Origin of the sequence: Pelagicoccus sp. SDUM812003, assembly GCF_031127815.1 — a bacterium.
Taxonomy (GTDB): Bacteria; Verrucomicrobiota; Verrucomicrobiia; order Opitutales; family Opitutaceae; genus Pelagicoccus.
The window spans coordinates 1-115,343 of record NZ_JARXHY010000012.1 but is presented as its reverse complement, the minus strand read 5'-3'; the positions used below and the strand labels follow the sequence as shown (position 1 = coordinate 115,343).

Annotated in this window: 82 protein-coding genes (1 of these 82 running past the window's edge); 46 read left to right on the top strand and 36 right to left on the bottom strand. The window is 57.6% G+C overall.

From position 1 onward, the window contains the following. From QEH54_RS16120 to QEH54_RS16075, 10 genes are all read left to right on the top strand, one after another. Positions 1–1,092: the 3' portion of a cytochrome c biogenesis protein ResB gene (locus QEH54_RS16120; RefSeq protein WP_309019738.1), read on the top strand. The gene continues 78 nt to the left of window position 1, outside the view; 1,092 of the gene's 1,170 nt are visible here — the last part of the coding sequence; its start codon lies beyond the left edge, outside the window; it ends in the stop codon at positions 1,090–1,092. After that, positions 1,089–2,981, top strand: a complete 1,893-nt coding sequence (gene ccsA, locus QEH54_RS16115; protein ID WP_309019737.1) for a cytochrome c biogenesis protein CcsA — start codon at positions 1,089–1,091, stop codon at positions 2,979–2,981. Before QEH54_RS16120 ends, ccsA begins: the two co-directional genes overlap by 4 nt. Positions 2,982–3,200: 219 nt before the next feature. Continuing rightward, positions 3,201–3,548 carry a hypothetical protein gene (locus QEH54_RS16110; protein WP_309019736.1) on the top strand — a complete coding sequence of 116 codons (348 nt, stop codon included), beginning with the start codon at positions 3,201–3,203 and terminating at the stop codon, positions 3,546–3,548. Next, on the top strand, positions 3,545–4,399 hold the full coding sequence (locus QEH54_RS16105; RefSeq protein ID WP_309019735.1) for an HDOD domain-containing protein: 855 nt from the start codon (positions 3,545–3,547) through the stop codon (positions 4,397–4,399). The genes QEH54_RS16110 and QEH54_RS16105 overlap by 4 nt, the downstream gene beginning before the upstream one ends. A gap of 9 nt (positions 4,400–4,408) precedes the next feature. Continuing rightward, positions 4,409–6,130, top strand: a complete 1,722-nt coding sequence (locus QEH54_RS16100; RefSeq protein ID WP_309019734.1) for an ATP-binding protein — start codon at positions 4,409–4,411, stop codon at positions 6,128–6,130. Positions 6,131–6,313: 183 nt separating this feature from the next. Further along, complete coding sequence (locus QEH54_RS16095; protein WP_309019733.1) at positions 6,314–7,867, top strand: TolC family protein; 1,554 nt, start codon at positions 6,314–6,316, stop codon at positions 7,865–7,867. A gap of 27 nt (positions 7,868–7,894) precedes the next feature. Then, positions 7,895–9,211, top strand: coding sequence for an efflux RND transporter periplasmic adaptor subunit (locus QEH54_RS16090; protein ID WP_309019732.1), 1,317 nt, complete (start codon positions 7,895–7,897; stop codon positions 9,209–9,211). Further along, complete coding sequence (locus tag QEH54_RS16085; protein ID WP_309019731.1) at positions 9,208–9,912, top strand: ABC transporter ATP-binding protein; 705 nt, start codon at positions 9,208–9,210, stop codon at positions 9,910–9,912. The genes QEH54_RS16090 and QEH54_RS16085 overlap by 4 nt, the downstream gene beginning before the upstream one ends. 2 nt (positions 9,913–9,914) lie before the next feature. Further along, on the top strand, positions 9,915–11,198 hold the full coding sequence (locus QEH54_RS16080; protein ID WP_309019730.1) for an ABC transporter permease: 1,284 nt from the start codon (positions 9,915–9,917) through the stop codon (positions 11,196–11,198). After that, entirely contained in the window at positions 11,191–12,447 is a 1,257-nt protein-coding gene (locus QEH54_RS16075; RefSeq protein ID WP_309019729.1) for an ABC transporter permease, read from the top strand. The genes QEH54_RS16080 and QEH54_RS16075 overlap by 8 nt, the downstream gene beginning before the upstream one ends. Positions 12,448–12,780: 333 nt before the next feature. On the opposite strand, the gene QEH54_RS16070 is transcribed toward QEH54_RS16075, so the two are convergent. Further along, on the bottom strand, positions 12,781–13,713 hold the full coding sequence (locus tag QEH54_RS16070; RefSeq protein ID WP_309019728.1) for an SCO family protein: 933 nt from the start codon (positions 13,711–13,713) through the stop codon (positions 12,781–12,783). A 33-nt stretch (positions 13,714–13,746) separates the two neighbouring features. On the opposite strand from QEH54_RS16070, the gene QEH54_RS16065 reads away from it, so the two are divergent. From QEH54_RS16065 to QEH54_RS16050, 4 genes are read left to right on the top strand one after another with little or no spacing between them, the layout of a single operon-like run. Continuing rightward, entirely contained in the window at positions 13,747–14,799 is a 1,053-nt protein-coding gene (locus QEH54_RS16065; protein ID WP_309019727.1) for a COX15/CtaA family protein, read from the top strand. Between the two features lie 2 nt (positions 14,800–14,801). Continuing rightward, positions 14,802–15,731 carry a heme o synthase gene (gene cyoE, locus QEH54_RS16060; protein WP_309019726.1) on the top strand — a complete coding sequence of 310 codons (930 nt, stop codon included), beginning with the start codon at positions 14,802–14,804 and terminating at the stop codon, positions 15,729–15,731. A 15-nt stretch (positions 15,732–15,746) separates the two neighbouring features. Continuing rightward, positions 15,747–16,184 (top strand): DUF420 domain-containing protein, encoded by a 438-nt coding sequence (locus QEH54_RS16055; protein ID WP_309019725.1) that lies wholly within the window; start codon positions 15,747–15,749, stop codon positions 16,182–16,184. Between the two features lie 34 nt (positions 16,185–16,218). Further along, positions 16,219–18,015: an SLC13 family permease gene (locus tag QEH54_RS16050; RefSeq protein WP_309019724.1), complete on the top strand. Its 1,797-nt coding sequence runs from the start codon at positions 16,219–16,221 to the stop codon at positions 18,013–18,015. A 78-nt stretch (positions 18,016–18,093) separates the two neighbouring features. Here QEH54_RS16050 and QEH54_RS16045 read toward each other — a convergent pair whose 3' ends face one another. From QEH54_RS16045 to QEH54_RS16035, 3 genes are all read right to left on the bottom strand, one after another. After that, on the bottom strand, positions 18,094–18,906 hold the full coding sequence (locus QEH54_RS16045; RefSeq protein ID WP_309019723.1) for an inositol monophosphatase: 813 nt from the start codon (positions 18,904–18,906) through the stop codon (positions 18,094–18,096). 68 nt (positions 18,907–18,974) lie between these two features. Continuing rightward, entirely contained in the window at positions 18,975–20,006 is a 1,032-nt protein-coding gene (locus QEH54_RS16040) for a hypothetical protein (protein WP_309019722.1), read from the bottom strand. Between the two features lie 114 nt (positions 20,007–20,120). Then, positions 20,121–20,990 carry a class I SAM-dependent methyltransferase gene (locus QEH54_RS16035; RefSeq protein WP_309019721.1) on the bottom strand — a complete coding sequence of 290 codons (870 nt, stop codon included), beginning with the start codon at positions 20,988–20,990 and terminating at the stop codon, positions 20,121–20,123. Positions 20,991–21,736: 746 nt separating this feature from the next. On the opposite strand from QEH54_RS16035, the gene QEH54_RS16030 reads away from it, so the two are divergent. Beyond that, positions 21,737–22,381 carry a hypothetical protein gene (locus tag QEH54_RS16030; protein WP_309019720.1) on the top strand — a complete coding sequence of 215 codons (645 nt, stop codon included), beginning with the start codon at positions 21,737–21,739 and terminating at the stop codon, positions 22,379–22,381. A 105-nt stretch (positions 22,382–22,486) separates the two neighbouring features. Here the strand turns inward: QEH54_RS16030 and QEH54_RS16025 are convergent, their stop codons facing one another. Together QEH54_RS16025 and QEH54_RS16020 are read right to left on the bottom strand one after the other, a co-directional pair. Further along, positions 22,487–23,161, bottom strand: coding sequence for a sigma-70 family RNA polymerase sigma factor (locus tag QEH54_RS16025; RefSeq protein ID WP_309019719.1), 675 nt, complete (start codon positions 23,159–23,161; stop codon positions 22,487–22,489). After that, a complete protein-coding gene (locus QEH54_RS16020) occupies positions 23,154–23,912 on the bottom strand; it encodes a hypothetical protein (RefSeq protein ID WP_309019718.1) in 759 nt (252 codons plus the stop codon). The genes QEH54_RS16025 and QEH54_RS16020 overlap by 8 nt, the downstream gene beginning before the upstream one ends. Before the next feature lie 179 nt (positions 23,913–24,091). On the opposite strand from QEH54_RS16020, the gene QEH54_RS16015 reads away from it, so the two are divergent. Further along, on the top strand, positions 24,092–24,862 hold the full coding sequence (locus tag QEH54_RS16015; protein WP_309019717.1) for a hypothetical protein: 771 nt from the start codon (positions 24,092–24,094) through the stop codon (positions 24,860–24,862). Positions 24,863–25,075: 213 nt separating this feature from the next. Then, entirely contained in the window at positions 25,076–25,825 is a 750-nt protein-coding gene (locus tag QEH54_RS16010; RefSeq protein WP_309019716.1) for an energy transducer TonB, read from the top strand. A gap of 130 nt (positions 25,826–25,955) precedes the next feature. On the opposite strand, the gene gcvH is transcribed toward QEH54_RS16010, so the two are convergent. The 3 genes from gcvH to QEH54_RS15995 form a co-directional block, all read right to left on the bottom strand. After that, positions 25,956–26,339, bottom strand: coding sequence for a glycine cleavage system protein GcvH (gcvH, locus tag QEH54_RS16005; protein ID WP_309019715.1), 384 nt, complete (start codon positions 26,337–26,339; stop codon positions 25,956–25,958). An 83-nt stretch (positions 26,340–26,422) separates the two neighbouring features. Further along, positions 26,423–27,526: a glycine cleavage system aminomethyltransferase GcvT gene (gene gcvT / locus QEH54_RS16000; protein ID WP_309019714.1), complete on the bottom strand. Its 1,104-nt coding sequence runs from the start codon at positions 27,524–27,526 to the stop codon at positions 26,423–26,425. Positions 27,527–27,590: 64 nt separating this feature from the next. Beyond that, positions 27,591–28,412, bottom strand: a complete 822-nt coding sequence (locus QEH54_RS15995; RefSeq protein ID WP_309019713.1) for an MBL fold metallo-hydrolase — start codon at positions 28,410–28,412, stop codon at positions 27,591–27,593. A 71-nt stretch (positions 28,413–28,483) separates the two neighbouring features. On the opposite strand from QEH54_RS15995, the gene QEH54_RS15990 reads away from it, so the two are divergent. Further along, complete coding sequence (locus QEH54_RS15990) at positions 28,484–29,011, top strand: GNAT family N-acetyltransferase (RefSeq protein ID WP_309019712.1); 528 nt, start codon at positions 28,484–28,486, stop codon at positions 29,009–29,011. On the opposite strand, the gene QEH54_RS15985 is transcribed toward QEH54_RS15990, so the two are convergent. The 7 genes from QEH54_RS15985 to QEH54_RS15955 all read right to left on the bottom strand — a co-directional run bounded on the left by QEH54_RS15985 (position 29,008) and on the right by QEH54_RS15955 (position 38,218). Next, the gene (locus QEH54_RS15985) at positions 29,008–29,343 is read right to left on the bottom strand and encodes a hypothetical protein (RefSeq protein ID WP_309019711.1); all 336 of its coding nucleotides are present in this window, start codon (positions 29,341–29,343) and stop codon (positions 29,008–29,010) included. The two genes, QEH54_RS15990 and QEH54_RS15985, sit on opposite strands and share 4 nt — an antisense overlap. 103 nt (positions 29,344–29,446) lie before the next feature. Next, positions 29,447–30,706 (bottom strand): hypothetical protein, encoded by a 1,260-nt coding sequence (locus QEH54_RS15980; protein ID WP_309019710.1) that lies wholly within the window; start codon positions 30,704–30,706, stop codon positions 29,447–29,449. Then, entirely contained in the window at positions 30,700–32,349 is a 1,650-nt protein-coding gene (locus QEH54_RS15975; RefSeq protein WP_309019709.1) for an ASKHA domain-containing protein, read from the bottom strand. The genes QEH54_RS15980 and QEH54_RS15975 overlap by 7 nt, the downstream gene beginning before the upstream one ends. A gap of 154 nt (positions 32,350–32,503) precedes the next feature. Next, on the bottom strand, positions 32,504–35,344 hold the full coding sequence (locus QEH54_RS15970) for a response regulator (RefSeq protein WP_309019708.1): 2,841 nt from the start codon (positions 35,342–35,344) through the stop codon (positions 32,504–32,506). Positions 35,345–35,346: 2 nt separating this feature from the next. Further along, a complete protein-coding gene (locus QEH54_RS15965; RefSeq protein ID WP_309019707.1) occupies positions 35,347–36,519 on the bottom strand; it encodes an ABC transporter substrate-binding protein in 1,173 nt (390 codons plus the stop codon). After that, a complete protein-coding gene (locus tag QEH54_RS15960) occupies positions 36,513–37,193 on the bottom strand; it encodes a hypothetical protein (RefSeq protein ID WP_309019706.1) in 681 nt (226 codons plus the stop codon). The genes QEH54_RS15965 and QEH54_RS15960 overlap by 7 nt, the downstream gene beginning before the upstream one ends. A gap of 119 nt (positions 37,194–37,312) precedes the next feature. Further along, positions 37,313–38,218, bottom strand: coding sequence for a homocysteine S-methyltransferase family protein (locus QEH54_RS15955; protein WP_309019705.1), 906 nt, complete (start codon positions 38,216–38,218; stop codon positions 37,313–37,315). Between the two features lie 198 nt (positions 38,219–38,416). Between QEH54_RS15955 and QEH54_RS15950 the strand changes: the two genes are divergently transcribed. After that, positions 38,417–38,815 carry a Dabb family protein gene (locus QEH54_RS15950; protein ID WP_309019704.1) on the top strand — a complete coding sequence of 133 codons (399 nt, stop codon included), beginning with the start codon at positions 38,417–38,419 and terminating at the stop codon, positions 38,813–38,815. 543 nt (positions 38,816–39,358) lie between these two features. Here QEH54_RS15950 and QEH54_RS15945 read toward each other — a convergent pair. From QEH54_RS15945 to QEH54_RS15920, 6 genes are all read right to left on the bottom strand, one after another. Next, entirely contained in the window at positions 39,359–39,796 is a 438-nt protein-coding gene (locus QEH54_RS15945) for a GNAT family N-acetyltransferase (RefSeq protein ID WP_309019703.1), read from the bottom strand. A gap of 93 nt (positions 39,797–39,889) precedes the next feature. Continuing rightward, positions 39,890–40,546 carry a hypothetical protein gene (locus QEH54_RS15940; protein ID WP_309019702.1) on the bottom strand — a complete coding sequence of 219 codons (657 nt, stop codon included), beginning with the start codon at positions 40,544–40,546 and terminating at the stop codon, positions 39,890–39,892. Positions 40,547–40,886: 340 nt separating this feature from the next. Next, entirely contained in the window at positions 40,887–42,698 is a 1,812-nt protein-coding gene (locus QEH54_RS15935) for a right-handed parallel beta-helix repeat-containing protein (RefSeq protein ID WP_309019701.1), read from the bottom strand. A 167-nt stretch (positions 42,699–42,865) separates the two neighbouring features. After that, positions 42,866–45,241, bottom strand: a complete 2,376-nt coding sequence (locus QEH54_RS15930; RefSeq protein ID WP_309019700.1) for a DNA topoisomerase 3 — start codon at positions 45,239–45,241, stop codon at positions 42,866–42,868. 176 nt (positions 45,242–45,417) lie between these two features. Further along, on the bottom strand, positions 45,418–45,810 hold the full coding sequence (locus QEH54_RS15925; RefSeq protein ID WP_309019699.1) for a hypothetical protein: 393 nt from the start codon (positions 45,808–45,810) through the stop codon (positions 45,418–45,420). Between the two features lie 357 nt (positions 45,811–46,167). After that, positions 46,168–47,208, bottom strand: a complete 1,041-nt coding sequence (locus QEH54_RS15920) for a UDP-3-O-acyl-N-acetylglucosamine deacetylase (RefSeq protein ID WP_309019698.1) — start codon at positions 47,206–47,208, stop codon at positions 46,168–46,170. Between the two features lie 334 nt (positions 47,209–47,542). On the opposite strand from QEH54_RS15920, the gene QEH54_RS15915 reads away from it, so the two are divergent. The 3 genes from QEH54_RS15915 to cydB all read left to right on the top strand — a co-directional run bounded on the left by QEH54_RS15915 (position 47,543) and on the right by cydB (position 54,987). Continuing rightward, the gene (locus tag QEH54_RS15915) at positions 47,543–52,318 is read left to right on the top strand and encodes a 2-oxoacid:acceptor oxidoreductase family protein (RefSeq protein ID WP_309019697.1); all 4,776 of its coding nucleotides are present in this window, start codon (positions 47,543–47,545) and stop codon (positions 52,316–52,318) included. 279 nt (positions 52,319–52,597) lie between these two features. Continuing rightward, on the top strand, positions 52,598–53,962 hold the full coding sequence (locus tag QEH54_RS15910) for a cytochrome ubiquinol oxidase subunit I (RefSeq protein ID WP_309019696.1): 1,365 nt from the start codon (positions 52,598–52,600) through the stop codon (positions 53,960–53,962). A gap of 8 nt (positions 53,963–53,970) precedes the next feature. After that, positions 53,971–54,987, top strand: coding sequence for a cytochrome d ubiquinol oxidase subunit II (gene cydB / locus QEH54_RS15905; RefSeq protein WP_309019695.1), 1,017 nt, complete (start codon positions 53,971–53,973; stop codon positions 54,985–54,987). 35 nt (positions 54,988–55,022) lie between these two features. On the opposite strand, the gene QEH54_RS15900 is transcribed toward cydB, so the two are convergent. Beyond that, entirely contained in the window at positions 55,023–55,607 is a 585-nt protein-coding gene (locus tag QEH54_RS15900) for a hypothetical protein (protein ID WP_309019694.1), read from the bottom strand. A 387-nt stretch (positions 55,608–55,994) separates the two neighbouring features. Here QEH54_RS15900 and QEH54_RS15895 point away from each other — a divergent pair, with 387 nt between their 5' ends. The 3 genes from QEH54_RS15895 (at position 55,995) to QEH54_RS15885 (ending at position 58,240) form a co-directional block, all read left to right on the top strand. Continuing rightward, positions 55,995–56,867: an SDR family oxidoreductase gene (locus tag QEH54_RS15895; RefSeq protein ID WP_309019693.1), complete on the top strand. Its 873-nt coding sequence runs from the start codon at positions 55,995–55,997 to the stop codon at positions 56,865–56,867. Next, positions 56,864–57,319, top strand: coding sequence for a DoxX family protein (locus QEH54_RS15890; RefSeq protein ID WP_309019692.1), 456 nt, complete (start codon positions 56,864–56,866; stop codon positions 57,317–57,319). The genes QEH54_RS15895 and QEH54_RS15890 overlap by 4 nt, the downstream gene beginning before the upstream one ends. 231 nt (positions 57,320–57,550) lie before the next feature. Beyond that, a complete protein-coding gene (locus QEH54_RS15885; protein WP_309019691.1) occupies positions 57,551–58,240 on the top strand; it encodes a TorF family putative porin in 690 nt (229 codons plus the stop codon). 391 nt (positions 58,241–58,631) lie between these two features. Here QEH54_RS15885 and QEH54_RS15880 read toward each other — a convergent pair whose 3' ends face one another. From QEH54_RS15880 to QEH54_RS15865, 4 genes are all read right to left on the bottom strand, one after another. Beyond that, positions 58,632–60,233, bottom strand: coding sequence for a methyl-accepting chemotaxis protein (locus tag QEH54_RS15880; protein WP_309019690.1), 1,602 nt, complete (start codon positions 60,231–60,233; stop codon positions 58,632–58,634). A gap of 194 nt (positions 60,234–60,427) precedes the next feature. Further along, on the bottom strand, positions 60,428–61,033 hold the full coding sequence (rdgB, locus tag QEH54_RS15875; protein ID WP_309019689.1) for an RdgB/HAM1 family non-canonical purine NTP pyrophosphatase: 606 nt from the start codon (positions 61,031–61,033) through the stop codon (positions 60,428–60,430). Beyond that, positions 61,008–62,141, bottom strand: coding sequence for a bifunctional diaminohydroxyphosphoribosylaminopyrimidine deaminase/5-amino-6-(5-phosphoribosylamino)uracil reductase RibD (ribD, locus tag QEH54_RS15870; protein WP_309019797.1), 1,134 nt, complete (start codon positions 62,139–62,141; stop codon positions 61,008–61,010). Before ribD ends, rdgB begins: the two co-directional genes overlap by 26 nt. Before the next feature lie 87 nt (positions 62,142–62,228). Further along, the gene (locus tag QEH54_RS15865; protein ID WP_309019688.1) at positions 62,229–62,897 is read right to left on the bottom strand and encodes an MBL fold metallo-hydrolase; all 669 of its coding nucleotides are present in this window, start codon (positions 62,895–62,897) and stop codon (positions 62,229–62,231) included. Positions 62,898–63,076: 179 nt separating this feature from the next. Between QEH54_RS15865 and QEH54_RS15860 the strand changes: the two genes are divergently transcribed. The 5 genes from QEH54_RS15860 (at position 63,077) to QEH54_RS15840 (ending at position 71,809) form a co-directional block, all read left to right on the top strand. Further along, positions 63,077–66,940: a two-component regulator propeller domain-containing protein gene (locus QEH54_RS15860; protein ID WP_309019687.1), complete on the top strand. Its 3,864-nt coding sequence runs from the start codon at positions 63,077–63,079 to the stop codon at positions 66,938–66,940. 79 nt (positions 66,941–67,019) lie between these two features. After that, complete coding sequence (leuB, locus tag QEH54_RS15855; protein ID WP_309019686.1) at positions 67,020–68,117, top strand: 3-isopropylmalate dehydrogenase; 1,098 nt, start codon at positions 67,020–67,022, stop codon at positions 68,115–68,117. Positions 68,118–68,141: 24 nt separating this feature from the next. Beyond that, positions 68,142–68,528 carry a GxxExxY protein gene (locus tag QEH54_RS15850; protein WP_309019685.1) on the top strand — a complete coding sequence of 129 codons (387 nt, stop codon included), beginning with the start codon at positions 68,142–68,144 and terminating at the stop codon, positions 68,526–68,528. 81 nt (positions 68,529–68,609) lie between these two features. Further along, positions 68,610–71,264 (top strand): alanine--tRNA ligase, encoded by a 2,655-nt coding sequence (gene alaS / locus QEH54_RS15845; protein WP_309019684.1) that lies wholly within the window; start codon positions 68,610–68,612, stop codon positions 71,262–71,264. 113 nt (positions 71,265–71,377) lie between these two features. Further along, positions 71,378–71,809 (top strand): transposase, encoded by a 432-nt coding sequence (locus tag QEH54_RS15840; RefSeq protein WP_309019683.1) that lies wholly within the window; start codon positions 71,378–71,380, stop codon positions 71,807–71,809. Between the two features lie 90 nt (positions 71,810–71,899). Here the strand turns inward: QEH54_RS15840 and QEH54_RS15835 are convergent, their stop codons facing one another. Beyond that, a complete protein-coding gene (locus QEH54_RS15835; RefSeq protein WP_309019682.1) occupies positions 71,900–72,670 on the bottom strand; it encodes an AMP nucleosidase in 771 nt (256 codons plus the stop codon). A 108-nt stretch (positions 72,671–72,778) separates the two neighbouring features. On the opposite strand from QEH54_RS15835, the gene QEH54_RS15830 reads away from it, so the two are divergent. Then, positions 72,779–73,486, top strand: coding sequence for a hypothetical protein (locus tag QEH54_RS15830; protein ID WP_309019681.1), 708 nt, complete (start codon positions 72,779–72,781; stop codon positions 73,484–73,486). A 56-nt stretch (positions 73,487–73,542) separates the two neighbouring features. Here the strand turns inward: QEH54_RS15830 and QEH54_RS15825 are convergent, their stop codons facing one another. The 3 genes from QEH54_RS15825 to QEH54_RS15815 are packed head-to-tail and all read right to left on the bottom strand — an operon-like array spanning position 73,543 to position 80,029. Then, on the bottom strand, positions 73,543–75,132 hold the full coding sequence (locus tag QEH54_RS15825; RefSeq protein ID WP_309019680.1) for a hypothetical protein: 1,590 nt from the start codon (positions 75,130–75,132) through the stop codon (positions 73,543–73,545). Between the two features lie 23 nt (positions 75,133–75,155). Continuing rightward, complete coding sequence (locus QEH54_RS15820; RefSeq protein WP_309019679.1) at positions 75,156–77,714, bottom strand: hypothetical protein; 2,559 nt, start codon at positions 77,712–77,714, stop codon at positions 75,156–75,158. Continuing rightward, positions 77,711–80,029 (bottom strand): hypothetical protein, encoded by a 2,319-nt coding sequence (locus tag QEH54_RS15815; protein ID WP_309019678.1) that lies wholly within the window; start codon positions 80,027–80,029, stop codon positions 77,711–77,713. Before QEH54_RS15815 ends, QEH54_RS15820 begins: the two co-directional genes overlap by 4 nt. Before the next feature lie 528 nt (positions 80,030–80,557). On the opposite strand from QEH54_RS15815, the gene QEH54_RS15810 reads away from it, so the two are divergent. Then, positions 80,558–81,790, top strand: coding sequence for an MFS transporter (locus tag QEH54_RS15810; RefSeq protein WP_309019677.1), 1,233 nt, complete (start codon positions 80,558–80,560; stop codon positions 81,788–81,790). A gap of 33 nt (positions 81,791–81,823) precedes the next feature. Here the strand turns inward: QEH54_RS15810 and QEH54_RS15805 are convergent, their stop codons facing one another. Then, positions 81,824–87,361, bottom strand: coding sequence for a leucine-rich repeat domain-containing protein (locus QEH54_RS15805; RefSeq protein ID WP_309019676.1), 5,538 nt, complete (start codon positions 87,359–87,361; stop codon positions 81,824–81,826). Between the two features lie 213 nt (positions 87,362–87,574). On the opposite strand from QEH54_RS15805, the gene QEH54_RS15800 reads away from it, so the two are divergent. The 7 genes from QEH54_RS15800 (at position 87,575) to QEH54_RS15770 (ending at position 97,124) form a co-directional block, all read left to right on the top strand. Continuing rightward, positions 87,575–89,203 carry a glycoside hydrolase family 28 protein gene (locus tag QEH54_RS15800; RefSeq protein WP_309019675.1) on the top strand — a complete coding sequence of 543 codons (1,629 nt, stop codon included), beginning with the start codon at positions 87,575–87,577 and terminating at the stop codon, positions 89,201–89,203. Positions 89,204–89,426: 223 nt separating this feature from the next. Further along, positions 89,427–89,945 (top strand): cytochrome c nitrite reductase small subunit, encoded by a 519-nt coding sequence (gene nrfH / locus QEH54_RS15795; protein WP_309019674.1) that lies wholly within the window; start codon positions 89,427–89,429, stop codon positions 89,943–89,945. 37 nt (positions 89,946–89,982) lie between these two features. Then, positions 89,983–91,641 carry an ammonia-forming cytochrome c nitrite reductase subunit c552 gene (locus QEH54_RS15790; protein ID WP_309019673.1) on the top strand — a complete coding sequence of 553 codons (1,659 nt, stop codon included), beginning with the start codon at positions 89,983–89,985 and terminating at the stop codon, positions 91,639–91,641. 171 nt (positions 91,642–91,812) lie between these two features. Beyond that, positions 91,813–93,855, top strand: coding sequence for an FAD-dependent oxidoreductase (locus tag QEH54_RS15785; protein ID WP_309019672.1), 2,043 nt, complete (start codon positions 91,813–91,815; stop codon positions 93,853–93,855). Between the two features lie 3 nt (positions 93,856–93,858). Beyond that, on the top strand, positions 93,859–94,251 hold the full coding sequence (locus tag QEH54_RS15780) for a cupin domain-containing protein (RefSeq protein WP_309019671.1): 393 nt from the start codon (positions 93,859–93,861) through the stop codon (positions 94,249–94,251). Positions 94,252–94,327: 76 nt separating this feature from the next. Beyond that, on the top strand, positions 94,328–94,873 hold the full coding sequence (locus QEH54_RS15775; RefSeq protein WP_309019670.1) for a hypothetical protein: 546 nt from the start codon (positions 94,328–94,330) through the stop codon (positions 94,871–94,873). A gap of 112 nt (positions 94,874–94,985) precedes the next feature. Then, positions 94,986–97,124, top strand: coding sequence for a hypothetical protein (locus tag QEH54_RS15770; RefSeq protein ID WP_309019669.1), 2,139 nt, complete (start codon positions 94,986–94,988; stop codon positions 97,122–97,124). Positions 97,125–97,211: 87 nt separating this feature from the next. Here the strand turns inward: QEH54_RS15770 and QEH54_RS15765 are convergent, their stop codons facing one another. Together QEH54_RS15765 and QEH54_RS15760 are read right to left on the bottom strand one after the other, a co-directional pair. Beyond that, positions 97,212–99,407 (bottom strand): molybdopterin cofactor-binding domain-containing protein, encoded by a 2,196-nt coding sequence (locus tag QEH54_RS15765; protein ID WP_309019668.1) that lies wholly within the window; start codon positions 99,405–99,407, stop codon positions 97,212–97,214. After that, positions 99,404–99,886, bottom strand: coding sequence for a 2Fe-2S iron-sulfur cluster-binding protein (locus QEH54_RS15760; RefSeq protein WP_309019667.1), 483 nt, complete (start codon positions 99,884–99,886; stop codon positions 99,404–99,406). Before QEH54_RS15760 ends, QEH54_RS15765 begins: the two co-directional genes overlap by 4 nt. 157 nt (positions 99,887–100,043) lie before the next feature. Between QEH54_RS15760 and QEH54_RS15755 the strand changes: the two genes are divergently transcribed. From QEH54_RS15755 to QEH54_RS15735, 5 genes are all read left to right on the top strand, one after another. Then, the gene (locus tag QEH54_RS15755) at positions 100,044–101,723 is read left to right on the top strand and encodes a histidine kinase (RefSeq protein WP_309019666.1); all 1,680 of its coding nucleotides are present in this window, start codon (positions 100,044–100,046) and stop codon (positions 101,721–101,723) included. Beyond that, positions 101,720–102,433, top strand: coding sequence for a LytTR family DNA-binding domain-containing protein (locus QEH54_RS15750; RefSeq protein WP_309019665.1), 714 nt, complete (start codon positions 101,720–101,722; stop codon positions 102,431–102,433). Before QEH54_RS15755 ends, QEH54_RS15750 begins: the two co-directional genes overlap by 4 nt. Positions 102,434–102,502: 69 nt before the next feature. Then, a complete protein-coding gene (locus QEH54_RS15745; protein ID WP_309019664.1) occupies positions 102,503–105,163 on the top strand; it encodes a hypothetical protein in 2,661 nt (886 codons plus the stop codon). 558 nt (positions 105,164–105,721) lie between these two features. After that, complete coding sequence (locus tag QEH54_RS15740) at positions 105,722–108,193, top strand: hypothetical protein (RefSeq protein WP_309019663.1); 2,472 nt, start codon at positions 105,722–105,724, stop codon at positions 108,191–108,193. A gap of 198 nt (positions 108,194–108,391) precedes the next feature. Continuing rightward, positions 108,392–109,150 (top strand): DUF5995 family protein, encoded by a 759-nt coding sequence (locus QEH54_RS15735; protein WP_309019662.1) that lies wholly within the window; start codon positions 108,392–108,394, stop codon positions 109,148–109,150. Between the two features lie 34 nt (positions 109,151–109,184). Here QEH54_RS15735 and QEH54_RS15730 read toward each other — a convergent pair whose 3' ends face one another. Both QEH54_RS15730 and QEH54_RS15725 read right to left on the bottom strand, forming a co-directional pair. After that, positions 109,185–110,168 (bottom strand): pectinesterase family protein, encoded by a 984-nt coding sequence (locus QEH54_RS15730; protein WP_345785666.1) that lies wholly within the window; start codon positions 110,166–110,168, stop codon positions 109,185–109,187. An 18-nt stretch (positions 110,169–110,186) separates the two neighbouring features. Next, the gene (locus QEH54_RS15725) at positions 110,187–111,152 is read right to left on the bottom strand and encodes a family 43 glycosylhydrolase (protein ID WP_309019661.1); all 966 of its coding nucleotides are present in this window, start codon (positions 111,150–111,152) and stop codon (positions 110,187–110,189) included. 186 nt (positions 111,153–111,338) lie between these two features. On the opposite strand from QEH54_RS15725, the gene QEH54_RS15720 reads away from it, so the two are divergent. After that, a complete protein-coding gene (locus tag QEH54_RS15720) occupies positions 111,339–114,197 on the top strand; it encodes an insulinase family protein (RefSeq protein ID WP_309019660.1) in 2,859 nt (952 codons plus the stop codon). 76 nt (positions 114,198–114,273) lie between these two features. Then, positions 114,274–115,059, top strand: coding sequence for an AAA family ATPase (locus tag QEH54_RS15715; protein ID WP_309019659.1), 786 nt, complete (start codon positions 114,274–114,276; stop codon positions 115,057–115,059). The last annotated feature ends 284 nt before the right edge of the window (positions 115,060–115,343 follow it).

Genomic DNA, 115,343 nt, shown 5'->3' with positions numbered 1-115,343 from the left:
TTCGGCACCTTGGACCAGGCCAACCTGGGCATCCACGGGGCTACGGAAAAGTATTTCTACTCCGTCTTCGTCTATCGCTACATCGATTCTCTGGGAATCTCCGTTCCCTACATGCCCGGGGGCTATTTGATCGGATTCGCTTTTCTGATCAACATCGTCACCGTCACCTTCACGCGTTTCACCTTCAACCGCCGCAAGCTAGGCATCTGGATGATCCACCTCGGCGTCATTCTCCTGCTGATCGGCGAATTCATTTCCAGCGTTTTTCAGGAGGAGGCCAGCATGACCATCGACGAAGGCGAGACCGCTCGCTACACCGAGAGCTTCCGCTACTCGGAGCTGGCCTTGATCGACACCACCGATCCGGAAAAGGACCGCGTCTACGCCATCCCGGAAGAGATGATGAAGCGCGAGCAGCAGATCAATGTGGAAGAGCTTCCCTTCTACGTCAGCATCGAGGAGTTCCTCCCCAATTCCGCCCTGCAGCGGCGCGGCAGCTTTCCTACCAACTCCATGAAACTGGCCAACAAAGGCATCGGCCTCTCCCACGTGGCGATCGAGATCCCCAAGACGGGCAAGACCGACGAGAGAAACATTCCCTCCGCGCTCGTGACGCTCTTCGCCAAGGCGACCGAACAGCGCGAATCCGAGGTCATCGGCACCTGGCTGGCCCGCGAATTCATGCCGCCGCAGAGCTTCAGCTACGAAGGCCGGGACTACATGATGCAGGTGCGTCGCAAGCGCGAGTACGTGCCTTACGAAATCACGCTGCTCGACTTTAGCCACGATCGGTACCTCGGGACCAACATACCCAAGAACTTTTCCAGCGACGTTCTGCTCAAGGACAATCGCACCGGACAGGAGCAGGAGTTTCTCATCTACATGAACAACCCCTTGCGCTACGACGACCTGACCTTCTATCAGCAAGGCTTCATGAACGACGACACGACTTCGATCTTGCAAGTAGTGAGAAATCCAGGACGAAGCCTGCCGTACATCTCCTGCACCGTCATAACCCTAGGCCTCATGTACCAGTTTGGGTATTCACTGATCCGGTACAGCGATAGAAGAAAGAAGAAAGCAGCCGCATGAAACGCCGCCTAGTCACCATCTTTTCCATCACTCTGCTGCTGTACACCGTCTACAGCAACTACCAGAGACAGACTCCGGACACGGAGTTCGATCTCGACCTGTTCGGCCGGACCCCCGTGGTGCTCAACGGGCGTATCCAGCCACTGGATTCAGTGGCCCGCAACTCGCTTCTCGCGATGAACGGAAAACGCACCGCCACCTACCAGGACAAGACCCGGCACCAAGCGATTGAATGGCTCTCGGAGTTGATGTTTTCCCCTCTCGACGCGGCCCAGCGCCCCGTCTTCCGCATCTACGACGATACCTTGCGCTCGATCCTCCCGGCCAAGAAAGTGGCTGAGGGCGAGCAGCGCTCGGCGATCCAGGCGATGCTCTTCGGCAAGGGCAGCAGCCAGTTCTACTACTCCTTCATGGAGCTGCGTCCGTTCTACGAAAAGATCAGCAAGGACGCCGTCGCCGCCTCGGAGATCGATTCCAAGCTTCGCACCCGCTATCAGAGCGCCGCCATCGACTTGGCGAACAACATGGTGAAGTTCAACCGATTGAGCGCCTCGATCCACCATGGGGAAATGCCCAGCTTCGTGGAGGAGCAGGAAGCGCTGAGCTCGCTAGTGCCGCTGGGCATGGAAGCTTTCGAGAACCGCGAACGAGGCGAAGCTTTCAACGAGCAGGCCCTGGCCCAAATGATGTCGTTTGGAGCGACCTACCAGCGCTTCGAATCCGACGCCTACTTCTTCACCCACCCTCAGGAAAGCGCAGGCGGGGACCTGAAATGGGAAAAGGCCGCTCACGTGCTCGCGGAAATCAGTCGCAACGGCGAGCCGAGCGAGATCTCCCGCCAGTACGCCCGCATCGTAGACGCATACCGTCAGGACGATCCTGATACGTTCAACCAGGCGGTGCAGGAGCTGCACACCGCTATCGCCGCCGTGTCACCGGAAGCGTTTGGCAAGTCGAAGGCAGAGCAGCAGTTCAACTACCTGTCCCCTTTCTACGTCTCGATGGTCGGGTACGTCATGACTTTCCTGCTGGTCATCGTTTCGTGGATACGCTGGCAGGAGCCGCTCAACCATGCCGCGTTCTGGACCACTGCGGTCGCCCTGCTCATTCATTCATCCGGCATCCTCTACCGCATCTACATCATCGGCTACGCGCCGGTGATCAACCTCTACTCCTCGGCCATCTTCGTTGGCTGGGGGGCGGTCTTCCTGGCCCTGCTGCTGGAAAAGCTCAACAAGAACGGCATCGGCAACTTCGTGGCCGCGATGGTCGGATTTTCATCGCTCATCGTGGCGCACCACCTCGGGGACGATGGCGATACCCTGGAGATGATGCGGGCCGTGCTGGACTCCAATTTCTGGCTGTCGACCCATGTGATCATCATCACTCTTGGCTACGCGTCGACCTTCCTCTCCGGTTTCCTGGCCATCGTCTTCATTCTGCTGGGGCTTTTCACCACCAAGATCGACAAGAGCGCCGAGAAGTCGCTCAAGAGCATGGTCTACGGCATCGTCTGCTTTTCCACACTGTTCAGCTTCGTGGGCACCATTCTGGGAGGCATTTGGGCCGACCAGTCCTGGGGACGCTTCTGGGGGTGGGACCCGAAGGAGAACGGAGCCATCCTGCTCGTGCTTTGGAACGCTCTGATCCTGCACGCGCGCTGGGGAGGATTCATCAAGACCAGAGGCCTGATGGCCATGGCGGTCTTCGGAAACGTGGTCACCAGCTGGTCGTGGATGGGGACCAACATGCTTGGCATCGGCCTGCACTCCTACGGTTTCATGAGCGAGGCCTTTGTCGCCCTGATCGCCTTCGTCGGCTCGCAGATGCTCTTGATCCTCATGGCCATGATTCCTCCGCGAATGTGGAAAAGCAACATCTCCGCCTAGGGAGAACATGCAAGGGGTGAGGAACCTCTTCCCGCGTACCCAAGTCTCCGATACAGGCGAGCGACCGCCTTCTAAGCTATTTTTCAGTAGCGTTCAGCATATCGTGCCTTGAATCTCGAATCGTCTTAGCTAGCGTTCGAGTCTTCTCGGGCTGCGCATGGCGCCCGCTCCGCCACGAATCGCGCCCCGCCCGACTCCCCAAAGTCTCTGCATAAAACCATGTCGCACAAATCGACCCACGATCTTGAAGCCGGAATGAAACTCGCGGCAGACGTCTACAACCTGGACGGCAAGATCCTGTTTTCCACGGGCGCGGAACTCAGCGAGCGGCAGATCGAGATCCTCATGATGTGGGGAGTGGAATCCGTTCGCATCGAGGGAGAAAACGGCGACGACGATCAATTCGACCTGAGCCAGTTCTCGCAGAGCGTGGTGCGCAAGGTACAGGCGGAGGTCGACGAGCGCTACCGCCTCGCAAAGTCGTCCCATCCCGCCGTGCAGATCATCAAGAAGGTCAGCGTGCTGCAAGCGGCCAAATCCACCCATTCCCCGTCTGCCGAATCGTGAATCTTCGCATCAAGAACCTGTTCGTCGATCCAAACGGCGTGCCCGACCTGCCTCACATCTACCGAGTGCTGGAGGATGCGGTGGAAAACCCGGAGTCCTCCTTCGAGGATATCGCCCGGCTGGTGGAGAGCGACGCCACCCTTTCCTCCCGCCTGCTGAAGTTGGCCAACAGCTCCTTCTACAGCTACCCGGTCACCGTGACCACCGTTCCCGACGCCTTGAGCGTCATCGGACTGCAGCAATTCAAGAACATCGCCCTCGCCGTATCCGTGCCGAGCATCTTCAGCGGCTTGGCCTCCCCGCTGCTGGATGCCCGCGAATTCTGGAAAAACTGCATCGCAGTCGGCATCTGCGCCCGCATCATGGCCCTCGATCTCCGGCAGACCAATACCGAGCGCTTCCTGCTGGCAGGACTGTTTCACAAGATCGGACGTCTGTTGGCCATCCACGCGTTTCCGGAAGACTACCAGCGGGTGCTCGATCGAGCCGCCAAGGAGCAGCGACAGCTTTCCCAGATCGAGCAGGCTGTGCTCGGTTTCGATTGCAACGAGCTGGGCGCCTCCGCCATGCGGCACTGGCGTCTCCCGTCCTCGGTGGTGGAACTGGTGCGCTACCACGCCAAGCCGGTGCTGGCCCGCCACGAAGTCAAGGACGTCAGCCTCATCCACATCGCCAACTTCATCGTGCAATCCCTGCGGTTGGGCAGCGCCGGCGATCGTTTCGTGCCGGAGTTCTCCGAAGCCGCCTGGGACTACAGCGGTCTAAACGAAACCCGCCTCTACTACATCATGGAAGAGCTGCTTCGCGAATACCGCGAAGTATGCGGAGTCTTCATCGACACGGAAAACTGAGCGAGCGGCATGGACCTTAGAAACCTAGACAAGCAGGAGCAGGTGCTCAGTCGCTTCGAAACCCTGGACCTGTTTCAGCGCAAGCTGCGAGAAGCCTCCAACGTGAGGGAAATCATTCAGATCACGGAAAACGAGATCGAAGCCATCCACGCCTTCAACACCGCCGGCTTCTACCTCGTCGACCCGAAGGAGGGCGGATTTCGCCTGGAGAAGACCTTGCCCAGCGACCACTACGAGGACTATCAGCAGATCGTACGCCGCTCGATACGCAAAGGAGCCTTCGCCTGGGCCCTTCGCCAGCAGAAGCCGCTATTCTGGGTCGACGAGGAGATGGGAAACAAACTCATGCTCCACGTGCTTTCCACCCGCGAGCACACCCTAGGCATGTTCATCGGCCTGTTCAATCGGGAGAACCCCAGCGAGCAGCACAACATCGTTTTCACCCACATCTCACTGACCTTGACCGCCATGGCCACCACCATGGACAGCTTGATCCTTCGCAATCGGCTCGAGCAGCAGAACATCAGCTTGGAGCAAACCGTCGAGCGCCGCACCGCTGCCTACCTGACTGCCAAGGACGAGGCCGAACGGGCCAACCGAGCCAAGAGCGAGTTTCTCGCCATGATGAGCCACGAGCTGCGCACGCCCATGAACGGGATCATCGGCTTCGCCTCCCTGCTGCTCGAAACCGAGATGGACGACGAGCAGCACGACTTCGTGCAAACCATCCGCAATTCCGGCGATTCGCTCCTTGGCATCATCAACGACATTCTCGACTTCTCCAAGATCGAAGCCGGCCGCGAGGAGCTGGAGCTGGTAAGCTTCAACCTGAAGAACTGCTTGCGCGAAGTGCTGGACGTCACCTCGCCCATCGCCATGGGCAAGGGATTGGAAACCCGCCTGGATTTCGACCCCTATATGCCGGAATGCGTCATCGGCGACCCCGGAAAAGTGCGCCAAGTGGTGCTCAACCTAATCAGCAACGCTATCAAGTTCACCAAACACGGCGGCGTCACAGTGACCGCCTCCCGCCTGGAAGATCCCAAGCTGCACTCCATCGTGCGTATTTCGGTTTCCGATACGGGGATCGGCATCGACCAGGAAACGCAAAAACGCCTTTTCCAGCCGTTTACGCAAGCGGACTCCTCGACCCGCCGCAAGTACGGCGGCACCGGGCTGGGCCTGGTCATCTCCAAACGCCTGGCGGAAATGATGGGTGGCGATATCCAGATCGACAGCGTGATGGGCTCCGGTTCCACCTTCCATTTCACCGCACAGCTGGAGTCCAGCGTGCAGCAGGACGAAAACCTGCCGGAAGCGAAAGGTCCCGACTTCCCAGAAGCCGACGCCAAGGAGCTCAAGGTGCTCGTGGTCGAGGACAACGCGGGCAACCAGAAGCTGATTCATGGCATGCTCAAAAAACTCGGTCTGCACGCCGAAACCGCCAGCGACGGCATCGAAGCCCTCGAACTGTACAAGAACCACTCCTACAGCATCATTCTCATGGACTGCCAGATGCCGGAGATGGATGGGTTCGAGACCACGCGCGAAATCAGAGCCATCGAAGAAGCCGAAAAGACGCCTCGCACCCCGATCGTCGCCCTCACCGCCATGGCCCTGAAAGGCGACCGCGACCGCTGCATCGAAGCCGGCATGGACGACTACCTTTCCAAGCCATTCGAAAATCGCGCCTTGAAGGAAATCATATCCAAGTGGACTGCAGCGAAGTGATTTCTGCGGCCAGGGAAACCACGTCGCTTTCGCTGGAATTCCCACTGTCCGAAAAGAATAAACGTAACTTCTAGAAGGCGGACGCGAAATTACGTTGAACTAATCGCAACCGATCTCGCAGGATCTACGTAGAACTTCGCTAACGGTAGAAACAAAACTGCCTACACCCGTTCTCAAGTCCCAGTGAAACGCTCCCCTTTCCTCCCCATCGCCTCGATCCTTTCCCTCTTCGCCCTCGCGACTTCGACCACCGCCCCCGCCCAGGACGCGTCGCTCGATCTCTCGCTGAGAGAAGCGATCGAACAAGGACTCGCGGCCAACCTAAGCCTTCGTATCCAGAAAATGGAGCCGGATATCGCCGAAGCGTCCATCGAAGCCCAACAAGCCGCTTTCGACCCGACGCTCTTTTCCAACGCGTCGCTCAATCAGAGCGACCTGGACTGGACCGACGAAGACGGCAACCTGCGTCAAACCATTTCCGACTCGCGCTCCTACTCGCTTGGCGTATCCAAACGGGTCGCTATCGGAGGCCAGCTCACAGCGAGCGCCCGCCATTCGCGCAGCGACGGCTCCAGTTTCAATCCCGATCTCAATCAGCTCGTAGGCGGCGGCCTCAGCGAACGAGCGTCACTCAGTCTCGAATACACCCAGCCGCTGCTGCGCGACTTCGGAAAAAACGTCAATCTGGCGGGCGTACGCCGGGCCAAGTCCCAAGCCCGCGTGGCGGACCTGCAAACCCGAAGCGCAGTGTTCGACCTCCTGCAGGAAACCGAAACCGCGTATTGGAGACTTGCATACGCTTATCAGCGACTGAAGCTACGACGGTCCAATCTCGAGCTTTCCCAAAGCTTGCTCGAAGAGTCCGAGGAACGGCAACGACTCGGTCTAGCCACCCGGATCGAAACCTTGCAAGCCCAAGCCAACCTCGCTCAGCGCCAGGAGGAGATCATCGTGGCGGAGCAGCAGATCAAAAATGCCACCGACGATCTGCTGGCCGTTATCGGAGCCCTGGACGAGCAACTGGCCATCGAGCAGGAACTCACGGTCAGCCAGTTGCCCGAAGCCTCTCGTCCGGAGGAACGCTACCAGGACTTTCTGCAAACCGCGCTCGAGCGAAATTTCGACACCGACATTCAGGAGGAGCTCTTGGAGCAGCTGGAGCAGCAGCGCATACTGGCCAAGAACGAACGCCGTCCCCAGGTCGACCTAACCTTGTCCAGCTCCTACAACGGCCTCTCTCCCATAAGCGGAGAGGACGCCTTCAGCGAAGCGTTCGATCGCCGTGGCGACGACTGGGGCATGCGCCTGAGCTTCACCCTCCCATGGGGGCAACGCTCCGCCAAAGCGACCCTCAAGCAGACCGAATGGCGCATCGAGCAAGGCGAAATCCAGCTGGCGGAAATCCGACAGAACCTTTTGCGCAGCGCCCGCAGCGCCTGGCGAGATCGACTGGCCAGCGCCGAGCGGCTGTACGCCGCGGAGCTGGTGGTGGAGCTCCAGCAGGCCACCTACGAGCAGGAGCGCGGAAAATACGACGAAGGCCTTTCCACCTTTCGCACCCTCCTGGAAGCCCAGAGGGACCTCGACCAAGCCAAGCTTTCGCTCCTCGACGCCAGATTGGAAGCCATCGAATCCGACATCACCCTCGCCCGAGTGGAAGGCACCATACTGGAACGCCATGGCATCGATTGGAACGTTCCCCTCGAGGACGATGCGGACCTCCCCATCGAGCCTTGATCCCCTTCAACCCCTTTCCTTGTCCTCATGAAAAAACGTTATTGGATCACCGCAATCGTCGTCATCGGCGTCGCTCTCTTCGCCGTGAGCAAGTTCAAGAAAGGCGACACCGTCACCGAGGTCACCGTCGGCAAAGCCCAGCGCGGTGACATCACGGCGACGGTCACCGCGACGGGCAAGATCTACCCGGAGGTGGAAGTTAAGATTTCCTCCGAAGTCGGCGGCGAAATCGTGGAGCTGCCGGTGAAGGACGGCCAGAAAGTGGAAAAGGGCGACCTTCTGGTTCGCGTCAATCCGGACACCCTAGAGGCTCAGGTGCTTCAGCAGGAAGCCGCCTTGCGAGCCACGCAGGCCAATTCCGAGGAAGCCAGGGCCCGCATGCTGCAGTCGGAGCTGGACCTGAAGCGCCTGAAGAATCTCTACGACAAGGGCTACGCCACCCTGGAGCAGATCGATGAAGCGGAAACCGCGCTCGAAGTGGCCAAGGCCTCCTACCGAGCGACGCAATCCCGCATCGAACAGCAGGAAATGTCGCTCAAGGAAGCGAAGGACTCCCTGGCCAAAGCCACCACCTTCGCCCCGATCGCCGGCACCATCACCGTTCTCAGTTCGGAGCTCGGCGACCGCGTCGTGGGCACCGGACAGTTCGAGGGCACGGAAATCCTGCGCGTGGCCGACCTCTCACAGATGGAAGTGCGCGTCGAGGTGAGCGAGACCGACATCACGCAGGTCAAGATCGGCGACAAGGCGAGCGTGGAGATCGAGGCGCTCAACGACAGGAAGTTCGACGGCGTGGTCACCGAAATCGCCAACTCCGCCAACGAGGAAGGCAACGGGGGAAACAGCGACCAGATGACCACGTTTCTGGTCAAGGTGAGGCTGGAAAGTCCGGACTCGAGCATTCGTCCCGGCATGACGGCCACCGCCGACATCCGCACCGCCACCGTTGAGGACGTGGTGAAGGTTCCCCTGCAATCGGTAACCGTGCGTTCCAGAGACGTCGTGGCCGAGCAGTTGGGTGAAAATGGCTCTGGAACGAACGAGGCAGAAGAAGATCGAGAGCCTGCCGGAGAAAATGCCCGCGAGGACGGCCCTCGCTTCGGAGGGGCAGCCCGAGGAGCGGATCGACTGGAACGGGTGGTCTTTCTCTTCCAGGACGGCGTGGCCAAACTGGTGCGCGTGGAAACCGGTCTGGCGGACAACCGCTCCATCGAAATCAAATCGGGACTCGAGGAGGGCGCAGAGATCATAACTGGCGGATACCGCGTCCTCACTCGCGAGCTGGAACACGACAAACCGGTCAAGAAGGCCGAGACGAAGAAGGAGTTTAGCTTCCAAAAGTGAGCGACCCGATCATCCAAATCACAGGGGTTAAGAAGATCTACGACCTCGGAAAAGCCAAGGTGCACGCCTTGGACGGCGTCGATCTGCCAATCTACCCGAACGATTACGTGGCGGTCATGGGGCCTTCCGGCAGCGGCAAGTCCACCTTGATGAACATGCTTGGCTGTCTCGACACGCCCTCCGAGGGCCAGTATTTCTTCGGCGGCGAGGATGTTGCGAAAATGAACGACGACGCCTTGGCTGACATACGGAATCGCCGCATCGGCTTCGTTTTCCAGAGTTTCAACCTGCTTCCTCGGGCCACCATCTTGCGCAATGTGGAGCTGCCGCTGGTCTACGCGGGCATGGCCAAAAAGGATCGAGTCGAGCGGGCCAAGTTCGCCTTGGACCAGGTAGGACTGGCCAATCGAATCGACCATCGCCCGAACGAGCTCTCCGGTGGACAGCGGCAACGCGTCGCCATCGCCCGGGCTCTCGTCACCGATCCCTCCATCATCCTGGCGGACGAACCGACCGGAAATCTCGACTCCAAGACCGGAGAGGAGATCATGCAGCTCTTCGAAGGACTTTACGAAAAGGGAAACACCATTATCCTAGTGACGCACGAGGAAGACATCGCTCGACACGCCCGGCGGTTGGTCCGGCTCCGCGACGGATTGATCGAAAGCGATACTCCGATCGAGCGACCGGTCACCTCCTAGTCATGAAACGCTCCGCCTTCAGACGCCTCGTCAACGACCTCGAGGAAAGCGCCCGTATCGCGGGAGAGCAGCTGCGCGAGCACAAGGTGCGCTCCTTGCTCACCGCGCTTGGCGTGATCATCGGCGTTTGGGCCGTCATATCGATCGGCATTGGTATCAACGGAATCAATACAGGATTTCGCAACAGTATGAGCATGCTGGGCGACGACCATTTCTACGTTCAGAAATTCCCTTGGAAGGACGTAGGCGACGATTGGAGAAAGTACCGCAATCGCCCCAACCTCGAGACCAGCTATGCCGAGGAGCTAAATGAGATCATCGCCGACACGCCCAATTCCGGACTGATGATCGCGGTTCCCATCCTGAGCTTCCAGCGCGGCATCTCCTATGAGGATCGCTCGCTGAACGGCATCCAGATGACCGCCTCCAACGCCGACTTTTCCTTCGTCAACACCGCCAGCATCGAGCAAGGTCGATTTTTCACCCCCACCGAAGCGACGTCCGGACAAAACGTGGTCATCCTCGGAGCAGGCGTGGTCAAGACGCTCTTTCCCGGCGAGGAGGATCGCGCGATCGGAAAACGGGTCAAGCTGGCTCGCATCTCCTTCACCGTGATCGGCACTTTGGAGGAGCAAGGAAAGTTCCTCGGGTTCGCCAGCTTCGACAACCAAGCCATCCTCCCGCTGCAGACAGCCCGCAAGTTCTTCGTGGGCTGGCGGCGCTGGAACGGGGCGGAAATTCGCGTAGTCAAGAAACCGGAAACCGATCGCGAAGCGGCGCGCGACGAGATCATCGGCGCCATGCGGCGCGTGCGCGGCCTGGAGCCGGGCGAGGAAAACGATTTCGAGGTCAACGCCTCGGACGCCATCGAAGAGACCATCGGCCCGGTCAAAGCAGGGATCGCCATCGCCGGATTCGTGATCACCGGCCTCTCGCTTTTCGTCGGAGCGGTGGGCATCATGAACATCACCTTCGTCAGCGTGAAGGAACGCACCAAGGAAATCGGCACCCGTCGAGCCATCGGAGCCCGGCGAAGCTCCATTCTCACCCAGTTTCTCATGGAGGCGGTTTCCATCTGCCTGCTGGGCGGCGTGATCGGGCTCACCCTGGCCTACGGCTCGCTGTTTCTCGTCAAGCATCTGCTGCCGACCTTCCCCGCGAGCCTCTCCTTCGAGCTGATGGCGGTGGCCTTTCTGCTGTCGGTAGCCACCGGCATCCTATCCGGATTCGTGCCCGCCCTCATGGCCTCCAAACTCGAACCCGCCAACGCCTTGCGTCATGAGTAGAAAAAGCAAAGGCAGACTCCTCTTTTCCGACCTGATCGAGCAGGCCATGACCTCGCTGGGTTCGAACATCCTGCGCTCCTCGCTCACCATCCTAGGAGTCGCGATCGGCGTTTTTTCGGTAGTTGGCGTCATGACCGCCCTTTCCGCCATGAAGCACAGCATCGATACCAGCTTCAGCGTATTCGGGGCCAACGTGCTGCAAATCGCCAAGGACCCGGCCCTGCAGCTGGCTCCCGGCTCGCGGCGACGCTTCTGGGGACGGCCCCCCATCAGCCCGAGCGAAGCCCAGGATTTCAAGTTCGCCATGGACGAGCTCGGCATCCCTACGACCTTGACGTCGACCGATGGCGGAGAGCGAGCCCGCTACCGCGACCATCGCACGCAACCGCGTATCCGGATCATCGGCACCAACGAGAACTATCTCATCACCAACAAGTACGAACTTGCCTTCGGAAGAAACATCACTCCTGCGGACGTCGAGCTGAACCGCCCTGTCACCGTCATTGGACAGGAGCTCCTAGACGAGCTTTTCATCAACGAGGACCCGATCGACAAGCAGATCAACATGGACGGCGAGTGGTACACGGTGGTGGGCGTGCTGGAAAAGCGCGGCGAGTTCATGGGCAACTCTCTGGACGGCATCGCCCTCATCCCGATCACTAAATTCGTGCAGAACAACTGGCACCGGCGACGCAGCATGGAAATCGCCGTGCAGGCCGACGACGCCTTGGACATGCAGCGCGTCGAGGACATCGCCATCGGCGAGATGCGCATCGCTCGCGGCCTGCTGCCCGAGGACGAAAACAATTTCGAAATCACCTCCAATCAAGCCCTGCAAGCCCAGTACGCACAACTCGCCCTCTACATCGGGGCAGGCGGACTCGGCATCAGCGGCATCGCTCTGGCCTGCGCCGGCATCGGCATCATGAACATCATGCTGGTCAGCGTGACGGAGCGCACGCGCGAGATCGGAGTGCGCAAAGCGCTTGGCGCCCGCAAGCGCGGCATCCTCTCGCAGTTTCTGCTGGAGGCGGTGTTCCTATCGGAAGTGGGGGCCGCGGTGGGAATCCTAGTCGGCATGGTCGCTGGCAACATCGTGGCCACTCAACTCAACGCTTCCATGATCATCCCTTGGTTTTGGATCGGAGCCGCCGTGGCGGTGTGTTCGCTGATCGGCATCGGATTCGGATTTCTGCCCGCGGTGCGAGCCGCCAACCTGCATCCAGTGGAAGCCCTGCGCCACGAGTAGGTGGGCCAGAGAGCAAGGCTCCGGCGACCGATTCGAGGCTCGGGAAATGCCTCAGAGAGCGCGGCGCCTGAACCAAGCCAACCGCCCACTGCAAGAGGGGCGTTGACCCGCCATTCCGCCTTGTCGCCTCGACCCGGCGACCTACAGCGTGCCGCAAGCAGCGGAGCGATCGACCCGAAGCGAATCAACGATCGAGCTTCCCTGCGAAGCAGATTCCAGCCGGACGCAACGGCCTAGCTCAGTCCCTACCCAATCGCGAGCTGCCACTCCTTTTTGCAACGTTGCAAAAAAGAGTTGCCAGACAGGAGACGCCACGGATCGCGCGATCCAAGCTCAAAGGGCTTTCGCAGCCTCCAGGAACGCTTCCGGCTCCCAAGCGCTTTTGGTGGAGCGCATCACGATCTTGCGGTCGGGCCCGACGAGACTGGTGGCGAGGCTATGGATGATGTTTTCCTCGCCATCCTGAATATTGGTCACCCCCATGCTTCGAATCAGCTGGTAAACCGCAGCCTTTTCGCCGGTCACGAAACGGAAGTTCTGCCCGTCGATCCCATAGGCTTCCATGTAGGAATGCAGCACTCCCGGCGTGTCGAACTTCGGATCCAGAGTCACTGATATGAACTCCAGGTTCGAGAGCCCCGCCTCCTGGGCCATCTTCTGCAGGCGAGCCATCTTGGAGGTGGAGAGCGGGCACATCTTGGCGTCGGTGCAGCGAGTGAAGATGAAGTTTATCATGAAGGCCTTTCCTTCATAGTCCTCCGGTTTCACCACCTCGCCGAACTGGTCCAAAAGGGCGAAATCCGGCAGGCTGTCGCCCTCGGCGAGATAATACCCAGAGCCGAGCGCTTCGGCCTGCTTCGCGAGGCGCTTATTAACCTCACGCATCTCCTTGGCCGCCCGGTCGTCGATGGGCCAGATCTTGGTCAAACGGAAACCGCCATCCTCGTCCCGCACCAAGCGAGCCTTGATGCGCATCTCCGGCTCGACCACTTTTATGTCTCCCGCGCCCACGCGAAAGACCATGGTCATGGGCTCCATGAAGCCGGGGATCTCCTCGTGAGCCACCGTCATTTGCAGCCGTTCCGCATCAACGGATTGAACTACTCCGATTAAGGGATAACCCTCCTCATTGTCATCTTCTTGACTTTCGTTTTTTTGGGCGCATCCCAATAGCCCTGCTGTGATCCCGAGGACCGTCAGCAGCTGGAGAATGCCTGTCCTGTTCGAGCGTCGTGCCGTCGCGAGAAAGAAGTGAAGCGCGTTCATACTGTTTCGCTAAAGAAGCAGCCCATGCCTAAAATGCCAGTAAAAGCCGACAGAAAGACAGATTTCGACTACAAGCCCGCCCTTTTTTGGTTCGGGCTGGCGTCGCTCGTATGGATCACGTTTCTCCTCTACGCGGGGGGCTTCACCACCACCATCCGAGCCGGCATGGCCTTTCTGGACTGGCCGCTTTCCAATGGGTCCATCAACCCGGAGGGCTGGCTGGAAAATCGCGACATGGCGGCCGAGCATTCGCACCGCCTGCTGGGCATGGTGATGGGCCTGCTCTCCATCGGCATGTGCGTGCTCGCCCACCTCTCCAAGGCGGCGCCTCGAGTTCGATCTATGGGAAACTGGCTGGTAGGACTCGTCATTTTCCAAGGCTTGCTGGGAGGACTCCGGGTGAAGCTCGATCAGCTGAATTTGGACATCGACCACAATCTCTACGCGCAGAGCTTCGCGGTAGCCCACGCCACCTTGGCCCAACTTTTCCTCTGCCTGCTTATCGCTTTCGTGATCTCCAACAGCCGCTCCTGGATCGAGCGCAACGCCGGCTTCGCCCAGCAGCCGAGGTCCTCGCTCTCCACTTGGGGCTTGCTTGCCTGCGCCGCCATCGTGCTCCAGCTGATCGTAGGCGCCATCATGCGGCACGCTCACGCGGGTCTGGCCATCCCCACCTTCCCATTGACCCCGCACGACACCCTGATCCCGCCGGTATTCACTTTCGAAATCGCAATCCATTTCGCTCACCGAGTCGGTGCCGTCGTGGTCACCGCGGCCCTTGTCGCCTACTGCGTTCGCATCTGGAAGGAGCCCGCGGCTCGCGCCGCTTTGCTCAAGTCCTCCATCGGCCTGCTATTTCTCCTCCTAATACAAGTCGCGCTTGGCGCCCTCGTTATCTGGAAAGTGCGCAATGAGCATGTCACGACCTTGCACATGCTCAACGGGGCATTCACCTTGGCCCTTTGCTGGTCAATGACGTACAGAAGCCTCAAATCCAAACTGGACCGAACCTCCGCCGCCTCCGATGCGAGGAATCCCGCGGCCAAAGGCGAAGCCACCAGCCTCGGTCACACCGTCCAAGCGTGAACGTGAAGCAATCAGAACGCATGAGCCTGCCCACACCGGCCAGGCTAGGTAGCGATTCGAGCACCAAAGCCATCGCTTGGTCCGCATACTACGAGCTCACGAAGCCGCGCTTGAGTCTGCTCTCGGTCATCACCGCCCTGGTGGGCTATCTCGCTGCCTTGCCGGAACGCGATCTCTGGCTGCTCTTCAATTTTCTGGTCGGCACCGCCTTGTGCGCCGCGGGTGCCGCTACGCTCAATCAATGGTACGAGCGGGAAACCGACGCCATCATGAAGCGCACCCGGGAGCGCCCCCTGCCATCTGGCCAGGTGAGCTCGCGAGCAGCCCTTTGGCTGGGCGTCGCCCTCTCTGTCGTAGGGGTTTGCCAGCTGAGCCTCGGAGCGAACCTGCTGGCAGGCATGCTCGGACTGGGCACCATCCTGAGCTACATCGCGCTCTACACCCCGCTCAAGCTCAGGACCCGTTGGGCCACCGAGGTGGGCGCGATCGCCGGCGCCTTGCCCCCCTTGATCGGCTGGGCCGCGGCGGAAGGGGCCATCAGCTCGCTAGGCTGGGTGCTTTTCGGCATCCTCACCGTTTGGCAGATTCCCCATTTCATGGCTATCGCCTGGACCTTTCGCAAGGATTACGAATCCGCCGGCTTCCCCATGCTCACCGTGATCGATCCGAGCGGCCGCAAGGCCGGGGCTTGGGCTACGGCGAACGCCGTGGCGCTGCTCGTGATCAGCCTGCTGCCGATCCTTTGGGGACAATGCTCATGGATCTATGGATCGATGGCGCTCGTATTCGGCATCTGGATTCTCGTGAGATCCTACCGATTCGCGACGTCCGTCAATCGCGATCTCGCAGCCAGAAAGCTGTTTTTCAACTCCATTCTCTATCTGCCTGCGGTGCTCTTTTCGCTCGTAATCGATCGTTGGATACTCTCATAAGTGGGTTTTCCATTCATGAACGTAAGCGATATTCCAGCTCTGAACGCGGCCCTCAATGCGATCGCCACCGTCCTCATCGTGGCGGGATTGATCGCTATCAAATCGAAAGCCGAAAAGGCCCACCGCGCCCTGATGGGCTCGTCGATCATCGTTTCCGCGATATTCCTCATCGGCTACCTCTACCATAAGTACATCGCCAATACGGTGCACACGCCTTTCAACGGCGAAGGCTTCATTCGGGTGGTGTACTACAGCATGCTCATCTCGCATATCATTCTAGCCATGACCATTCCCGTTCTGGTGCTGCGAACAGCCTATCTGGGAATAAAGGACCGCCGCGCCTTGCACAAGAAGTGGGCCCGCGTAACCTATCCGATCTGGCTGTACGTTTCGGTGACAGGAGTGCTGGTCTATCTCTTCCTCTACGTTTGGTACCCGCCAGCTCAGAGCTAGCGCTCCTCCTTTAGCGAGACCTCCTTACCCACAGATGACTTGGGAAATCGCATTCGTTTTCGCCCTGCTCCTTTTCGCTCTGGCGAGCTTCATCTGGGAGAAGCTTCCAGCGGACGTCACTGCTCTCAGCGTGTTCGCCATTCTTCTGGCGACCGGGATCCTGGATTCGAAGCAGGCGTTCTCGGTCTTTTCGAACCCAGCTCCCATCACCGTGGGAGCGATGTTCATTCTCAGCGCCGCGTTGGAAAAGACAGGAGTGATCAACAGCTTGACGCGTCGCATGCAGGGATTGAGCAAGTTCAGCTATCGCCCGTTCCTGCTGGTCATCATGCTCATCGCCGGGATCGTGTCCGGCTTCATCAACAATACGCCGGTCGTGGTGGTGATGATGCCGATCGTGCTGATGCTTTCCAACAAGATCGGCGTAGTGGGATCCAAAGTTTTGATACCGCTTTCCTACGCTTCCATTCTGGGCGGAACCTGCACTCTGCTGGGCACCAGCACCAACATCATCGTGAGCGGCATCGCTGAGACCGCTGGCGAAGAGCCGCTCGGCATGTTCGAGTTCGCTTACGTCGGCATCCCAATCTTCATCGCTGGATTGATCTATCTGCTCGTATTCGGAAACCGCTTACTTCCTTGGCGAGAGACCCTCACCTCCATCCTGTCGGAGGAAGAACGTCGGGAATACATCGCCGAAGCCTTCGTCAGCACCGGATCGGAAGCGATCGGCAAGACGCTCAAGGAAGCCGGCTTCAAGCGAACCAGCGGGATGCGAGTCATCGATCTTGTGCGCTCGGGCGTTTCCCTGCAAGGGCGCATGAATAGCGTCAAACTCTCCGCCGGGGACCGGCTTTTCCTAGCCTGCAGGGCCTCGGGACTCGCTCAAGCTCGTAGCATCGACGGCATCGATCTTGCCGCGGAACGCGAACTGGGACTGGAACACATCAACGCGCACGAGGGGCTGATCGTGGAGGGCATTCTGGGCCCTAATTCCGAAATCCTCGGCAAGACGCTCGAGGAGGTGAACTTCCGCCAGCGCTACCGACTCGTGGTGCTCGCTATCCACCGAAACGGACGCAATTTGCGCGACCAGCTTGGAACGCTTCGGCTGGAATTTGGCGATACCTTGCTGCTGTTGGGCACCGAGGAGGCGATCCAGAACATGAGCGGCAGCGAAGACATCATCCTGATGGAACACCAGGCGATTCCCTCGCGCTCCGACCACAAGAAAAGCTTCACCGCAGTGGCGGCCATCGCCGCTGTCGTAGCCTGCGCCTCTACCGGTATCGCTCGCATCGAGGTCGCTGCGGTGGTGGCGGTGGTGGCCCTCTTCGTCACCCATTGCATTCGCCCCAAGGACGGCTACGCGGCGGTGCAATGGAACATCCTCTTCATCATCTTTGGCATGTTGAGCCTCGGCATGGCCATGTCCGAAACCGGGGCGTCCACCTTGCTCGCGGACAAGCTGATCGACGGCGTGACCTATTTCACAAACGAAACCTGGCGCCCGCTGGTCATGATGGCCTGCGTCTATCTCCTGACCAACGTGCTCACCGAGATCCTGTCCAACAACGCCGCAGCCGTCCTTATGGCCACCCTCGCCATCGGCATCGCCGAAACCCTCGGCGTCAGCATGCGGCCCTTCATCTTCACCGTGGCGATCGCCGCCTCAGCGAGCTTCTCCACTCCGATCGGGTACCAAACCAATACCTACGTCTACGGCGCGGGCGGCTACCGATTCTCCGACTTCGCCAAAATCGGTGGACCGCTCAACCTGCTTTGCTTCGTGGTCGCCATGGTCATCATCCCGATGATCTGGAAATTCTAGAGGGGGCCTCGCTCTTTTGGCAGATTGAACAAAGCTCGCGCTTGCCCGAGCCGCGGCGGCGAGCGAACGAAACGGGCGCTAGAAGGTGTAGCGACAAGTCCGGCCGGTCGCCTTCTCGATTCGATCGCACATCTCTACCGTGCCAGCGATATGCCCGAAGCCTTCAGCTTTCGAGTTGAAGGAGCGGATGGGAAAGACTTCGGTATCGAAAAATCGGGTGCAGCCACCGACGGCCGACAAGAGAGCCATACCGGCTGCGATATCCCAGGACTTGACGCGATGAGCGATCACGCCGTCGGTCCAGCCCAAAGCGGCATAGGCCATGTGAAGGGCGCTGCTCCCGAACCCTCTCAACTTGAAAGTGCGCTGCAAGGCGTTCTCGTCCGCGATGGCCTCCTCATGCCCCTGACCTTGTACGCAGATCAGGCTTTGACCGTTCAATGGCGCATCGGTCCGCTCGACCTTCTTGTCGTCAAGCCACAACCCCGCTCCCGACCCGCCGTGTATCAGCTTTCTTGATGCATGGTCCCAGATGAAACCGTAGACCGGATTCCCATCCTTCAGAAGGGCCAGAGAAATGGAGCAGGTTGGAATCCTACGAGCGAAGTTGTTCGTGCCATCGATCGGATCCAGCAACCACGCGTAGGTCGAGGTAGCAGGGATCGACTTCTGACCATGGTCCAGCTCCTCGCTGAAAAACTGGTCCTTCTGAAAGGCTTCGCCAATGGCGTCCGCGAAAACCAGCGAAAGGTGAATATCCGCCTCCGTCACTCGGGATCCATCGTGCTTCCACTCGCTCGCGACGTTTCCGAACTGGGCGGAAAAATATTCGACTTGCTCCCTGACCAAGGTCTTTCCGAGAGCGATTCTAGCCTCTAGAGCATCATCCATGACCGCAAGACACCCGAAGGGGCCAGCGATTGAAAGGCTAAACTTTCGCTCCTTCCGCAAACATTGGCTCACGGATTCCTCAGCTTCCAGATGGCTCGGCACTTTTCAGCCAGGGCCTTGAACGCATCCGGGGTGATCGCTTGCTTAGGGTCGTCCCCAAGGCCAGACACCGGATCGAGGTGCGATTCGATACACAACCCGTCCGCCCCGTAGGCCACCGCGGCCATGCTGCAGGATTCGACATACATCGCCTTGCCCACCGAATGCGAAGGGTCGACGACCACCGGAGCCCAGGTGCGTTCCCGAAGCAGCGGCGTCACCGATTCGTCGGGATGATTCCGATAGCCTTCCAAGCCAGGCAAAGTCCCGCGCGGACAGAGCACCACGTTCGGATTGCCGAAGTTGACGATATATTCCGCAGCGGAGATGAATTCGTTGACCGGTCCCATGTGACGCCCGCGTTTCAGCAGCACTACCGTATCACGTTGGGCGATACGCTTCCCGACTTGCTGCAGCAGCGAATAGTTCAATGCGTTTCTCGTCCCGATCTGCAGCATGTGAACCCCTGCGTCCAGAGCGATGTCCAACTGCTCTTCGTTCATCACCTCGGTGTTCACCGGCAACCCCGTCCTAACGGAGGCTTCCATGAGAATCTCCAAAGCCTTTTCGTCTCCTTGATATGAATACGGATTCGTGCGCGGCTTCCAAACGCCCCCCCTCAAACCGTGGATGCCCGCCTCTTTCAGGGCCTGAGCGGTCTCGTAGAACAGGTTTGGCTCCTTGGGAGAGATCGTGCAATGACCGCCGATCAGCAGCAGCTCCTTGCCCAACTCCACCCCGCCGAATCGAACGCGGTGGTTGCGCAGCTCCGACCTGATATCAAGCAGCTTGTGCGGCGACTGAATCGTGTCCACCCGATCGACGTAGCTCAACCCTTCGATCCGATTGATCATCAATTCGTGACGCTCGTCGCCTACGATGGCGTAAACGTTTTGCCCAGCGCCCACAATCTCCTGGATGGAACATTGGAATTCGCCAACAATGTCCCGCAGTTCCTTTATCTGTTCCGGCGAGAGCTTCGGGGTCTTAGGAATGATCATGCGTCCACTAAATCCACATCCGAGCAAAGCTCAAACCAGATTGGGACTTCGTCGCGATTCCGCCGTATTCGCAAAGCCAAGACAGCTCGCGTGCCGTCACTTTCGGGGCAAACGCTAGGCCGCTCCGGCCGCCAATTCCTCGTCTTCGTCGATCGCGCTGGCCGTCGGCAACGCTTGGAAAAGGAAAAACTCGTAGCGCTTCACCTCGCAGAATCGTTGGGCATCGAGCAAGGGCAACTGGTCCTGCGCCTTCTTGATCTTCTTCCTTAAAAGCCAGCAGACGAACCGGTAGGACAAACGGTTTCGCTCACGGAAACGCTCCGTGAAGATATCCAAGCCAGCCAGGAGCCGATCCACGATCTCCTTGCCCATTTCAAGTGTCTTGGCAGTGGCCTCCGTGATGTCCTCGCGATGGATGACCTTGAAGCCCTGATCAGCGGAAAGCTTTTGAAAGGTCTCGTAGCAATGGCCGCTTTTGGACAAGATTCCCGCGTCGTGGTCACGCACGAAATAGTCGCAAACGATCAGATGCCCACCCGGCTTCAGCGCCTTGCGGGCAACCTTGAAAAGGCGCTCCATCGGGATGTACTGGGCGGATTCGCTCATGATGATGCAATCGTAGCGATCCTCCTCCGGTTCGAATTCCTCGAACTTGGTGTGGTGGAACGGAGCCTTTATCTTTTCCGCGAACATCTTCTTCTGGTTGCGATCTGGCGAGAGTCCCTCCACCTGAAAACCGCGCTTCTGCAGGTTCATACACATCTCGCCCGTTCCGCAGCCAACATCCAGCACCAACGAGCAGTCTTCAGGGATGCTGTCGATCAACAGATCCTCGTAGCGCTGCTGCGCTCGTTTCAAAGCGTCGAAGGTCAACTCGTCGCTTTCTTTCCAAATACCGTAGTGAAGCCGTTCGAGGCCAAGCACATCGCGATAAAACCTTAGGGCGCGATCGTTGCTCGCCTTGTCGGATGAGGATTTAGACATCTTGCTGTGTGTGGGGGATGACGGAGGGTTGAAGCACGCTTTCGCGAGGCTTCAGCAGGCGTACGAATGTATACCTAAGAAACGCTGTTCATTAATTAGAGTTCGGGTCGGAGTGTAAAGTGAAATTGATATTCGCGATTAGAAAATGAGGAGTTCTTTACACGATCGTCGTAGAATGAATCTTCATTTTTAAACCGCCCCCTGCGCCAGCGGCGAACCTCTCCGGCAGGGCATCGCCCCACCGTCCCCATCGGGAGGGAGACTCGACTCGGCGATTGGAGAGGCGCAGCGTAGTTAATCTTTGAATACTCTCCTAAATATGTCGTCGCTGAATCGCAGAATCGACGAGCCAGTGCCGCTGCTGGGAGCTGGAGGTTTTTCTCATCGCTAGCCGAGCAAGCTGGAAAGCGCGCGCTCCGGAGAGCTCGGGTGACTTGGCTCAAACGCGAGCGATCCAGCGAACTAGAGAAGCAAGCTTCGGGCGGCCTGGATTGGCTTCCCTATGGAAAATGGGAACGCTACTCAGTAGCCCTTAAAGGCTCTCCGTTCCAGCAGCTCGTCGAGTTCGCAAGGGCAGGGCTCGGGATGTGATTTTTATCAAAATTCTGCAGTTTCCCGAATACTTGGTTGTTTTCCTGACGATCTACTAATGTGGACCGCTAGGTCCCGAACATGTGGATACAAACGTCAGGTGCTTGGATACCACCTGGCGATCTAACCAACTCGTAAAGAAAGAGAATTGTTTTATGATCGCACCTTTTCCAAAACCAGGCGGTCCTCCCGCCGTTACGAGCGCCCGTCCCGGAGCCAACATGGTCCCGCTCGGTCGTTCGCTTCGCAGTCTAGCGGACCGGATGCTGCCGGATATCATTGGCGATGAAGCGAGATCCTCGGAGGACCTCGCCTTGGAGGAATTCATCGAAGCTCACGTTCGATACGCCGATGCCATTCGACTCGCTTCGCTTTCCAGTCCGCATGCCGTGAAGGCCTGGGCCGCCGAACGGCTTCCCAGCCTTGGCATTTCCTACGGCTTCTCGAATCGGGCGCCTCAGGAAAGCATCAAAGCGAATCTCGACCAGCAAGCCTCGCTTCGCATGGTGGAATTTGCCGACGATCTGACCATGGTCACTCGCTTCTGCCGGCAGATCGAAGAGCTATCGATCGAGGTCAACAACCACTCCCATGGCTTGGAGTTTCGCTTCATCTTCAAAGGCAAGCATTTGGATCGAACGTTTTCGCAACTCGAGGCGAATTGCGTCGACGAGCTTCTGAGGACCCATTCGAGGGAGCATTCCCTGCGAAACCGCATCTTCTGCGCCGAGGACAAGATCGAGGCTCAATCCATCGCTTTGCGCAAGCGCGTCCGACTGGGACTCAGCCCGATGCGTTAGCGGCGCCCGACGCTGCTTCGACAAGGCTCGAACCAACAAGGCCTCGTTTCTCGCCACTCCGGGCCCGCTGTCCTCACGCGACCTTTTCCGAAGCTCCTCTCGCTCTCAGCCGTCGGCTAGATGGCCCAGTTCGGAAAGCGAGAAGGAGCTAGCGGGAAATGTCGTTTTTTTTTCCGCTGCGTCTTCGCTTCCTAAAACCTGTTTCATCCGAACCCGCAGGAGCTTTCGAGCCCGGTAGAGACGGGTCTCCACCCCACGCACCGAGCAGCCGACGATATCGGCGATTTCCTTGTAGGAAACGTTTTCGTAGTGGTGCAGCAGCACGGCGGTTCTCAAATCGTGGGGCAAGCTGGCGACTACTCGCTTGAGGGCCCTCAGCTCCTCGTCGGCTTGCAAGCGCTCCCCGGGCTGCGGCTGTTCCGTAGCGACCACGTCCTCCATGCGCAGGGCGTCCTTGCCATCCTCGCCTCCGATCGGCGTTTCCAGCGAGACCTCAGGATGGCGCATGCGCCAGCGAGCTCGATTTTTGCAAAGATTGGCCGCGATCGTGAAAATCCACGAGGAAAGCGGAAAGTCCGGATTGTAGCGTTCGCGCTTCGTGTAGACGCGCACGAAGGTCTCCTGCACGATGTCGCGGGTCAGGGCTTCGTTTTGCAGGTAGCGGAAGGCGAAGGAATAGAGCGGACGTTCCCATCTCTCGATGATGCGATCAAGCGCCCGCTGGTTGCCAGCAACCAACGCCTGCATCAGGTCTCGATCCGTTACGTCGCGTTCAGACATCCCTGCGGGCATCGCCAGCTTTGGCAAAGTTGGGGTATACGTTGTGCAAAAGCTTACGATAGCGCTCACGCTGGGCAGGCTCTATGATTTGGGAAACCTTTTGCATCAGCTCGGAGGTCAGTCGCGAGGATTCCTCGCTCAAGCGACGCTGCTCCTGCAGCAGTTGATAAAGCTCGAAATAGTCGATGACATCGTTTGCGAGCCGCTTGCTATCGATTTCCTGGTACGCTTGGTGCGACTGAATGAGTTCAACGAACAAGGCGTCGAACTCGCGCTCGTAGTCGCTGTGCAGGGCGGAGATCTTCTCGTACTGAGGCTCCGAGAGTCCGAGCTCCCCCTGCAGCCAACCTAGACTGCTCAACAGCACATTGGCCTGTTCCTCGGTGAGCCGAGGCGACTTCAAGGCGTCGCTGCTGTTCAAGTCATCCACCCCGGCCACCGCTTTTAAGCGATACAAAGGATCGATGGTAAGCCGATAGGTCAAAGTTAGATCCTCCTCCGTAGAACGAGCCCGAAGCTGCAGGAACTGTCCGATGCCAACGCCCACCAGGATGAAAAGAATCGCGAACGCGGCCGCCAACCCCGGGCGCTCCAGCGCCGTCTTCAGCCAGTCGATCAGCGAATCCGTGGCGCCCTGGGCGCGCTGACGCCGAGCTCCCTCCGCGACTACGCGAAAGGCGAGATTGGAGTCGCTGCGGAAATCCGCGTCCCAGCGATCCATCACTTCGTCGAGGTCCTTGTCGTCTGGCATTTGCATGGGGTTGAGGTCAGAGCTCCGAAGCGATTCGGAGGCAGAGAATTACCATCGAGATACCCCCTAAAGACAAGCACCCCTTCAAATTTTGTAGAAGTGAAGGGATCTTCCTTGCGCTGGCGTAAAGCTGTTATGTTTCATCCCCGCGATCAGCGAACCGAGACGCCTCGCTCCCAATGAGATTCCTACAGATAACGATCCTGCTAGCGGCCTGCATGGCGTTTATCAGCCCTCTTTCATCGGAGGAGCCCGAGGTGCATCGCTATGACGCGAACGCCCGGACGCGGATCCAGTTCGCCATCGAAAACAGGCCAGACCCGATCTTTCCGCCCGCTCTGAAGCAGCGTGGCGTCTTCAAGGGCAAGGCGGTGTTCGCCGTCTTCGTCAACCAGTTCGGCGAGCTCGCGGACTACCTTCTGATCGAAGCGAGCCATCTCGAATTCGCCAGTTCGGTGGAACGCGTGATCGATCGCTGGAAGTTCTCCGTCCCCTACGCCGATGGCGAGCCAGCTCCAGTCGCCAGCCGACTGGTGATCAATTTCCGCCTCGACGGAGTCGTCTACGAAACGACTGGATTCCACCTCGTCCTGCCGTTCGGAAACGACATCCTGACCGACGACGAGTACCGGATCTACGGCGTATGGGAACTGGACAAGGTGCCCGAGCCCATCGAAATCGCGAAACCGGAGTTTCATGTGGACCTTCTGGAGGAGCGCGAGCAGGTGAACGCGATTTTCGACTTTTTCATCGATACGGAAGGCCGAGTCCGCATCCCCACGCTGCGGGAAGCCGACGACAAGGTCGACGAGCGGCTGCTGGTCATCGCTCAAGACGCCCTGATAAAGTGGCGCTTCAACACCCCCACAGTGGACGGCAAGCCCGTGGTCTCCCGCGTGGCTCAGCCCTTTCGCTTCAAAAACAAAAACGGCGTGGGAGTTGTAAAATAGCGGCCCGATCCGTTCGCCCGCTCGCCGCCCTCGAAGCCGTTTTTTCGAGCGGGGCGTTTTTTTTACATCTTCACCTCGCCCTTTTCGCAATGTATTTACTCGCTCGATACACAAGGAGAAAAACAGCGCATTCGGTGAAGTGATCCGCGCCTGCCAAGCGTATACACGATAGGGCCCCACCTAACGAAAATACGAAAAAAGAGGAGTTTACCGATGATGAAAACACGTCTAATTGCGGGCCTCTGTCTCCTAGCGGGCCTTGCGAGCGCAGTCGCTAGAGCAGAGACTGAACACTACACGCTCGATACCCACGGTATCGATTTTACGATCGACGTCACCCGTCGCCCATTGTTCCCCCCATCCATGCTCAACGAAGGCTACCTGGAGGGAAAGGTACGCATCGCCATGGAAGTCGACCACACCGGCGAACTGCGCGATTGGATGGACCTCGAAGCGAGTCACCCCGATTTCGTGGAAGCCATAGCCAGAGTCATCCACAGTTGGGAGTTCTCGCCTCCCAAAATCAATGGAAAGAGTCGCACCGTCGTGACTTATCTGGATATCAACTTTTCCGCCAAAGGCGCTGTATTGAGCTTCGATCTGACGACGGGAATGGACATGGCCCGCATGAATCAGATCTTTGGATACAATCGAGAAAAGGAGGAGCTCACGAGTGCCCATAAGCTGGATACGCCGATTCGTCCAATTCACCAGGTCAATCCTGCCGTACCGCTGGAAGCCATCAAAGAACACGAAGGATCCAAGGCTAGGTTCACCTTCTTTGTGGACGAATGGGGAAAGGTTCGCATGCCGACCTTGGACCGGATAGACGGCGACGTGGAGCTCGGAATGGTGCTCGCCGCTCAGGACGCCCTTTCGCAATGGCAGTTCACACGCCCGACCTCGGGATCCCGCCCCACGCGCACAAAGCTGGCCCAGGAGTTCGTATTCATAAACCGCTGACAGCTTTTGACGCTGATCGGCGCAAAAGAAAAGCCCGGGAGAGCGCTTCCGGGCTTTGCTACGTTTTGAGCGCATGAAAAAGGCCGAAGCGCTTGCGGTTTCGAGCGCGGCCTTTCAGATGGGCGCGCCGCTAGTCTTGAGCGATTTCCTCGTATGCCTTGGCGTCGAGTAGGTCGTCCAGGTTCGCTTCTTCGGAGAGCTTCACCTTGATGATCCAGCCGGTTTCGTATGGATCGGAGTTGACGCTTTCCGGAGCGTCTTCGAGTCCCTCGTTCACCTCCACCACTTCCGCGTCGACCGGCATGTAGAGATCCGACGCGGCCTTCACCGACTCGACCACCCCGAAGGTGTCTCCTGCGGAAAAGCTGTCCCCGACCTCCGGCACTTCCACGAAGGTGATATCGCCAAGGCTGTTTTGGGCGAAATCGGTGATTCCGATGATGGCGGAGCCGTCATCGAGCAGTTTCAGCCATTCGTGGTCTTTGGTGTATTTCAGGTCAGTCGGTATGCTCATGGAGGAGACAAAGGTTTGTGGATAAAAGGAGAAAGCGGGGCCGATATTTGTCAGGCCGAATGCGGCGGACAAGTTAGAAATGGTCAGCCCTGCGGATTGAGGGCGAGGAATGGCGGTTTGGTGAGCTCGATCGTAAAGGCCTTCCCACGCAGATCCACCGCCAGGTTTTCCGCCTTAACCAAGCTGGCGTCCACCAAAGCGGATCCGATCGCTTCGTTCAGGATCGGGGAAAAGGTGCCGGAAACGACGGAGCCGACCGAGGCGCCCTCCTGGACCACCGGAGTTCCAGGACGAGCGATGCGCCGCGATCCGGTTTTGAAAAACACGATGCGCTGGGTGGGCCCTTCCGCCTTTTCTTTGAGCAAGGCGTCCTTGCCGATGAAGTCGCCGGGCTTCTTGAGGCTCACCGTCCACATCAGTCCCGCCTGCACCGGGGAAATCTTTTCGTCGATTTCGTGGCCATAGAGCGAATAACCCGCCTCCAAGCGCAAGCTGTCGCGGGCTCCCAACCCCGCGAGCGCCAAGCCAAGATCAGCGCCCGCTCGCAGCACGGCCTCGGCCAGAGCTTGCGTTTCCTCCCAGCTCACAAACAGCTCCACTCCCTTTTCCCCGGTGTAGCCCGTTCGACTGATCAGACAATCGATTCCGTCGATCTTGCCCTCGACGAAGCGATAGTAGCCGAGCGTGGACAAGTCCCTATCCGCCAGGGGCTCCAGAATCTCGAAGGCCCTGGGTCCTTGCACCGCGATCAATCCGTAACAGGAGGAAACGTCCTTCACCTCCACATCGAAATTCTCCGCTTCCGTGGCGAGCCAGCGCAGGTCCTTCTCGGCGTTTGCGGCGTTGAGGCAAAGCAGGTATCGGTTCTCCGCTCTCCGGTAGACCAGCAGGTCGTCCACCACCCCGCCGTTCGGATAGCACATCAGGCTGTAGAGGGCCTTCCCGTCGTCCATGCTCGAGACGTCGTTGGTAAGCGCGTAGTTGAGAAACGCTTCCGCTTGCGGGCCTTCCACCGTCGCTTCCCCCATATGGCTCACGTCGAACAGACCCGCGGCCGTCCGAGTCGCCTTGTGCTCCTCCACGATGCTCTGAAACTGCACCGGCATCTCCCAACCGGCGAAATCCACCATTCTGCCTCCGTGGGAGGCGTTGAAGTCGAACAAGGGCGTGCGCTGAGGACTAGGCATGGGCGAAATCTAGGTGGGCCTCGATTTGCAAGGCAAGGCGTAAACGGCTGGTGAGGCGACCAGGCTAGCCGCGATAGAAACAGTTCATCCGGAGCTCCTCCGCAACCGTGGTCAGCGGCCCGTGCCCCGGCGCGAGCCGAGTCTGCTCAGGGAGTTCGAGGATGCGCTGCAGCGAATCGATACCGCGCTCGTAGGCCTCGATCGACGTCCCTCCCATGGATCCCGCAAACAGCGCGTCGCCCACGATGGCGATCCCCCGCCCGAGCCCGCCAACGCGAAAGCTCATGCCGCCCTCGGTGTGCCCCGGGGTTTCGAATCCTTCGATACTGAGCCCGCCGAAGCGTTTCGTTTCTCCGGCGCCGATGCGGGTGCCCCCCCTCGGCCCGCCGGGCTCGGAGGCGCTCAAATATATCGGAAACTCCCTCTTGGCCCGCAAAGCGGGAATGCCAGCCACATGGTCGCGATGGGCATGAGTAAGAAACAGGGCCTGCAACTTCAGCCCCTTTCGCTCGAGCGTCTCGACCATGGGGCTGGCATCGGTGCCCGTGTCGAAGGCCACCGCGGCTCGTGTCGCTTCGTCCCAGACTAGAAACGCGTTCACCTGCCAATCGTGGAAAGGGGTGGAGAAGTGAGCGAAACCAGTCAGCTCGGCGGGCTCCTCAGGGCGCCAACGTCCCTCCGCGATCGCCTGCAAGGCTTGCGGTTTCAGCTGCAGAGCAGCCGCCAAGCGGGCCGCCGCCTCGGAATCGTAGTCGCCCTTGCGCATGGACCGGATCATGCTCTCGGAAACGCCCGTCCGCTCCGCGAGCGTTTCGGTGCTGATGCCGAGCCCTTTCTGGGCTTTGCTCAAAATGTCGCCACAACCGTCTTCTAGGGGAAGAATCATCCGCCCTGCGTTACAGACGGGTGAATCTTCTTGCAAGCAATGGATCTGATTTCTCTTCTCCGACCCAGCGAATGATCATTCCACTCGAATTCAGGAAACTTGGCAGCGACGAACTCAAACGCGTCTACGATATCGACCGCTACGAGGTCGTGCAGACGCGATACCGGCGAGTCGGCGATCAGCTCAAGTGCTTCGAGGAGGAATCGGAGATCGCATCCGATCCAGCGTTCTGGGACCAACGCCTTCCTGTATGGCAAAGGGAACTGGAGGCGGACGCGGTCGCGTTCGGAGCCTTCGACGGAGATCGCATGTGCGGCTTCGCTCTGCTCAAAAACGGAGCCCGCAAGGACCTTTCCCAGATCCTGGCTCTCTACGTCAGCATCGACTACCGCATGCGCGGCGTGGCCAAGTCGCTTTTCATGGAGATGGAATCCGCGGCCAAGGGCGCCAAGGCGAAGTCGCTGTTCGTGCTCAGCCCGCCAACTGGTCCATCCGTCGGATTCTACCTCAGCCAAGGCTTTGCCATCCCCAGCGACCCCAAGCCGTTTCCAAAGTCCAAAGACCCCTCGGAAATCGCCATGATAAAGGCGTTACGCTAGGCGTCGTGCCCGGAGATCAGAATCTCCGATTCGGTCAGCTTCAGCTCCACCCCAGCTTCGTCGGCGGCTTCCTTCAGTGCGGCGGCGAGCATCGCAACCGGATCCTTGCTCACTTCCAGACGACGCATCAGCCCGGAACCGCGCTTTTTTCCCACCCGAAGCTGCAGCTGCAGCCCCTTTCGCTTGCATTGGATGCGCGTGCCGTCGTCCAGCTTCACTTTCATGGGCTTGATGAAGGCGTCGACGTAGTGCACGCCGATGCCGGACTTGTCCTGGAACCGTGGCGGAAGCTTCTCCTTGGCGGCAGGATCGATATCGCAAACTTTGATCATAGAGGGGAATATTTGGGGGATCGGCTACGGGATGAAGTGGAAAACTGAGCTCCGTTCTACAGGCGGGCCGCGAAATGGAAACGCCAAAGGGTGAAAACGTTCACTAGCTGGCCGGGCGACGCTCCTTCTCCAGGCGCGCCATTTGAAAGTGCAGGACCTCGTAGGCGATAGCCCACTTGCGTTCGCGACTGCCCGCCTCGCAAAAGCAACCCGCGGAGCTCGCCGGGCGACTCCAGCTCAACACGGCTTCCAAAGGCTGGCCGACAAGCGGGGTCTCCTGGGCGATGGCGCGATCCAGAGCGGAGGCGTTTTTCAGGTATTCGCATTGCTTCTCGTGGCCGAAATCGTCCTCCGCTGGATGGCAGCGAGCGGCCAGAACCTTGTATTCGTTTTCCGGACCCGCGACCGATATGCGGTAGAGGTAGCGGATAGGGTGCCCCATGTTCGAGCAGGTGGTGCCATCGTAGGCAAAAACCGCTTCGTAGCCGCCATCATTCTTAGGCTGGAGCGTGAGGCGAGAATCAGCCCACTTGCGCAAGGCTCGCGTGCTGGTCGAATAACGGGCATCGACCGTGAGCGGACTCGAGTTTTCTTCGAATGGGACGACCGGTTCATGATCGTCAGACAAGTCTTTCACCGTATCCAAAAAGTAAGGTTTACGTCGGTAGGCGCAGCCTTCCAGGGAGCAGCCTTGGCAAGGAATCAACGAGCCGACCTTGGTCGCCTTTTCCACTTGTCGGGAAATGCCGAATACAGCCAGCAGCGATTTCTTCGGCACCAGCATGCCGGAGTCCAGAACCCCTAGCCTACCATCGAGAGCCCCTTCGCTTCGACCAGCGATCAGTTCCAGCAATTTGTTCTGCTGAGAAACATCCCATTCGGGATAGCCAGGACTGCAATGCGGAAGAACGATCATGCCTTGCGGGTCCGCCCACTCGCAAAGCTTGGCGCCAGCGCGGGTGACCAACGCCTCCACCACAGCGCCGCCGAACATCTCCATGAAGAAGTACTCGTCCGGCTTCTCCTGATTCCATAGCTCGGCGGAGCGTCGCGTCACCGCATCGCCCGCGCTGAGCGCCACCAGGACAGCCGAGTGGGCTTCCGCCTTGCTGAAACTGTCCTGCAGGGCTTGCGATTGGAAGGGTACGCCATCCAGCGCCAAACCATGGTCCGTGACCTTCAGGGAGTCGATCTGGTTAGCGAAGACCCAAGGGTCGCCATTTTTTGAATACCAATCTCGCGTCATGGCAGCGATTTCCGAAGAACGGCCTTGCGTGAGCCGTTCGACGGGAAATCCGAGCAGTCGCGCGTATTCACGATCTGGAACAGCGAACTCAGGCGTCTGGTCGAAAAACCTCAGCACATCGCCTCCTCGCTTTGCACCGGCTTAAACTGGCACCCTTCCACGAAAAAGTCGAAAAAGCCCGCGTCCGCCTCGAGGCGGCAATGGCGAACCCGCTTCACCATCGCCTCCAGCTCCGCCCGTTTGTCGACTGAAAGCAAAGCGATGCAGGCTCCTTCAACCGCAGCGTTGCCGACTTGGGCAATGCGTTCGTCGGGAAGATTGGGGATCAGTCCGATGCGTTTGGAAGCTTCCAGATCGAGATGGCGCCCGAAGCCCCCCGCCAGATAGAACATGTCCAGGTCTTCGAAACGAATCCCCAGCTCCTTGAACGCGATGCGCAAACCGGCCACGTTCGCCCCTTTGGCTTGGGCGAGTTCGTTGACGTCGCCTTCGGTGAACACTATCCTCTCCCCATCCGTTTCCGCTAGGGCGATTTCCGGTTCGTCTTCGAAGCGTCCGAGGGCGTTCATCTTTTCCGTGCGCAGCAGTTCGCTGAGCAGACTGATCAAACCGGACCCGCAGATTCCCACCGGCTCGCCGTCACCAATCACTGAATACGACTCGACTTCGTCGCCGAAATCGTCGAGGCGAACCTTTTCGATAGCTCCAGGCAGCCCGGGCATGCCGAAGCGAATGGCGCCTCCCTCGAAGGCCGGTCCGGCCGGGCAGGATGCCGCGATGAGCCGACCTCGGTTTCCCACGATCAGCTCGGTGTTGGTGCCGATATCCATCAAGGCCACAGCGCGTTTCTCATTGGCGAAATCCACCGCTAGCATGCAGGCCGCAGCATCCGCTCCCACGTGGCCGCTCACGATGGGCAATCCGTGCACCCGGGCCTTCGGATGAATCGGCAAGCGCAGCTGCTTCGCCGTCGTCGAGAGGCTGGTGGAAGAGCGCTTGCCCTGGGCCATCTCGATTTCGCTGAGCGATTGGTAGGGATTCTGGCCGATGGAGTAGACATCCAAGCCGAAGAGAATGTCCCGCATGGTGGAGTTGGCCGCCACCACTACCTCGTAGATTCGCTGTCGATCGACCGGAAACTCCTCGATGGCATGGCTTAGATAGCCCAGCAAGGCGCGCTGAAGCACCCTTCCCTTTTGCTCCGTGTCGTACTGGATGCGCGACATGACGTCGGATCCGCCGAAGCGCTGCGGATTTTCGAAGGACGCGTCAGCCACGACCTTTCCGTTTTCAAGATCGATGAGCCGCAACACCACCGTGGTGGTGCCCAGGTCCATGGCGATGCCGTAGATCGGACCCTCTCCGGAATCGATCTGTTCGCCATCGAGCAGGACGCGGTGCCCGTCGCGCGTGACCGCCGGATTGAGCGGGAGTCTCTCTCGGTTTCCCAGCAGCTCGACGGAATGGCTTTCGATCCGCATCTGGCCGCGCCGCATCGTGTGGCAGCGCACCACCCCGCTTTCGGCAGCCACACGGCAGCGGCACGATAGGCGGAAGGCATCCTTCAGGTGGGCCTCCTCCTCGCCGCGCGGGGTGAGAAGCTCCATGCCTTCGCTGACCTCGACCAGGCATTCCTTGCATTTGCCCGACTTTCGACAGGACGTAGGCACGCGCACTCCGATCGACTCCGCAGCCTCGAACAGGGAGGCGCCCAGCGGACCGTCGGCAGGCGTTTCGTTGATATGGAGATGAATTGGCACGGATTCGGATCGCGCTTGGGGCGAACTCAGCAGACTCGACCGCGGAGCAGTTGGGAAATGGCAGAACCTCGTTACGTAGCGACCGCGTTTCGCTGAGCAACGGGAAAACAATTACCCGTTGAACGCAACCGAAGGGCACGTCCATCGAAATCGCTTACGCGCCGAGATACGTCGCGATGGTGTCGGTCAGCTCTCGACCGCGGGCCCGAACCGACTGCAAACGGTCGGTTTCGAAATCCAGTTCACCCGCGCTCAAATCCTCTTCGATGGACCTGAGAACCTGCGCCAGCCCGCTACCATCGACGCTCTCGCTCGAACCGCGGAGCCGATGCAGAACGCCTTCCAGTTTGACTCGATCCCGATTGTCCCAGCAGTTTTCCAAGTCGTCGATCTGCTTGCCCAGCTCGCCGAGAAAAGCCCTTAGGACCGCGTCCGCGACGGAGCGATCGCCCATCACTCGGGCCAGAAACGAAGGTTGATCCCACACGGGATCCGATACCGGCGCGCCCCGCCGCGCTACCCATTTCGACTCCGCGGCGAGGTCATGGCCTGACGCCACCCGATGCGCTTGGCCAGAAACCGACAAGGCTCCCTCCATGGCTTTCACAAGAGCCTGCACTTCGACCGGCTTGGAGATGAAATCGACCATGCCAGCCTCGATGCAACGCGCCCGGTCCTCCAACATGGCGTTCGCGGTCAACGCCACGATCGGAAGATTCGGGTTTCGCGCCTTGCTCGCCCCGCTTCGAATCCTTCGCGTGGCTTCCAGGCCATCCATCTCCGGCATCTGCATGTCCATCAAGACCAGATCGTAGTCGAACTGCTCCAGCGCGGCAATCGCCTCCCTCCCGTTCTCCACGGCTTCCGCCACCACCCCGAGCTTTGAGAGGATTCCCAAGGCGACACGCTGATTGGTCAGATTGTCCTCCGCCAGCAGCACGCGGATGCCGCGCAGCCGACAGCTGGCCAGACCGCTGATGCCTTGAGGCTCGACCGTCCGCAGCTGTGAGCTATCTCCGCGAAACAGAACGCTCAGGCGCGAGCAAAGCTCGTCGTGGCGAATCGGCGTCGAGAGGAAACAGGTGATTTGCGCCGCGGCCAACCGAGCCCGTTGCGGCGAATCCTTGAGCGAACTCGCCACGGCCAGATGGATGCCTTCGCTCGCCGGGAGCTTTCGCAAGCGCTCGCAGAGATCGAATCCGTCGGATCCGGGTGACTCCACCTCGACGATCGCGGCGTCGAAGCCTTCTTCGGCGACCATGAGCAAGGCTTCGCTCGAGTCGGCGGCCGGCCTGGCATCGATGCCCCAGCTTTGCAGGCGATTGAGCAAATAGCTGCGCTGCAGCGGGTGATGGTGGACCAGCAGCAAGCGCTTGCCCTTCCAGTCGGAGGCGTCATCGGGCAAGGGGTTTTCCTGTTCGACGATGCCGAGGCGAACGGTGAACCAGAACTCCGAGCCAGGACCGCCCCCGCCGTTTTCCGATCGCTGCTCGCGGCAAGGGCTGAGCACGCCGCACTCCCCGCCCATCAGCTCAGACAACTGGCGCGAGATGGCCAAACCGAGTCCGGTGCCGCCGAACTTGCGCGTATGCGACGCGTCCGCTTGGCTGAATTTTCGGAAAACGCGGTCCAACATGCCCTCCGGCACGCCGATCCCGGTATCCTTGACGGAAAACTTCAGCAGGCACTGGCTCTCGCTTCGCTCCGCCACCGATACCCATAGGACCACCTCGCCCTGTTCGGTGAACTTGATGGCGTTGCCCACCAGATTCATCAGGACCTGCCGCACGCGGCCAGGATCCCCTCGAAGCTTCAGTGGCGTCTTGATGTCGCAGCCGCTCGCCAGTTCGAGCCCGCTTTCCTGCGCTTTCGCCCCTAGCAGGCCGACCACTTCGTCCAAGACCTCCAGCAGATCGAAGTCGATGGTCTCGATGGCCAGCATGCCCGCTTCGATCTTCGAAAAGTCCAAAATGTCGTTGAGGATCAGCATCAAGGAATCGCCGCTTTGACTGACGCTTTTGACATAGCGATACTGGTCTTCGGTCAACTTGGTATCCAGAAGGAGATTGGTCATACCGATGACCCCGTTGAGCGGCGTTCGAATCTCATGGCTCATGTTTGCCAGGAATTCCGACTTGGCCCGATTGGCAGCTTCCGCGGCTTCCTTGGCTTCGCGTTGACGAGCGGTAGACTCCTTCAACGAAGCGGTCATATGATTGAAAAACTCCGCCAGGTCGGCGAGCTCGTTCCTTCCGCTTGAACGAACCACCGTATTCAATTCGCCATCACGGACTCGCTTGGTTCCCTCGGTCAGCCAGCCGATCTGCGATGAGAAACCCAGCAGAACCCGCGCGATCAGGACCAAGGCGACCAAACCGCCGATCAAGCCAGCGTAGAGCACCACATTGCTCACGCGATGCAAGCTCTCCGTCAGTTCGCGCTGGGAGTTCAGGCTTCTCGCCTCCAACCGAAGAAGCAGGTCGCTCACAGCGATTTCTAGGCTCCGAGAGAGCCGCTCGATCTGCGTCTCCAATGTTTGGGCACGCTGAGTCACGATGCCATCATCCACGAGATCCAGATTTCTCCGCTCGAGAAGACCGTAAGTTTCCTGAGAAACAGTGATCAGCTGATTCATATCGCCACGGATGCGATCGAGGATTTCGACTTCGACCGGCTCCAGGAACTCGGCCTGGCGCACTTCGCTCAATCTCGACTTCTGATAAGGAAGCTCCACCTCGAACAAGCCCTTCAGGCGCGTCGATTCCTTCAAGTCGAAGCCGCTCGGGTCGCTGAATTCTCCCAGCAGCAGAAGGTTCAGCTCCTCGGATGTGTACTGGATTTCGCGGGCCAGCTCGATCGCCGGAGCGATGTCCACCAAGTAGGTTTCCAGCTCGTCGCGGGCGTCCCGAGCGATGCCCTGATTCAAGGCCACCACTAGAGCGACTACCCCTAAAAGCAGGGCGAAAATAAGCGTCAGCTTCGCTTTTATGCTCATCGCTATCGCTTGACCTTGTCGACCTTTCCATGCCCCCGCACCTCGTACAGCGAAAAATAGATCCCGCGCGAGGTGCCGTCATCGAGAATGGCCAGGTTGCCGCAAACGCCTTGGTAGAATCTCACCTTGTGGAGCTCGTTGCGGAGCCATCGGCTGAACTCGGTCTTTTCCGGGCGTTGCGAGGCGTTTTTCAGGATGCCCAGAGCGATGTTCATGGCGTCGTAGGCCTGCATGGCCGGCCATACCGAAAAGGGCTCATGGCCGTAGGCTCGCTCGTAGCGCTCGAGGAAGTTTCGGGCGAGCACGTAGTTTCCGTCGTTCTCGGTGAAGTAAGAGAATTCGGTGCCCTCCAGCGCTCCCTCGGAGTTCTCGTAGAACCCGTCGCCCAGCATCGTGGTCGATCCGAGAAACGGGACTTCGAGGCCCATCTCCTTCGCCTGCTTCATGGCGAAGCCCAGGTTCTTGTATCCAAAAAACACCAACGCGTCGCAGCTTTGATCCTGAAAGCGGGCCAACTCCTCGCGATAGTCGGTCTTCCCGATATCCACTGGCACCACTTCCACATCGAGTCCGTACTTCGCCGCCTGATCGGTGAACGTATCGGCGAAGATGCTCATGAACTTGTTGGTCACGTGGAATCCGCGAACGGTTTTTCGCCCCAGCTCGATAGCCCGACCTGCCACCACCTGGGCCGCCTCCTCGGTTTTCTTTCCCACGGTGAAGGTGTATTCGTTCATGCTGGCCAGCAGGGCATCGTTGTTGAGCGAGTTCACCAGAACCACCTTGTCCCGCTGGACGTCGTCCTGCAGAGCGATGGTGCCGTCGGTATGGCTCATGAAGAGCAGCTCGATTCCGTGGGCATCCCTGAGGTCCCGGTAGAGCGGCAAAGCGTTGCTTCCGTCCCACTTGTCGTCCCGAACGTGCAGGCTCACCCTCGGCTGATGCTCCTGGCGACTGGCGTTGTACTCCTTGACCGCCAGCTCCATGGCCTTAGCTGGGCCCGAGCCCAGATCCTCCGCGTTTCCGCTCAGCGGACCGATGAAACCGATGGCGATCGCCCTCGGCTCCTTCGGCTGGCAAGAAGCCAGCAGCAAGGCGATTCCCGCGACCAGCGAGAGCGCGCAGAGCGAACGCGCGACTCGCAATCTACCATTCGTTGTCTTTGCGTTTACCATTTTGCGATGTATTGCAGCCCGATAGCGAGGTTGCGGGTGTCGGTTCGTCTGTATTCGTTGATTCGGTACTCCGCTATCAGGTGGAATTGATCGACCAAACGGCACCCGAGCTGAAACTCGGCGACGATCGGGGCGCTGGGATAGCCGGCAGGTAGATCCTGCCCAAAGGTGTGGTCGACGAAACCCGCCAGATAGAGCCGATCGGAGATCCCTGGAAACGTCTTTCGCACCACGTGCTCCATCTGCCAGACGTCCGCCGCTTCATGATCGAACTGAATCAGGTGGAAGTTGATCGAATAGCTGAGGTTGAGCGCGTCGAAAAACGGCGTCAGGACCGGGGTGTCGTCAAATCGCCAGCGAGCCCCGAGCCGGTGGCGGTCGTTTTCGCGTCCCGAACGAAAGTTGAGCTGGACCGTCAGATCGAAGGGAGAGTCCTTGGCGACCTGCCAGCGAAGGTTTTGCTCCGTGTAGAGGTCCACCTCTCCCGAAAGCTCCGTCGAGCGGTCGGTGTTGATGACATTGGTCAGGCTGAAATACTGGAAGCGTCCAGGCAGTTTCGAGAAGACATTCACCGTGAGCACGGAGTCCGTGTTCACTTCAGTCAGTTCCGGATAGAAATTGACGTCGACGAAACCGGCGAAGCTACGCGGGTGCCCGGATAAAAGCGAAATCAAGAAAATCGCCGCACCAGTCCAAACGGGGCGCATACAAGAGCGAAACATGCCCCACCTATGGAAAGGGTTTCGGTTTTTTCCAACCGTCCCCCCCTTTTGATCGTTTTTTAGAAAGCGCCCTAGCGGGCGTTCCAAGCGTCCACCTTCTGGCGAATAGCCCGAATGTGGTCCGGGTTCGAGCCGCAGCAGCCGCCCACGATGTTCACTCCAGCCTCCAGCAGGGCGTCAAGAGAGGAAACCATCTCGTCCGGCGTCTGCTTGTAGACCGCTTTGAGGTTCTCCAAAACAGGCAGTCCAGCGTTGGGCTGAGCCATGGTGAAGGCGTCGGAGCTGTCCTTGTATTCCTCGATGATCTCGCGGGCCACGTTCATGTCGATGCCGGTGCCGCAGTTTAGGGCCAGCACGTCGACACCCATATCAGTCAGCTCCTCGGCCGCCTTTTCGGGCGAGACGCCCATCATGGTGCGAAAGAAGGTGCCGTCGTGCGACTTGTCGTAGGCCAGCGAGGCGATGATGCACGGAGCGCCGTAGGCCTTGGCAGCCTCCACCCCGAGGGCGATCTCCTCCAAGGCGGTTTGCGTCTCGATAATGATAGCATCGACCCCCGCCTCGACCAGAGATTGGATCTGGATGCGAACGCCTTCGCGCACGTCTTCCGCTTTCAAGTCGCCGTAGGGCTCCATGACGCCGCCGACAGGCCCGACATCGCCAAATACGAATCCCTCCTGACCGTCGAAGGCCTGTCGAGCGATCTTGACCGCTGCCTGGTTGATTTCGGCCAGCTGATCGAAATGTCCATGGCGGCGCATCATCAGACCGTTTCCTCCAAAGGTGTTGGTGATGATGCAGTTCGATCCGGATGCCACATAGCGGCGCTGGATCTCCAAAACCCGCTCCGGATGGGTGAGGTTCCACAGCTCTCCGCTATTTCCGGATTCCAGCCCGGCAGCCATCAGCTGCGTTCCCATCGCGCCGTCGGAGACCAGCACGCGCTCTTTCAAAGTTTCGATCAAGGTCTTGCTCATAGGGTGTAAAGAAACGGTCTGTTCAAAGGGTCTCACCGAGTCGGCCGGCATTGTCGACCTCGATTCAGGAAAACGTTCGCGTCGCGTCGCCGAAGCTTCGCTTTTGCAGCAATCGATTTCCAGTACCCCCCGTTTTCTCTGCGCGCGCCTGTCGCGTATCCACATGCAAATAAACGACCTAACTCAAAACGCCTTCGTATGAAAAAACTAATCCCTAGCCTTCTCGCCCTCATCGCTATCGCCATCGCTCCCGTAGCGGTCCAAGCCGCTCACCACGAGGACATGGACCACAGCGAAATCACGCCAAGCTCCGTGATCCACGTGGTCACCGTTTCCTGGAAGTCCGACGCCAGCGATGCCGATATCCAAGCCGCGCTGGACGGAGTCGTCACCTTGGCCAAGGAATTCGACGGCATCGAGCGGGTCTGGATCAAAACCATCAAAGCCCAAGGCGAACGAAGCCATGCGTTCGTGATGGAATTCAAGAGCGAGCAAGCCTTGAAGGACTACGCTGGCAGCGATGCTCAAAAGAAGTGGTACAAAGTCTACCTGCCCGCCCGCGACCGCAGCACCACCTTCGACATCACCAATTCCTAGCGAGCCGCAAGCGCCGCTAACGATTTTCAAACCTTAGTCACACGTTCTCGCCCTCCATCGATAGCCGATGGGGGGCTTTTCTTGTCTTGCGGCAGCGATCCCACTCCCGCCGCCACTCATGAAGGCTGGCTCGGCCGCGTCGCAGGAATATCTCGAAGCGTGTTCATCCCAAGGGCCCGCAACAGAAATCGACCTTAGAACGTCGCAACCAACTGCTTTTCAACGACTAAAGTAGTTCACAGGCAAAACTGCCCGTCGCGGGGCCAGGCCTGAAATCCTTTTTTTTCAAAAAAGATGGGGAAATGCTGAACGTTTTTGGCGCTTATCCGTCTTAGATAAATGTAAGACCTCGCTTAGCGAGGCTACATTTGGGGTAATATAGAAAATGATGGCGGGTCGCTTAGGGGTAGGCGGCCCGCCTTTTCTACGTCCGGATCGGGAGAATCAAGAGACTCCACCAACGAGCGGGTCCCTCGGCTGTCAAAAGCTGGTACGATCGCCGCCCCAAGCCGTCGCCGAACGGCGTCGGAACCCAGAAGCGTCCTACGGTAGGCATTTAGTCATAGAGAGGTGATCAATGCCGACTTCGCGAAAGCGTTCTCCGCTGGAACGGTATCCTAGCGTCTCATAGAATCGCTCCGCGTTGACTCGGGCCGCCAGCACGATCTCCACGCAGTCCATGGAGCGCAGACGCTTCTCCACGTTTTCGATCAGCGCCCTGCCCAGCCCCATCCCGCGCGCCGATGGCTCCACCACCATCTGACGCAGCTTCATCCGACCGTCTCCCAGATTCTTAAGGGTCACGCTCGCGAGGAGTCGTCGCTCTCGAAAAAGCCCGAAATGCAGCTGGCTTCGCTCGCCGGCCGTATCGCTTTCGCTCAGCTCCAGCCCCAGAGGCGCCCGCAACTGGGCGTTTCGCAGCTCCAGCGACTGCTGATACTCCGCGTCATCGGTAGTGAATTGCCGAAACTCCGTATCCAAGTTGCTATTGCGTGTTGAGATGGCGGATACAGAGGGTCCCGACGCGTCTCGTCGGCTGTTTCCTTTGGTTTCCGCGAGGGCTAGGCGAAGCGATTATTCCTTTCGCACCAGTTCATTGCCATTATATGGATTGAAGCTGTAGTTGCCCGGAAATTCCTCGCCCGTCGACTGATCGATCATCGGGGGCATCAGCGAGCCCAACGGAAGCCTCCACTTGAATTCGTTGCCGAAGGAAGTGAAGGTGAACGCTCCCTCCGAGCGGGGGTCCAATAGCCTTTCTCCGCCGATCTCGTTGGGAAACACGATAAACTCCATTCCTTTGCCCATCTCTCCCATCATCTGCCCCATCAAGGGCTTCATCGTGATGAAGAAGTTTGAAGCGTCCTGATTCACGGCGATGTAAGGGATCTGCTCGATCTCATCCCCATCTATTTCAAATTTCACATTGTCCCGTATCTCGCTCTTCGGCTTGTGCTTGAAGGATCCGAATGTGCCAATCTCGCTCTCCACGACCGCAAAGACCGTGTACTCCTCGAGGATTTCGATGAAATCGGCCTTCTGCTCTTCGGTCATTCTCGGATCCTGATCTAAGCTTTCCTCCCAGAATTCGAGAGGTATCCACCAGACCAGGCTCATGTTTCCGGGCGTCTGGGCGATTTTCTGAGTCTCCTGCACCAGTTTCGTTATATCTGTCGCATGAATCTGCGAGCAGACTGCGAGAACGAGAAGGCATACGATCGGTTTTATCATCTATGTTTGTTGTTACCTGATTCGAGAGAGCAGGCCGTCCTGGCCGCATTTCGCGGGCCACAGTTCAACAATGAGACGAACGACTGCGAGCTGGGGTAAGACCTAGTAGTAGCGCCATGGCCTGGCAAGTCGGATTTACGAACTTCTACGGATGGGAGAACTCCGTAAACAGAGCCCTCCTCTCTCCATCAGATGGGCGTTTCGCAGCCGACAACGCGACTGGAAGGCCGCAACTGGATAAAATGGAAAAGGCCGCCTCGTCAGGGAGGCGGCCCAATCGCAAATGCTATCCGAAGCGGCGGACCACGTCAGGTCGCTTGCATTCCCTCGCTGGATCGCCCTAGTCCACGACGGGAAAGGCGCCTGGGTGAGCGATATCCTTTTGCTTTTTGCCAAGGGCTTTGAGGGCTTCCTTGGGGAGCTGAGGCTCGAAACGCGCTGCGGGGAATTCCGGCAACAGCTCGTAGCGGCTCAGCTGGGCGCCCTTGAACACGGGGCCGTTGTAGTTCACGAACCACTGGCTGTTGCTTTCGAACTTGGGGAACAGTTTCGTCAGGTCGGCAGGTGTTTCCAAAGGCATGAGGTTCTCCTCGATCTGCGACGGGCTCCACACGATGAGCGGATACTCGGTCTCGTAGCCCTGGCGCACGTAGACGTTGTAGTCGATGGCCTTGGCCTGCGAATCCGTGAGGCGCTCGCGGAGGACTTCGCGTTGCTCGAAGTTGAGAAGCGGCCCCCAATGATCCTCGTCGACCACCACCAGGTTGCCCATAAAGACGTGCCCGAAACGCTCTTCCACTTCCGGTCCAGTGCGCGGGTGCCATCCGAAGTGGTCGCCCACGGCGCTGCGTTCGGTGCGTTCGAAACTGGCCATGCTGTTGACGAAGGTGTTCTGATAAACGCGAACCCGCTCGCTATTCAAAGAACGCACGCCTTTGTTGCAGTCCACGAAGACGTTGCCGGCGCAGATGGCGCCCTTGGAAATCTCGAAGAAGAATCCGTCGTCGGTGTTTTGTATCCAGTTATCCACGAACAGGCCGTCGATGTTTCCCACGTCGTACCAGATGCCATTGGAAAGCTCGTTGTCGATGACCAGATTGTCGCGGCAGACCACTCGGTAGCACTGATTGAAGATCTTCACTGCGGAAGCGTAGTAGCCAGTGATGCTCTCTATGTTGTTACGGGTCACGATATTGCGCTCCAACAGCACGTCGTTCGAGGCCAGGATAAAAATGCCTTCGGTGCTGGTGTCGCTGACCAGGCAATTGCGGATCACCAGGTCGTCGCCGCGGAAGTAGCCGCCCACGCGGGAACAGAAGCTGAAAGTGCAATGCTCGAAGAGGCTGCCGACCACGTCTTTTCCGTGTTCAGATTCTGGAGACACGCCTTCCGGATCGTAGCCTTCGATCTCGATGGCTCGGTAGGCGTACTGGGTGAAAACGATGCCGCGAACCTTGGGGCCTATCTTGTCGGAGACTTTTCCGTGAACTTCGCCGACGACACGGGTCAAGGCGTTGTCGAACGCGGTGATTTCAATGGAGCGACTCTCTGGATCGGTCGCGGTGTAGATGTAGCCCTCCTCGTAGTCCACGTAGAAGGATCCTTCATCCAGCTCACCAGGCCAGCCGACCTGCTGCAGCATCTCGCCGTCCACGAAAACCATATCGTTGTTGAACTTGTAGATCGGAGTGCGAGCGGCCTCGCGATGGCGTCGCCACCAGCCTTGCGGCTTCATTGGGAAAAGGCGATCCCACTTGGTGCGCCAAAGCCCATCGCGGAGGGCTTCCCACTCCTCAGCAAGGTAGGTCCCCTTGAGAACGGGAGCCTCATCCTGATAGGGCTGGATGGTGATGCCCTGGTTGAAAGCGAGATCGCCGGTACGGTAGATTCCTCCTCGCAGCACGATGGCGTCGCCGGTCTTCACTCGAGAAAACGCTTCTTCGATGCTGGTGGGCGACTCGATGGAGGAGCCGTCAGCCGAGGCTTCGCCGTCCGGGGACACGTAGTAGATGACGCCTTCAACGTCCGGGGTTTCGTAGTAGAGTTGCAGCGGGCCATAAGGGCCGCCGGAAGGAGCGCCATGAGCGAGGGCGCCGATGCTCAGAAAGAAAAGTATGCAGCTAAGCAGCGATTTCAGAGGTGTTTTGGTCATAGGTATTTGGGTGTGACTTGGTGAGACGGGGTTGATCCAGAGGGCGAACGCGCCAGTCCCTGCTTCGCAGGCGCAAATGCCGCGAAACTTGGGAAAACGTTAGTAAACGTCTACGGGAGCGAACGAGACTAATGACGAGCCTTGCTCAGTCTAACTATTGGACAGGACTAGTCCACGAACTGAAACTGAACGCGCGCTCCCACAACCTTCAACTTCGCGGAGAAGGATTTGCCCGCCTTGGAGGTGAAGCCCTCCAGAACCTCGGTCTCCCCTTTTTCGAGCAAGAGCTTGGCCTCCTCCAGACTCACTGGACGTTTGGCGACTTCCTTCCAGATAACGAACTTGCAGCCATTTTTCCAGTTGCAGCAGCCGTAGCCCTTGGGACCCTCCACGACGGCGCTCCGACAAACGGGGCAGGCCCCGATTTCGCTATCGTCGCCCGGGCCTTTGGCCATCTCGATGAGCTCGTAGCCGAGTTTCCCTTTTTTTCCGAGCGCGATGTGGCCGAAGAGCTTCTTTCCCTTCTCCTGCAGCGCATGGGCTTCCAAAGTGCGTCCATTGAACAGCAGCTCTCGCATGAGCTCCGGACTAAAGGTTAGCCCCAGCGTTCCGTCCTTGATGACAAACCCGCACCCCTCGCGCCATTGGGAGCATCCGTATCCAGAATGTCCGCGCATGACGGGAGCTCTGCAGATCGGGCAAGGGCCGAGGTTTTTCAAATCAATGGTATCGGAGGACTTGCTGCTTAGGATCTCACGCGTGTATTCAACAACCTCCGACATGAAGGTTTCAGGATCATATTCGCCACGCTCCACCTTCTTCAAACGAAACTCCCACTCGCCCGTCAGCTCGGGAGACTTGAGCCGTTCGTCCTTGATCAAGGCGATCAAGTGCCGCCCGCTGTCGGTGCTGATCAAATTCTTTCGCTTGCGCTCGACGTATTTACGCTGGATCAGCACTTCGATGATCGAGGCACGCGTGGCTGGCGTGCCGACGCCCTTTTCCTTCAAAGCCTCCTTCAGCTCCTCGTCGTCGACGATTTTGCCCGCCGTCTCCATGAGAGCGAGCAAGGTAGCTTCGGTGAAGCGGCGCGGCGGATTTGTCTTAAATTTCTCGATACACGGATCGTGAGGATTGCTTTCGCCCACCTGAAAATCCGGCATCATGGATTCCTCTTCCTCAGGCTCAGCGGTTTTCCGGGCTTTGCTTTTAGCATTCTTCTTAGCTGCCTGAGCGCCTGTCCCGCTCATCAGATAGGGATAGAGCAGTTGCCAGCCTGGATCGACCAGCACCGTGCCGCGCGCCCGAAAGCCCTCGCCCGCAGCCTGAGCTTCGACCGTAGTGACCGCTTTGATACACGGCGGATAGAAAACGGAAATCAATCGCGTAACGATAGCCTCGTAGACCTTGCTTTCGTCCTCGTTCAGATTCCCTGGAAGGTCGTCGGTAGGGATGATGGCATGGTGGTCGGAAACCTTCGAGTCGTCCACGATGCGCTTGCTAAACTCCAGAGCCTCGAGATCGAGACGGCCGATCTCCTCTCGCTTCAGCGGCTGGAGCGTTCGCAGCAAAGGGCCGATGGTCGGCTGAAGATCGCTCGAAAGGTATCGGCTGTCGGTGCGCGGATAAGTGATGCGCTTTTGCTCGTAGAGGTTCTGTGCGATGCGAAGGGTTTGGTCGGCGGTGAACCCGTGCCGGCGATTCATTTCGCGTTGCAGCTCGGTCAGGTCGAAGAGCAGCGGCGGGTTTGCTCGCTCGTCCTTCTTTTGCACGTCGCTCACCACCAGCGGCTGGCCGACCACCTTTTCGAGCAGCGCTTTGGCCTGCTCCTCCTTTTCGATCTTTCCGCCCAGATGGCGAAATCGGGTCTCGCGGCATTTGGTGTGAACCTCCCAGTAGTCTTCGGACTTGAAGCCTTCGATTTCCAGATCGCGCCCCACGATCATGGCGAGGATCGGCGTCTGCACTCGTCCCAGACTGAAAAGCAGGTTTCGCTTGCCGTGCTCGACGGTGAAGTAGCGCGTGGCGTTCATGCCCACGATCCAATCCGCTTCGCTGCGACAGCGAGCGGCTAGGTACAGGTTTTGGAAGGTGGCTCCGTCCTTCAGCTCCGCGAAGCCCTTGGCGATGGCCGCCCCGGTGAGCGAGCTGATCCAGAGGCGCTTGATCGGCTTCCCAAGGCATTCGGCCCATTCCAGGATGTAGCGAAAAATCAGTTCCCCCTCTCGGCCAGCGTCCGTGGCGCAAACGATCTCCTCGGAAGCTTCGAACAGGCGCTTCACTGTCTCGAGCTGCTTGCGGGCCCCGTCGTCGCCACGAGCTCTCAACTCGAATCGCTCCGGGATCATGGGCAAGGTGCTGATCTTCCAAGCCTTCCATTCCGGTCTGTACTCCTCAGGCTCCTTCAGCTCGACCAAGTGCCCGAAAGCCCAGGTGACGGCCCAGTCGTCCCCTTCCAGATAGCCATCCCGGCGCTGGTTCGCCTTGAGATGCTTGGCGATGTCGCGGGCGACGGAAGGTTTTTCGGCGAGGACAACTTTCATGAAAATGGGAGGCTGCAGAGCCAAGCGGCGGACGCGGGGATGTCAACGTCTCGTCGCCGCGGCCAGACCCATTTCTCCGGACGCGAAAAAGCCTCCGGGCTACCAACCCCGGAGGCTTATCATTCAGATCAAACAAACTAACTAAACAAACTCTAGAAAACAACCCGGTCCTGGAACTAGAACCGAAGACCCCAGACGCCGCTGTCCATCTTGGAAAGCTTCACGGATCCGAGATCGCAGGAAAATATGGCTACGGTGCCCTCCGCTTCGATGCGCGGCTTGGATTTAAGAGCCGCTTCGTAGCTGCTCACGATGGCTTCGCGTAGATCCTTGTCGGAAAACTGCCTGCTCACGCTGGCGATCAAGGCCTGCAGAGCGGCCTCCGATTCGGCGTGCTTGCTATCGAGACAGCGATTTCTCACCAGCGTCTCCCAGTCCTGGCTCTTGTAGAGCTCGACGATCTCGCTAAGTCCTTGCTCCGGCGTCTCGGTTTCCATGTCCGCCTGCACGAAGGCGACGCTCAGAAAAAGCGCGGCAGAGAGGATCGAGGTTAAAAGCTTTTTTTGCATGTCATGATTCGGGTTTAGAGTTAGAGCTCGGGTGGATTCCAAAACTGAGCGAGCTGTTGCTAAACGACGCGAAACATGCGGCTGGCGGGGACCAGCTACGGGTCTGCGACCCTTCCGGGCTTAGGAGTGGAAGCCTAAAAGCCCATTAGGATACCCTACCTAATCGGCGCTCTTCGAAAAAACTTTAGTCTTTTCTCTTAGGTATTTGAAGAAAGGCCGCGGCTATCCCCACGGATCTTCACGCCGTAGCCCACTGTCGGTCGTCGCGCCGAGGCGACAAGCCAACCCTATCGCTTCGAGAGGCAGCAGACGGGAGACAGCGGGTCAACGCCGCGCCCTACGGACGGTACCGCGACCTTAGACCTCGACCAGCAGCTGGTTGGCGTAGAGCAGCTTGACCATTTCCACATCCGGATAGTGGCCGCCTTTGTAGTCGATGATCCGACCCACGAAGCGGCCTTCGTCGATCAAGGCCAAGGCGGCGAGCAGATCGAGAATGGCCCGGTGCCACGCGGCTTCCAGCGACTTGCCGTTCTCCAAGTGCGTCGGCTCGTTCACGTACCGGCGCTTGCCGGCGATGAGCACGTTCTTGCGATTGTAGCCGAGGTTTCGCGACTCGGGAAACAGTTTTCCCAAGGTCGTGACCATCAGCTTCTGCCGAGCTGTGCTGTTGGTCCGAGCGGTGGCGCCGTAGTGGAACGAGCGTTCGTTGTGCACGAATTTTATGCGCTGCTGGCCGATGGCGTTGGGAAAGTCGCGCACGCAATCGATGTCCAGAGCGAACCTGCCCTCCTCCACCGGATCGATGACCAGAAAGCCGTTGTGCGGGGTCAGCAGCGAGACGCGCTGCTTCACCGTGAAGTAGCGCACCTGTTCCTGATCCGGCAGCTCGCGACGGCCTGCGGAATTGATGGCTTCAACCAGCTCTTTCGAGCCTTCGTTGAAGAGCGGTGGGTCGCCCGAATCGAGCTTGATGACCAGGTTGTCGACATCCATGCCCTGCTTGAGAGCGATGATGTGCTCCACTAGGCGAACGTAGTTGTGGATCGAACCGGAGCGCAGTACGATGTTGCTCACGATTTCGCCGGTGGTCCAGACGTTGCGGATGGAAACCTTGATCGGGCGGGAATCCGGGATGTCAGTGCGCTCCAGCCACCAGCCCGGGCGCTCCGTAGGCTCCAGGCGCAGGGTGCGAATGGCGTTTTTCGAGAAGGTGCCCGGGGCGCTGACCGAAACGGGCTTGGCGATGGTGCGAGGCGCCACGAGACGCTCGGCGGGCGACTGGCGAGACCAGTCGAGATCGACCGGCACCTGGGCAAATCGCTGATAAGCATCCGCTAAGGCGCTCGGATCGCCTTCCAGTATCATGCCGAAATTGAAATCGCAGGAGGTGGCCATTGTATGAAAAAACGACCTACACTCCATCGATCACCCTTGGGTTCAAGCTCCATCTGCATCGGGACGGAAGACTCTTATCACTCAACAGGCTCGCATGAAGCAATCTAGACGCTTGCCAAGATAACCATTCGCGCATCTAATACCGGCACTCGCTCGGCCAAATGCTACCCCGCGACCTTGCTCACGAAAAGGCGCTGATCGCTCAATTGAAGAGATCCTTGTCTTTATTGAAGAGTATTCGTCGCGACACGCCTTTCGCCCGTAGCGCGCTATTTTACGCTAACTAACATTATTCCGAACCCCTCCCGTCTCTGGCGGGACGACATCAATACAAATGATTGCATCCAAACCGAAATACCCCGGCATCCGGATTACGACCAACGGAAACCAGCTGGTGTCGCTATACACCGAGGCGCGCATCGCGGAAGCCGGCGTATTTTACCCGATCACTCCCTCCACCGAGATGGGCGAAATGTTCGAGTTCGCCCGCGCCAAGGGACAGCTAAACGTCTTCGGCCGCCCGACCCTCGCCATCGAGGCGGAGGGCGAACATGCCGCGCAGGGCGGAGCCATCGCCCAGTCCGTCACCGGCAAGCGCACGGTTAACTTCACTTCCGGACAAGGCATCGTCTACGGCGTGGAGCAGTACTATCACGCTCCGGGAAAGCTCAGCACGATGGTCCTAGAAGTAGCGGCCCGAGCCCTCACCAAGCACGCCCTCAACGTGCACTGTGGCCACGACGACATTTACGCCGCCCTCGACACGGGCTGGATCATGCTCTTCGCAAAAGACGCTCAGCAGGCCGCCGACCAGGCGGTGATCCTGCGCAAGGTCACGGAAAAGGCCCTCACTCCGGGCATGAACATTCAGGATGGCTTCCTGACCTCCCACCTCGAACGCACCTTCCTCAAGCACGAGTCCGAGCTGCTGCGCGAGTTTCTCGGTTCGCCGGACGACATCATCGAGTGCCCGACTGACGCCCAAAAGGAGCTCTTCGGCCCCACCCGCCGGCGCATCCCTCGCACCATCGATCTCACCAACCCCGCCCTCATCGGCCCGGTACAGAATCAGGAGCACTACATGAACGGCGTAGTGGCCCGCCGCAACAATTTCATCGAACCCATCCTCGGCTTCCTCGAAGAGGCTTACAACGAGTTCGGAAACCTCACCGGACGCCACTACGGACTGGTTTCCGAATACCGCAACGACGACGCGGAATTCACCTTCGTCACCCTCGGCTCCGCAGCGGAAAACATCGAAGCGGCAGTGGATCACTTGCGCGAAACCCGCGGCGCCAAGGTCGGTTCGGTGCACGTAAACGTCATTCGCCCCTTCCCCCAGGCAGCCATCGTCAACGCTCTCAAGGGCAAGAAGGCTTGCATCATCCTCGAACGCACCGACGAGCCGCTCGCAGGCGACAATCCGCTGGCCCGCGAAGTGCGCGCCGCCTTGACCAAGGCCTACATCCACCCAGGTTTCCCGCACCGTGACGACCTCCCGGTCATCGAGCAAAAGGACGTGCCGCGCAACTTTTCGGGCTGCTACGGTCTGGGCTCGCGCGACTTCCGCCCCGAGCACGTCATCGGAGCCTACGAATTCGTGGCCGAAGGTCGGGCCCGACAGGATGGGAAAACCGCCGGCGACGGGGTCACGTTCTTCAATCTCGGCGTCGACCACCCGTATTCGGTTTGCGCGGACGAAACGCCATCGCTGCTGCCGGAAAACGCCATCGCGGTGCGCCTGCACTCCATCGGCGGCTGGGGCATGATCACCACCGGAAAAAACCTGGCGGAAATCATCGGCGAGCTAGGCACCTACGTGGCGGAACGCGATGGAGAGGTCGATGATAACGGCAACCCGAAGGAGGTTATCCACGTATCCGCCAACCCGAAGTACGGCTCGGAGAAGAAAGGGGCGCCGACCTCCTACTTCCTCACCGCCGCTCCGGAGCGGGTACGGGTAAATTGCGACCTCAAGCATGTAAACGTGGTGCTGTGCTGCGACCCGAAAGCTTTCACCCACATCAATCCGCTTGATGGCCTTGTCGAAGGCGGCGCCTTCGTATGGGAATCCGCCGAGGAACCAGCCAAGGCATGGCAACGCATCCCGCAGAAGTACCGTCAGGAGATCATCGACAAGAAGATCCGCGTTTTCATCCTGCCCGGCTTCAACATCGCCAAAAAAGCCACCAACCGCCCCGATCTGCAGCTACGCATGCAGGGCAATTCCTTCTTGGGCGCCTTCTTCAAGGTCAGCCCCTTCCTCCAGACCTTTGGCATCGACGAAAACCATTTCCGCGAAGTGGTACGGGCCCAGTACGACAAGAAGTTCGGAAAGTTCGGGGAAGCGGTGGTCGACTCCAATATGGAGGTCATGACTCAAGGCGGCTCCCTGATCAAGGAAGTGCCCTATGGCGACGTGAACGAAACCGACCTCTCCTCCATGCGCGGGGCCATGCTTCTGCCGAAAAACACCGATTGCGGCGGGGCCTGCGGCTGCCTGCCCCAGACCGATCTCACCCACTCCGCCCATCAGCCAGCCGGGCATGAAGTCTCGCCTCACGACGGCGTCCAGTCGCTTTCGAATCAGAGCGGCAGCTCCGCGGCCGAAAAGATGACCTCCGGCCCTCAGTCGGACCGAGCACCACTCTACAAGACCGAAACCTTCGACAAGGAATATCGCGCCGGGCTGGGCTACGACCAGCCTGCCTCTCCGCTCGCCTCCATCGGCATCATGGCCTCCGCCACCGGAGCCACCGCCTCAAAGTACGGAGCCCGCCGCGAAACGCCGCGCTACTATCCGGAAAACTGCACCCAGTGCATGGAGTGCATCACCTCCTGCCCGGATACCGCTCTGCCAAACACCGCCCAGGATCTGCAGACGATTCTGAATACCGCGGTGGACAACTACGTGACCGACGAGGGGCAACGCGAAGCGATCAGGGCCGCCATTCCGGATATCGACGAAGCCATCCGCGAAACCATGCTGGCCAACGCCAAGAAGAAGGACGGCGAATCCGTGCGCGATCTCGTCATGAGCCGTCTCAAGGAAACGGATACGGTCAGCCCAGAATCCATCGCGGAGCTCGACGCCATCCTGGCCATCCTGCCACTTTCCTACCTCAAGGTCACCGCAGTCTTCATGTCGCTTGAGCGAAAGGAAAAGGGGTCCGGCGGCATCTTCTCCATTTTCGTTTCCGACCTCTGCAAAGGCTGCGGTCTATGCGTGGTCGAGTGTGGTGATCACGACGCCCTTCGCATGGTGGAGGACACCGAGGACTACAACGCGGAGATCCTCTCCGCCACCGAGTTCCTCAAGCTTCTGCCCGATACCGACCAGCGCTACCTCGGCCTCTACAAGGACGATGCTCCAGAAGAGTCTCGCCCCGCCGCGTGGCGAAACCACCTCATGGTCAATCGCAACTACGACGCCCTCACCTCTGGCGACGGAGCTTGCGCAGGCTGCGGCGAAAAACCGGTACTGCACGCCCTGGCTTCCGTGACCGAAGCCTACATGCGTCCCATCTTCCACAAGAAGGCGGATCGCCTGCAGCAAAAGGCTGCCAAACTGGTCGCCGAAGGTCCGGAAAAACTCAAGCAACTGGCCGCCGAGGATCCCAAGGCCTACGCCAACTGGAAACGCATCGTGGCTCACATCATCATGGGACTGGGCGGAGACAGCGACGAAGATACCAACCAGCGCCTAGCAGCCCACGGCGAGGTTTCCGACGAGGAAGCCCTCAAGGCCATCGAGGCCGCCCTCAAGAAGGATGCCTTCAACCACCGCGATCTGCAGTCCATCGATGGTCGCCTAGCCAACGGCATGTCCGTCATGGCCATGGGCGCCCACACCGGTTGCAACACCGTCTACGGCTCCACTCCGCCAAACAATCCTCACCCGTATCCATGGCTCAACTCCCTCTTCCAGGACGGAGCGACCATCAGCTGGATGATGGGCGAGAGCTTCATGGTGGACAACGCTCACAAGTCCATCATCCCCGAGCGCATGGTGGACCACCTGCTCGACGGCGACTTGCTCGACGAAGCGGTCTACTTCAACTACACTCACTTCACCGACGCCTTGATGACCGATCAAGAGATCAAGGAGCTGCCAAAGGTCTGGTGCGTGGGCGGCGACGGCGGCATGGGCGACATTGGTTTCCAAAACGTATCCAAGGTCATCCTACAAAACCGTCCGAACGTGAAGCTGCTCATGCTGGACACTCAGGTGTATTCAAATACTGGTGGCCAAAACTCCGACCACTCGCCCATGACCGGCGGTTTCGACATGAATCAGGCCGGCGCCGCGTCGCAAGGCAAGCTGACCGAGATGAAGAACGTGACCGAGTGTTTCCTCAACGGTCACGGCTCGCCCTACCTGGCTCAAGTTTCCATGGCCGACTCGGCCAAGCTCTACACCAGCATTCTGGAGGGCCTGCAATACCGCGGCACCGCCTTCTTCCAGTGCTACACCACCTGCCAGCCAGAGCACGGCGTAGCGGACAATATGGCCACCCACCAGGCCGGCTTGGTGCGCGAGAGCCGTTGCTTGCCGGAGTTCGTCTTCAACCCGCAGCTGGGCGAGTCCTATCAGGAAGCCCTCAGCCTTAAGGGAAACAAGAATATCGACCGCGACTGGTGGCAGGCGAAATACAGCGATTCCAAGGAAAGCTACTCCTTCACCATCGCCCATTGGGCCTGTACCGAAGCCCGCTTCCGTCAGCATATCAAGAAAGCCACGACAGAAGAGATTGAGCGCATGGAGCATCTTGAGGACGTATTGCTGCGCGTGACTCAGCAAGATGTCATCTATCGTCGCTTCAACGATCCCAAGAGCCGGGCCTACATCCCGGACTTCGGCGTCTACATCCTCTTCGACGCGGGCAACGGCAAACGCGTGCCTATGAAAATGAGCCGCCAGATGGTGCTCTTCAACATCGAGCGCCGCAAGGCTTGGCGCATGCTGCAGAGCCACGCCGGCATCGAAAACCTCGACTACAAGGCTCAAAAGGAGCTGCTCGCCAAGGTCGACAAAGGCGAGATCAGCGTAGAGGACTTGAAGGCCAAAGGTCGAAAGCTTCTAGAAGAGAGCCAACAAGCGAATGCCTGATCGGCGAAACCGCTCGAGCGCCTAGGCCACCCAACAGCCTGGCCGCTCCTGCGCCGACTTATCACACGACAAGGCCGCTCTCGCACGCGCGATGGCGGCCTTTTTGCGGACGGAGCCAGACAATCGGATCGAAAACTGCTATCCGCGCCATTTGCTAATCAACGTCATTCCGCGTCTTAATAGTCTGCGCGTTTCCGGCTCAATGGTTGAATTGCTGCTCAAAGGGGAAATCCTGCAGAGCTCCTTCGATTGAACTGACAACGCTCCTTTTTACACCAAATGGACGTCGAAATACTCTCACGTATCCAATTCGCGTTTACGATCGCGTTTCACTACATCTATCCGCCGCTCAGCATCGGACTCGGCGTGTGTCTCGTCATTATCGAGACCATCTATCTGAAGACGCGCAACGAGATCTACCGCCGCATGGCGAAGTTTTGGACCCGCATCTTCGCCCTCACCTTCGCCATCGGGGTGGCGACCGGCATCGTGATGGAGTTCGAGTTCGGCACCAACTGGGCCACCTACTCGCGCTACGTGGGCGACGTGTTTGGAAGCGCTCTGGCGGCTGAAGGGGTTTTCGCCTTCTTTCTCGAATCCGGCTTTCTCGCCATCCTGCTTTTCGGCTGGGACAAGGTCGGACCGAAGCTGCACTACTTCTCCACCTTGATGGTCTGTTTCGGCGCCCACTTCAGCGCCGTCTGGATCGTGGTGGCGAACTCTTGGCAGCAAACGCCAGCGGGCTACCAGATCGTGGGCGAAGGCATAGACGCGCGAGCGGAAATTACGGACTTCTGGGCCATGGTCTTCAATCCGTCTTCGATGGACCGACTGTCCCACACCATCATCGGCTGCTGGCAGGCCGGGGCCTGGCTGCTGGTCAGCGTCAGCGCCTACTACATTCTCAAGAAACGTCATCCCAACACCAGTCCCATGGGCTTGCGCATCGGGCTCAGCGTGGCCGCGGTGGCTAGCATCTTGCAGCTCATATCTGGACACAGCAGCGCGGAAGTGGTCGCCGAGCATCAGCCCGCCAAGCTCGCCGCCATGGAAGGGCATTGGGACCAAGGCCCGGCCGACCTTTATCTTTTCGGCTGGGTGGACGAGGAAAACGAGAAGACAACCGGCCTATCGATTCCCGGAGGCGTGGGCCTTCTGCTATCGGGCGACACTCGCCAGGAGCTGCCCGGTCTCACCAATTGGGAGCCGGAGGATCGACCAAAGGCCAACTGGGTCTTCCAATGCTATCATCTCATGATCGCTATCGGATTCGCCTTGATCGCGCTCGCCGGCATCGCCTGCTTCAAATGGTGGCGCGGCTCGCTGGAATCGACCCCATGGCTGCTCAAGCTGTTGGTGGTCGCTCCTCTCGGTCCGCAGATCGCCAACCAAGCGGGCTGGTTCACCGCCGAACTCGGCCGCCAGCCCTGGATCGTCTACGGACACCTCCGCACGTCGGACGGGCTCTCGAAAACGGTGGAGGCAAACCAAGTCCTCTTTTCTTTGATCGGATTCTCGCTCATCTACGCTCTTTTATTCGCCCTTTTCGTCTTTCTGCTGAACATGAAGATCAAGCACGGACCGGACGACAAGGTAACCATCGAAGGCGGCTCCAAGCGCCGCATCCTAACCTCCAACCGATAAGAGGCGCCATGGATCTCAATACGCTTTGGTTTGTTCTAGTAGGTGTTCTGTTTTCTGGATACGCGATTCTGGACGGGTTCGACCTCGGGGTCGGCATCCTGCACCTGCTCGCCCGAAACGACCAGGAACGCCGCATCAACCTCAATGCCATCGGTCCGGTTTGGGACGGAAACGAAGTCTGGCTGGTGACGGGAGGCGGAGCGCTTTTCGCGGCCTTCCCCGACGTTTACGCGACCGCCTTTTCCGGCTTCTACATCGCGTTCATGCTGCTGCTGTTCGGTCTGATCTTTCGGGCCGTAGCCATCGACTTCCGCAGCAAAGTGGAAAACAAGACCTGGCGGCGCCTCTGGGATTGGGGCTTTTCCATGGGCAGCCTGCTTTCCAGCTTTATCATCGGCGTGGCCATGGGCAACATCGCCTGGGGCGTACCGATCGATGAACAAGGCGAGTTCGCAGGGAGCTTCCTCGGTATGCTGCATCCGTACGCCATTCTCCTCGGACTTACCACCGTGGCCCTTTTCGCCATGCACGGCAGCATCTACCTCGCGATGAAAACCGATGGCGACTACCAGCGCTACGTGCGTTCGCGCATCAACCCGGCCATCATCGCCTTCATCATCGGCTACGCGATCTTCACCATCGCCACCTTGCTCTACGTGCCGGTGATGACTGAAGCGATCCGCAACAATCCGATTTTCTTCGTCGTAGTGGTCATGGCCATACTGGCGATCGCGAACATCCCTCGCGAAATCAATCGCAACCGTGACAACCGGGCCTTCATCTCATCCTGCGCCGCGATGATCCTCATGATGGGACTGTTTGGCATCGGCATGTATCCAAACATGATCCACTCCTTGCCGAACCCCGAAAACAGCTTAACCATCTACAACGCCTCCAGCTCGCAGGGAACATTGAAGATCATGGCCAACATCGCCCTGCTGGGCATGCCGATCGTCATCGCCTACACCGTATCCATATACTGGATCTTCAGAGGTAAGGTGAAGCTGGACGAAAACAGCTACTGACATCGGCGTGACGTTTTTCGCCTTCGCACAGCCAGCTATTTGGACGCGAAAAGCAGTTCGCCGCCCGAGTAGCAGTATTCGTTTGGCACCAGGGAGCTGCGCACTTCGAGCATCCCGCTGTAGAGATGCAGCTGCTGCGGCATTTCGTATTGGACCTTCGTGAAAACATTGATGCGCTTCGCCTTCCCTTCCTTGAGATCTCCAAGGCCCTGCACGTAGTAGCGAACGTCCCCGAAGGAGTCGAAACGCAAGACTAGATAGCAATCGTCGAGATCCCGATCGGGCTTCAGTCGAGCGATCAGTTCATACCATCCGTTCGACGACACGAACTGCACGCCCGCTTCCCGGTTCTGGATTCCGCCCCGCTTGTTCGAGATGACTTCCACTTCGATGTAGCCTTGCTCGAAGCTCTTCTCGGGCAGCATCGCCACCTCGGCCTGATCGGCCCGCACCAGACTGTCGCCGGTGAAACAATACGGCTCGCGACCCTTCACCTCCGCCACTGGCAGCCAGCTTCCTTCCATCAGACAGTGCAACGAACTTTGAGCTTGGACGACGTTCGAAGCAAAGACGCTGACGAGAAGAAACGATAACTGGGCAATGGCTTTTTTCGATGTCATATGTTGGATGTCCTCTGGCGGTACAACATCGTCCATTCTCTGCGATGATCAATGGAAGGAGCCCGGTTTGATAGATAAGTTACAGGGTTCTAACACCCCTTTTACTAGACCCCGTAGCGAAGACTACCGACCAACCATTATGCGCTATTTGATAGCGATTTTTTTTGAACGTTTTCGCCGTTCGCGCGTCACTTCCCTGAGCGACGTTTTTCGTATCCTAAATTCTGATACATGGACCTACAGGACAGGGCGCCGACGGCGCCTTAGGCGTTCGCGAGCTGCCCGGCCTTGCGCTGAGAGTTTTCCATTTCGCTTTGAAACCGCCTAACAAATAAATTGGCACCAACACTTTACGTTTCGCGACAAAGCTTTACGGTGTTTGCGAGGATGAAGGAGCGCACCAAGGTTACTCTGATCACCGGCTGCAGTTCGGGCATTGGCTACGAGCTTATGCGGCTGTTCGACCGCCCGGGCTATCATGTCGTGGCAACTGCCTTGCCGAGCTCCTACAAGGCTCTGATCGACGATCCTGCGACCCGGAGCGAGCGCATCTCGGTGCGGGCCTTGGATATCGCCGACTACAAAAGCGCTTCTACCCTGGTGGATGAGATACATGACTCTATCGGGCCGATCGATCTACTGATCAACAATGCGGGCATTTCCTATCGATCCACCGTGGAGGACATGACGATCGATGACGAGCAGCGCCAGATGCAGGTCAACTATCTCGGCCCGATGCACTTGATCCGCTGTTGCCTGCCTTCCATGCGCCAGCGGCGTAGCGGCCATATCATCAACGTTTCCTCGGTCGGCGGCATGATGGCCATGCCCACCATGGCGTCCTACTCCGCTTCGAAATTCGCTCTGGAGGGCGCCAGCGAGTCGCTTTGGTACGAGCTGAAGCCCTGGAAGATCAAGGTCACGCTGGTGCGTCCGGGATTTATCAACTCTCTGGCCTTCACCAAGGTGCTCTATTCGAAGAAGCGCGAGCAAGGGCTCGCATCGCCCGAATACGAGCAGCACTACCGCAACATGACCCGCTTTGTGGAGACGATCATGAAACGGGCCCTCGCGACCTCGGAAGACGTCGCTCAGCGGATATTTCGAATCTCGCAGAAGAAGCGGCCGCCACTAAGAGCGGCAGGCACCATCGACGCTTTCCTCTTCTACTACCTCCGACGGATTCTACCACGGTTTCTCTATCACAAGCTGCTCTATTGCTCTTTGCCGGGAGTGAAACGATGGGGTCCAGGAAAATGAGCATCCAGATTTCCAAGAACGTTTCGGACCTCTGCTTCCGCTTGCTGTTTTGCCTGATCTTTCTCGGTCTGGGAGCCGAGCACCTGTTTTCCGACGAGCTGATACAGAAGCTGATGCCGCAGTGGATTCCCGCGCCGCGTCTTGTATCCATATTTACCGGACTGGTTCTTTTCGCAGGCGGGGCAATGATCGCGCTCGGCTACCGCTTGAAATGGGCCGCGTTTCTTTTGGGAAGCTTTCTGGTGTTCGTATCCATCCTGGTGCACGCGCCAGCCATGGCGAGTCCCGAAGCCTCCCCTTTGAACCCGGAAAACAAGTGGATCTGGGATACGCTGCAGCGCAGCAATTTCGTAAAGAACCTTTGTCTGCTCGGGGTGTGCCTCATGCTGCCCCACTACCAGCTCGGCGACTGGTCGCTGGAAGCCTGGCTGAAGCGCAAGGACGCCTCCTGAGCCTAGGTAAGACCCCAATTGGGACGCCGGGAAGGCGGTGCTCAGGCAGCCTGGAATGGGGCGCGTCTTATGGAAAATCTGAATACGTTTCATTTTTTCCTTTCAAAGCGCCCATGGGAAGGCATTTTCCCAGCTTCAATTTCGCATCGCTAGGGAACTTATCCCTGGGGTTCGAAACTAAGACTCGGGCTTTAACAACCCAGTCTAACTTATCAAACTACAAACTAGAAAATGAAAACTAAACTGATCACAGCGCTATCCGCTGCAGGCGTTTCGCTCGCAGCTGTTAACGTAAACGCTCAAGAGCTCACTTGGACCGCTTCTGCAGGAGTCGAGTCCGAGTACGTGTTCCGTGGTGTCGAAATCGCCAGCGAAAGCTTCCAAGCAAGCATCGAAGGCGCTTACGGCGACGGTTACTTCGGCGTTTGGATGAACGAGTCCCTCGAGGACGAGGACAAGGGTGCCAGCGAGTACGACTTCTACGCAGGTTACGGCTACGCTATCAACGACACCTTGACCGCTGACTTCGGAGCGACTCTGTACCACTATCCGGACGCGGACGACGAAACCTTCGAAATCTACACCGGACTGAGCTTGGACGCGCCTTTGGCTCCTAGCTTCTACGTCTACTACGACTTCGATCTCGAAGCCCTCACACTCGAAGGCTCCGTATCCAAGTCCTACGACGTGGCTGAAAAGACCGCTCTGGAGCTTGGAGCTGCTGCTGGTTGGGTTGATTCCGACCTCGACGAAGGCGCTGAGTTCTACTACTACAACGCGACTGCAGACCTCGTGTACTCGTTCAATGAAACCACCACCGCATCCATCGGCGCCCGCGTAGGCGGCAACGACGGACGCTTCGGCGAAGGTGGCAAGGACGACAATGCCTGGGCAGGCGTTTCCTTCAGCAAGAGCTTCTAAGCGTCTCTGAGATAAGAAATTGCATAAAGTCCACCCTGGCGACGGGGTGGGCTTCTTTGCGTCTGCATCTCGAGCCCGACCTCTAGCCGGCGCCACAGCTCACTCCCCGACACCGCTACCTCCGGACAAAAAAAGTGCTGGCTCGGAGGCCCCCCTCCAAGCCAGCTATCCCTTTATTGTTGCCTTGATCCTGAACCTTAGCGCGTTTCCGCGCAGTCCAAATTCGCAAATTGAAAGTCTAACTGAGTCTCAAACTACTCTCAGGTGTTATCCTGACTTTTCGTTTGGTCATAAACACTTATCGCGTCTAATACGTTACAGTTTAATCAGATTTCAGGAAATTCCAGTCGAGGCATCGGTTTTCGCGAATTATTCGCAACTGTCCGCCTTTCTAGTTCCAAAGGCTAACATCCTCTTCGACCGTATCGTAGCGCTCTGTAAATTTGTCCGTCTGCTTCGAAGCCTTGCTCTTGGATGCGAGGCCCAGCGAAGGCGTCGCTTGATAGCGACTGGTTTTGCGGTCGAGCCTGTCGTTGGATCCTCCGACCATTTCAGTGAGTTCGCTGACTGATCGGTTCAGGGCTTCCGCCTGCTGCGACAGCTCCTGCGCGGCGGCAGCGCTCTCCTGAGTGATGGCGGCATTGGCTTGGTATCCGCTTTCGATCTCGCGAATGGCGGCATTGACTTGGCCAACGCCTTCGCTGCTGCGCTCTACGGACTGGGCGATGCTTGCCACCAGGTCGTCGAGCTCGCTGGCTTTCTGCAGGATCTCGTCCAAGGAGGTGGAAACGCGACTGCTGATTTCCACGCCGACTCGGCTGCGGTTGATGGAGTCTTCGATGCGGGTGGAGGTCTCCTGAGCGGCCTTGGCGCTTCGTTGAGCCAGATTGCGGACCTCGTCCGCCACTACGGCGAAACCAGCGCCCGCCTCGCCGGCCCTGGCCGCTTCCACCGCAGCGTTTAGAGCGAGGATGTTGGTCTGGAAAGCGATCTCGTCGATGGATTTCAGGATGTTTGAAATGCCATCGCTGGAATCGCGAATGGCGTTCATGGCCTGTTCCATCTCCTTCATCTGCGTCTTGCCTTCGTTGACGGCTTGTCGGGTCTGGTTAGCAATCTCGGTGGCCGAGGTCGCCGCCTGGGCGTTTTCGCGGGTGTTTTCCGCGAGGACTTCCAGCGAGGCGCTGGCCTGCTGGATGGATGCTGCTTCGCGGTTTGCGGAGTCCGCAAGCGACTGCCCGTAGTTCGAAACTTCGCGTGAGGCCGTGTCGACCACCTCGGAGCCACCTCGCAAGTCCTTGGCGATCCTGGAAATCTGTCTGCTCACCGAGCCGCCCAAGAACAAGCCGAGTCCTACCGCGACGGCGACTCCAGCCAGCATGACGGCGCTGGTGAACCAAGTCAGCTTCTCTACGGATGCGTGATAGGCGGCCTCCTGCTCCTCCGCGTTCGCGGCTTCGAAGTCCTGCACCATAGCGACGATGGAGTCGATATCGGCAGTAGGGGCGCGGTCGATGCCCTTCACCATTCGGTCGACCTTCAAATGGGCCTCCGGATCGTTTTGAGCGTATTTGGAAATGGCGTCGGCGTAGGCGGTGTTGAGTTCGGCCAGGGAACGCTTCGCCTGCTCGACCCTATCGTTCGGCACGCCGTACGTTCCCAGCAGCTTCGAAAGCTCGGCGAGATTCTCCTGCACCTGCTCCGCTCTTTCGCCAAAGCGGCCCCAATACTTGTCGAACTGGGCTTTGTCCTGGCCCCGCAGCAAAGTGTTTTTCCACTCCTGAACCTGTATCTTAAAATTCACCTGAGCGGACCGAGCGAGGTCTGTGGCTTTCACAAGAAAAGCCCCACGCTCCACGACCTGCTCGCGGATTTGGGCGAGAGTGGATTCAGACCGTTTCAGGCCGGTCAGACCGACGAGACCGATCACCAGTCCCAGGATGGCGACGAGAAGAAAACCGCCTATCAATTTCGTTTTTATCGTTAGATTCATGGCTGCCATAGTTGGATTAGGAAACGCGAAACGCCGCACGACCAAGGGCGAACGCTTATGCTACCTACGGCTAAATCAATCCTCTACTGACGCCAAGGAGGCGCACTACCTATCTTTCAAAAACGCTTCACAAATTCCACCCCAGATCGCTAGGGATACGTCCTCATCAAGTGGATACAAAGCGGAAAAACTCCCTAGCCAGCTCGCGAGCGGATCCAGTCGACGAGCTGGCGCATGGCCTTGCCACGATGGCTGAGGGCCTGCTTTTCGGCGGAGCTGATTTCTGCGAAGGTCTTGTCGAAACCGTCGGGTACGAAAATGGGATCGTAGCCGAAACCGCCTTCGCCTGCCGGGGCGCTAATGATCCTGCCATGGCACGCTCCTTCGAACACTTGCTCCTCGCCGCTGGGCGAGACCAAAGCCAGGTGGCAGCGAAAGCTTGCGGATCGATCGGCGTCCTCGACGTCCTTGAGCATTTCCAGCAGTTTCTCCAGGTTGTCGCGGTCGCTGGCGCCTTCGCCTGCGTAGCGAGCGGAGTAGACGCCGGGAGCCCCGTTGAGGATCTCGACCGCCAACCCGCTGTCATCGGCGAGCGCCCAATCCTCCGCGGGCAGCATGGCCGCCAGAGCGCGGGCCTTCTTAAGGGCGTTGCCTGAGAAGGAATCCTGATCTTCCACCACATTCGGCATGCCCCCGACCGCGGCCGGCGTATGGACCTCCACAGCCAGGTTCGCCGCGGCCAGCATAGCTTGCAGCTCCTCGATCTTGTGAAGGTTACCCGTGGCCAAATACAGTTTCATCGACGTCTAAGCGAGCTGGATACGAGACGAAGCCGCGCATCAGTTGGTCGTTTCCGAAAACCTCGTGACGCACCTTGTCGAGGCGGATGGCTTGGGAGAGCTTTTCCACGCGGATGCCGCGATAGACGGACTTCGCCTTGTCGTCGCCTAGGAGGATGGGAGCCCGGTAGTTGAAATGGTAGTCGAGCTCTCGCATGTGCAGCAGCTCGCTCACCAAGCGGCTGCCTCCTTCGAAATAGACGCCTGTGATGCCGACATCGAAACACCGTTTTCTGAATACGGAAAACGGAACGCGCATGTTCTCGGCAGGCAGCACCCAGACCGTCACGCCCTCCGTCTCCAATCTTCGGATATAGCCGGTTCCGGCCGCGTCGGTGGTGACCACGATGGTATTGTCTCGATAATCGTCCGTGTAGATGCTCGGCAGGTAGCGTTCCATGGCGGTGCGCAGGAGACCGTCGAAGACGAAGCGCATGCCGCACCACTCCTCCTGGCCGTCGATGCGACTAGTCAGGCGAGGGTCATCCTCGACCAAGGTGCCCGCTCCCACTGCGATGGAGGGAAACAGTCGGCGCCACAGCATCACGTTTTGGCGAGCCTCCTCGCCAGTGATCCACTTCGATTCGCCGCTTCGGCAGGCGATCTTGCCGTCGATGGTGGTGGCGGACTTGGCGGCAAAGATGGGCATGCGCTCGCGCACCCAGTGATTGAAAATCAAGTTCAGGTCCTCGCACTCGTCGATGAGCACGCGGCGCTCGACCTTGACGCCGCCCTCCTTCAGGGCGTCGGCCCCTTTGTTGGCGTGGTCCGGCACTGGATCGCTGGCTCCGATGACCACGTAGCGAATGCCGGCGTCGATGATGGTTTTCACGCCGGACTCCAAGCGGTTGGTGGACGGACCCGGCTCCAATGTCAGAAACAAGGCCGCGTCAGGCTTGGGTTTTCTGCCCAGGGTTTCCAGCAGTCGCCCTTCCAAACCGCTGGAGCTCGGGTGCTCCACGGCAGCTCGGGCGACGATCTTGCCCTCCTCCACGAGGACGGTTCCGATCATCGCCTGCGGATGAGTTCGGCCCCATCCTAGTCGCGCCTCCGCCAAGGCGGCGCGCATAAAAGTCTCTTTTTCCGACTGGGTCATGCTGAGGAATCTTGGCTAACGCGTTCACATAGAACGCATATTGGCCGATCACGCAATGCCCTATTGCGCCGAGACGTAGGGGTTGTACTTCTTTTCTTCGCCAACCGTGGTGCTCGGCCCATGCCCTGGAAGCACCGTAACCTCCTCTGGCAAGGTATAGATACGCTCTCGGATGGAGCGTTCCAGCTCATTGAAATCCCCTCCCGGCAAGTCCGTACGCCCTATGCTGCCAGCGAACAAGGCGTCTCCCACGAAAGCCAGTTCGAGCGATTCGAAATAGAACAAGACGTTGCCCGGGCAATGTCCAGGCACGTGCCTGACCTCGCAATCGAGCCCTAGAATCTGCAGGACGTCTCCCTGCTTGACCCAGTGATCGATCTGAAAACCGACCAGCTCGATCGACTCCGGATAGGCGTAGGGACGCATCATCTCGGGCGTTTCGAACATCTTGCGATCCGCTTGATGGCCGTAGAGCGGGACGCCTTTTTCCGCGATCTTGGCAGCGTCTCCGATGTGGTCGTAGTGGCCATGGGTCAGCAGCAGGGCCTTCAGCTCGCAGCCGTCCTCCTTGAGCGCGGTCTGAATCTCGTCCCACGCGAAATGGGGAGCGTCGATCAGGACCGCTTCCCCTCGGGAGGGATCGGAGAGCAGAAAAGCGTTGGTCTGGATGTGTCCGGTCGGGTAGGCCCTAAGCTTGTAGTTCATGGGCTTGACTACAACAGCTAGCATGACCGCTTGGTCCAGCCTTAAGCCCGGCCAAGGGCCACTTTCAGGCGAGGTCCCAAGGCTGCGGCAAGAATGTCAGGCAAACGCTTCGGCGTTTTTGACAAATCCGCGGCATGCAGCCAATACTAAGCTACCGCCCTCCCTCCCGCTACGGCGCATTCCCTTAAATCCCACTCAAGAAAATGTTAGCTATCGCGATCGCGTCCCTGGCCCTCAGCAGTTTGGTCGCCCAGCAGTCACCTCCTACCGATCTAGGAGCCCATCCCGCGGAGCAATCGGGCGTCCCGGACGAATTTGACGAATTGCGCTTTTCGCGCTCGCGCTCCGAAGGCCGCGTGGCCTTCAGCTACATCCAGGACATCCTCATGGACGAGCTCGGTTTCATGTGGTTCGCGACCAAGCAAGGCCTCTACCGCTACGACGGCTTTCGAGCCAAGGAGTTCCGCAACGACCCCGCGCGTCCGAACAGCCTGGCGAACGATTCAGCGCACGCCCTAGCCTTCGACCTCCAAGGCAGCATGTGGATAGGCACCAGCGACGGCGTCAGCCGCTACCTGCCGGAAACGGAGTCGTTTCGCAACTACCTCAAAGGCGAGGCCTGGCCTGACAAAACCAAGAGCAATCGGGTGAACGCGTTCGTAGTGGACAGCGAAGGCCGACTGATCGCCCCTACCGAGTCCGGCTACCTCTTCCGCTACGATCCGTCTGCGGACACGTTCGTTCAGCTCAACCTCACCCCGTTCGGCTATATAAAATCGATCGATCTGGACCCCAAGGACCGAATCTGGGTCGGCGATCACTTGGGCATCATCCGCTTCGATCCAAAGAAGAACGAGGTGGTGCGATTCCGAAACGAGCTCGGCAAGAAAGCTGGCCTGACAAACGATTTCATAAACGCCATCCACTATCTCGACGATCGCCGTGTCTGGGTCGGGACGAGCGGCCATGGAGTGGCGATTCTGGACAGCGTCGACGGCGTCTTGAGGCAGATGACCTCCTTTTTGACGGGGGACAACTACGTAGCCGATATCGACCAGTTGGCCGATGGGAAGATGGTCGCTGTCACCGGCGGGAGCGTTCTCGTCTACTCCGACGCAGGCCAGCTGATTCATCGCATCGGCTCGGACTCGGGAAACGGAGACATCCCGTACGCCGGGCTTACTCGCTTCTACCAGGATCCTCAAGGCACCTACTGGATCGGCAGCCAGTTCGACGGCGCCCGCTATTCGGCCCCGAGGAAGCCCTTCCAGCACTTCGCCCACCACCTGCGCAACCCGCAGGCCAAGCCCTTCGCCCCGGTCAGCGCCGCGCTGAAGGACCGGCAAGGGAGGCTCTGGGTCGGCGACGCCCGATCCGGGCTGGAGGTATTTCCAGAGGACGGCGCTGCCTTTCGCCGCTACCAGAGCGATGAGTCGGATCCCGACGCCTTCACGGACCAGCCCGTCCTGAAGCTGTTCGAGGACTCGCGCGGTTGGATCTGGGTCGGAACCTTTCGCGGCGGTCTCTTTCGCTATCTGCCGGAAAGCGACCGCTTCCAGCGCTACCTTACCGATCCGCAGAATCCCGACTCCATCGCCAGCCAGGATATTCGCGACTTCGCCGAGGACGAAAAGGGGAACCTTTGGATCAACACCCACGGGGGCGGCATCGACTACCTGGACATCGCCACCGGGACGTTCCAGCATCTCAAATCGGATCCCTACCGGCCTGAAACCACCCTGATCAGCGATTGGGCGAACGCCATCGCCTACGATCCTAAAACGAAGTTTCTCTGGATCGGCGCCCAGGTCGGGCTTTCCCGGTACGACACGCAGAAGCAAGTCTTTCGCAACTACCGACCGGACGATGGTCGAAACGACAGCCTCTCGAACGCCGTGGTCAAGGACATCGCCATCGACAGTCGGGGCCGCGTCTGGATCGGTACCGAAAACGGGCTCAACCGCTACCTTCCGGAAACGGATGGCTTCCAGGTCTTCGGCACCTCCGCCGGGCTTCCCAATCGCAGCGTGGAATCCATCGTGGAGGACGACTCCGGCCAGCTCTGGGTGGGCACCTGGCAAGGCTTGGCTCGCTTCGATCCAGACTCCGGCGAAATGGCGAGCTTCGACCAATCCGACGGTCTGGCGTCGCACGAGTTTTTCACCGGCTCCGTTCAGCGGGCTCCCGATGGCGAGCTGTTTTTTGGCACGCTTCAGGGCATCGTGCATTTCGATCCGAGCCGCATCGTGGAAGACACTACGCCACCGAAAGTGACGATCACCGGTCTGCAGGTCTTCAATCAGCCTTTGCCCATCGATCCGAATTCGAGCCGTCCGGGCGTCCTGCGTCGAAGCGTTCTCCACAGCGACCGAGTTCGACTCAGGCACAACCAAAAGTCGCTCACCTTCGAATTCGCCGGACTCAGCTACCACCGCTCCTCCAAAAACCGCTACAGCTACCGTCTCGAAGGCTTCGAGCAAAATTGGAGCCCACCGGTGGAAGCCCGCTCCGTCACCTATACCAACCTTTTCCCGGGAGACTACACCTTCCATGTTCGCGCCTCCAATTCCGATGGGTACTGGAATCAGGAAGGAGCCCAGCTTAGCATAAGCGTGCTGCCGCCCTTCTGGCAGACGGGATGGTTTCTCGCTCTCGCTCTGATATCTCTCGTCGCTATCCCGACCCTGCTGATCTACCTGCGCATCTCGAAGATCAAGCGAAGCCGGCGCGAGCTGGAGATCGCAGTAGCCGAGCGCACTCGGGAATTGGACAAGGCCAACAAGAAACTGGAAACCGCGTACAACCAGATCCTCGCCTACCAGAACCATCTGGAGGACACGGTGCGCGAACGCACTCGGGAGCTGGAGGTGGCCAAAAGCGCCGCCGAGCGCAGCGACCGGCTCAAATCGGCGTTTCTGGCCAACATGTCCCACGAAATCCGCACCCCGATGAACGCCATCGTGGGCTTTCTACACTTTTTCGACAATGAGTCGCTCCCCGCCGAAGAGAGGAAACGCCTCATCGCGATCGTGAACCAGAGCAGCGAGACCCTGCTCGCTCTGATCGACGACATTCTCGATCTTTCGACCATCGAAGCAGGAGAGGCGGAAATCGACCTCCAACCCATCGATTTGCGAGAGCTGTGCGATCAGCTCTACTCGCTCTTCCGATCATCAGCCAAAACCAAGAGCAACAGTCAGCTCAGCCTCGAATACGACGATCGCAACGCCCCGAGCCGGTCGAATTTCAGCGTGATGCTCGATCCCCTGCGCCTTCGCCAAATCCTCTCCAACCTGCTCACCAACGCCATCAAGTTCACCGAGGACGGCTCCATCACGCTTAGCTGTCGCTTCGAACCTTGCGAGGAAGCGAATCGGACACAAGTGGTCTTCGAGGTACGCGACACCGGGATCGGCATCCCCGAGAATCAGCTGGCCGATATCTTCAAGCGGTTTCACAAGGTGGAAAACGATCGCCAGAAGCTCTACCGCGGCACCGGTCTAGGCCTCACCATATCGCAGAAGCTGACCGAGCTCATGGGAGGCCGCATTTCGGCTAGCTCCAAGATCGGGCAAGGCACGACCTTCACCATCAAGCTTCCCTGCGATTGGTCGCCCGCCGAGCAAGGCGTTTCCCAACCTACCTCGGAGACGGACAACCCATTCGACAAGGCTCCCGATCTGGAGGGCTACACCGCGCTGATCGCGGAGGACGAAACCCCGAACTTCGAGTACATCAGCCACGTGCTGGCTCCCACCGGCATCAAGCTGCTCCGGGCCTCCGACGGCCAGGAAACCCTGGACCTGCTCGCTCGCCATTCGGTGGACGTCCTGGTGCTCGACTTGAAAATGCCGGTGATGAACGGATACGAAGCCGCTCGGCTCGCTCGGGAACGATTCCCCAATCTGCCGATCATCGTGCAATCCGCCTACGCGATGAAGGAGGAGATCAATCGTTCGCTCGCCGCCGGAGCCGACGCCCATCTGTGCAAGCCCTTCACCCCCGACCAACTGCTTCAGGCGATCGACAAGCAACTCCGCTCGCGCTCCTACGGATCGTCACGCTAAACCCCGCCTCAGGCCCGCCTTCGCATCCGCCAAATTTTCGCTTTAAAATCCAGCGTTTTCCCTCTCAATGGCCCCCTTCATGAAAACGCTCAAATTCGCAGTTCTCCCCGGTGACTACATCGGTCCGGAAGTTATGACCGTCGCTCTCGACGTCCTCAAGGCCGCCACCGAGCCCGCCGGCATCGCTCTCGACTACACCGAAGCCCACGTCGGCGGAGCCGGCATCGACAACGAAGGCAAGGCCCTTCCCGACTCCACCGTCAAGATCTGCGAAGACGCCGACGCCATCCTCTTCGGCTCCATTGGCGGCCCCAAGTGGGAAAACCTCCCTCCGGCCGAGCAGCCCGAGCGCGCCGCCCTGCTGCCCATCAGAAAACACTTCTCACTCTTCGCCAACCTCCGCCCAGGCCTCCTCTACAAGGAACTCACCGACGCCTCCCCGCTAAAAACCGAGCGCATCCCCGAAGGCATCGACATCGTCTGCGTGCGCGAGCTCACCGGCGGCATCTACTTCGGCCCCAAGCGCACCGAAGAGCTCCCCGATGGCGACATCCAAGCCACCGACGAGATGGTCTACAAGAAGTCCGAGATCGAACGCATCCTCGACGTGGCCATCGCCTCCGCAAAGTCCCGCTCCGGCAGGATCTGCTCCGTCGACAAGGCCAACGTGCTCACCACTTCCGTGCTCTGGCGCAAGACCGCTACCGAGTACATCAAGGCCAAGGCCCCGGAGCTTCAGCTCACCCACATGTACGTGGACAACGCCGCCATGCAACTCGCCCGCGATCCGAACCAATTCGACGTCATCGTGACCGAAAACATGTTCGGCGACATCCTTTCGGATGAAATGGGCATCGTTTGCGGCAGCCTCGGCATGCTCTCCTCCGCCTCCCTCGGCACCGGCAAGAATCGCCTCGGTCTCCCCTTCGGTCTCTACGAGCCATCCGGAGGCACCGCTCCCGACATCGCAGGCAAAGGCATCGCCAACCCCTGCGCCCAGATCCTCAGCGCCGCCCTCATGCTCCGCTACAGCTTCGGCGAAGAAGAAATCGCGCAAAAGATCGAAAAGGCCGTCAAGCAAGCCGTCATGGACGGCCAACGCACCGGCGACATCGCCTTCGGCAAACCCAGCATCGGCACCAAAGAAATGGCCGCCGCCATCATCGAAAGACTGTAGAAAGTTCGCCCACGAATCGCTCGAATGAGCACGAATCAAGAAGTCCTGTTTGCCGACGAGTGTTACAAGCTCGTCGGCGCGGCCTTCGAGGTTTACAACGAACTCGGTTCAGAGTTTCTAGAACAAGTCTACCAAGAAGCATACGAGTTCGAGCTCAACTCCAATTCGATTCCTTTCGTATCCCAGCCACCACTACACATCACCTACAAGGGACACACTCTCAACAAAGAGTACTTCGCCGACCTCATCGCCTATCACGAAATCCTTATCGAGCTCAAAGCCATCGAAAAGCTCACAAAACGCGAAGAATCCCAAATCCTAAACTACCTCAGAGCGTCCAATCTCCGTCTCGGTATTCTCATAAACTTCGGCCACGATCAAAAACTAGAATGGAAACGAATCATAAGATAGAATCCTTCGATCAGAAGGATTCAGGCTCTCAAAAAGATTCGTGAAATTCGTGGGCAAAAAACAAATACGGCACATCCTAGCATGACCTCCGACCAACTACGTCAGTCCTTCCTCGACTTTTTCAAGTCCAAGCAGCACGCCATCGTGCCCTCCGCTTCCCTCATGCCGGACGCGCCGAACCTGCTCTTCACCAACGCAGGCATGAACCAGTTCGTGCCCTACTTCCTGGGCGAACGTGAAACGCCCAATCCCCGCATCGCCGACACCCAGAAGTGCATCCGCGCCGGCGGCAAGCACAACGACCTGGAAGACGTCGGCCTCGACACCTACCACCACACCTTCTTCGAGATGCTGGGCAACTGGTCCATCGGCGACTACTTCAAAAAGGAAGCCATCGAGTGGGCTTGGGAACTGATCACCGAAGTCTGGAGATTCCCTGTCAACCGCCTCTACGCCTCCGTCTATCAGCCGGGCGAAGGCGATCCCGCCTCCTTTGACCAGGAAGCCTACGACTTCTGGAAAGCTATCTTCGAAAAGGCCGGCCTCGATCCTGAAGTCCACATCGTCTACGGCAACAAGAAGGATAACTTCTGGATGATGGGCGACACCGGTCCCTGCGGCCCCTGCTCCGAGCTCCACGTCGACCTCACTCCTGCCGGCGATACAAAAGGCTCACTCGTCAACGCCGACTCCCCCTACTGCATCGAGATCTGGAATCTGGTCTTCATCCAGTTCAACGCCACGCCCGAAGGCGACTTCGTTCCCCTCAAAGCTCAGCACATCGACACCGGCATGGGCTTCGAACGCGTGGCCGGCATCCTCGCTACCACCAAGAACTTCACCGACTTCTCGTCTCCACCGTCCAACTACAACTCGGATCTCTTCACCACCCTGTTCGATCACCTCACCGAGCTGTCCGGACACAAGTACGCCGCCACCATGCCTGAGGACGTCGACAACGTCTCCGAGCTGGAAATGAAGGACGTCATCTTCCGCGTGCTCGCCGACCACGCTCGTTGCCTTTCCTGCGCTATCGCCGACGGAATTCTCCCGGGCAATGAAGGACGCAACTACGTTCTGCGCCGCATCCTCCGTCGCGCCGTCATGTACGGACGCAAGCTCGGCCTCGAAAACGGATTCTTCTCCGGCCTCGTCCCCGTTGTAGTGGCTCAGCTAGGACACGTCTTCCCCGAGCTGAAAAAGCAAAAGGACGTCATCCAGAAGATCATCAAGTCCGAAGAAGACGCCTTCGGCCGCACCCTCGACCGCGGCATCCAGCTCTTCGAAAAGATCGCCAGCGACGAAGGCAAGATCTCCGGCAACAACGCCTTCACCCTCTACGACACCTACGGCTTCCCGCTCGACCTCACCGAGCTCATGGCTAAGCAAAAGGGCATCAGCGTCGACACCAACGGCTTCGAAGCCGAGATGGAAAAACAGCGCCAGCGTGCTCGCGCTTCCCAGAAGAAAACCGATATCCTCGTCGCGGACTCCGACGCCCCTGCTGAAGCCACCAAGTTCATCGGCTTCGAAACCCTGGCCGACGAAGCCGAACTCATCGACATCGTCAAAGGCGAAGACGACTCCGCGTATCTCGTTTTCAACCACACTCCTTTTTACGCTGAAATGGGCGGCCAGGTTGGCGACTCGGGCGAAATCAATTTCGACGAACTCCACTTCGACGTCCTCGACACCATCAAGGACCCCAACGGCCGCCACCTGCACAAGGTCTCGGGCGACGTTTCCGCCCTCGCCATCGGCAGCGAAGCCAACCTCATCGTAGACCACTCCCGCCGCCGCGGCATCGAGCGCCACCACAGCGCCACCCACATTCTTCATTGGGCCCTGCGCAAAGTCCTCGGCGACCACGTGCACCAAGCCGGTTCCTACGTCGACGAGCAACGTCTGCGCTTCGATTTCTCCCACTTCGAAGCCATCAAGCCCGATCAGCTGGCCGAGATCGAACGCCTCTGCAACCAGCGCATCCTCGCTAACAGCAAGGTCAAGTGGTTCGAAACGCCGTTCGATGAAAAGCCGGAAAACGTCATCGCCTTCTTCGGCGAAAAGTACGGCAACATCGTGCGCGTGGTCGACATCGGCGGCTTCTCGGTCGAGCTCTGCGGCGGCACCCACGTCCGCGCCACCGGCGAAATCGGACTCCTCAAGGTGGCGAGCGAAGCGGGCATCGCCGCCGGCACCCGCCGTATCGAGGCGATATCCGGGAACAGCCTGTATTCACATCTCAACGACGTCGAGTCCACCCTCGCCGCCGCTTCAAAGCTCCTTTCCGCTCCCACCGCCGAGCTGGTAAAAAAGATCGACACCGTTCTGGCCCGCAATGCGGAACTGGAAAAGAAGTTCAAGAGCTTTCAGCAAAAAGCCGCTGGCAACCTGGCCGACGAGCTCCTCCTGTCCGCCAAGGAAAGTAACGGTCTCAAGTTGGTGACCGCCAAGGTGGAAGCCAGCGATCCCAATGCTTTGCGCCAGCTTGGAGCCAACCTCATCGGCAAGCTCGGCGAAGGCGTGGTGGTGCTGGGAGCCGAAGTCAAAGGCAAGGTCAGCGTAGTGGCATTCTCATCACAAGAAGCCATCAAGGCGGGCCACAAAGCAGGCGATATCATCCGCGACCTCACCGCCAAGCTCGACGGCCGCGGCGGAGGCAAACCCGACTTCGCCATGGGCGGCGCCGCCAACGTGTCCGCCCTGGAAGAAACGCTCAAAGCGTTCCCCTGGTAGGGCGTGACCGCCGGGCACGCCGCGCCAAGCCGATCATCTTTCCCAACTCTCCACTCTTAGATCTAATCCGAATTAACCAACCGTCGCGGTCCGCCCGGCGGTCGGACCCTACCATGTTACCCGAACGCAAACGTCTTCCGCATACCCCTCCTCCATGGGTGCCGGATGACGCCGTCTACTTCATCACAATCAATTGCGCAAAACGGTATGCCAACACCCTAGCGCATTCAACACTCGCAAACGCGCTCTTCGACACGGTCATCTATCGCGAGAAGCTCCTCCAGTGGAACGTCGATCTAATGCTTCTCATGCCGGACCACTTGCATGCTTTCATTGCCTTCTCGCAGTTTCAGTCGATAACCAAAACGATATCCGATTGGAAGCAATACACCTCCAAGAAGCTCGGTATCAACTGGCAATCCAACTTCTTCGACCACCGCATCCGCAATCAAGCCGAACTCGACGAAAAGTGGAGTTACGTATTGAATAACCCAGTACGAGCCGGCCTCTGCAATACCCCCGAAGACTGGCCCTACAAACGGTAGGGCGTGACCGCCGGGCACGCCGCGCCGGACGATTGAGAAAATTACAGTATGGACAGAGTTTCGCGGCACGCCCGGCGGTCGTGCCCTACCCTAGAACTTCAGGTGTTTGATGGTCTCGCCTTTGTTGATCAGCTGCTCGAGGGCTTTGATGCCGATGTCCAGGTGCTTCTCCACGTAGGATTGGTCTACCGTGCGGTCGCTGGCGCCGGTTTTTATCCCTTCCGGCAGCATGGGCTGATCCGATACCAGCAGCAGAGCGCCCGAGGGGATTTCGTTGGCGAAGCTGGCCACGAAAATGGTCGCGGTTTCCATGTCCACCGCGATGGCCCGCGTCTTTCTGAGATACTCTCTGAAACGCTCGTCATGCTCCCAGACGCGTCGATTGGTGGTGTAAACCGTGCCCGTCCAGTAGTCGAAGCCGTTGTCGCGAATGGTGGTGGAAATCGCCTTCTGCAAGGCGAAAGCGGGAAGAGCGGGCACCTCTGGCGGCATGTAGTCGGAACTCGTCCCTTCCCCGCGAATCGCCGCGATGGGTAGCACAAACGAGCCTACATTCGCCACGTGCTTGAGCCCGCCGCATTTTCCCAGAAACAGGGCGGCCTTTGGTTTCACCGCGGTGAGCAGGTCGATGATGGTAGCTGCGGACGGGCTGCCGATACCGAAGTTTACCAGACTGATGCGACCTGCGGTGACGCACTGCATAGGCTTGCCCGCTCCTTTGATCTCCACTCCGAAACGTTCGGCGAAGAGCTCCAGATACTGGTCGAAATTGCATAGCAGGATGTAGTCTCCAAACGCCTTTAGCTCCGTTCCGGTGTAGCGAGGCAGCCAGTCCTCCACGATCTCCTTCTTGCTATTCATTGACTATGCAAAGCCCAGCTGAGGATTCGGTTCAACAGGAAAAGCGGCGGACGTCTAACCGCATTCCAAGATTGGAATTCACCAAGCGATCACGCTACCCTCCGGGATATGAGCGAATCAGAGGTATCGAACCAGCAGCCAGATCTGGTGCAGAGCAGAGCGTCTCGCATCCACAAATACGCGGTGATCTTGATTCAAGCGATCATGACCCTTGAGCTCGCGGTCGTTCTGCTTCGAGGGCAGTGGTTCACCGCTTTTCTGGTCATCGCCATTATGTTAGCGACCATGTCTCCTATCATCCTAGGCCGACGCTTCCAAGTCTACATCCCTCCGGAATTCCAGCTCATGGCGATTGGTTTCGTCTTCGCCGCTCTCTTCCTGGGCGAGCTTCGCCAATTCTATGTTCGTATCTGGTGGTGGGATATCGCTCTACACACCACCTCGGGCTTCCTGCTCGGCATCCTGGGCTTTCTTCTGGTCTATTTGCTCAACGAGAATGCGAGGATCGAACTCACCATGCGACCGCGCTTCGTGGCCTTCTTCGCTTTTGTCTTCGCCGTGGCGATCGGCGCCGTCTGGGAAATCTTCGAATTCACCATGGACCAGGTTTTCGGCACGCAAATGCAAAAGCCGATGTTCAACGACCCGTCCGGCCTCACCGACACCATGTGGGATCTCATCGTGGATACCCTGGGAGCCCTGATCATCAGTCTGCTAGGCTGGTGGTACATGAGGCGCCGGAAACGCTCCTTTATCGAAAGCGGAATCCGAACCTTCATCGAGCGCAACCCCCGCTTCTTCAGGCGTCCTCAGTAGAAATCAGGCCCGGACCGTCCGGGTTTGAGCGAAACTGATAATCGAACTCGCCACGGCTAGCCGTGACTGCGAAACCCTATTTTTCGCACTTTCAACTCATCGACGTAGACCGCAAGGCCGCGAGCGTTGTCATTGATGGCTGGCATGAGGCTATGGGCCGGCAACGATTTTAGAGCGCTACATTTCCCGCTATTCGCTTCGGGATGCGTCATGCCGGTGGCGACTGCTGAGAGGATAGAGGCACGACTGGCGTTTTTGTAGAATTCGCTGTCCAAACGGAAGGCCGGCTTCGCATGGTGTTCGCTGAAGACCTCATCCATCTTGTACCAAAGATAGATGTAGAATTTCAGGGCCTGGCGAACCGCTCGGTCTCCACGAGGCGCTCGCATGAGCCAGACGTCGAACTTGTCGTGCAACTGCAATTTGGTCTTGAGCGCTTTGAGACCGTTTTTCGCCAGCAACTCATTTACTAGGAAGCCATTTTCGTCGCGGATCGCCGCGCAGTGAAAACCGGATTTCCCAAACGCGCCCTTCCAATGGCTCACCTTGCGCGGAGTCGGCGCATGCCCATCCTGGACCGAAAGTCCGGAAATCTCGGCGATGCCAAAGGTTTCGGGAACCGGAAAATGAAGTTCCCCTGCTCCATCGCGGGCAGGAATAACTCCGTTGTCCATGTGATACCCACCAAACTTCCAGATACAGTAGAGCGACCAGATGTTTTTTGCATTCACGCGTTCGCGAACGGTGCTCCCCGCTCGGGTGGATTTCGATAAAATCGAGGCGACGCAGCTGTCCAGCTGGTTGTAATCCGGCTTCTGCATTTGCGGCCCGGAATCAAGCTGTCCTCCAGGTAAGAGATCATCTGGGCAGAAGACGTCGACCGTCCTCGGTAAAACCTGCTTGTAGTGGCGAACGTGTGACAATTCGCAACAGAACTTGACGCGAGGCGGAAACGGATCTGCGAAGCCCGAAGTCGCAATTTTGTCCGGCCCCATGGTGTCCGGATGCTGCCCGGCCTGATTCGCTTGGGGCGGTGGTCCGAACCAAGTGAAGAACAAGTCGACCACTGTGACGAGATAGGTGTGCCACTGCTCGATCGCTTCGCTCGGGCCGTAGTTGCTATCCATATACCGACCAAACCAATAGAAGGCCTCTGTGACGTCGACCGTGCTGAGTCCAACCGCCGGATCGAAGAGGTGGACCTGGTCTTCCTCCACGACTGCCGCCATGGCGAAAAGGCGTGTACTTCCGCCCTTCTTGCGAACTTTGAAAGTGATGATTCGCACGCGACTCGAGGCGGTGACGACGCGTTTCAGGGCTTTCTTGGCTTCCGAACCGTGTAAGCTGGTCCGACTCCCTGGCTCCGCTAGGATGGACATGAAATACTCGCCCCAACCTCCATGTTCCAGCTTCCAGTGACCCGCGGTTGGAACTCCCAGCCCTCGCCAGCCAGCGAATAGATCCTGCTGATTTTGCGGAATGTTTGCCAGGGCGGCATTGGTCTTATTCCGCTGGGACGCGGTCCAGCTCACGCTGGGTCGCCCGCTCTTTTCCAGGCAGCGTATCAGCCAAGCGCTTACAGATCCTATCTGCTTCTGGTAGGTGTCGTATCTCTGATCGCGTAAACTAAAAATCCGTCGAGCCATGGCAATATCTCCTCTTGTTTCTTTTAGAGCGCCATGAGACCGGCTTCGGATGCCAGCCCTAGGAGAGCTTCCGGGTTGATCGCTCCCCCTTCGCCCAAGGCGTTGTTTAGGGCTCCCATGGTGGAGGGATCCAGTTTTCCACTACCGATCAGATTGGTCACTTCGGGCAGCAGCTGCTCGATATGATCGATGTACTCCGAGATATTTTTATGGGCGAGTTCCTGGGCGTTGGCGCTTCCATCCTTCGCCGCTTTCTGGCCAGCTTCGAGCAGATCTTTGATCACTCCCGATCCGCTCATATCGCGAAACGCGGAGGCCGCGATGACGTTCGCCATCTCGTGCCCAGGACCAGGCGGAGCAGTCGGCAAGGCCTCCGTTCGGACGACCGGATCGCCGAGCGCGCCTGGATTGGCTTGGGCTCTCGCCGCATGGCGCTGCTGGGTGAGCTTGCGAATGGCGGTCGGCTGAATCGGAATCGTATCCTTGTCCCAATGCCAGTAGCGGGTGATGTCCAGTTTCTCCGCCGCATTCGCTCGACCCAGTACCGCCTCCGCGAAGACGCCTCCGGTAGGCAGAACATGTGTATCCAATGCGGCATCACTGAAGTCATCGAGGTAACGTTTGGAAAATTCCTTTTCCGCGGCGACGCCCGCTTTGTCGTCTGGAAAGCCCCAACGGAATCCGACGTAGGTCCCGATGATGGCCATGGGCTTCGGATTCACCGTGTCGATGAGCGAGAAGCCTTGATGACCGCGGCCCGCCAGAATTGCCTCGACCGACGAGGGATCGAACTGAGCCCAAATGGCTTGATTGAATTCCAGTTTTCGAGCGTTTAGCCGCGACTTGAGATCTTCGCTTTTCGTTTCTGATCCGGCGATCGCTGCGGCGTGTAACCTCTGGGCTTCCTCAAACGTTTCCTTGGCTGCGACCAGTTGTTCTCTGGCGGTGGTGACCGCCTTCTTTTCTGCGATAAGCCGAGACTTCACTTTTGAGTGGACCGTTTCAGCCGCTGTTAACGTCCGGCGGGCCGATTGCGCTGCTGTCTTCAGGTTAGCGCTCTGAGCCACAAGGGCCGCTTGCGCGTTCGTGATGGCGAGTTCTAGGCTTTTGTTTTTAGCCATTTGGGTTTCAATCGCCGCTTCTTCCGCACGGACCTTTGCCAGAGTGGGACGGATCGATCCGGCTATGCCGCTAAACGCTGAATTTTCGAAGAAAGACTCGACTTCCGAGATCGAGTGAAACGTTTGCATCCCCGGGATCCTGAATCGGTTGACTTCATCGAGAGCCTTCTGAATCGACCGATCGAGCTGCTGTTTGGATTTTCTCGTTTCTCTTTGGCTCTTCGCGAGCTGATCCTTCTCCGATCGAAGTTCCACTTGCCTGCGTTCGATCGTATCCAATTCTTGGAGCAACTCGGAAAGTTTGGTATTCGCATCGTCAAGGGTCCTCTGCGAGCGAGGAAGCTCCGTTTCCAAACGGCTCACGTTCCCCTTGGCTCTTTCAAGATTCGTAGTCGATGCTTGAATACTTCTTTTCGCTAAGCTGACTTTGGTGAGGTGGGACTCGATCTGTTTTTCACTCTGTTCCTGAGTCAGCCCGAAATGGAGAATGGCTTCGGCCAAGACTGGCATGCCCATGGCGAAAGCTGCCTTCGAGAGCGGCTTTGAGAAGTCCCTCACAGTTTCATCATCGAACGTCATCACCTGCATGGGCAGAAATAGACAGCGCTCAGCTTTCACTGGCCGGGTCGCTAGCTCATACACTTGCAGCACCTCGAAGTACTGCATGTTGAGCGAGTGCATGTGATTGTAGTTTGCCACCACTCGCGTCTTAAATTGCTCGGTCTGAGTTTCGGAAACTTCCTGCACCAGCGTGGCCTTGCGAGATCGCGTATTGGCCGCGTGTTGAGCGGTCTTTTCTCTGATCTTCTGCAACGAATCCGCGCTGGCGTTTCGAGAGCCTGTGCTCCAGTTCGCGCTGGTAGCGATCCCGGAATTGGCAGATGCCGAAGCGCTGCCCCCGAGAAAACCCAGCACGCCGCCGATGCCTCCATCCACTTGGGTATTGGAAGAGAGGGTCGACGAACCACCGGCAGTGACCTCACTCTCGACTGCTTGAGTCACTTCATGGGACATGCGATCGCGACTGGCGGACTTTGAAGCGTCTTCCGCCTCATCCACATCCTCGGATGTTCCAGCTCGAGTGCCTCGCTCCCAATCGACCATGGCCACTTGAGTGACCTCTCCCGGCGCTAAGCTAAGCGAGTGCAACAAGCGCCCGAGCGAGAGTCCTTTCATGCGCCACGCTTGCTCGTAGCGCAAGATGACGCCAACCGCCGGACCACCGATCAACGGAGCGGATGGATCGACCTGCAAGAGATCGACAGGCTGGTCCAGCTCCGCCGTTTGCTCGGCCTGCGGATCGACTTCCGTAATGGTCAGCGTCTCGTAGACCTTCACGTGCGACAGTGGCAAATCCACGTTGGGGGCAAATCGGTCGCCGCTTTCTTTCTCCTGTCTGCGAGCACGGGCGAAGTGCTTGTCGACGGCGTTTTGCCAAGTGTTTGATCGTGCGGCGCTCATGGATTCGAGGGGTTCGGGGCTGGAGTGCTGTCGGTTGTTTCCTCCGGTTCAAAAACGACATCGAGTTCTTCGTCGCCCCCGCTGTCCTCGCTCGTTTCCTCTGTCTTATCGGCGACGCCGAGGGCGGATTCTTCCGAGTTTAGGACGCCACCAGCGATGGTCGGGTCGAGATCCTTCTGCTTCGTGGCGTCCAAAACCGATGAAGCAACCGCTCGTTGCAGGGAAAGGAATTTCTTGTAGTTCTCGCTGGCGAGTCGCCCTGCCTCGCTGGCGCCTGCGGAAGATAGCTCGAGGGCCGATTTCGCGAGGGCGGCGGTCGTCTCCTTGCCGCTCATGTCGCGGAAAAGATCGGGATTCGACAAGGCCGCAGTTATGGAAGGAATACCAGAGGCGACTTGAGGGAACGAAATCGGGCCCGGGTCGACTTTCGAATCTGGCACGCTGGCGGGCGAGGCCGTCTGCAGCGTATCCAGTTTTTGCTGTCCCAGCGGACCGATCTCAGCGGGCATGATTGGTGGGAGAGCGTCTTTCCAGTTCCAGAATCGGGTGAGATCGATCTTTTCGGAAGCGTTCGATTCGCCAAGTACTGCTTCGCCGAATACGCCGCCCGTAGAAAGCGCTACGCTGTCTTCGAGCTCAACGCTGCTGAGGTATTGCTTTTCAAACGTGGTCGCCGCGTCGTCGTCAGCAAAGCGCCAGCGAAAGCCCAGATAGTTACCCGAGACGGCGACCGGATTGGGATCGACAGTATCTCCCAAGGATTCGCCCCGGGCTACTCGACCACGAAGAAACGCCGAGGTCGTACTCGGAGCCAGGCGAAGCCAAAGCCCTTGGTTGAGGGCGACGCGATGCTCGTCCATCAATTCGCACATTTCCTTGAAACTAATGCTCTCCGCCGCTTCTGTATCCGCTTCGACACGACGTTCGCGCTGAAGCCTTGCCCTTAGTTCATCGATGTTTTTCTTGATCGTTTCAATCTTCTGCTCTGCCGCGATCTTCTCCGCCTTCGCAGTCGAGAGTTCACGCTGAAGCCTCGCTCGCGCCGCCAAGCCGATGTCGCCTGCTTCCCGCAAGGAATCCCGTGCTTCAAGAACGCGATCTTCGGCAGCGATTCTGATCTTACGCTCCTCAGTGAGATCGGCCCGCGTATCCTTTAGTTTGTTCTCTAGTCTTTGTATGTTGGATACCGCTCCTGCCTCTTCCAGCTTTTCACGTTCGAGGTCGACATCGACAATTACCTCTTCCGCGCTAAGCACGGCGCCTTCATCACCGGCTGACACCGTGAGATTAGTCGGTGCACTCGGGACCTGGCGTTTCGTTTTTTCCCGAGCCGCCTTCGCCTGTTCCTTCTCGAATTTCCAGCCCTCCGCTTGGATCTTCGCCGCCAAGCGATCTAGGCCCAAGTCGCGAGTCGCCTCAATGAGGGGCTTCTCATAGCGAAGAATCGCGGCTTTGGTTTCCGATTCATTGAGAAAATCGATTTGGCGGATCGGCAAAAAGATGAGCCGTTCCGCGCTGGTGACACGCGTCCGAAGCCGGTATACCTGATCGACCTCGAAGTACTGCATCGTCAAGGCGTGCATGTGGTTGTAGTTAGCCACCACCCGCGATTCGAGAGACAAGCTATCCGACTCCGATACTTCACGGATGGACGCGGTGTGACGGGCCCGGGCCAGTCTCGCCTCCACCTGAGCGCGTTGGTGCAACGACTGGCTAGACTGATCGGCAACGGATCGATTCCCGGTACTGACGCTGGCTTGGTTGCTCGCCGCGAGATTCGACCCTCCACCCGCTGAGACGCCCAGGCCCCCAAGCAAACCGCCAACCCCAGCCTCGCTCGACATGCTGCTACTGGAAGCGACCGAACTTCCCGATTGCGAATCTTTGGTCTTGGCGTCTTCCGACTCGTGCAACGAACTCGTGGAGTCGCTGCTTTGGGCGAGGTTTTCCTGTTGCAGCCCTTTATCGACCGAGTTTTCCAATACGCTCCTTGTTCGGTTGCTGACTGCGATTTGCGTGATTTCTCCCGGAGCAAGACAAACGCTGTGCAAAAGCGGGCCGAGGGCCGTGCCTTGTATGATCCAACTCTGTTCGTGCGTTAGTAGCACGCCTTCTGCGGGCAGGCCCGTCGAAAAGGAACCAGGTCTCGGGGCGGGAATCGATCCTTCAATCGGCCTCAGTTCGAGCGGCTGTCCGCCATCGGCTGAAGGCGGCACACGCATGCGAGTGATAGAAGCAGTTTGATAAAATCGCGAAGAGGACACAGGAAGGTCACCCATACGCGGCACCAGATAGTCAGGTGTTCCATCGCTCATGGCACAAGAGGAGGTTGAATTGGAGACAGGCGGGAAACGGCGACATTATCGATAGGGCATTCTACCCATCATGCCAGCAGAAATGGTTCTTTTTCTACCATTAGGAATATACATGTAGGTCATTTGCCTTGCGTAGCTGAATTGGCGATACACCAATCCGTATGGTTTTATGGATACATACGTCCACGCATTGCTATTCAGCGAAATCGACGTTCGAAGTCATTAAACACAACCTCAATGCGTGTCCAAGATCGCTGACTTTTGAATACGTCCTATCGAGGCATAAAACCTAACAAACGCTGCTACGTCACAATCTGACGGATACAGTTGTTGACCCAGAAACCAGTTTCCGATATCAGAAGGTTGCTATAAGACCGAATCGATCGAAAGCGGAGGTGGTCCACTGTGAGTTATGCTAGACCCCATTCGACTTCACGTTTGGGCGCCTGCCAGAGTCCTCACTATTTACCCGTTTGTCCTCCCTACGCTCTCGCCGCGGAGCCATCGCTGTGTTAGGTCCGGGTTAATTTGAAGAGAGTACACAACCCCAAAGACGCTTCATTTAGCGGCTACCAGAAGTTTGCCATCGCGCTTCTCGCCATCATCCAGTTCACCGTGGTGCTGGACTTCATGGTGCTCTCTCCCCTTGGAGCGATCCTCCTGCAGGAGCTTTCCATCACCACCGAGCAATTCGGACATGTGGTTTCCGCCTACGCCTTCTCCGCGGGCATATCCGCTTTTCTAGCGGCTGGGTTCGCGGATCGATTCGACCGGAAGCGCATGCTCCTGTTCTTTTACGGAGGTTTCATCGTCGGCACCCTCTTTTGCGGGCTTGCGCCAAACTACGAAACCTTGCTGATCGCGCGGACCCTAACTGGCTTCTTCGGAGGCGTGATGAGCTCCATCGGCTTCGCGATTGTAACGGACCTCTTTCCCCTTGAGAAACGCGGTCGCGTGCTCGGCTTCGTGCAGATGGCGTTCTCCGCCAGTCAAATCTTCGGACTGCCGATCGGTCTTTTACTCGCCACGCATTTCGACTGGCACATGCCCTTCCTGGCAATTGTCGCTCTCAGTCTCGTGGTCATCGTGCTGATCATCTGCTTCATGCGCCCGATCAATGCCCACCTCGAACAGCCGCAGATGAGAAATCCGTTTCGCAAACTCGGAAAAGCTCTGGCGAATCGCCGTTATCTGCAAGGCTTCGCCACGGTGACGCTGCTTTCCTCAGGCGGGTACATGCTGATGCCCTTCGCAAGCGCCTTCGCAGTCGGGAATCTGAAAATCGAACTCGATAGCCTCCCGCTCATGTACATGGTCGCCGGAGCCTGCACCTTAGTCACAGGTCCCATCGCTGGCCGACTAGCTGACAGCCTCGGCAGGCTACAGGTCTTTCTCATCGGCTCAACCCTCGCCATGGTGTTCATTCTCATTTTCACTCACCTCGGCCCCACTCCGCTTTGGCTGGTGATCGCGCTCAACGCTTTCCTCTATATCGGCGTATCCACCCGAATGATCGCCGCTCAAACCTTGCTGACGGCAGTGCCGGCCCCCGCAGACCGAGGGACATGCATGAGCGTCAACTCATCGATTCAGCAGGCGGCTGGCGGTTTCGCCGCCATCATCGCAGGCCTGGTCGTGGCGCAATCGCCAGATGGAACGCTAGAGCGCTACGGTACGCTCGGCTACATCGTTAGCGGCATCATCATCGCCACCGCTCTGCTCGTGCTAAATATCAACCGCGTGGTTCGGCAAGGATATTGAGTTGACGAAGTCTTAAATCCCCCAAAGCATCCACTATTCGGATACAGTCTGCCTATCGAAACCAACACGATAGAAGCGGCCTGATTCTCCCTCGGGATAGGTGACCTTCGCTCTCACGAGACCGTTTTCCTGGACCGCACTCGCTTCTGGCGCGAAGGTCTGCCAATTCACGATATCTTCGCTGTATTCGTAGGTCAACGACACTCCCGACCTACCTACGTTCGAAAGAAGACTGAGCGTCTCGTCAGCCATCGTTACCTTTAGGACGGGCTTCGAGGCCGCGTCGAAAGGATCGGTTCCGATAATGAACTCCTCGATGTTGGACGCGCCATCCCCATCTGCGTCCGCCGCTGGCCAGTTGATCTCCTGAGTCGCATCGACGGTCAATGTATCTAGGAACAGAAAATACTCCGCATCCACTCTCTGCACGACGGTGAGCGTCTTTGGACCGATCGACACCACTGCAGTCCGCTTGGCGTTTGAATAATTTGGGGCGACGGAAACCCGAATCGCCGAACTGCCAAACCCCTCTCTGCCTTGAAGCGTAAGCCAGCTACTATCAGACCCAGCAGTCCAATGCACATCCGAGGTTACTTCGACTTCGAATTGTGTCGCTTCGAAACCAATCTCGCGGTGAGAGATGCTTAGACTCAATTCAGAACCACTACCATTTTGTCTAATCTCCAAAACGGATCCCTCGACAACTACCGTTGCGATACGACTCTGATCAGAAGGATTTTCCGCGAGAGAAATGGTAAAATGACCGATCCCAAAGCCTTCGGTTGTCGAAACCTCGACCCAAGGTTGATCGACCGACACGGACCAATAGGTAAGCGATGAGACGGCGATTGCGTATTCGCTCTCCCAATACCCTGTATCGAACGTTTCATAGTCGAGATAAGCGTCGGTGGGCTGCTGAGTATCGATAGTGACTCCGACGCTCTCATCTATCAGCTTCTGCACGATTTCTGAATTCCTGCTACCCTCGGGCGCGTCGACGAAGTTAAGAGACAGGTTTGCTTTCAATAAGCTTGGCAACTCTTCAAGTCCCTCGAGATCTCGCACGTGATTCATAGAGAGATTCAGATCCTTCAACTTCGGCAAACCCGAAAGGCTTCGCAAATCCCTCACTCGGTTGCCGAAGATAGTCAGCTCTTCCAAATTGGTTAAACCAGCTAATCCCGAAATATCATCGATTCTATTCTCGGCGAGGTAAAGGTATTCGAGAGAGGTCAGGCCTTTCAAGGCGTTCAGGTTCGATAGATCATTCCTCGCCGCTTCCACGTACCGTAAATGCTCTAGCCCCCTTAGCGGCTCGAGATCGCTGATCTCATTCTGAGTCGCCGCAAGCGTCTTTAGCCCCGCTGGCAGTGTGGGCAATTCAGCAAGTCCACTTCCGTAAATACCGAGGATTTCCAGATTATCCATCTCCTCCAGCGATTCAATCGATCCGAGCTTCGCCTCGTTTTCGCTGATTTGAAGAAAGTTCAGAGTTTTGTGATTCGCGATTGGAGTCAGACTAGCCACCCTTTGTTGCCTCAAGCTTAGGTGTTCCAGATTGCTCGCGTTCTCCAGTCCGTCCAGCCTCTCAACCTTCCATGTCGAATCAGGGAAACTGTCTTGGCCTACGGAGAGATAAGTGAGCCTCTCCAGATCAACATCCAGTATTTCCTCCCGAGCTATTCCCAGTTCGCTACGAATGGCATATCGAAGAGCCCTGTCTTCGATCTCGACCGTTAGGTACTGCGTGATGGGTACCTCTACCTCGCCGACCACTATCGTAGCGGTTCTGCGTTCGCTCAGCTCTGCTGCTGGAGCGATACGGTACTCGACGATGTCATTCCCAAAGCGCTGCTCGGCCCCAAGAATTTCGATCCACTCCGCGTCGCATCCAACGTCCCAGAAGGTCGTTGAAAAAACCGAAAGCCTCCGAATCGCTCCAGCTTGGCCCACCAGCGAGCCAAGTGGTTCCACTTTGTACACTTGCGTCAGCTGACCTTCAAAGTGAACCGTTGGCACTCTAGCGATCAACGTTTCCAAGCGACTATACTCATCGCTACCATACTCAAAGTCTATGTAGTTATTAGTCAGATACACTTCCTTAAGCGCTGATAGACCAGCCAGTGCTTCTATCGACCTAAGATGGTTGTCTCCAATGAACAGGGATTCAAGGAACTCCAAGCTGCTGATGGGATCGATTTCCCGCACCTGATTGTTGTCGATAGAGAGCTTCTCCAGATTCGTCAAAGTGGCTAGGGATGAAAGGTCGGAAATCTCATTCCAAGAGAGATACAGTTCAGTCAGCGACGTTTTGCCTTCGAGCGAGTCCAGCTGTTCGATCTGATTGTTGGGCAAACTCAAGGTTGTGAGGCTGTCTGGAATCACTGGTGTCTGCTCGAGTCCGCAGTGATCTATCACCAGGTAGTCCAAGGAATGCATAGACCCGAAATCCAACATTTCGGGTAGAGTCGTCTTATAAAACAGCAGGAAGGACAAACGGGACAGAAGACTAATGGGAGCTAAGTCCTCGATGTCTGACTCTATTACGGAAAGCCTTTCGAGGTTCGTCGCGAATTCTAGGCCCGACAGCGATACCGGTGATTGAGCGCCACCCGAACCCAGATCGCCTTCGATCGTCAGGACAAACAACTGCTCCATATCGGGCTCAAGCAGCTGGCCTTCTGGCTTGTCTAGCGCTATCCGTACCGACTTTTCTACTACAGGATCAAGGGGCGGAGCATCCAAATACTGGGCAACACTCAATTCGTTATCACCCACTTTCACGGTCCCCGTACGGCTCGACTCCAAATCCGGAGCGGCAGCTATCTCGAGTGTGAGCGTTCCCGAGCTGAAGCGTTCTTCACCGTCCACTACAGTGATCCAATCAACGTCCGTTGAAGCAGACCAATAGCTATTCGCTGCGACACTGAGGGTGCGACTCCCTCCCGCTTGACCGATCTGAGTAAGAATCGGACCAATACTTGTAACGTTGGGGTTCTGCGTCGTTCCGTTGATGAAATTGACTCCCTGCTGCTTGAAAGCGTCTAGCGCTAGCCGATCAGATGGCTCCGCGAAATCGATATAATTGTGACTGATCCAAAGGTTTGAGAGGTCTTTCAACTCCTCTAAATCGACCATGCTATCGAGATGGTTGCGTTCCAGGCCGAGTGTTTGCAATCCGACTAGCGACCGCAGGGCCGTCGTTCTGTAGACTTGATTCCCATTGAGATACAGGGTTTTCAACGAATCCAGACCGATCAGCGAAGAAATATCCTCAATTAGGTTCCCGCTTAGACTAAGGCTCTCCAAATCGGACAGACCTGCCACTTCGCTTATATCGATTATTTGATTGTTCGTGAAACTAAGCGTCTGAATCGAGGCTGGCACGATTGGTACCGCTTCCAAACGATTCGAGCTAAGATCCAAACTGTTGAGATTGACCAATCCAGACAGATCGCCCGGATCTAGGAGCTCAGAATGGGCGATTCGAATCGTACGGAGCGAGCTCAAGTCACGAATGGGATCGAGACTTTCGATCAACGAATAGGTGACGTCTATCGACTCAAGACTGACAGCATACTCGAGCCCACTAAGATCAGAAAGAGCTTCACCCGTCGAGCTGCTACTCCCGTTGATCGATAATGATGTTAGCGATGCCAAATCAGTCATCCAAATGGTGTCGGTTTGGCCACCAAATAATGCGCGTAGTGAACTCTTCAATACAGGATCCGGAATATCCACTTCGACATCTTGGGTGATCTCGATCCGAACTCCGTTAACTTCTATGGCACCAGTGCGGGGAGCCATCAAATCGGGAGCGAACTCCAACTGATAGGCAATCACGCCATCCCCAAAGCCACTAGCATCTCCCACCACGCTGATCCACTCCGTTTCCGTAGTTGCTTGCCAGTAGGTGCTGCAAGAAACGGCAATCTCGCCAATGCCTCCTTCTGCCCCGATAGTCGAACTCGAGTCAGATAATATCGGTTCTGGAGAGAATTGGACCGTGTTAGCAATATAAACTCCTCGCCCTGAAAGCTCCTGCAAAAACTCGTTTTGCAAACTCTCAGCGGAGAGGTCCAAATAGTTGTAATGCAGCCCCAAAGAGGAAAGAGCCGTTAAGCCAAGCAACGATTCGATGCTGACAAGGTGGTTGGAGTATATTTGCAGGTCCGATAGCTGATCCAGCCCCTCGAGAGAACCGACATCTCGAATCAGATTGTTATCCAAGTACAGACTCCTCAATTCCGACAAATCAGCAATTGGCGAAATATCGGAAATCCGATTATAACTCAGGCTCAAGAACTCTAGTTGAGTACTAGCAGCGAGCGGGGCCAAATCGATGATTTCGTTTCCACTTAGCGACAAGTTTACGACCGAACTGGAGAAACTCGGCAGCGAGGTGAGACCGCAATCGGCTAGAGTAAGGAAACGCAGAGAGCTCGCGTCGGAGAGATCGATAGGTCCGCTTAAGTATCCACCATCGATATACAAAGTTTGCAGATTCGGTAAATTCAAGATCGGTTGCAACGACGAGACATCGGAACCGCTTACAACGAGCTCTTCTAAATTTGTCGCATGCTCCAAGCCGGAAAGGGAGCTCAAAGGAGCGTCGGGCGACTCAAAGTCCTCCGCTGTTATTCTAAGCTTGGTCAGGGCAGCGAGATGCGTTTGCGTCAGCGCCGCTACTGTCGTATCGAGTTCCAGACGTATTGCTTGCTCCAATACGCTATCGGCTACCTCAACGGTCACAGGTTCACCTTGACTGATTTCGACCGAAACCCCTTCCACCGAGATCTTCCCAATGCGATGCGTGTCCCCCTCCGGCAAAGCCGAAACAGTGAATGGGACAATCCCATCTTCGAATCCCGACACAATCTCGGGGTCTATCTCGATCCAATCCACATCGGCCGAGACGGCCCAACTCGTACTCGAGCTTACGGCGATCGAGCCAGTGCCACCTTCGGAAGAAAATACTGTGTCGTGGGAAGAAATCTCAGTCGACTTCGTTCGCTGGTCAGACAGATCGAGATCCGCCACGTCCCCTTGAAGGTGATTGACGACGCTCGAGGTTGACGCGTCGTCGAGGTCGATGAAATTGGAGGACAGATCAAGGTACCCCAAGTCGTCAAATCCCCACAATGCAGAGATTCCCTCAATCTGGTTGTGTCTCAGGTCGATCAACTCGATCTGTGGGATAGCCGCCAAGATACCGATGCTGGCAATTCGATTGTGGATCATCGATAGTCCCAGTAGACTCTCCAGCGTCCAAAGTGGCGATAAGTCCTCTATTTCATGATAGTCCAAACGCAGCTCCTCCAGATTCACTGCGTAATTTAAACCCGTCAGATCCGATATACGCTCGGACTCGTCCAGCGAATACCCGCTTGAGTCGAGGAAGGTCAGGGTAGCGAGATCGGCATCCGTTAGGGTTCCAGTTGGTTTGGCCAAGGCCTCGCGTAGGACGGCTTCCAAGTTGGGGTCAGGGATAGAGATTTCGGCTCCGCTCGCTGACAAAATAGCTACACTGAGTTGGACGAAGGCCAACAGGGCAAATCGGGGAGAACGCATGAGATGGGGTTTGGGACCTTTGTTCGGAGTATAACCACGAAGCAATTTCGACTATATGGGAATTGCGCTTACACGAAGCGAGACATTTACTCGTGTATCTACTTAATTTCTAAGTGACGTTCAAAACTGAAATTGCAGTGCACCCCACCGATCTGACTGTATGCGCCTTTCGGCGTGGTAGGTAGTCAGGTTTTGCGCCAAATTAGGCCCTTTATGCCCTTCCTAAAAACGATCCTAGATTTTGGAGCTCGCGGCGACGGCGAGACGAACGACACCGCCTCGATCCAAAGCGCGATCGATGACGCTCACGCTTCCGGAGGCGGCACCGTCGTCTTTCCTGCGGGATCCTACCTTAGCTACACCCTCCACCTACGCGACGGCGTGACCCTCCACCTGGAAGCCGGCGCCACTTTGGTTGCCGCTTATCCTGATCCTGATCGGAAGATTGGATACGACCTGCCAGAGTCTAGCGAATCGGGATCGAAGAAGTATCAGGACTTTGGGCACAGCTATTTTCGCAACAGCCTCATCTACGGAGAAAACCTCACGAACATCGCCATCATCGGCTTCGGGGCCATCGACGGTCGCGCCCTGCGCGGGGCGCACCACATCGATCGAGTCGGCGATCCGCCGAATCCGTTTCAAGGACCGAACCACGGCAAGATTGATGACTTTCACGACTACGAGCTCGGCGAGCAGCCCTACTTCGCTAACAAGGCCATCGCTTTGAAAAACTGCCGTAACGTCACGCTGAGCGACATCACCCTCTTTCGCGGCGGGCACTTCGCGTTGCTTGCCACCGGGGTGGACAACCTCACCATCGACCGCATCACGGTTGACACCAACCGGGACGCGCTGGACATCGATTGCTGCCGCAACGTTCGCATAACGAACTGCTCCATAAACTCCCCTTTCGACGACGGGATCGTCCTCAAGACCTCCTACGCTCTCAACGAGCTGAGAAGCTGCGAAAACATCACTATTTCCGACTGCTTGGTCAGCGGCTACCAGGTCGGCTCCCTCATCGACGGAATCTATGATCGCAGCTTCGAAAAAGCCACGGACGGCGACGGTCCGACTGGACGAATCAAGATCGGCACCGAGTCCAATGGCGACTTTCGCAACATCGCCATCACCAACTGCCTCTTCGACCACTGTCGCGGCCTTGCCCTGGAGACCGTCGATGGCGCTACTATCGAAGACGTGGTTGTATCCAACATTACGATGCGCCACATCGCCAACTCTCCCTTTTTCCTCCGTCTGGGAAACCGCGCCCGCGGCCCCGAGGGCACTCCCATCGGAAAGCTCCGCCGTGTATCCATTTCCAACGTCAACGTATTCGATGCAGATTCCCGATACGCGTCTCAGATCGTAGGCGAACCCGGACACGAAATCGAAGACATCAGATTCAGCAACATTCGCATCCACTACCGTGGTGGGCTCTCGCTGGAGCAAGTCGCTCAGCAAGACCCAAGCCTGGTCAATCCCTTCTTCCTCCGATCGGACGAACCCGGCGTTACCGGTCCGCGCGACCCGTTCCACGTACCGGAACGCCCAGCCGCCTATCCGGAACCTAGCATGTTCGGCCTCCTGCCGGCGTATGCGCTCTACATCCGGCACGCGAGAAACGTCACGTTTTCCGACGTTTCCTCTTCCTTGCTAAAGGAGGACGCCCGGCCCGCCATCATGCTCGACGATGCGAAAGGCATCGAATTTCGCCACTGCCATTTCGATCGCGACAGAGATGCCGCCCCACCCATCTTCTCCGTCAACGACTCGCAGTTCACGACCCAGGAAACCCAACTAGTCCCGTTCGGCCACCGAGACCTGGACCGGCGCTAGGCGCCGCTGTCGATAAGGACGGACTCAAGCAGGCAATCCCGCCGGGCGTATCCATTTTTCCCGTGTATTCGAATTTTCGTCACGCGTTTCTCAAGCGCAGCTGAGCGCGTAGACTCACGGGGGAGAGGTCGATTTTCTGCCGAGTTTGGTTGATCCTAGGCAGTTTTTGACCTACCTGAATTAGTTCACTGCCTAAACCTCGAACCCACCGCGATCAACCAAGGTGCCGACCGAGAACTCCCCAACCAGTCAATCGCGAAAGAACCGTCTCGGACACGTTTTCGCATCCGTCGGGCTAGCCTATGCCTTGCTCGCCTGCGCGCTCGGACTCGCCGGAGGCGTCGGACTGTTCACCTTCGGCTACGGTCAAGGGGCGAGCTATCTCAGCAACGACCCAGCGGCCTGCACGAACTGCCACGTCATGCAGGACTACTTCGACACCTGGGGAAACTCCAGCCACCATCACGTGGCGGTGTGCAACGACTGTCACCTTTCCCATCACCCTATCGGGAAATGGGTCACCAAGGCGGACAACGGTTTCTTCCACTCCTTGGCCTTCACCCTGGACAACTACCACAAGCCCATCCGCATCAAGCCGCGCAACCGGGTGGTCACGCAAAACGCCTGCACCCACTGCCACGAGGAGATCGCCCACCAAACCCTCTTCCTCTCGGAAACCAGCGAATCCGAGCCCTTCAATTGCGTACGCTGCCACAGCGATGTGGGGCACGCCTTCAAATAGCCTTCGGCACGCGCCCATTTCAACCCACACCACCGCGATGAACGAATCCCAAAACCAGCCTCCATCCTCACCAACCCCATCCACAGGAAAGCCCAAAGGACTGCTCATCGGCCTTCTGCTCGTGACGATGGTCGTGACTTTCGGAGCGACGGCTCTTCTGGTCAACATCTTCGAGCATAAGCAGGAAGCCCAGCGCCCATTCGTTCGCCTCGTGGAAGTCGACGAAGCCACTTCCGACCCCGTCCCTTGGGGTACCAATTGGCCGTATCAGTTCGACACCTACAAACGATCGGTGGACTCCACCGACACCACGCACGGCGGTTCCAGCGCCCTCTCCGCCAGCAAACTCGAGCAATACCCATGGCTCAAGCGCCTCTATGCGGGCTACGCCTTCAGCATCGACTATCGGGAACTCCGCGGCCACGCCTACATGCTCTACGACCAGGAAGTCACCCAGCGTGTGACAAACCGCTCCCAGGGCGGCGCCTGCCTGCACTGCCACTCTTCGATCATACCGACCTACCGCCGCCTCGGCTTGGAGGCGATGGGCAAAGATGCCAGTCCCGAAGCGATCGCGGCGGACTTCAATTGGCCCGCAGTGCTCGAAGGCTTCAAGATCGCCAGCGCCATGTCTTACGCCGACGCTCACGCTGAGCTTCTCGACACTCCCGACGGCACGCCTCACGAATCAATACCGCTTTTTCCAGGCGGCGCCCTCGAGCAATCCGCGAATCAACCCGTCGAGCAGGATCCGCACAATATCGGAAACGCTCACCCCGTAAGCTGCGTCGACTGCCATGACCCGGATACCATGAAACTGCGCGTCACTCGGCCTGGCTTCATTCTCGGCGTGGCAGCCCTCGCGGAAAGCGATGACCCAGTCCCGCACCTTCCGAGCATCGAGCGTTGGCGGGAGGGTCCTAGAAGCAAGCCCTACGACCCAAATATCGACGCCAGCCGCCACGAGATGCGCAGCTTCTCCTGCGCCCAATGTCACGTGGAATACTACTGCGCGTCCAAGGAAACGCTCTTCTTCCCATGGGAGAACGGCCTGAAGGTCGAGCAGATGGAAGAGACCTATGAAAACCACACCTTTCCCGACGGCTCGCGCTTCCTCGACTACAAACACGCCGAAACCGGAGCCCCGATCTACAAGGCTCAGCATCCGGAGTTCGAGCTCTGGAGCCAGGGCATCCACGCTCGCAGCGGCGTCAGCTGCACCGACTGCCACATGCCCTACGAGCGCCAGGGAGCGACCAAGGTCTCCAATCACTGGGTACGCTCGCCGATGCTAAACGTCAACAACGCCTGCCAGACCTGTCACAACGTTCCGGAATCGGAGCTGGTTGAAAAAGTGGATACCATTCAAAACCGCACCAAGTCCCTCATGGCTCGTGCCGCGAACGCGATGACGGACATGCTGGATGCGATTCGCGAAGCTCAGGCCGCCGGAGCCAGCGAGGCGGAACTCGAACCGATTCTCGAGCTGCAACGGAAAGCCATGTGGCGGCTGGACTATATCAGCAGCGAAAACTCGCTCGGCTTCCACGCCGACCAGGAAGCCGCCCGCATCCTCGGCGAATCCATCGACTACAGCCGCCAAGCCCAAAGCGCGGCCCTACGGTACCGAGCTCCCGAGGCTCCGTCCCTTCCGGATCCCGGCAATCAGGTCGAAGGCATCACGCCAGGCAAATAGCGATCGGCTCTCTCCCAACGCCTCTAGGCTCCCCGGGTCGATAGGGAAACCGAGGCAAACCGCCAGAGCTACCGCAAGCAGCGGTGGCGTCGCTGGGCTGCGGTCGCTCGAATTTTCTTTTGGGAATTCACTTCACAGCGCCCCAGTCCTGTTGCACTCTGGCTCCTGCCTATGCCAAGTAATCCCTTGCAGACCTTCGATGTCGTGATTCTCGGCGGTGGGTTCGCCGGCGTCTATGCCGCTCAATCCCTCGCCAAAGCCCTTCGCAAAAAGAAACCGGATGCGAAAATCGCTCTCATCGCGGAAGAGAATCATATGGTCTTCCAGCCGATGCTGCCAGAAGTGGCCGGGGCTACGCTTTCGCCGCGGCACGTGGTCAACCCGATTCGCAACCTTTGCAAGGGAGCCACCGTCTTCAAGGCCGAGGCCACCGAGGTCGACCTCGAGAAAAAGGCGGTGCACTTGTTCGCGGGCGATTTCGCAGGGCGCATCCAACTCGATTTCGAGCAAATCGCCCTTTGCGTCGGAGCGAAGATCGACCTGAGCCGCATTCCAGGCATGCAGGAGCACGCCTTGCTCATGCAGAACGTGGGAGACGCCATGCGGCTACGGGCCCATTTCATTTCCCGTTTCGAAGAAGCGAACCTTACCCAGGATTTGGATACAAAGCGCCGGCTGCTGACCTTCGTCATCGTAGGAGGCGGCTATTCCGGAGTGGAAACAGCCGGACAGCTGATCGACCTCGGACAGGCGATACACAAAAGCTACAAAAACGTCGATATCGACCACTGCCGCTTCATCCTGATCCACAGCAGGGAACACCTGCTCCCTACCTTGCACAAATCGCTGGGGCATTACACGGCTGAAAAGCTCCGCAAACGCGGCATTGAGATCATCCTAAATCGCCGAGCCAAAGCGGTGACAGCCAACAAGGTGTACCTCGACAATGGTGAGGAAATCGATACCAACAATATCGTTTGCACCGTGGGGAACGCCCCAAATCCCATAATGACCAAGCTGGACGGGCAGCTCGGCCTGGAGGTCGAGCGGGGCCGACTGAAGGTTGGTCCCGACTGCGCGGCGCCATCGGTGGACTGGATCTGGGCCGCAGGCGATTGCGCCAGCATTCCCAGCGTGGAAGGCGGCGTTTGCCCGCCCACTGCTCAGTTCGCCATGCGCGAGGGGCTTCTGCTGGGAAAGAACATCGCCGCGCGTATCCTGAATTCCCCGACAAAACCGTTCGATTTCAAGGCGATCGGAGAGCTTGCCTCCATTGGCCACCTCACCGCTGTCGCGGAAATCAAGGGGCTTCGCTTTTCCGGCCTGCTGGCTTGGTGGATGTGGCGTACCATCTACCTTATGAAGCTTCCCAGCATCGAGCGCAAGATACGGGTCATGTTCGACTGGACCTTGGAGCTGTTCTTTCACCGCGATATCAATCTGCTTAATCCTCGCTACAGTTCGGATATTTCGGAAACGCACCTAGAAGCCGGTGACACCTTGTTCCGCAAGGGAGATCCCGCGTTTTCATTCTATATCGTGAAGCGAGGCACCATCGAGCTGCGCGACGGCGATCGATTGGTCACCACGGTGAAAGCGAATCAGCATTTTGGCGAGCGCGCCCTGCTGGAAGGGACGAATTTCCTGTTTCACGCGATCGCGACTGAGCCGACCAGTCTGGTCTCCATTCGCTCCAATGTATTCAAACAGATCGTACAGGCGGACGCTTCTTTCGCCACCGCCCTTCGACAAAGCGCTCGCACCTTCCTCACGAGCAACGAACTCGATCAATTGCTGCGACGCCTGCCGGACTCGCTCCTGGACAAACCAGTGGAATCCGTGATGAAACGAGACTTGATCACGCTGAGAAAAGGTCAAAGCATCCGCGAGACGATAGAGCTATTCAAGCAGCGCCCGAAAAGCTACGTACCTGTCACCGACGACGACGGAAAGCCGCTCGGGGCCATCCGCAAGGAATCCTTCTTCCTGCACCTGCAAAGTTCGGACTTCGATAGCGATCAGCCTGTAGCCGAATCCGATTACGTCGAACTCCCTCAGATCTTGAAAGAAAGCAGTATCCGCGAAGCCATGACACTGATGGCCCGGAGCAACGCGAGCAAGGCATTGGTGACGGACGAGTCCGAACGCCTTTGCGGCCTTATCGCATTGGTGGATATTCTGCCGACTCCTTCCGCAGAGCCTAACGCAACCTGAACGATGAAATTCGATATCAAATGCATCATCCCCAGCACCGCGACCGGTGGTCGTCTCGTTGGTTTCGAGGAGATCGTCGCTCCTCAGTTTGGTCCCCCTCTCCACACCCATCGCCAACAAACGGAAATCTTTCACATCATCGAAGGCGACTTCCTGTTTCAAAGAGGCGACCAGCAGCTGTACCTTTCAGCTGGCGATAGCTGCCTCATTCCTCCCGGAGTTGTCCATACCTTCAAAAACATCGGAGACACGCCAGCTCGACACCACTTCGAATTGCTGGAGGCTGGGAACTCAGAGGAGTTCTTTTCACGCATCGTATCCGAATTTTCGAACATCACGGACATGAACGCGTTTTTCTCCCAATACGGACTCGATCTGGTGGGACCTCCTCTTTAAGCCTAAAACCGGTCATAGAAGGACGCCTCCGAGCTCTCTCTTCCACTGTATCCAAAATCCAATCGTTCCGACATCGATGACTTTCTTCGACGAATTCTCCCCTGTCCCCAAGGCGTTCTGGTCCTTCGAAACAGGGCGACCCTTTCAGCGTTGCACATTGTGCGATCGCGACCTTTTCGAGCCAGACACCAACTACCTCGTCGAAAAGGCGTTTCGAAAGAAGGAAACGGTTTTCGAATACGCGATGTGCTACGATTGCTACCAAGAGCACCAGAAGACGCTATCGCGAAAGAGCCTCAAGCTCATCGATAACTACTTCGAGGAGCACGTAGACATCGAGCAGCGTCGCAAGGAAATGACCGCGGCCCATCAAAAACGCACGCGCTCTTGGCTGGGCCACTGCATGATCAAGGGCACTCCGCGCTGGAAATGCGAGGAACACCAGATTTTTGGCTGGTTCGTCGACCGCGATATCGTCTTCAACGGCTTGCCCTATATGCTCTCCGGCGAAGCGATGGATGAGATCATACAGCTCCTGTCTCCTGAAACCTTGGGCGTCCTGGAGGACTTTTCCGAAAGGCTTTTCGGCATCGATCTTCCGCAACACTTTCTCCTCGTCTAACGCTTAGCCTCGTCGGTTCGAAATGGACCTCGGTCCGCTATCGGGGCGAACGCGCACCAGATTCCCCAGCCTTTCCCCTTCTGTGATGCTCGGCGGCGCCTAGTATAGCCGCATGCGTAACCTACCCCTTCTGTTCGCGAGCGCCCTTCTATTCGGTCAAGCGTGCCTCGCTGAGGCCATCTACGTGCTCTACGACCAAGATAGCCCTCAAGCGAGCTATGCTGCTCGCAAGTTGAAACAGGCCTTGGACGCGACAGGGCACGATGTACTGGAGCAGCGCAGCGGCTACGATCGCTTGATGAATCTTGGCCTGAACTCCGGACGCCTTTCTCCAGAGGGCTTTCAAATCATTCCCGAAGATCAAGTCGTTTCCGTGCTGGGAGGAGACGAGCGGGGATTGATCTACGGAACCTTCGCTTTGATCGAACGCCTCGAAAACGGCGTGGCGCTCGCGGACGTGCCGAGTTTTGAAGAAACGCCGCATTTCGAATTTCGCGGCATCAAATACAATCTCCCTTGGGAGACCTATCGACCAAGCAGCGCTCTCGACCAGCACTACGAAACCGCACGCGACCCGAAGTACTGGGAGGCCTTCCTGGATATGATGGTGGAGAACCGTTTCAACGTGATCAGCCTCTGGAACATGAATCCCTTCACCTACATGGTGAAACCGGAAAACTTTCCCGAAGCCTCGCCGTGGAACGATGAGCAACAAGCGGAATGGGAAAGCCTTTATCGCGAGATCTTCAGAATGGCTAAGGAACGGGCGTTGGATACCTACATCGTGCAATGGAGCATCTTCACCAGCGAGGAGTTTTCGAAGGCCCACGGCATCGCCGAGCGAAATTTCTACCCGCACTACTACGTCCCCGGCGACACTTCCGAACTGCTGAGACGCTACCTACGCGAAAGCGTTACCCAGATTCTGAATACCTATCCGAATCTCGATGGCATCGGCATCTCTCACGGCGAAGGCATGGCGGGCATGACCCCGCTCGAACGCCAGAAGTGGATGGACGACGTGATGATCGCAGGCATGCTCGAAGCGGATCGTAAGGTAAAACTGATACACCGCGTGCCGTTCTCATCTGGCACTTCCTCCGATCCCGGAGTGAGCAAAAACGTCGAACAGGTCACCCGCGACGCCATGGAGCGCTTGGAAGACCGCTTCGATGGTCCCATCTGGGTGGAGATGAAATTCAACTGGTCGCACGCTCACTCCACTCCCAAACTTGTGAAAGTCCACGGAGGAAAGCTCGGCGACACCTATTTCGATCCGCTGCCCGAAAACTACAAAATCGTGTGGCAAGCGAGAAACGAGGACTTCTTCTGCCTTCGCTGGGGCGTACCCAGTTTTATACGACAGCACATCGCCCTAAACGGCGAGGCCGATTATGTTGGCGGCTATTTTATCGGATCGGAAACGTACATTCCCGCTCTGGACTATTTTACGGCTTCGAATAGGTCCGTCGATTGGAAGTATGCCTTTCAGCGTCAGTGGCTGTTCTACAAGCTATGGGGGCGTCTCCTCTATGATCCGGAAACGCCGGATTCCGTCTTTCAAGCCGAGTTCAATCGACGATTCGGGAGCGATGGCGACAATCTGCTCAACGCCTACTCGCTTGCTTCCTCCACGCAGCTTAGGCTTGCCTCCCTTTACGACTCCCGCTGGGACTTCACCCTCTACAGCGAGGGCTTTCTCGCGCTGCAAGGCGAGGAGACCAAGTACATCGGCATCGACCAGCTCATTTCGCACCCGACCATGGATCCCAGCTACGTATCCGTTTCCGAATACGTGGAAACCCTTCGCACTGGCGGCTCATTCGGCGCCGGGCAGATTACTCCCTTGCAACTTGCCGACACTCTAGAACGAGACAACCGCGAGGCTCTGAGGCTAGTTTCTTCTATCGATACTTCGAGTTCAGACAGCCTGCTGTATGAAGTTTCCGATGTGAAAGCCTGGGCTCAACTTGGCCTTCACCTTGCGGAAAAGCTCCGCGGCGCGGTGGCTCTGCACTCGTATCGTCTTTCTGGCGACAGCGACCAGAAGAGAGATGCGATCGCGCATCTCGAAAGAGCTTTGCAGCACTGGGATCAAGTGATCGCTATCACTCGCCCACTGTACCGAGACATGCCACTCACCCACTACAACCACAACTCGTTCGACGCGAACCCTGACAACCTCTTTCACTGGGCTTTGATTCGCGATGAAGTTGCCCGCGATTTGGAAATCGCAAAGACCGAAGAGTAGCAGTTTTGCAGTGCAGAGCGTGCCCGGAGGTCTCGCTCCACCAACGAAAAGCTGCGGAGCGGTTAATCGAAGATTAGCGCCTTGCGCCTAGACGTTCCCGAACAACGTGTTCGTATCGAAGGGCAGCGAGCGCAGGCGTTTGCAGCTGATGGCGTAGATCGCGTTCGCTACAGCGGGCGCCGTCGCTGGCACGCCGAGCTCCCCCATGCCTCCCAACGGTCCCTCATCTTCTAGAAAGTGGACTTGCAACTCAGGAGTCTCCGAGAATCGAAGAACTGGATACGCGTCGTAGTTGTCCTCCTTCACTTTTCCATGCTCGAAGCTGAGTCGGCCGTGCTTGCAGGCGCTCAACGCCCAGAGGATGCCTCCTTCGATTTGGTTTTCCGCAAGCTGCGGGTTGAGGACCTTGCCGGGCGCGACGATGGCAACGATTCTTTCCACTGTGAAATCGCGCTCGCCTAGGTCGACTTCCGCGATCTGGCAGACGATGGTTGAGCCGAACTTCGACATCGCGATACCTCGCCCTTTTCCAAGACCGAGCGGCGCATCCCAATCGTAGAAGTCGGGAACCGATTCCAGAACCAATTTCGCTCTCTGCCCCATCTGGCGCCAATAGTCGTCACCTTCAAATCGCTCGACTGCCCTTCGAACATGCTTCAAGCGAAAGCGATATGGATCTTCGCCTGCGACGTATGAAAGTTCGTCGATGAAACTCTCCTCAGGGAAAGCCTGCATGTGCTCCACCACGCTACGCCAAGCCCCCGTTCTGATCGGCTGCTTTATCAGATTCGATTCGACCTTCACATTGTCTATCCCGTAAGGCAGGTACGCCCAGTGAAGTAGCCACCAATAGGAGGGAGTTCCCAAGATTCCGTATTCGCTCCAGATTCCGGATACAAAGCCCTCACTATCGAGACAGCCTTTCCACTTTGATATCTTCTGAGGGTGATAGTAGTCGCACCGCATGTCGTCCTCTCTCGTCCACGTCACCTTCACAGGTTTCCCAACCATTTTGGACAGTAGTGCGGATTCACCTACATAATCAGCCCAAGCCAGCCTTCCGAACGAACCTCCCGCCAAGGCGCTGTGAAGCGTGACTGCATCTTCTTCGATAGCGAGCAATCGCGCAACATACTGCACTGATCCGCGCATGTCTTGGCAGGATGACCATATCTCGAGGTTTCCATTCTTGAAGCTGGCAGTGGAGGTGAGGGGTTCCATTTGCCCGTGGGCTTGCAACAGGTTTTCATAGCTGGACTCGACGGTTTCCACCGCTGTTGAGAAAGCCGTTTCGATATCGCCGAAGTCATTTTTAACCTCGCTCTTGATGAAGTCTCGCCGCTCGTTTGCGCTTCGCACGCTATCGTAGCTGGCATTTGCATTCTCCCCCATGTCCCACTCGACTTTCAATACTCGTGCCCCCTGCATGGCCGACCAGGTCGACTCGGCTAAAACCGCCACTCCGCCGGCCAGTCCGAAAACGAATCCTTCACTTTCCTCGTCTCCAGAAATCTCGACCACGTCGACGACTCCGGGAACGTTCAACGTCTCCCTGGCGTCAAAGGAGACCAGCTTGCTGCCGAGCAAAGGTCGACGATTGACCACGGCGTGGAGCATACCTGGAAGCCTGACATTGCTGGCGTAGTTCGCCGAACCGGTGACAAAAGCCCGATTGTGGCGACTCGAAACGGACTTCCCAATCAGTTCATAGCGTTCTCTTGGCTTCAACTCTGGGGACTCGCTCGGAGCGAAGGTTTTCGCTTTGTGACTAAGCTCGTGGTAGGAAAGTGACTCCCCGGAGGATTGGTTAAGCACGTATCCATTTTTCGCGGTACACGATTGCGGATCGACCTTCCACTTTCGAGCGGCAGCCCTTACGAAACAATCTCTCACTTGCGCACCCGCAAGTCGCATCGGTTCCCAAAGGGTGTGAATCGTCGAACTTCCGCCCGTCACTACACCAAACGGAGATTCGTAGTAGGCTCGCGACCCACGATCCCAGTTGGCCTGACTCGCTGACACCTTGCTCCAGTCCAGGCAGGCTTCCTCCGCAAAGAGCATCGCAAGTCCTGTGTGCACGCCCTGCCCCATTTCCTGCTTGCTCAGCTTCAACGAGACGCTGCCATCCGCTAGAAACTCCGCCCAAAACCAAGGCGAGTTCGAGTTGATAATCGTCGCTTCATTGGCAAACGAAACGGGCGTCCAATAGGCTTTGACAAGCAAACCGCCACCGGCCGCCGCGCCTAGTTTCAAGAAGTGTCTGCGACTGACTGTCTGCTTCATGAGCTCGCTCCTTCCATCTTCAACCGCACGGCACGGTGTATGGCTTTGCGGATACGCTTGTAGGTAGCGCATCGGCACAGATTGCCGTCCATCGCCACATCGATCGCCTCATCGCTAGGGGAGCTATCGCTGTCGAGTAAAGCTACGGCCGACATGATCTGGCCTGCTTGACAATAGCCGCATTGGGCGACGTCCTCGATTTCCCAAGCCTGCTGAACGGGGTGTAGCATTTCCTCGGAGCCGACGCCCTCGATCGTTCGAATTTCCGCATTCTGCAAGCCGCCAGTCGGCATCTGGCAGGATCGAACAGCGACTCCATTCAAGTGAACCGTGCAACACCCGCACAGGCCCTTGCCACATCCGTATTTAGTCCCCGTCATCCCCAAGTCATCCCTCAAGGACCAAAGCAACGGTTGCTGGGGATCGACCAGCAGCTCCCGACGCTGCCCGTTTATCGTCATTTGTATCGTCTGCTTCATGTCTTCTAGCGTTTCGCGAAAGTTCAGCTTCAGGACAGTCGTCGGGCTAACTGCGAGCGAGGTCATTGCAACGAACGGTCGCAATGGGTAACCAATGGTCAGACAACGCCTCTTTTCGCTCGCCTTGCCTCCCTCCCAACTGGCAAATAAGTCATCGATGTCGCGTTGCCTAATCCTCCTGATTCTTATCGTCCTGCCTGCTCTTGAGGCGCAAGACAGTCGAGCGGAAAACGGCTTCGTCGGATCGCCATACATATTCGAGTCGTTCAGATTGACCGATCTGACGCAGCCCGCAGCAGCAGCCGCGAAGCCTGTAGAGATTACCGTTGATAACCCGTACTACATCGCCCTGCCGCTGCAAAGAAACCTTCCGACTCGCTTCCAGATCGAACTGACGTTGGTTGCGCTGACTGATCAGCAGATTGACGATTCACCGGTACTTTCTTTGTATTTGCCCGCCACCTACGAGTTGAGTTGGGAAACAGATTTTCTCGGTCGCAATGGCCGACTCGATGAGGCGATGGATGAGCTTTCCGTTGGAAACAGCTATCGGAGCTTTCCGCTCCCCACCCCTCTGAAAGCGGGAGCAAAGTACACCTTGACCATTCGTGGCGTGCATTCCTTCGACGAAACGAATGGGCATGCCATGATGCTTATTCTCCAAACCATCAGCGAGCGTTTGGCGACTGCTGGAAAATCGACGCTTATCTACTGCCTCTATCTCGCGTTCGCTCTATTCGGCGTTTACCTCGTAGCTTATTCCGCCTTCGAGAAGGAACGCCGACAATACCTTTTGCTCGGGCTAAGCTGCATCGTGTTCGGGCTCTACGCGGTCAACAAGTTGCTCTATTATCAGCTGAACGTGCCGTATCCCTATCTGGACTGGATTGGCATTGGCGTTCTATTCGTCCACACGTGCTTGTCCATTCTCGCTCCAGCTTCGCTAATTTCGCTGCTCCGCTTTCAGAAACCTTGGCTTTTCGCTCTCTGCCTCGTGCCATATGCCTTGAGCAAGGTTATAAGCGACCTCGAAATCATCCCATCAACCGCATACGTCTGCGTAGCCATTTCGCTCTACGCCGTCGCATCGAAGCGACCACATTCACTGAAAGCGCTAGCGATTTCTTCGCTCCTCCTCGCGAACTACCAGCTTCCATTTCTCGTACAAAATCAAGCGATCGGACTGGGGATACTGGCTGCGATCCTATTTGTATCGATTATTAAGTTACAACGCATGGAGTCGCGCAAACGATCCCAAGCTCAACTACAAAACGCCCGACTCGAACTCGAACTACTAAAAAGCAAGATCGAACCGCATTTCGTGCTCAATTCGCTCACCTCCGCTATCGAATGGATCGAGACCAATCCCAAGCAAGGAGTGAAACTGATTCAAGCCTTGGCAAAGGAATTCGAGCTGCTGTCAGACATTTCGGATAAACCGCTTATTCCGATCGCCATCGAAATCGAGTCCTGCCGGAGCTATTTGAAGATCATGGAGTATCGGAAAAAGGCATCCTATCAAATCGATTGCGAAGGTATCGACCCGGAGGATACGATTCCCCCTGCTGTATTGAGAAACCTGGTCGAAAACGCCATCACCCACAACAGCTACGGACAGCAAGGCATTCGCTTCACTGTGCAGCAAAGCAAACGAGCTGGCGAGCGGAGACTCGTGTTCTCCGCCCCGCTTGGCAAAACCGACTCGAATGCGACAAGCCAGAGAGATGGCACCGGGATTCGATACATCAAAGCAAGACTCGCGGAATCCTACCCGTCATGGCACTTCGAGCACGGTCCCGAAGGCGAGTTCTGGAAAACGACGATCACCATCCCATGAAACTGCTAATAGTCGAAGATGAAGCCAGCATCATGGACCGTCTCGTCCGCCTCGCCCGTTCTATTCTAAAAGAGCGTATCGAAACGCTTCATACGGCTATCAATCTCAGCGAAGCGCTCGCGCTGATCGAGACTCACCAGGATATCGACCTCCTTTTGCTCGATCTCAACCTGGAGGGGCGAGACGGATTTGATATCCTAAAGGATCTTGCCTCTCGCTCCTTCCAAACCATCGTTGTATCCGCCTACACCAGACGGGCCATCGAAGCTTACGAACTTGGCGTATTGGACTTCGTGCCGAAACCCTTCGATGAGGAGCGACTCGGACTAGCGTTCAGTCGCGTGACCGAAAGCGTTCCTCTCGACGCCCATTTCGCGAAGTATTTAGCGGTTCGCTCCGCGGGTCGCATCGAGCTGATTTCACTTGAGGAAATCGAATACGTGCAGGCGGATGGCCCTTGCTCCCTCATCCAGAAAACAGATGGCGCACCGCGCTGCCACGACAAGATGCTGAAAACGCTCCAGCAAATCCTTCCACCGCACTTCGAAAGGGTCCACAAGTCCTTCCTGGCAAACATGCAAGCCATAGATGGCATGATAGCAGGACCGGACCATCAGAACGTGCTCACTTTCCCCAGTGGACGTACCATTCCCTTGAGTCGCTCGTTCGCCAAGGCGTTCCGTGCTCGACTAGAAACGCGCGATCCATAGCAAAGGATTCAGCAACACTGTACCGCATCTTAGCTACAGAACGTCCTCGCCTGCCAACGACTTTTCGCAATGCCCGATAAAAAACTCTCCACCGAAGAGCAGCGCCTCGAAGATGAACTTTCCCGCAAGGGAAACTGGAAGCGTTGGGGCACCTATCTGTCCGAAAGGCAATGGGGCACCGTGCGAGAGGACTATTCGGAAGACGGAAACGCCTGGGCCTATTTTCCGTTCGAGCAGGCCTCACTGCGCTCCTACCGCTGGGGCGCTGATGGCCTCCTTGGTTTCACCGATCGCCAAGCGCGACTCTGCCTCTGTCCCGTAGTGTGGAATGAGAAGGATCCAATCCTGAAGGAAAGGCTCTTCGGACTCAGCAGCACCGAAGGGAACCATGGGGAGGATTGCAAGGAGCTCTACTACTACCTCGACGCCACTCCGACCCACAGCTACGCCAAAGCCGTCTACAAGTATCCACAAGCGAAGTTCCCCTACGAACTGCTGCGATCGGAAAACGCCAATCGCGACCGCACCCAGCCGGAGTACGAAATTTTGGATACAGGTATCTTCGATGAAAACCGCTACTTCGACCTGGAAGTCGAATACGCCAAAGAAGGGCCAAACGACATTCTGATCCGCCTCACCGCTACGAATCGCGGTCCAGACCCGGCTCCTCTGCACATCCTTCCGAAAATCTGGTACCGCAATACCTGGATCTGGGGATGCGAACACGAAGGCTGCACACCGAAGCCTCGCATTTCCTCGATGGACCAGGGGCGACTTCGCCTCGAACACCAAAGCCTGGGGAACTTTGTTCTTGCCTTCGATTGCGACGAGTCGGGCCAGTATCCGGAATTTGCCTTCACCGAAAACGAAACCGACACCCAAACGCTGTATCAGAAGGATTCCTACACCAAGTACACCGGGAACGCTTTCAACAAATGGATAATTGATGGCGACCAGAACTCGGTTAACCGCGAAGGTGGCACCATGGCACTGCTTCGCTACGCAGCAACCATAGAAGCCGGAGGCTCGCATCAAGTTAAGCTCAGGCTATATGCCGAATCGGAAGCGTCTGCAAATGGTCCCTTCGACGACTTCGATAAGATTTTTCTCAATCGTATTCACGAAGCGGATGCATTTTGGGAGAAGCATGTCGCCAGCAGCCTCAGCCCGGAGGAACAGCGACTCCAACGTCAAGCCTACGCTGGCTTGCTCTGGACCAAGCAGTTCTATCACTATTCAGTGTCGGATTGGCTGGCGGGCGATTCATCGGTGGCTAAGCCGCCGGCCTCGCGTCTCAAAGGGCGAAATCACGCCTGGACGCACCTCTTCAACCGGGACGTCATTTCCATGCCCGACAAGTGGGAGTACCCATGGTACGCCTCCTGGGACCTGGCGTTTCATATGATCCCCTTCGCTCGCATGGATCCTACCTTCGCCAAGCGCCAGCTCCTGCTGTTTCTCCGCGAATGGTATATGCACCCAAACGGCCAAATCCCGGCCTACGAATGGGCGCTAGACGACGTGAATCCTCCCACCCATGCCTGGGCGTGCTGGCAGGTCTATCGTCGAGAGGCGAAGCTAGGCGCTGCGGACACGGATTTCCTGAAACGCGTATTCACCAAGCTGTTACTCAACTTCACATGGTGGGTGAACCGCAAGGACCCCTCGGGCAACAACATTTTCGGAGGCGGCTTTCTTGGTCTGGACAACATCGGCATCTTCGATCGATCCAAGCCGCTACCAGGTGGGGCCCAACTGCATCAGGCGGATGGAACCGCCTGGATGGCGTTCTACAGCGTAACCATGCTGGCCATCGCTCTGGAATTAGCGAAAACGGATCCGACCTACGAGGACATCGCTTCAAAGTTCTTCGAGCACTTCATGAGCATTGCCGACGCCATCAACCACTTCGGCGAAAAGGGGCTTTGGGATTCCGAAACCGGTTTCTACTACGATGAAATCGTTTTCGCCGACGGTCACGTCGAGCGCATCAAAGTCCGCTCCCTCGTAGGCCTCCTCCCTCTCATCGCCGTGCATAGCATCCAGCGCCAGCAGCTCGAATCCATGCCGGAGTTCCATGCCCGTCTTCGCTGGTACCTTGAGCACCGCAAGGACATCACCCAAACCATCTCTAGTATGGATTGCGAGGAGACCGGCGGCAGCCTCCTGCTAGCCATCCCAAACGAGGAACGCCTTCGCTCCTTGCTGGGCTACCTCTTCGATGAATCCGAGTTCCTCTCGGACTACGGGATCCGCTCCCTCTCAAAGTATCATAAGGAACATCCATTTTCGCTCCGACTGGGAGAACAGCTGCACGAGGTTCGCTACTGTCCTGGAGATTCGGATACTTGGCTCTTTGGCGGAAACTCGAACTGGCGCGGCCCCATCTGGTTTCCTCTAAACTTCCTTATCATCCAAGCGCTCAAGCAATACCACGATCACTTTGGCGATCACTTCCTTATCGAGTACCCGACCGGTTCCGGCCAGCAGCGCACTTTGCAGGAATGCGCCCAAGACATCGAAAGACGCCTGACCAAGCTGTTCCTGAAGGACGAGAACGGGACTCGCCCGTACCAGCGCGATTTCCCAGCGCAAAGCTCGGATCCTCACTTCGAGGACCTGCACCTCTTCTACGAGTTCTTTCACGGCGACACCGGACAAGGCCACGGAGCGAGCCACCAGACCGGCTGGACCGCCCTGATCGCCACCATCCTGCACGATCTCGCTTAAGAGTTCGAACCAGTGCTAGACTGCTCGAAAAGCTTAGGCCTCCACGCCTGACGTTTTTTTCAAGCCAGCAAAATAGGCGGCGCGAGACTTCCAAGCTCGCGCTCTTCCGTGAACCCAAGCGCGAGACTGATCGTTTCGTCCGACATGCTAGCTACCACGCGCCGAGTCATCCCTCTTCGAGTTCGATCAAAGAGACGTCGACGAATTGCCTGACAGTCACAAAGGAATTGAGACTTGTGGTGCTGCTGGACGACCCGTAGGTACTGTGTCGTATTTTTATCTCTCATACCTCCTCCCGTTAGTATTTCTCCCATGTCTCCCTCAAATCCACGTTTCTTATGGATCTGGTTTGCCCTGACTTTCCTATTCGTAGGTATCTGCTCACCGCTCCATAGCTCCAACTCTCTTTTCACCTTCGGGAGAGGACTTCCCGGCTACGCAGGAATCTACGAAAAAGACTATCCGTCTACGGAGCGAAAACTTGCGTCTAACGCTACAAGCGTTTTCGCCGGTAGTCACTCGGTGTTTTACAATGACGATTCGGGCAGAACGTGGGCCATGGGGCAGAATCGTGATGGAGAGTTAGGAGTGGGTTCGCACTCCGTGTTTCTCGATCAGTTCGTTCAGCTAGGACACAGTTTTACCGACATCGTCGCCGATCCCGGCTGCACTTTTCTTTTGGGCGACGACGGCTCTCTCTTTTTCGCGGGCGACGTTGGGCAGGTATTTCTTGCTCCGTATTCAGGACGCTATAACTGCCCCATCAAAATTCTCGATGGCGTCGAGAAGGTCAGAACCTCTAGCGGCAACACTCTTTTTATCTTCAAGGATGGCAGAGTCGGAATCGTTGCGTACCCCACGGTGAATCGGTTCGGGTTCGAATACGAAAACGCTCCGAACTTCCGCTTCCCTTTCAAAGAGTTCAGTCCTACCATCATCGCTCACAATGCTAAGGACGCGGTCTTCTTCACGGGGAACAATATAGTGCTCCTAGGACTGGATGGGACCATGTCAGCCATCGGTCCGGACTATTCCAGTAGCGAGAACGGTCTAGCGGAACCTGTGCTGCTAGAGACCGAAGTCGTGCAGCTATCGAAGGCCGGCGGACTATCGATAGCGTACCTCAAATCGGACGGATCAGCCCACGTGCTAATCGCCCCCGAACAGGAGGCGATCACCCTCGCGGAGAGCGGTGCGGTCGAGGTGGAGGGATGGTCCTATGTGAGGGAGGACGGTATGATATGGGCCATAGATTTCGAGAAGACCGTAGAACAGGAAGGGTCCACCAACCCTGAGGCGTGGACCTCCTTAGCCGGCACGATTTCCGATCCCGTACGCGACCGAGATGTAAGCTTGAGCCTAAGCTGCTTCATCGACCAAGAAGGAAATCTCTTCGCCAAGGGTCAATCGGAGGTCACGCTTGGCCACGTGCCTCAGATCGACTACACCGCGGCGAATTTCCAAGACACAGACGTCATTTCCGTAGTACAGGGCTACCAAACCGTATTCTACCTAAAACAAGACAAGACCCTTTGGACGGTCGGCGAAAACCATCACTCCTGGGAAACAACCCGTGATCGCTCGTTTGCCTCGCCCGTCAAACTGCTGGAAAACATCGAGGCTTTCGATCGCGATGGCTCGTCATCATTCGCGGTCACCACCGATGGCAAACTCCTAGCTGCTGGAGTGGTGCGAAACTACTTAACTGTCGATGACGAAACAGAAAGCTCGCCCAATACCACCTTTGAGACGATAGATAGCGGGGTGGTAGCGATCTCCGCTAGTGTCGCAAGCGTCGCCTACATCAAGACCGACGGTTCGCTCTGGGTCGCTGGCGAGACTGACTGGGGAATGGCCTCGGACGGGGCGTCCTTCGATGGCGATCCCCTCAAAGTAAGAGAGGAGGTTAAGGCGGTCAGCACCTCCGAATACTCCATCGCATTGATCGATCAATCGAATACGCTACGGGTCTATAGCCTCTTTGACGGGCAATCAGACGCTTACGAGATCCACAAGAACGTCCAACTCGTTAAATACTCGGCTGAGACTAACGATTGTATTTTATTCACCACTACATCAAACGAGCTCTGGAGCTTCAAGTTCGATCCCTTTGAAAATCTAGACTTCTCGGAGAAGGCTTTTCTCGTAAACGATGTGGCCGACTTTGAGTCAATATATTGGGGCCGAGGAAATGGCGTTCTTTATTTTTCCCGGTCGGACGGCAGCCTATGGCGTCTTGGGGGATCGCGGCCTCCCTATTTCGGGGTGAGCGAAAACGACATTCCCGAAGATTCGTCTATTCCTGCTAGAGCCTTCCCCGGCGACTCGATTGTTGATTTCGACTGCTCTACCCAAAGCTTTGCAGCCGTCTTCGAATCCATAAGAGAACCAACCATCACGATGGAGCCAAGCAATCTGCAAGTTGAGCGGGGACAAAGCGTGACCGTGAGCCTAGAAGCGCAAGGCAGCTACCCGAACTTTACTTGGTACGAAGGCGAATCGGGCGACCGCTCCAATCCTTTGTTCGTATCAGGAGAGTCGAGTTACACCTTAGTCCCACGAGAATCGAGCGCCTACTGGGTAGAGGCGGTAAACTCAGCTGGCGCTTCAGCTAGCGGCTCCTTTCAGATCAACGTGCAAGGCGCCCTATCGGGCAAATACGGAGACTGGACCGAGTGGTGGGGACTTCCGCTTGAGGTTGCCGACGAATCCGCGGACCCCGACGGTGACTCGCTATCGAACAAACTAGAATACCTTCTCAGTCTCGACCCGACGAGTCACAGCAATCATAGCGACTTGCTGGCGTTTAATCCCCAAGCAAAACGCTACTATCTGCGAAAACGGCCATCTGATATTGGTCTGGATCAAATGGTATTCCACCTCTCCTCGGATCTCGCCAATTGGTCGTCGTTCGAAGGAACTCAAACGACGCTCAGTACATCGGATATCGGTGGATACTATCTCGATCTGCCCGTGTCGCTCGATTCACAAAGTCACTTCTTGAAAATGGAAGTCTCAGCGGAACCTTAGGCCGTGTCTGCCCACCAGAGCAGATCGGAGTTTCTAACGAGGACCATCTCTTCCAACTCCTGAGGCTTCCCGAAGCATCCCTAGCCGGTTAAGTCCGAAACGCCCGCTCAAATCTCGCTCCACGATCTCGGTGACGCCGATGCTGGACGCTCAACTTAGCGCTTGCCGAATCAGCGCTGGATTGAGACCGTTTCAGCGATGGCTGATACAATAGACGAAGTTATTTCGGAACTGGCGGCTATTGTGCAACTTGAAGAAAGGCGGTACTCGGCAGCAGGCTTTTTCCCTGCTCTCTATCGCAGGGTAACGATAGAGGTCAAAAAAGCGATTCAGGCATCCGCATTTCAAGACAACCAGCGCATGGAGCGACTCGATGTCGTATTCGCAAATCGGTACATCGATGCCTACAACCGTTTCCAAAACAATGAGCAACCTACTCAATCCTGGAAATTCGCGTTCGAGCAGACTGCCAATAGCAAGCTGACTACGCTTCAGCATTTGCTGCTCGGCATGAACGCTCACATTTCGCTCGATCTGGGTATCGCCGCGGCGGCCGTTTGCGACGCCGAAAATCCGCTGTCGCTCAAGGAGGATTTTTACACCATCAACCATATACTCGGCTCCCTGATCAACGACACGCAGCGACGCCTCACCCGCATCTTCGGACCGCTCGGAGTCATCGATCATCTTTTAGGGCCCATTGACGAATCCATCAGTCTCTTTAGCATCGGCTACGCCCGTGACAAAGCGTGGGCGCAAACCTTGGAGCTCCTGCTCGGGGGACAGGTTAGCTATGACGAGCAAATCATGACTCGCGACCGATCCGTCGCTGGGTTTGGAAAGGCGCTCGCAGAGCCCACTAAGCGTTGTATCCGTATCCTACTACTACTAGTGCGCGTCCTAGAACGCGGCAACGTGTCGGACCGCATCCGCATCCTGAACGAAATGTCGCGGTGATACGGATCCATTGCTCGAGAGCCATCTCGATCTGCTAGCGATCCACCGTATCCAAATCCCAGTCACCGAGGACTTGAGAGCGCTCGAACAACGGCAAGTCCTCTTCCGCAAGGGTTCGAGCCCAGTCGACGCGAGCTTCTGGCGAAGCAGCGCCAGGCCCGACACTTCCGTACTCGGCGTAAAATACGGTCTTTTCCGCCGCTTCCTTCCCCCAATTGTGCCAGCCTTCCGCTTTGATATGATCCCCCATGTAACAATCAATGAATACGGTTTTGGCGTAGGGTCGCCAAGGTCGGCCGAGATAAAACGTATCCTCAGCCGCATCTCCGACGATCCGGCAATTTTTGAATACAAACCCATAGGTTTGCCCCTTCTCGGTCGAGGCTGCAGTGACGTATCCGCTCGTTTTGCAGAAGATCTCACATTCTTCAAAAAAGGCGGTCGACCAACCAAAGATGAAATCCACCGTTCCCTCGATGTAGCAGTTCTTATAGTATTGTCTGCTGTCTCGACCGTGAGGGTAAAGCGTGTCCTGATTTCCAATAAAGCGACAGTTTTCGAAAAACGCTCGGTCGCCGTCCACCCGCACCGCTACCGCTTGCCCCACCGGGCCCGCTCGGTTTTCGAAAGTGAAGTTCCGGCAGGTAAAATCGTCGCCGAACAGAAAGAAGCCAGAGGACCCCGTGGTGCCAACCTGCTCGCCGAATCGGTTCAAAGATTTAGCATGCATCGACGTGGCGACGATCGTCGTTCTCGGATCCTCTCCGATCAAACTAACCTTGTTCTTGGTTGACGCGAGAGTGAGCCGTTCTTCGTAAACGCCTGGCTTGACCAAGATGACCGTGCGCTGTTTTCGAAAATCAGGCACAGCGTCGATCGCGTCCTGAATGGTCGTGAAATCCCCGCTCCCATCACCCGCTACGACGAAGTCGGCTTTGAGCGCAGCGCTCTGGCTTCCTTTCGAAACGACCAGAAGCGACAGAAAACAGAAACAGGCAGCCAATTCCTTTACCATCACGATGTAGCGAAGGCGGTTCTATTTTTTGCTGAGACCTTCTTCAGTTCGAGTGACTTTCTGAATCGTGCCGTCGTCATTGAAATGCAAATACTCGGCACAGACCCGTCGCTGCAAGTCCCCGCATTCCGAATCAGTCGGCAACCAGCGATGATAGAAGAGGATCCACTGACCCTCGAACTCGACAATCGAGTGGTGGTTGTTGGCATTGTTTTCCTGCTCCATGATCAGCCCTTGGTATTCCCAGGGACCCGTCGGAGAATCGCTCATGTAATATGTCAGCACTCGGTTGTTTTCCGGCATGGAAAAATAATACTTGTCGCCACGCTTGAAGACCCAGGGCCCTTCCATCTTCGGTTCGTAACCGCCCATGTCCATTTTGATGAAGTCGCCCTCCACGCTGAGGAGGTCGTCCGCCATTTTCGCGACCAACCAGTCCTGACCGCCGCCTCCGTGAAAATAGAGATACCCCTGGCCATCGTCATCGATAAACAAGCACGGATCATTGGCATAGGGCTCGGTCCACAAGGGGCCGCCGATGGCGTCCTCGAAAGGACCCGTGGGAGAATCGCTCACCGCGATGCCGATGCCCATCCATTTGGTGCTGTTCTCGGGATTAACGCGATCCTTGTGCCCAGTCCCTGCGGGGAAGCAAAAGTAGTACTTTCCGTCCTTGTACGCGCAGTCGGGAGCCCACGCGTAGTTGTCCGCCCATGACAGATCCTCCACGGAAAGAACAGCCCCGTGGTCGGTCCAGTTCACCAGATCATCCGATGAAAAGACATGCCAGTCCTTCATCCAGAAATCCTCTTGGCACTCTTCATCGTGGGACGTGTACAAATACAGCTTACCGTCCGCCCAGACGTGCCCGGAAGGGTCTGCGGTTAGAATGTCGCTGCCGAAATCGAGCGGATTCTCGGCAAGGCAATCGAGAGAAAGAACACAGACAGCGAGGGCTGCGAGAACGAGCGCGCATCGTTTCATCATAAGGGTATCAGGTCTGTTGCAGGAGTTTTGGCAAACGAGTATCCGCAAATCGATTACCCACATTTCGAAGAAGCTCAAGCTCCAGAGGAAATCCGGCGCCAAATTCTCGAGGTTAACTGTCAGATCCGATCGTACTTGCCTGTCAGGCCGCCTAGTGAACGCTGAACCGGCCCTCCCGTTACCCCAATGCTTAGATTCCAATTCTCGGTCTTTTTCCTGATTCTTTCGATCTGCCGGATCTCCAACGCTTCGCCCCCAGCCTTTCCGCACCAGCAAAGCGACATCCCTCCGAATTCGAATGTCAGATGGGGACGCTTGGAAAACGGCTTTCGCTACGCCATACTGCCGCAGTCCGGTCCCCCCCAGCAGGCGAGTTTGCTCCTCCTTGCGCAGGCGGGCTCGTACCACGAAACGCCAGAGCAGAGCGGCTACGCACACTTCGTGGAGCATATGGTATTCGAGGGCACTCGGGACTTTCCTGGCGACCAGGCGATACGGTCGCTGGAGGCGCTCGGTCTCTCTTTCGGAGCCCACGCCAACGCTACCACCAAGCAGTTCGAAACCAGCTACAACATCTTCAATCTGCCTCTGCAAGACGCGGCGGCCCTGCCCACTGCTCTGAGGATCCTTCGTGGTTTTTCGGATGGGGCACTCTTCGAAAAGAACGCGGTGAAAAAGGAGGCACGGGTCATCCTCAACGAACTGTTGCACAATTCGAACTCCATTGGCCGCTACGGCGCCGATCCGTCCAATCCCTTCGCTAAGGCCGAGGATTGGAACGCGCTGTTCGTGAACGAGCGCGACGGGCTCTTTGACGAGACGCGCGTCGAGTCGCGGACTCCCGGGGGAAACCACCGCATCGTCAAGCGGGCGTCCGCCAGGAAACTGCGCGCGTTCTACCAGGACTGGTATCGCCCCGAACGCATGATCCTCGCGTTGGTGGGCGACGTCGATCCGGAGCAAGCGGAGAAGGAGATCTTGGCCACGTTCGCATCGCTCGCATCGAAGGATCCAGGGCCGGAGGAGCCTCCTCCTCCCGTCCCTTGCCAATTGGACTACGAGGCGCCACGGCTCTTCGCCAGAAAGATCTCCGATCCGGGAATCAGCTACGTTTCGATCGCCAACACATATCCAAAATCTAACTACGACAATCTGTCGAACCGCAAAAGGGACCTGGCGCTTCGTCTGGCGCTGGACTATGTCGCGAGCGAGGTGGACGACGACCTTTCAAGCTTCGTCAACACGGAAAGCTCGATCGATCATCTCATAAAAGGCTGGGCCCTTCCCTTCGTGCGCATCTCCTGTCGAGAGGATCAGATTCCCGCCGTCGCCCTAAAGCTCGTCGAGGAGATGAATGGCGCCTTGTTGAAGACCTTCGATTCCGGGCGCTTCGAATTTTGCCGGACCAGGATTGAGCGTCGCCTGGAGCAGAAGCTGAACCGGGCCCGAGCTGCCACCCCTGCTCAGCTGGCATCGGCGTTGGCCTACTCGATCGCGCGCGGCAACGTCTTCGCCGATCAAGAGCAGATGATCGAGCTCGAGCGTCAGTGGCTGCAAGAGCTCACCTTGGAAGAGAGTCAGCGGGCCTTGCAGGATCTCTGGCAACCCGAATCCGCCACCGTGCTCGTAAACAGCAACCAATCCCCGAGCATGCTTTACGACAGCGATCTGGCCGATCTGATGCAGCAGGTGCAAGCGCGCAAGCTCCAGTCGGACGAGCACGACCCGTCGTCCTACGTTTCCCAATACAGTCCCATCATCGCTCCGCACGACCTTCAGCTCGACGCCCCGGGTAGCGTTAGCAGCGAACGCTTCAACGAAACCTTGGGAGCTAACCTCGTGGACTTTGAAAACGGAGTGAGGCTTATCGTAAAGCAGCTCGAACAAGCGGCTGATCGCGTTGAGGCAAGGGTGCAGTTCGGCTATGGCGCTCTAGCCACCAGCGATAGGCCTCCCGGCATGAGCGAGAGCATCGTCTTCTGGGCAGGCGCCCACACCGGCCGTCCCGAATCCCTGCAAGGGAAAACGTTCAACCTATCGCTCACCTTGGAATCGAAATTGGACTGCTTTGAAGTCCGTTTCTCCTGTCCTTCGGCTAATCTTCCGGAGTCTCTGGATTTCGTTTCACTGATGTTGCGGTCGCCCCAGTTCGGCAATCAGGAAAAAGGCCGGGCGTTGCTGGAGTCTACCTTGCACGAATCGAGTCGCGACCTCGAGCAATCCCTGCTCAAGGCGTTTTTCCGCCAGGCCACATCCGGGCATTTCCTCTTCAGACCCGTCGATTCCGACTACCTCCGCTCAGTCTCCGCACAGGAAATGGTCGATTGGCTGTCTCCCATGGTCCGACAAGCTCCCATGGAAATCGCTCTAGTGGGCAACATCGCGCCGGATATGGCTAAAGACCTCGTTGCCCGCACGTTTGGGGCCTTGCCCGAGCGAAACGTAAACGACAGCCATGAGCAACTGCGACGAGTGAAGCAGCCCGAGCTCCCGATCAAAGCCATTCTGGAGCTGAGCGCCCGCAGCAGGACCGATGGCACCGTCTTTGGCTGGCTCGTCCCTCAAGAGGTCGGGTGGCGAGACGACCTCTGTCGAGATCTGATCCTTCGAATCCTCCGACTGCGCGCCACCGAGTTGATCCGTTCGCAGAGGGGCCAAAGCTATTCTCCCACCGCCTATATCGTCGAAGCTGACCCAATCGGGAAAGCCGGCCTGCTCTTCCTGGTGAAACATGCACCGAAACGACGCGCAAAAATCTCCAAGGCGCTGCGATCCATCACCAACTCCCTCCAGGACGACGGCTTTCGCCCCGGCGAAATCGAACAGGCCAAGGAGCAACTCATGCATTCCATGTATTCGTATCTGGATACGAGCAAATACTGGTTAGATCTCCTCACGGCCACCAGAGACCGGCTGTCCGCTGCGGAGGACCGCAGTCTCGCTCTGGAAGCCCTCGAATCCATAAGCGCCGACGAGGTCTATCGATACCTGCAAAAACACCTCGCAATGGGACGGCGCATCGAAGTCGCTTCCCGCCACCGTTGAGGCGGCGAAGCCAGAGAAACGGCGAACGCCTTTGGGTTTGAAACCTCGTCAGGTCTGCTGCTTAACCTTTAGCCAGATGCCATTCCTGACGCGAATCGACTGCCCCGCGGATGAAAACCCGAGCGAGTTTCCCCTCAATCTTCCGTTTGTCCCATCGCTCTCAGCCCGCGACATCCCCTGCAACGTGCTCTTTTTCGTGGGCGAGAACGGCAGTGGAAAGTCCACCTTGCTCGAGGCGATCGGCATCGCCGCCAAGCGCGTCAACATCGGAAAATCGGATCTTTCGGCGGATGGGACGCTCGACGCGATTCGCCCCCTTTCGGATCGACTCACCCTGAGTTGGAGGCGCCGCTCCGCCAACGGCTTTTTCCTCCGAGCAGAGGACTTCTTCAACTTCATCCGACGCAATCAGGATCTAGAAAAAACCTTCGACGGACTGATCGAACGCTTCAAGGACGACGACCGAGTTCGCGGCTACATGGAGAGCAACCGACAGGCCATCAATGGCCGCTACGGAAGAGATCTCAACGACTATTCGCACGGAGAGGGGTTCTTCGAGTTCGTGCGCTCGCGGGTCAATGCCAACGGACTTTACCTCTTCGACGAACCCGAGGCAGCTCTCTCTCCGCAGCGTCAGCTCGCATTCGCCCTCTTCGTGCGGGAAAAAGCGTTAGCTGGCTGCCAGTTCATCATCGCCACCCATTCGCCTATTATCCTCAGCTGCCCCGACGCCGAGATCTGGGAGTTTAGCGAAGAGGGGCTTGCCGAAAGATCGTATTCAGAACTTGAGCACGTACGATTCAGCAAAAGCTTTCTAGCTGATCCGCAGCGCTATTGGAGACAGCTCGAATCGTCGGACTAACGAAAGTCCCCCCGCAAGCAGCGGGGCTTTCAAATCCTCACTCAAAACAAGCCGACCTCCCTCTGTAGGGCGGGGCGTCGACCCGCCGCCCTGGCATGTCGCCTCAACGCGGCGACCTACAGCGACCGCGCGCGGAGGGGTATTGGACCAAAAACGAATAACGACTAACGAAAGTCCTCCGCAAGCAGTGGGGCTTTCAAATCCTCATTCAAAACAAGCCACCCTGCCTCTGTAGGGCGGGGCGTCGACCCGCCGCCCTGGCATGTCGCCTCAACGCGGCGACC

Bases quoted from the DNA above. Each gene is read 5' to 3' on its own strand.
- ccsA (WP_309019737.1), top strand. From the start codon at position 1,089: ATGAAACGCCGCCTAGTCACCATCTTTTCCATCACTCTGCTGCTGTAC.
- QEH54_RS16110 (WP_309019736.1), top strand. From the start codon at position 3,201: ATGTCGCACAAATCGACCCACGATCTTGAAGCCGGAATGAAACTCGCG.
- QEH54_RS16100 (WP_309019734.1), top strand. From the start codon at position 4,409: ATGGACCTTAGAAACCTAGACAAGCAGGAGCAGGTGCTCAGTCGCTTC.
- QEH54_RS16090 (WP_309019732.1), top strand. From the start codon at position 7,895: ATGAAAAAACGTTATTGGATCACCGCAATCGTCGTCATCGGCGTCGCT.
- QEH54_RS16080 (WP_309019730.1), top strand. From the start codon at position 9,915: ATGAAACGCTCCGCCTTCAGACGCCTCGTCAACGACCTCGAGGAAAGC.
- QEH54_RS16075 (WP_309019729.1), top strand. From the start codon at position 11,191: ATGAGTAGAAAAAGCAAAGGCAGACTCCTCTTTTCCGACCTGATCGAG.
- QEH54_RS16070 (WP_309019728.1), bottom strand. From the start codon at position 13,713: ATGAACGCGCTTCACTTCTTTCTCGCGACGGCACGACGCTCGAACAGG.
- QEH54_RS16065 (WP_309019727.1), top strand. From the start codon at position 13,747: ATGCCAGTAAAAGCCGACAGAAAGACAGATTTCGACTACAAGCCCGCC.
- QEH54_RS16055 (WP_309019725.1), top strand. From the start codon at position 15,747: ATGAACGTAAGCGATATTCCAGCTCTGAACGCGGCCCTCAATGCGATC.
- QEH54_RS16050 (WP_309019724.1), top strand. From the start codon at position 16,219: ATGACTTGGGAAATCGCATTCGTTTTCGCCCTGCTCCTTTTCGCTCTG.
- QEH54_RS16045 (WP_309019723.1), bottom strand. From the start codon at position 18,906: ATGGATGATGCTCTAGAGGCTAGAATCGCTCTCGGAAAGACCTTGGTC.
- QEH54_RS16040 (WP_309019722.1), bottom strand. From the start codon at position 20,006: ATGATCATTCCTAAGACCCCGAAGCTCTCGCCGGAACAGATAAAGGAA.
- QEH54_RS16035 (WP_309019721.1), bottom strand. From the start codon at position 20,990: ATGTCTAAATCCTCATCCGACAAGGCGAGCAACGATCGCGCCCTAAGG.
- QEH54_RS16030 (WP_309019720.1), top strand. From the start codon at position 21,737: ATGATCGCACCTTTTCCAAAACCAGGCGGTCCTCCCGCCGTTACGAGC.
- QEH54_RS16025 (WP_309019719.1), bottom strand. From the start codon at position 23,161: ATGTCTGAACGCGACGTAACGGATCGAGACCTGATGCAGGCGTTGGTT.
- QEH54_RS16020 (WP_309019718.1), bottom strand. From the start codon at position 23,912: ATGCCAGACGACAAGGACCTCGACGAAGTGATGGATCGCTGGGACGCG.
- QEH54_RS16015 (WP_309019717.1), top strand. From the start codon at position 24,092: ATGAGATTCCTACAGATAACGATCCTGCTAGCGGCCTGCATGGCGTTT.
- QEH54_RS16010 (WP_309019716.1), top strand. From the start codon at position 25,076: ATGATGAAAACACGTCTAATTGCGGGCCTCTGTCTCCTAGCGGGCCTT.
- gcvH (WP_309019715.1), bottom strand. From the start codon at position 26,339: ATGAGCATACCGACTGACCTGAAATACACCAAAGACCACGAATGGCTG.
- gcvT (WP_309019714.1), bottom strand. From the start codon at position 27,526: ATGCCTAGTCCTCAGCGCACGCCCTTGTTCGACTTCAACGCCTCCCAC.
- QEH54_RS15995 (WP_309019713.1), bottom strand. From the start codon at position 28,412: ATGATTCTTCCCCTAGAAGACGGTTGTGGCGACATTTTGAGCAAAGCC.
- QEH54_RS15990 (WP_309019712.1), top strand. From the start codon at position 28,484: ATGATCATTCCACTCGAATTCAGGAAACTTGGCAGCGACGAACTCAAA.
- QEH54_RS15985 (WP_309019711.1), bottom strand. From the start codon at position 29,343: ATGATCAAAGTTTGCGATATCGATCCTGCCGCCAAGGAGAAGCTTCCG.
- QEH54_RS15970 (WP_309019708.1), bottom strand. From the start codon at position 35,344: ATGAGCATAAAAGCGAAGCTGACGCTTATTTTCGCCCTGCTTTTAGGG.
- QEH54_RS15965 (WP_309019707.1), bottom strand. From the start codon at position 36,519: ATGGTAAACGCAAAGACAACGAATGGTAGATTGCGAGTCGCGCGTTCG.
- QEH54_RS15955 (WP_309019705.1), bottom strand. From the start codon at position 38,218: ATGAGCAAGACCTTGATCGAAACTTTGAAAGAGCGCGTGCTGGTCTCC.
- QEH54_RS15950 (WP_309019704.1), top strand. From the start codon at position 38,417: ATGAAAAAACTAATCCCTAGCCTTCTCGCCCTCATCGCTATCGCCATC.
- QEH54_RS15940 (WP_309019702.1), bottom strand. From the start codon at position 40,546: ATGATAAAACCGATCGTATGCCTTCTCGTTCTCGCAGTCTGCTCGCAG.
- QEH54_RS15935 (WP_309019701.1), bottom strand. From the start codon at position 42,698: ATGACCAAAACACCTCTGAAATCGCTGCTTAGCTGCATACTTTTCTTT.
- QEH54_RS15930 (WP_309019700.1), bottom strand. From the start codon at position 45,241: ATGAAAGTTGTCCTCGCCGAAAAACCTTCCGTCGCCCGCGACATCGCC.
- QEH54_RS15925 (WP_309019699.1), bottom strand. From the start codon at position 45,810: ATGCAAAAAAAGCTTTTAACCTCGATCCTCTCTGCCGCGCTTTTTCTG.
- QEH54_RS15920 (WP_309019698.1), bottom strand. From the start codon at position 47,208: ATGGCCACCTCCTGCGATTTCAATTTCGGCATGATACTGGAAGGCGAT.
- QEH54_RS15915 (WP_309019697.1), top strand. From the start codon at position 47,543: ATGATTGCATCCAAACCGAAATACCCCGGCATCCGGATTACGACCAAC.
- QEH54_RS15910 (WP_309019696.1), top strand. From the start codon at position 52,598: ATGGACGTCGAAATACTCTCACGTATCCAATTCGCGTTTACGATCGCG.
- cydB (WP_309019695.1), top strand. From the start codon at position 53,971: ATGGATCTCAATACGCTTTGGTTTGTTCTAGTAGGTGTTCTGTTTTCT.
- QEH54_RS15900 (WP_309019694.1), bottom strand. From the start codon at position 55,607: ATGACATCGAAAAAAGCCATTGCCCAGTTATCGTTTCTTCTCGTCAGC.
- QEH54_RS15895 (WP_309019693.1), top strand. From the start codon at position 55,995: ATGAAGGAGCGCACCAAGGTTACTCTGATCACCGGCTGCAGTTCGGGC.
- QEH54_RS15890 (WP_309019692.1), top strand. From the start codon at position 56,864: ATGAGCATCCAGATTTCCAAGAACGTTTCGGACCTCTGCTTCCGCTTG.
- QEH54_RS15885 (WP_309019691.1), top strand. From the start codon at position 57,551: ATGAAAACTAAACTGATCACAGCGCTATCCGCTGCAGGCGTTTCGCTC.
- QEH54_RS15880 (WP_309019690.1), bottom strand. From the start codon at position 60,233: ATGAATCTAACGATAAAAACGAAATTGATAGGCGGTTTTCTTCTCGTC.
- rdgB (WP_309019689.1), bottom strand. From the start codon at position 61,033: ATGAAACTGTATTTGGCCACGGGTAACCTTCACAAGATCGAGGAGCTG.
- ribD (WP_309019797.1), bottom strand. From the start codon at position 62,141: ATGCGCGCCGCCTTGGCGGAGGCGCGACTAGGATGGGGCCGAACTCAT.
- QEH54_RS15865 (WP_309019688.1), bottom strand. From the start codon at position 62,897: ATGCTAGCTGTTGTAGTCAAGCCCATGAACTACAAGCTTAGGGCCTAC.
- QEH54_RS15860 (WP_309019687.1), top strand. From the start codon at position 63,077: ATGTTAGCTATCGCGATCGCGTCCCTGGCCCTCAGCAGTTTGGTCGCC.
- leuB (WP_309019686.1), top strand. From the start codon at position 67,020: ATGAAAACGCTCAAATTCGCAGTTCTCCCCGGTGACTACATCGGTCCG.
- QEH54_RS15850 (WP_309019685.1), top strand. From the start codon at position 68,142: ATGAGCACGAATCAAGAAGTCCTGTTTGCCGACGAGTGTTACAAGCTC.
- alaS (WP_309019684.1), top strand. From the start codon at position 68,610: ATGACCTCCGACCAACTACGTCAGTCCTTCCTCGACTTTTTCAAGTCC.
- QEH54_RS15840 (WP_309019683.1), top strand. From the start codon at position 71,378: ATGTTACCCGAACGCAAACGTCTTCCGCATACCCCTCCTCCATGGGTG.
- QEH54_RS15835 (WP_309019682.1), bottom strand. From the start codon at position 72,670: ATGAATAGCAAGAAGGAGATCGTGGAGGACTGGCTGCCTCGCTACACC.
- QEH54_RS15830 (WP_309019681.1), top strand. From the start codon at position 72,779: ATGAGCGAATCAGAGGTATCGAACCAGCAGCCAGATCTGGTGCAGAGC.
- QEH54_RS15825 (WP_309019680.1), bottom strand. From the start codon at position 75,132: ATGGCTCGACGGATTTTTAGTTTACGCGATCAGAGATACGACACCTAC.
- QEH54_RS15820 (WP_309019679.1), bottom strand. From the start codon at position 77,714: ATGAGCGCCGCACGATCAAACACTTGGCAAAACGCCGTCGACAAGCAC.
- QEH54_RS15815 (WP_309019678.1), bottom strand. From the start codon at position 80,029: ATGAGCGATGGAACACCTGACTATCTGGTGCCGCGTATGGGTGACCTT.
- QEH54_RS15805 (WP_309019676.1), bottom strand. From the start codon at position 87,361: ATGCGTTCTCCCCGATTTGCCCTGTTGGCCTTCGTCCAACTCAGTGTA.
- QEH54_RS15800 (WP_309019675.1), top strand. From the start codon at position 87,575: ATGCCCTTCCTAAAAACGATCCTAGATTTTGGAGCTCGCGGCGACGGC.
- QEH54_RS15790 (WP_309019673.1), top strand. From the start codon at position 89,983: ATGAACGAATCCCAAAACCAGCCTCCATCCTCACCAACCCCATCCACA.
- QEH54_RS15785 (WP_309019672.1), top strand. From the start codon at position 91,813: ATGCCAAGTAATCCCTTGCAGACCTTCGATGTCGTGATTCTCGGCGGT.
- QEH54_RS15780 (WP_309019671.1), top strand. From the start codon at position 93,859: ATGAAATTCGATATCAAATGCATCATCCCCAGCACCGCGACCGGTGGT.
- QEH54_RS15775 (WP_309019670.1), top strand. From the start codon at position 94,328: ATGACTTTCTTCGACGAATTCTCCCCTGTCCCCAAGGCGTTCTGGTCC.
- QEH54_RS15770 (WP_309019669.1), top strand. From the start codon at position 94,986: ATGCGTAACCTACCCCTTCTGTTCGCGAGCGCCCTTCTATTCGGTCAA.
- QEH54_RS15765 (WP_309019668.1), bottom strand. From the start codon at position 99,407: ATGAAGCAGACAGTCAGTCGCAGACACTTCTTGAAACTAGGCGCGGCG.
- QEH54_RS15760 (WP_309019667.1), bottom strand. From the start codon at position 99,886: ATGAAGCAGACGATACAAATGACGATAAACGGGCAGCGTCGGGAGCTG.
- QEH54_RS15755 (WP_309019666.1), top strand. From the start codon at position 100,044: ATGTCGCGTTGCCTAATCCTCCTGATTCTTATCGTCCTGCCTGCTCTT.
- QEH54_RS15750 (WP_309019665.1), top strand. From the start codon at position 101,720: ATGAAACTGCTAATAGTCGAAGATGAAGCCAGCATCATGGACCGTCTC.
- QEH54_RS15745 (WP_309019664.1), top strand. From the start codon at position 102,503: ATGCCCGATAAAAAACTCTCCACCGAAGAGCAGCGCCTCGAAGATGAA.
- QEH54_RS15740 (WP_309019663.1), top strand. From the start codon at position 105,722: ATGGGGCAGAATCGTGATGGAGAGTTAGGAGTGGGTTCGCACTCCGTG.
- QEH54_RS15735 (WP_309019662.1), top strand. From the start codon at position 108,392: ATGGCTGATACAATAGACGAAGTTATTTCGGAACTGGCGGCTATTGTG.
- QEH54_RS15725 (WP_309019661.1), bottom strand. From the start codon at position 111,152: ATGATGAAACGATGCGCGCTCGTTCTCGCAGCCCTCGCTGTCTGTGTT.
- QEH54_RS15720 (WP_309019660.1), top strand. From the start codon at position 111,339: ATGCTTAGATTCCAATTCTCGGTCTTTTTCCTGATTCTTTCGATCTGC.
- QEH54_RS15715 (WP_309019659.1), top strand. From the start codon at position 114,274: ATGCCATTCCTGACGCGAATCGACTGCCCCGCGGATGAAAACCCGAGC.